The sequence below is a fragment of the Daejeonella sp. genome, assembly GCF_044348475.1.
Lineage (GTDB): Bacteria > Bacteroidota > Bacteroidia > Sphingobacteriales > Sphingobacteriaceae > Daejeonella.
The window spans coordinates 1-115,343 of record NZ_JBIKSU010000003.1 but is presented as its reverse complement, the minus strand read 5'-3'; the positions used below and the strand labels follow the sequence as shown (position 1 = coordinate 115,343).

Sequence of the window (115,343 nt, the reverse complement as noted above, 5' to 3'; positions counted from 1 at the left end):
GTTTTTAATAATTCAGAAATTTTTTCAGTAAGTATTTCGGCCGCGGCAGCACCTAATTCTGGTCGTCCACTATATATTTTTACGTTTAATTTTTCCTTATTAATCTCTCTCATGACTGCAAATATGTAATTTCTGTATTTTTATGAATTTTCTTTATTATAAATAACTCTTCCTTGAACAATGGTTGTACTGACATTGATGTTGCTATCGAAAATAACAATATCAGCATCTTTTCCAGAAATCAAGGATCCTTTAGATGCACCCAGACCTAAAATATTAGCGGGTGTCTGAGAAGCCATTTTAACCGCTTCGAGCAATGGAACATCAGCCATATTAATCATTGTTCTTATCAAACGATCGGTAGTAGCAACGCTTCCAGCAAAAGAAGAACGATCAGGAAGTTTAGCTACCCCATCTTCAATAATCACTTTTAATCCATTTTGTTTACTACCAATGATGCTATCTCCAGGAGGCATCCCGGCCGCACGAATAGCATCGGTGATTAGCGCAATACGATCGGGGCCTTTAATTTTGTAGATCAGTTTTAATAAGGGAGCTGGAAGATGCACTCCATCTGCGATGATTTCTACATCCATCTCATCAAGCAAATAGGCAGTTTCAATCACTCCGGCATATCTGAAACATGCTCTGCGTGAAACCCCTGACATAGCGGAATAAAAATGGGTGGCCAAGGTATAGCCCGCCTCAAATGCTAGTAATGCTTCTTCATAGATTGCATCGGTATGAGCCATGGCCACAAGAATACCTTTTGAGCGTAAATGGTTGCCAAATTCGATTGCACCTTTTAATTCTGGAGCTGCACTCCATCGTTTGATATCTGAAGAGCGTGAAAGAATATCCATATATTCTTTTGGATCAGGATTCCGGATATATCTAGGATCCTGAGCACCACGCTGGCTTAATGCAAAATATGGCCCTTCAAGGTGCATTCCTAAAAACTGAGCACCTTTTTTATTGTTTTTGTCTGCTTGTTTATAAATTTCAAGCGTATTATATAGTTCATCAAGCTCACTGGTCAAGGTAGTTGGCATCAGTGCCGTTGTTCCATACATGGCATGGGTTTCAGCGATCTTTAAAAATGCATCTTCAGAGCCATCCATGAAATCATGACCACCACCTCCATGAACGTGAATATCAATAAACCCGGGAGAAATATAGTTCCCCTTAGCATCAATCTCTACTGCATCCTGAACTTCGATATCACCCTCAGCAACTTCAAGAATCTTTCCACCCTGAACTAATACTGTACCACTGAATGCCCTATAAGGAGTTAAAATCTTACCGTTGTGTATTTTGAGGATTTGTTCCATATTATTTCTAGTCTTTTATTCTATTTTCAAAAAAACACCTAAGCGTAATTTTAGTAAATTTTAATTATGTTTTAAATTAATGTCAAAAATAATACCCAAGACATTCCAATGCTGGGCATTTTAATAGGTACTCTATTTTTTGATAATTAGGGGGACCGTACCCCCTGCTATTTTCAAAGTCAACATTTTTGATAGTTCATCATAGGTCCAGTCAGAAATTGTTAGGCCATTTGACTGAACTATTGAAGGTTTTCCTGAAAGAAGTACTTTGATAGTACATCCCCGTGCTGACTTTATTTCGGCATCGATACCTGAATTAGTAAGCGCTATGGTTCCTCTTACACTTTGATCTGCTGTAAATGAAAGACCATTACCTGAAATTGAGGTTCCTTCAAAATAAATTTTATTTAATACGTCAAACTTATCATATGATGCTGTAAATCTCTTGGCATCTGTTTTAAAACCTGCTGCAGTACCATTTTCTGATCCTATATGAAAGAAACCAATGTCAGACCCAGAAGTATGAACCATTTTAGCACCAATCCATCCTGGCGCATCTAAACGCGTGGTTACTGGTGCCAATCTGGCGCTGCCCGATTCTGATTTAGATTCAGGCAGAATAACGGCAAGAAAATTTACATGTTCAAGGGCTGGTTTGCTTGTTAAATCAAGGAATGACTCGTAGAATACTTTTCCTACACCTTTATCATAAATTTTTGAAGCCGCGATCACTGGGCTAACCACATCCATGGTGAGTTTTGCTTTTGGACGATCGATGATCATTCGCCCATTAGAATAACTAATTGCTGTTTCATTGTTTTCGCCGGGTGGAGCGTGAAATATCCAATCGTACACATGGCCAGCAGGGGTTTTACTTTTAACCTCATCGAATAAAAATATTGGTCCAGACTTTGTTGAAAGTATTGTGCGAGCGTATTTTTCAAGTTTACCTTTGTAAACCGTACTAAGTTCACTTTCAATTCCATCAGCGTCTTTGCCATTAAATAAATGCAATACTTTAGGCCAATCACGCAGTGCTTTTATCCCATTGTCGTAGTGAGCAGGTGTTTGGCTTTCTGGATCATGGTCAACCAGCATTACATTATGAGCATTTGCCTGTACATGATAACTTAAGAATTCAAGGTTAGCATAATAACCTAGCGGACCATAAGCCGGATCAGTTAAAAGAGTTTCTCCATTCTTCATGATCTGGAAACTACCCTGATCATAGTGATAATGATTAGCATTTGGCCCAACACGAGTGCTTAATACTGTTGAGGTGTCATCCCAACCCGAACGCATCACCATTCCCTGTGCAGCAAAAAATTTAGATGGCGGTAATGTTTCTCTTGAAATTGGAGTAATATCATCTCTATACCAATAATAACTTAAATACCCACCTTTCCCAGCTTCCCAGAAAGGTTTAACATAGGAATAAAGGATAGGATTTTTGATCCGGTTAACTAACCACCAAGAATGAATCTGTCCACCAATATCAACCTTTGAACCTTTTGCACCACCACCATCACCGTAGTCTTGCATCAATCCATTCGAATAGCTTGCCTGAATGAGGTATTTATAGAAATGCTGAAAATTGGTAGTAGTCGTATAATCAACACCAAAATTTCGCTCAAGAGCTGGCAATAGTTCACCCATATCCCTGCTTGCCATATTCATATAACCACTTTTTGGCTCACCATAACTTCCGTCTTCATAATAAGTTCGGTCAATAAAGGTTTTAGTTTTTGTCAATATTCCTGATATATAAGGTTCCAGGTTAGGATTTGTTGGATCATCGCCATAGATGGCAGTAGCCGCTAAACCCATACCACCTGCAAGTACAGCAATGTGATTGGTTTGATTAGAAGGCATTCTGTTCATCTCAACCATATCACGATGAAACATTTTCAGTCCCTTGTCCATGATTGCTTTTCTTACAAAGGCTCTTTCTGAATCTGTAAGCAAATCGTAAAGCATATCATATCCATAGGCAACAGGTTTAATGGTGTATCCAACAGGGTAATAGGTCCAGAATTTACGTTCAAGCATCCAATCTGCATTCCATTTTTTAAACGAGCAAAGTTTCAAAAGAGCTTTTTTAGCTTGTTCACCTGCAGCACGATCGCCTGTAAATGCATATTGGAAACTTCCTTCTTCAATCACATTTCCAAGAGCAGCATTAGGATTATTCCATACTGCATATGAATTTTCACCAACAGAAGTTCTGGCATGAGGACCACCAACCAATGCTTCAGCAGTATAGTCTTTACCTTCTGCAATTGCATCAACATCAACTTTCATGAATTTTTTATCGTTTAACGCGTGGTCTAGTATTCCTTTTGCAACCGGCGATTTTTCATTGGCTAGACGCTTCTTCAACTCTTCAGCTGAAAAATATAATCGTGGATGTCCATTCACCTGTTTTCCCGGCATTAGAAAGCGAAAAGACCAATTAAACTCAGAATTTTGATCTGTTATACCATTTAATCTGATCTCCCACTGCCCGCGTAGATCTTTTTCAGTTAATTTATAAATAGCATTATTAACCCATTCATTTCCACTTCGAGTGAATAATACATTTTCTTTTATCACTTTACCTTTACTGTCAAGAAGTGTTCCTTTAACCTGTTTTAAATTAACATTACCTTCTGGAGCAACCTTTAAACTGATATTATCTCCATAAAAGAAGTGTTTATTTAAAATTGAAATATCAAACATATTCAGATTTGTAGAAACTGGATTAAGGGCAATGAATTGCCTGTCTCGTTCAGCATTGATACTAAAATCATCCATTAATATTGTATAGGTAAACAGGTAATTTACAATTGGATAAGAACCTTTTAATGTAATTACCTGAATATGCTCACCCGCTTTCAGAGACTCTCCTTTGAACATAAAACTAGAAATAGGAATATCCAATTCTAGCCAAGAATTAGCCTTGGGATTAGTGATTTTATGCATATAACGCTTGCCATCAAAAGTTCCTAATGAAAGTTCCAAAGATTCAGCATTGCGATCACTCTGAAAATAAACTGCAGCTTTTACACGGGTATCTTCAAGGGTATAGATGTTTAGTCGTTTAGTAAAACCCTGATACAGTTCATTGGTATCATGAGCTTTAAACGGACGAGCTAGGGCATATTTACTATCCTTGTAAGTTGGGGTCTTACTCGCAAAATATAAAGCGTCAAAAGCTATATCTTGCGCATAGGGGTAGGTCTCCCAACCGAACAGCTCACCGGTTTCAAAATCATTGAAAAGAGTATACGGAATCCGACTACCTTGACTTTGAGCTTTTGCCAAATTAAGTAAAAGGCAAAGGGTTAAAACGTAAATTAAAAGCTGTTTTTTCATAATTATATTATTTTGGAAAATTCTTTCTTAATATTAAAGTATCAATTAATATAACTTATTTAAATATTTGATTATTAACATTTTATATAGTGTATTAACTATAGGTTAATTGCATTACAGGCCTATAATCTCGCTCAATTGCTCCAAAAACAAAGAAAAATCAATAGTCAGATTTCTTAACCAATTCATGTACTATTTTGCTAATCTGATCTTCTACTCCTTCTTTATATTGTGCCCTATGTCCATATTCCAACATGCCTGTTGTACCTTCGTAACCACCTTCTTTTAATACTCTTTCACTAGGAATATAACTAAGCAGATTATTATTGTAACCAAATACCCAGGTATCATTCCATCCATACCTACCTTTAAATTTTAATGAATAGTCTACAACTGTTTCACCGGTAAGTGCTATTAAAATAAATTCTTTACCAAAACGCCAAACCTGCACTGGATACTTCACTTTGTCTGGAGGTGATCCAAAAGATTTATACTGACTGATTTGGTGTTCAATTTCTCTTTTTTCCATACCACTAAGACTCGGTAATTTCTCCTGAAGTTCTGTAAGAGATAATCCTTCCTTAAGCTTAAGCTCTGTCTCTCCCATTACTGCTCGAATTGGCCCCGACAATACATTCATAGGTAATGCAATAACTTGTTTTACAGACTCAGCTAGAATACTCCCATACATCAAAGCAAGCGTTGATGCCTGTTCGTCATTTCCTCGAATACGTGGCAATGGATTTGCATCGCCTCCGCAATTCTGAATAAATAGTGCAATTGCACCTGGGAAAGATTTTTCAAGCTCCAACTGTGCAAATCCTGCATAATCGCCACTGATAGTTAGTCCGCCTAATGCGGTTGTATGACATGAATAACCGAAAAGAATTGCTTTTATTTGGCCTTCAAACTTAACAGTAATAACCGGCACATCTTGGTCAACTTGCCCACCAAAAGAACGGGTTTCGGAACCACGAGACCTACGACGGTTTACTGCAATACCCGCCAGCCCTTGTTCAAAATGCAATTCTGCTGGTTTCATGTTAGTCAAAGCCTGTTCGATTACTTCATTATACTTTGAATATACTAAGGCTGTATATCGATCCTTAACGGCGGCCTCATTAGGAGTAAATTCATAATATAACCATAAAACATCTTCAGTAACCGGACAAGAATGATTATGAGAAGTATTTAAGATAAGATTTTCTCTTTTTAGTTTGTATCTTTTGATGGCATTGCCTGCAATGATGTTAACCATTTTTTCACTCAGCCCTACAAGATCTGCAGTTACAATAACATGAACTTCGTTAGTTTCATCACGCAATGCTAGAGCCTTAATCCAGATTGGGTGCAACACATTTTCAGACATACGGGTTTTGCCACCATAGCCAGCCAATGGAACAGACTCTTGAGGAGTAATATCAACCTTAGCAACCCCAGCATGCCAGCTTGAAAAAACCGGCCCATTAAACAAAAGACTGGCAATAATAAAACTCATTAAATACAATTTCATGTTTTCCGTGTATTCAGATTAGATTTCTTACTGCTAAACATTCATAAACTAATCATTTTCTAAAGGGTACCGGAATATTATACTCAGGCATATTTTTTAAGCATGGCTCAACAACTTGGTAAGCATTTTGACCAAGGATCCGTTTCTTGCTTTCTAATGTTAAATTAGAGAATACCAACCAGCCTAATTGTTGACGTGGATCTCGCATAGGAAGGTCAGAACCGTATAATAAGCGGTCATCACCTAATGCATCTACCATGTACTCAATAACCCCTAAAGGCACCGGAGTTAAAGTAAGTTCAGCAAACACATTCTTGTGTTTCTTCATTACAGCAATTGCCATATCAGCCATTTTGTAGCTTCCACCTGCATGTGCAATAACCCAGCGAACATTCTGATATTTTGATGCTAGCTTTTCAACTTCCAAGAGGTCAGACCTTGATGGATGAATCAAGGCATATAGACCATGTTTATTTCCATATTCCCACCAAATATCATAGGCCGGATTATGATACTCCATTCCATAGAAGTGGTAAGGCTTCATTCCAATGATACGTTTATCAGCATAAACTTCAGGAATCATTACAGCAAGCTCTTCCTGGGTATAATGTGTTGGGCTAAAGGTTACCAGACCCCAATATCCTTTCGGGGATACATCTAATGCTTCTTTCACCAATTTGTTTCCTTGAACAGAATCATTACTTACAACCCCATTCCAGCTCATGAATCCGCCTCCAACAGCTCCCAATTTTTCCATCATAGAGAAAATACCTTTAGGACCACCATTTTCCATATGATAACCTGTACCACCTGCACCGTTAATACCTTCATGGAGCATGTGCATGTGCATATCAATAACGGGTACAGGCAGTGGTTTTCCTTTTCGGACAGCAGTCATCAGAATATCTTCAGATCTGTTGGTATGAACCTTTTTAGGACCTTGACCACCTAAGAGCCGCATCAAATTACCACCCGCTATTTTAGCTTTAGCTTGTTCAGGAATACTGGCATAATCAATATAAGTACGATGTGCTCCTGCCGACATTGTAGGACAGTCAGTGGCAAAAATAAGTTGATTTATATAGCCTTTTTTATAAAGAAATTCCAAGCCTTCATTGATCTGCATCCTGTCAAAACTGAGATGGAAATTAGGATGATCTTTTAACAATCCGATGGCATAACGCTGTTCTCCCCAGCTGATGCCAGAAACCAATAGTGGAATTGATCTGTATTGTTTTAGAAAAGCATTAAGTTCCTTCCAGCCACCAATTTCAGAAACCGTTGTAATGGTGAAAATTTTATGGTCATTCAGGTGCTTCATCAACTCCTGGCTTGATTCTGCACTCCAATCCCAACCATTTGAAAGCGGGTGAATGGTTACAGCACGAACCTGATTCTGATCCATTTTAACTTTTAATTCTTTAGGGGGCAGACACTCATTGGTATGATGAGGAAGCACATTCCATATCCCAAATAAATTGGGATAGGGCTTCAGCATGGTGCTTAATTCCAGATTGGAATACATGGCATCATAACTGAGCGATAAGGTGGAAGCTACTAGAGCTCCAGAAATAGAACAATGATCAAGTTCTTTTGTCAGATCTTCCAATTTCCACTTTTCAGCAGGGTGTTTGTACTTTCTGGGGCCAATCCTGGCAAAAGCATCAAAAAACAATAGATCATTATTCTGAGGACTTAGAAATTCTGTCGTATTTGCAAGTACACTACCGGAAGCAGCCGATAAAACTGATGTTCCTAAAATGGCAATTGAATTCTTTTTTATGAATTCGCGTCTTGATTTTTGCATCTTAAAGCGTAATAATTTACAGATTAAATAACTATTTTAACTTAGTTTCAAACTTATGTACAGTGATAATAGGAGGATTATTATATATAAGTGCCTCATCATCAACGTATTTTATAAATTCTTTTTCATTTTTATTAATATCGCCAAAACTCCATGCTCCTAGAATCATATATTCATAGCTTAGATCAGAAGTTACTGGCATTTTAAATAAATGATTACCACCGTAATTTTTGATTGCCTGATATTGGGGCATATATTTATCCCGAATGATCATTCCTATTCCCTGCCATGGCACTGTTAACACATCATCGCCTATATCTTCATCTGGAATACGAGCTTCAATATTTTTCCCCATCGAGATGGCAATACCTTTTTTATTCACTGAAGTATATTCACTCATAATCTGTCTGATACCGGCACCAAATTTCACATCAGCATTGGGGGGCAGAAACTTATTAAACTTAGTTTCCACAGTACTCCAACTTTTACCAGCAATGGCCGTATAATATTGCTCAAGTTCGTAATAGCCTTTTCCTGAGTTCCAGTTGGTTGTATTAACTTTGATCATACTTCTTAGAGGCCCGTTATAGACTACATCATACGTATAACGTGTATCATCAAAAGGACCTTTATTTTTAAACGGCGAATGATAAGCTCGGGCTGGATTCTCCATATCGGCAGGATTCTCAAAAAGGCACATGCCACCAGCTCCGAATGTGCTAGCAACGGTCATGATATCAGTTCCCATTTCCCATGGCATATAATACCCAGATTTGTTGGTAGAATACTCGTAATAAGCGGTGAGCATTGGCGATCTTTTTCCATGTAGATCTACTTCATGGGGGTACCATAATTTCCATCCCATGTTCTTAGATTCCCATAAAGGCACGGTGTGGCGGCCATAGTTAGCTATAGCTGCATGAACTTGATGTTCATACATCCCTCGTTCGTAATGATCAATATAGATGTAAAAGTCTCTCGACTCTTTAGCCTTAAGATCGGTCATGAAAAATAGTTCATCCCAAATACCATCCTTATCTTTATCATCAACCTGAAGCTCAACATAATGACCATTAGTTTCTTTCCTTCTTACATATCCACTATTTGCTTTGAGCTGTTCAACAGTTGGCTCAGGATCTGATGGAAGTGCCGGATCAACTATTCCAATCCAGCGTTCAGGAATATTCTGAAAAGGCAAGCTTTTACGTGAAACAACCACACTACTACCCTTTACTGGAACATTTAGGGGGTTAGTTACTGTGATCATGATGCGTCTAGTTGGTGCATAATCCTTTCCTTCGGTGTACCAACCAGCAGTTGATTGTCCGTTTGCGATAAGCGCAGCGAAAAAAATCATGGAAAATACCACTAGATTTCTAGTTATTGTCAACATCTTAAGTTCAATAATTAATGTTTATTTATAGTTAATTTAATCGATTCACTTATTGCGTAAAACCTGATTGCTGCGTTAAAAACTGATTTAAAAGAAAAAACATTTAGTAAAATTTATTCTTATATCATTTCTTTGGCTAAACTTTAATTACTCCAAAGCAAAAATATAGACCAAGCTTTTTGTTCAGTTGCACGATTGCTTTGGTAATTTACGTTTACGTACCCGAAAAAGAAAAAAACACACTATTTATTTTTCAACACCCTTATTTAAAAGACAAAAATTCAAATAATAAGTATTTTTATTCTCACAATTATTTTTGAGTCTTTAAATTTCCTGCAATAGCATTTAAATCATACACAATCTTGCCATCTCTTATGGTCAATTCACATTCAAACTTCTGTTTGCCCCAATATTTATTTCCTGCAACATCTCTAAAACCGAAATTTCCATTACGCATGCTTATAATCGCAATATCAGCTACTGAACCTTCAGAGAGATTGCCAAGTTCTTCTCTCTTGATTACCTGAGCGGGTGTCCAGGTACTTGCTTTGATGAGTTCAGGGATGTTCATACCCATAGAAAGAAAAATAGATAAAACGTTCATTTGGTCTTTCATGGCGCCATTTACACTGCCCTGATGAAGATCAGTGCCCATCGTATTTGGATAAAATCCTGCCTTTAAGGCAGGCAAAGCTTGATTAAAATTGAAACTACCACCGCCAAAGCCTACATCGAATATAATTCCCTTTTTCTGAGCTTCTAGAACAAATGGTTTTAACTTGCGGGTTTTTAAATCTACAATTGGATCAACCACTCCCCTTGAAGATTGAATAAAGGTGTGGGTATAAATATCTCCAGGGCGAAGATATTTTGTAAAGAGCTCTTGAATTGAAAAATACAGACTGTTCAGATCAATCATGACAGGCATATTGGCAAATTTTCCGGCATCTACCCCACGCTGAACCGGGGTCCATTCTGAACCTGTAAAATGGGCAACTTTAAACCCCACGATATCTTTTTTATGAGCAAGGGCAGTGTCTGCAGTTCTTCGTGCATCCATATCACTCACATTTTGCTCATAATTTTCTATTCCTCTCATTCCCTCTCCAACAATATTTAGCAAAGACAATACTCTGGTTTTTGAAACATCAATGATATTTTTTTTGAATGTCCCAAATGATCTCCAACCGGCACCTCCGGCATCAACCACTGTAGTAACTCCGGAGCGGAACGTAGATTGATCAGGAAGTACGGCAACTGTACCTCCACTCAAATAACTATCCGGATCAAAACCATAAAAAACATGGGCATGAATATCAATCAGCCCGGGAGTAACGTACATACCCTTTGCATAAATAACCTGCTGAGCCATTAACGTATCAATATTCCTTGCTACACGAACAATCTTATTATTCTGAATTGCAATATCCATCACTTCATCAATGCTATTTTTTGCATCGATTACGTGCCCTCCCTTAATCAACAAGCGGTAAGGAAATTGTGCCTGAACAGCAACAGAGAAAGATATCAAAACAGAAAAGAAAAATAATTTTTTGAGGCTCATATAAATACGCTAGGTCTTAAACTGATGCTTTAATTAATTCTTCAGTAAATCTTTTGGCCACAATCTTTTCCTCGCCGGTTTGCATCATCCAAACAGACAGTATCATGGCATCATTAATGCTTTTTGGGGCTTCAATAGAGGGCTCACCATTTCTAAGATTAAGAGTCATTTCTTTGGTGCTTAGCTTTATTAGCGACTGGTCCCAGGATATTCTCAAGGTAGGAGTTACATTGGCTATTGGCGGGACAAAAATTTCAGCTTGAACACCTTTCACTTTTTTTACTGCATTTAAAATAACATGTGCACGATCTTCCCACATTTGCCATTCCTTACCTTGATCAAGATTAATAAAGCGATCTAATGCGGCATACATACCAAAAACCTCCTCTTTATTAACCTTCATTCCGCGACCAATATTGTTTCCTCCCGGAGGAGCACTCAGACGGGCGGCTGCAATAATTTCTTTTCTTCCCATCAAAATTCCGGCACTCTGCGGACCACGGATAGCCTTCCCTCCAGAAACACAAACCACGTCATAGCCCATATCATTAAATTTCCAAAGATTCTCAACAGGCGGAACATCTGCGGCAATATCAACCATTGCAGGAATTTTATGTTTTTTTGATATAGAAAGCCACTCATCATGTCCTATTTTGCCCCATGGTGCTGCTTCATTGTAGAACCAGGTCATAGCAGTTTTAGAATTGATAGCCTTCTCGAATTCTTCTGCGGTTTCAACGAAAATTCGCTTTATTCCGGTATTGCTTAAAGCATGGTCATAAGAACCACTATGTGTTTTCTGCAAAATCACTTCATTCCGTTCAAAATCAGTAACATCCGGTAATTTAGCCACTTTGATTTTGTCCATTCCGGTGAGGATTCCGGCCGTTCCCAACACCAAGGCTGACCAGCAACCTGAAGTAACCATGGCAGCTTCAGCATGACACATGGCTGCGATCTTTTCGCCAACTTTGTCTTGTAGGTCATTATACAAAACATATTTTCTTGAAGCCCCATTTATGGCTTCAAGCACCTCATCGGCCATTAAAGAAGCAGTATGGGTGGTATAAACACCATAGGCATTTATAAATGTTCTCAAACCTAATTCCTTAATCAAATCTCTCTTAACAATAGAGCTTGCAGCACTTGCAGAATTTAATGGAACAGCCGTTAAACCGCCTGCCAAGGGTGCCACAGATAAATATTTAATCAGTTCTCTACGTTTCATGATGACATTTTATTAAGAGGCTCTAATTTTTTGAAAGTAAGGATGCAGAAGATTTATCCAGAAAGAATAAACAATTAGCATGAGTCTGTAAAATACTCGCAGGGTCATTATTACTTACCTTATTCTCCAAAGTGTTTTTAACAGCCTCCGCTTTCCTGCTATCCGGTACAGAACAAATAATCATTTTTGATTTGCAGATCTGTTTGATTGACATGCTTATTGCCTTTTTTGGAACTTCTGCCAATGAAGGAAACCATCCTTCATTAAACTGTTGCAAACGGCATTTTTCATCCAGATCTACAACAATGTAAGGTGAGAGTGTATCAAAATCAGCAGGGGGGTCATTAAAAGCTAGATGCCCATTTTCGCCAATTCCAACTAATGCCACATCGATCGGGTGTTCTGTGATAATCTGATTTAAACGCTTACATTCTACTTCAGGATCTGTTTCACCATTAACCAAATAACTGGCTTTGAGCGGACTTACCAAATTCAAAAAACGTTCTTTCAGGTATTTTCTGAAACTTGCAGGTGCTGTTTCAGGAAGGCCGATATATTCATCAAGATGAAACATCACCACCTTTGACCAATCTATTGTAGTATCTTCAACTAGGTTTCTTAATGTTTCAAACTGACTTGCACCAGTAGCAAGAATAACATTAGCCTGTCCTTTGTCTTTAATTGCATTAATTATTCCCTCTACAGCAGCAGCTGCAGACACTTTTCCTAATTCGACAGGATTATCGGTTATTTTAATATTCATAAATTATTAATTATTAATCAATTGCTATGTTGCTCAGCTCAATTTCAATTACCCTAGCGCTTATTTACGTGCAGTTACCGTGATCTCAATTCTTGCAGGGCCAATCAAACTTTTAATTCCCATAATAGAACGTGTAGGACGTGGCTCATCAAAATAGGTGCGATAAACAACATTCATACGCTCAAAAAGCTCCATATCTGTCAGGTATACCTGAACAGAAACAACATCGTTATAATCCATGTCTGCTTCCTTTAAAATCACACCGATCTTATCTAATACCTGCTTAACTTCAGTCTCAAACTCTTCAGGAATAACACCGGTCTTCGGATCTTCACCGCTAAATCCGGCTACATAAAGTGTGCCATCAACCAGAATTCCGGGCGTGAAAGGCAATCCACGATTATATCCTTCTGGCATAATATTTTTACGTTCAGAGCTAACATTTTTTGATTCAGTTGTCAAATTGCCTACGCAGGAAGTTAATCCAAAAACGAGCAAAGAACCTATTAAGATGGTTGATTTCATTTTTTATGTTTGATTTATGTTATGTTAAACTAATGTACTAATAAAAACACTAAGCCTTTGTTGTGAATAAGGAAGCATTATGGCTTTGTTACATTTCTTAATTTACTAACTTCAAGAGCACTCACTGCACTGGCCTTATTACCAAAACTCTGTCGTATATAGGTTGATATGGATGCAATTGCATGATCATCTAGTATTTTGGAGTGGGCAGGCATTAAGCCTTGCCAGGATTGCCCATTCACCTTAATTTCGCCTTCAAGGCCATTTAGAATGGTATTGATTAGCCTGGTTTTATCTCCTATCACCCAATCTGATCCGGCAAGCGGAGGAAATCTGCTATCGTCTCCTTTACCATTACTTTGATGGCAATTTGCACAATACGTAGTATATAAAATACTCCCAGCTAACCGATCTCCCCGCTGCAAATTATCTTTTACAACATCTGGTGTTTTAATATAAGACCTCTGCTCACGAAGCTCCATCTTTGCCAGCTGCGCGTCACCAAATTTGTTCTTATCTCCTTTATACATAACCCTCCAAATCTTTCCTTTGTTTGATTCTGAAATGTATAATGAGCCATCCGGACCGGTTGAAAGCCCCATAGGCCTATAAACTGCATCACTCGTATTCACAACTGTATCAACACCGGTAAAACCATCTGCAAAGACCTCCATTTTACCATTGGGTTGCCCATTTTCAAATGGGACAAAGCAAACAATATAACCGGCCTGTGGATAAGGCGAGCGATCGGTAGAACCATGAAAAGCAACGAAAGCACCCTTTTTATACCGATCTGGAAACTGGTTACCCTGATAAAACAACACATCCATTGGTGCCCAGTGTCCAGGAAAACCGATAACCGGCACATCAAAATTGGCTGCTCTACCAATTACTTTACCATCGCCACCATATCCAGGCTGTAGCATATTTTTTTTCAGTAACTGATCATAATAAGCATAAGGCCATCCAAAATCTGAACCCTCAGTAACTTTTAGTAAGGGTTCAGAAGGAAGAACAGCGGCTTGCCACGCCGTATATAGGTTTGGGTAAAGGGTACGGAAATTATCAATTCCATTCATTACGGCATACAATTGGTCATCCGTATTGTTCCATGCCATACCTACCACACTGCGGATACCCGTAGCAAATTTATATCCATCCTTTTGTGTTTGACCAATTTTATTGGCATCAAAACGCCAAATACCGGCATGATTAATTCGTTCAGGCGAAGGATCTAAACCTTTACCACCCGGAATTCCGGTTGGTCCGTATTTAGACATATCCTGTCCGGCATCAGATGGTGAACCAAAAGGAACATACATAAATCCCTTTTTATCGAAGGCCAGTGGTTTGGTGGTATGCCAGTTTTTTGCAACATTTGGGTCAAGATCGGTAAGCATAACCTCTGTTTTACTGTCGGGAACCAATTGCCCATTACTTAATTTATTTCTTAATACCTGATTTACAGTACTTGTATAGAGATAACCATTGTGAATGGTCACTCCAACAGCAGAGCTGCCAACATCCGTATAATCTCCAAAATACACGATCGAATCTGCCCGTCCATCTTTATTGATATCACGTAAAGCTACCGTACCTCCAGACCCCTTCATAGCCCGGTTATACGTCAACTTCACATAGATGTCGCCATTATTATTCACTGCAAGGTGCCTAGCCTTGCCAATACTGTCAACCACTACCAGCGCCTCAAAATTATCAGGCAAAAATAAGCCTCCATTATCTGCTGAAGCTTTAGGTAAAGTAGTAGATATCTTTGAACAGGAATAAATCAAAATCATAATCAAGGCCAGAACAAGATAGAAACTACTGAACCGAGTCTTTATAATTGCTGAAATAGTTCGATAAAAAATCATTCGATATATCTGTTTTAATATGTTGAGCTCTGAAAACTATCTGCTCAGATACTTTATTAATAAACTCATATTCTTCTCATATTCTCTGGTTGAAATATAGAGTTGCTCTGTAGCGTCAACTATACCTTTACCATTTTCATCACTCAATTTAGCTGTATTCATTTCCTTACCATCTGCTGAAATAGAATAAGGTCTACTTATCTGAATATGCTTTACTAGCCAGCGGTCCTGATCAAGCGATTTAATAACCGAATTAATTACTGATTCATTTGGGATAGTTCCAATTGCTGAACCTATTAGTAATTGTTGTTGAGGTAAACCTTCTACTTTACTCACCTTTAAGGGCGAATTTTTAACAGCTTCATCAGCAGCAAGTGAACTGACTCTTTTATACTCATCTTTCAGAAACTGAATATTTATAGTGGCTTTACCTCCATAATGGGCTAAAAGATTTTTGTCGTCGTAATCAACCCAATAATGACCCTCGCTCACACCATTACCTTTTCGATGTGCATAAAGCCCCTTATTGGTTCCAATTTCAATAAATGTTGCATGGGTACGTGTTCCTCCTTCACTTTTATCTGGAGGCAGCACGGTACTTTCAAGCCATTTTATCGCATCCGGAATGCGGGCAAGGAATTTTCTATCACCCGTTAACTGATAGTATTTTAACAATAGTAAGGTATTGGTATATGTAAATCCGGGCATTAATGAAGCTGGCTCATAACTACGGGCATAGGTGGGCTCAAGTTCCATATTGTATTGCTGCCCCCATCCTGCCTGCGGATTTCCTTGCTGAGTAATCAGGTAAAAATTCATGCCCCTTCTAATTGGATCCAGAAAACGCTCTTCTCCGAGTGTAGCATAACACTGAATAAGAAAATCAATATTTCCAGAGATTACCTCATCGTTGAACGTGTAAAAAGAGGTATAATCTTCTTTCCCATTTTTGGGATGGTTGTTTTTTAAGGGATATCGCTGAGGCCATCCTCCAAGAGGATATTGACTATCAATAATTAGCTGAATTGCTTTATCCAAAGCAGGTTTATAGGTAATATCCAATTTTTGCAGATAGATCCTCAACAGAAAATTTGCTGGCCCTGAGGTATTGGAATCATCAAAAGTGGTATTGTTATAGTAATAATAATATTCTTCAAAACCCCATGCATTTTTACCTATTGTATTATACCATTGTTTTAAAGAACGATCGCCGGCAAAGTCGATCATGTAATTCCATCCACCCTCAGGACGCTGCCCCCAGATCAGTGCAGCGGCAACTTTCTTAGCAGCTTGATAGTAATATTCATCTCCCGTTGCCTTATAGGCATCCAGAAAAATATTTCCCATACTCACTGTTCCTGGATCCTGAACCCATATTTGAGTCTGATATCCTTCAAGTTCTCCCCAACGACGCGAAAAATCTGGCAAATAATGGGCAACATATCCACCATTAGTACTTGCCTTTTCAACCATAAATTGAGTAGCTCGGAGCATGGCAGAGCGAACATCCTCATTCAGATTTTTAGGCTGTGCAAAACTATTTAGAGCTAGCAATAATGAAAGCGAGACACTACCAACAATAGACTTAAAAGTTACCATAATAAATCTTTAGTAATTTACAATATTCCTGACTTTGTCAATCTGCTCATTGGTAAGTATAAGCTTTCCTGCTGCCGCATTCGATTCAAGCTGCTTAACACTTGAAGAAGATGGAATAATTGGTCCCATTCCCTTCATTGTTAACATATAGGCCATAACAAGTTGACTAAGTTCTACTCCCATTTGGTTTGAAATAGCGGCAAGAGCATGTAGTTTAGCCATATTTTCTGGACTAGTCTTCGCCTTTAGGTCTCCTTCATCGAACAAACGATCGCCAGGACCCGCCACAACCGGATTCAAATATCTGTTAGTTAAAAGCCCTCTTGCCATTGGGCTCCAGCCTATAAATGAGATTCCTTGTTCAGAAGCATAATTTAAAACACCCTTATCTTCTGCTGATTCGCCATCTAATAGGTCAAACTGATTCTGCACTGCAAGGATTCGGCTTCTGACAGACAGTTGTGACTGAACATTTTGATAGGTTTTGAGAATATCCACACTGGCATTTGAAACCGCGAAATAACGTATAAGATCTTGTTTTACAAGATCTTCAATCGCTTCAAGGCTTTCTTCAGGAGGAGTAATTCCATCGAATCTGTGAAAATAAAGCAGGTCTATATGATCTATTTGAAGCCTTTCCAGACTTGCATAAACTGATTCCATGATATTTCCTCTCGAAATCCCGCAATGATTTGGGCTTAAGCCATCCATTGTACCGGCCATTTTTGTTGCAAGTACTACATTGCGCCTTTGCTCAGGGTTGTTTTTAAACCATGTACCCAGGATCCTTTCACAATTACCTGAGGCATTATTATACCGGTTTGCAGTATCCCAAAAGGTAACGCCCAGATCGATGGCTCTGTCAAGAATACTCAATGAATTCTTTTCATCAATGCGTGAATCGTCGCCGCTTTCAGGGTAACCCATTTTCCAGGTACCCAAACCTATATTTGACACCTTAAGACCCGATTTGCCCAAGGTGCGATAAGGCATATCATTAAAAGAATTGACTACAAAAGGAGCATTGTAAAATGCCTGACCAGGATATTCTGTTTTACTCATTAGAGAATTATTAGATTATGTTTTTTCCGTTTCCGGAGAATAAATTAGTATAAAATGGCGTATTCTGTAAACACAGATTCACTATTTTTTATGAAAAAATCCCAGAGGGCTTTTCTCCTCTTTTTAATATCCTGTCTATAGCCAGTATAGATACCATCAACTGCCGGGGATAATGATAATGTTCTGCACGAACGCTGGTATGTTTTTCCATTTTCCTGTCTCCGCTATCAATTACAAAGGCGTATTCAGGTCGTACATATTTTTCTCTAATATAGGCTTCTGTCTTGGCAAAACAATTTAAAGCCCATTCATCACCAGTATGCTCAATCAGGATCAAGGCTCCTATGAGGATCTCTTCTTGTAACCAGCGCAATTTGTTTAAGGCCCAGGTATTGGTACTGACATTTTCTAGAACATGAAAATAACCCCCATAAATATCATCCCAAGCTATATCAACATGCCTTTTAAACTCTGCCGAAGCTCTTTTAAACAATTTTGCATCCTTTATTAGCACTGCGTAATTCATAACAAAGGCTAAAGTTTCACACCCATGACCAATATCACCATACTGTGAGGCTACAGGATCAGTGAGCTGACTCATATCATGAGCCAATGCCTCATTTAGTAATTTAAATTCAGGGTTTAGGTGATGATTCATAATTGCATCCACACAACGATCGGCCAGGGCTCTGATTTCTGTATCAGCATGCTGACGCAGCATTTGTGTAGAAAGGCTTAGTAATATCATCCAATGGCCCAGAATACGCGGCCCGGCAAGCCTGTTTTCTGCCTTATAAGCATAAGTAAAATCAGGACGATCATAACGCTCTACAGCTTTAAGAATAATATCTTTAGCCTGATCGAAATACCGTTTATCGCCAATCGCCTTCGAATATTCAGCTAAACCTTCAGCAACAAATAGATTGCCATAGATGTCGCCTTCAACATTTCCTACCGGAATACCTTCTTTGGTAAATGAGGATATGTAATAGGTTCCGTCCTTTGGTAATAATTTTAAAATAAAGTTCTTTGATTTAGTAGCTATTTCAAGGTATCGGGGTTTCTTTTCAATAGTATTATAAAGAAATGAATACATCCATATACCCCTACCTTCAAACCAGGCACGTTTAGTAGTACTGATGAGCTTTTTGCTCCTGATATCAATAGAACACATAAATCCACCTAATTCATGATCCACTACATAATTGTCCATGTTAGGAATAAACTTCCCTAAAAGTGCTTCCATGTATGTATCACGAAGCTTTTTCAGGTTAAGTTCTGAGATCTTTTTAATATCGGTAGCATTTTCAATGTCATTGGCAAAGGCATCAGTGCTTAATAAGGATCCCCCAAATGCACCTGCGCCAATCATTCCAAACCCAGCAACTGAATTCTTTCTTAAGAAATCTCTTCTTGAATATTCTTTATTCATTATAAATCAATTCTACTGCACATTGTTTAAAATCATTATAATTAGCCAAATAAATTTGAAACTTGGCCCTTGCGTTTAAGCATTCGCTTCACTGAAAGTAAGTTAAGCATAAGGTGACGCGGATGGTGATAATGTTCGGCCCTGAACTTTGCATAATCCTTTAACTGCCTGTCGCCGGCCGAAGCCCAAAACAAATTACCCGGTATATCAAATTTCTGGTGGACGTACACAAGAGTTTCTCTGAAACAATCCTGCGCCCAGCGATCACCAGTATGCTCAGCCATAAACAGGGTACCAATAAGCACCTCCTCCTGAAGCCAAAGTACCTTATCCACCTTCCATGTATTATTTCCCACATGATCTAGCGCTCTAAAATAACCACCATAAACATCATCATGAGCAACTATAACATGCCTCTTGAAAACTTCAGCTATCTGATCAAACAGTTTCTTATCTTTTCTACGCGCTGCTTCAAACAGAAGCATCCAGCAGGTTTCAATTCCATGTCCTGTATAAGCAAAGTCTTTGTATGAATTATCAGGTCTGCTCATATCATGATTCAGCACCTCATTAAATAGCTTATATTCAGGGTTCAGGTGATGGTTTAAACAGGCATCAAGACAACGATCGGCAACTTTTTGGATATCTGCATCTGGACCGTTTTCAAGAATTTGTGTTGCAGCCCTTAAAAACACCATCCAATGCCCTAAAACCCTGGGAGCAGGAATTTTTGGGGCTTCTGGATTTAAATAAGCTACATAATAATCATAATCTGGGCTATCGTACCGATCAAGGCATGATAGAATTATTTTCTTGGCGAGTATAAAATATTGCTTTTCACCCGATGCTTTTGCAAATTCAGCAAGGCCTTCAGCCACAAATAAACTAGAGTAAATATCGCCAGGACCACTCAGTGAATTACCCTCCTTGTCAAATGAGGAGGTCCAGAAGCTGTTATCTTTAGGTTGAAGCTTTAGTATGAAATCTTTCGATTTACGTGCAACCTCGAGATGTTTTGGATTTTTACCGAAGTGATTATATAGAAAAGAATAAGTCCACATTCCTCTTCCCTCATACCAGGCGGTTTTATTACTATTGACTTGCTTGCCATTGGTTATGTCAACTGAACACATAAAGCCTCCGTTCTGATGATCAATAACGAATTTATCCATGTTGGGAATAAATTTACCGAACAAATCTGACGTATAACGATCATGAAGCTTTTGAAGGCTCAGTTTTATATCTCCTGCAGAACTATTAAGAACAAGTGGCGAACTTAAATCTGGTTTTACTTCAGATCCGTAAGCCCCCAGGCTAATACTCCCTAAACCCGCTGCAAGCGAGCCACACATGAATTGTCTTCTTTTCATTTTGATTTTTTAGATTCATTAAAATCATAGACAGCCAATAATCAATCTAGACTAAATTCTATTCTGTCTTGGAAACTAAAAATACAATAATTTTGATATTAGCTAGCCTATTTATCATAAAATATTTGGTTTAAGACCATTGGGTACGTAAACATAAAATAGAAGTTCTTTAGCTACACGAACTGCTTTTTTTTCGGAATCAGATTTTAGAATTGCACAGAAAGAATGTAACAATACTGATTATTCAAGGAAAAAAATAAATGTGGAGACTATATTTGATGTTTTAACAGCTAAAAATTAGACTTTGAATGGATTATTTTAATTAATAACCTTAAAAAGCCAATGATATACTATGAAAAGGATTTCCCTTGCGGTAATTTTAACTTTATGTTTTTTGCAAGGTTATTCTCAAGGCTTTAGTGTAAAAGGAAGTGTACTCGATATGCAGGGTATTCCACTTACTGGAACTGTTATCAAAATTAAATCAGCAAATGACAGTATAGCTACATCAGCAGATATCAATGGCTTATTTTCTTTCAAAAATTTAAAATGGGCAGAATTTAGCTTTTCAGCTGCTTTCATCGGTTTTGAAACCTTCATGAAAACGTATAAAATCACTGAAGGCAAAACACTCATTATACCTCCAATCATCTTAAAAACGGCATCGAATACCCTTAATGAAGTGGTAATCACAGGTATTACCGCCATCAAAGTAAGTGAAGATACCGTAACATTCAATGCTGCTGCATTCCCTGTAAGGCAAGGTGATGCTGTTGAGGAAATACTCAATAAATTACCTGGAGTTAAAGTTGATGCAGATGGCAATGTTACCACTCAGGGAGAACCAATTACAAAGATCAGGATTAATGGAAAAGACTTTTTTGGAACTGATGTTGCCACTGCCATTAAAAATCTACCGGCAGATATTGTCAAAAACCTGCAGTTAATTGATGATTATGGAGACCATGCCAACTTAACAGGCATAAAGAGTGGTGAACCTGAAAAAATCTTGAATATTACGATCCTAGAAGATAAAAAACGAGGTTATTCTGCCCGCATTGCAGGTGGCCTTGGGAGCGAAGACAGATACAATACGATACTTAGAGGGAACAACTTTAAGGGCGAACGGCAAGTTTCATTTGACGGAACGGTTAATAATATTAATATGCGGGGCGGGGCAAATAATGGCATTACAAGTACCAATTCGGCCAGTATGAATTACCGAAATGATTGGAGCAAAAAACTTTCTGCAGATGCAGGATACAATTTCAACAACCGAAAGAATACAACTCTCACTAAAACATATTCTCAAAACTTTCTGTCAAACTATACTCGTCTTGAGAATGCTGTAGCAAATAATAAAAGTGATAATTACAGTCATAATTTTTCGAGTAATATTACCTTGAAACCTGATACGCTAAACTATTTAAAAATATCACCAAGATTTTCTTTTAATTCATCAGATTCAGACAATCAGGGAGTTATTGATATTAGCCAACCAAATTTGAATACTCTCAGAAATAATTTATCTGGCACTAACTCATCGTCTGCAAATCTGGGAACCAATATTTACTATAACCATCGGTTTAAGAAAAAAGGTAGGAATATGAGCCTGAGCTCAAACCTAAACTATTCAAATGGAGAGAATTATAGAGATGTTTTAAACAATTACCTAATCAAACAAAGCGGAATTGACTCTACAAGAATACAAAATCAGTTAATTGCCAATACAAACAATAATTTTTCAACTTGGGCAAGCGCAACCTATATGGAACCATTTTGGAAAAAATCATTTATCGAATTCAGTTATAATTATAGTCATTCAAGTACAACTACAGACCGTGCTACTAATGATATTACCAATGGAAACCAAATTTTTAATAAAGATTTGAGTAATAATTATGAATACCAGTTTACAACGAACCGAATTGGACTTGGATACAGATATATTGCTGAAAAATATAACTATACTTTAGGAATTAATGCTCAGCCTACCCTTTTAGAAGGTCAAAATTTAACCAGGGGTATCAATACTCAAAATCGAACTTTAAATTTCATACCATCAGCACGGATGGTTTATAGGTTTACCAAACAACAAGCACTGCATGTTAATTATTGGGGACGAAGTAACCAACCTAGTTTTCTCCAATTACAGCCCATTACAGATAATTCCAATTTACAAAATACCCTTTCAGGTAATCCAGACCTAAAACCTGAATTTGTACATACCATTAATGCTAAATACAATCAGTCTGATTGGGATATGGGACATATTTTTAATGCCAATTTTAATTATAATCAAACACAAGATAAGATCGTAACAACCAAAATATTAATACCAAATACTGTTAATCAAGTTACCAGTTATACCAATACCGATGGTTTCTATTCATTAAGAGGAGATTATTCTTATGGAAAACCATTCGCTGAGAGAAAATATACTCTAACTTATTCAGGATCAGCCTACCTAAACAATAACGTGGCTTTCATCAACCTCGATAAAAATATTGCCAAAAACTACATGGTCAGACAAGAGCTTGAATTTCAGGTCAATGTCAAAGATGTAGTAGATTTAAGACTGGAAACTTCTTATTCAATCAATAAAACAGAATATTCTCAGGCAAATTTCAGTGACCGTAAAACCAATACTCTTGGTTTTGAATTGAGGGGTAGAAATTACTTTTTTAAAGACCTAACTATAGGTTATGACTTCAGAAAAACTATCAATTCTGGTTTTGACAATGGAATCATTAGAAATCCAACTATACTCCGCTTATACACCGAATACCGTTTTTTAAAAGGCAATTCTGGGTCTTTACGATTTGAGGGCAATGACTTGCTGAATCAGGAAACAGGAATAACACGAGATGTATTTGACAATGTCATCATTGATAGACAGATCAACCGCTTAGGAAGATATTTTTTGCTCACATTTACGTTGAGAATGAATAAATTCGGAGGTTCAAGTACTACTAAAAATTAAAATAGAAGACAACTAAAATTGACTGGTTTGAATAATTAATTGTCTAATATAACCCCGTATTTAGTAGCTTTCATCATACTATAATAATCAAAAACTCGCTTAGAAATTGAACTAATTATAGTAGATGGCGTTGCTGAAGTTTTATAATTTTCCATAACTGCTATCGCATAAGGTCTGTTCTTTAGATATACAATAGCCCATTCGGTAGATACTCCACCCATCCCCCCTGTCTTAAATGCAATTTTTACATTTCCAGGAACTCCAACAGCAATTTTACTGTTCTCAATTGGATTTTTTTGAAGTATGGATACAATTTCATTTGATGTTGCAGCATCAATAAACTTTCCATCAAACAAAAGTTTAAGAAGTTTAGCCGCTTCGGCCGGAGTAGAAATATTTTCCTCATTTCTTAAAGAGGCTGGTTGGTCAATCATCTTACGCTGCAGTCTGGTATTTGAAAACCCAAGCGAAAGCATTGTATTGGTTACATTTTTCATCCCTACAAGCTCTATTAGCGTATTAGTGGCTGAATTATCACTTAGCCCGATCATCAACATACAATAATTTCTGATACTCAGATTAACCGGATCAGTCATTACATTCAGGATTCCTGATCCTGCAACTGTGTTTATTGGCTGTAAGGGTTTAATGTCTGTCAATGCAAACTTTTTTTCATGTGCTTGTTTATAAACTTCCATCAAAATGGGAATCTTTATCGCACTTGCCTGAGTAAATACCCCGTCAAAATTGATACCAATTGTTTCTCCGCTTGTTAAGTCAATAGCCATCAAACCAGTTAATGAAGGTGAAGAGGCAATGATCTCTTTCAAATCATTCTCTGCCTTTTGCTTTAATATATCTCGGGCTAAAAACTGAGCAAAAGCAGTTAATTGTATGATACAAAAACCTATTAATAGCAGAAACTTTTTCATATTCATTAATTGATAAAAATGCAGGGATTAAAACTAGCCCAAATTAATAAGACTATGATTTAAGATTATTGATTTGCAAGTCCATTCATTTTCAATAGATACAATACTTGTGTATTATAAAAAGCATGTTGATCTTTAGTGCTTAAAATCAGGGTTTTCCGTTATTCGTTTTCCTTCATTCTTAAAGGTTTCAATATAATTCGAAATCCTTTTCTTAGCAATTTGCAAATCAGAATTATTGAGATTGATATTCAACAGATCTATAAACCAAGGAATCTTAAATTCATTGAATACATAGATCTCAGCGATCTCTCTAGCAATTGGAAGTGTGGTTGTTTTTGAAGCATCATATACATCCTTATTATCAGCCTTTAAAAGCTTTGCATACTCTTCTTCAATTAATCTTTTAAGGAGGTCAAAACTAAATAGATCTCCGGCATTTACACCAGTTTGTAGATCTGCATCAGTAAATTTAGCTCCTTTATGCACCCATTCCCATACAATACTTAATCTAATCTCGCCTGTGGCCATATCTTCCATCAGGTAAAGAATATCATCGTTTCCAAAGTCATCTGCGGCCTTAAGTGCCGCAGCCTGCATTCCCTGAGCAAAAGCATTCCCATATTGAATAGCCACGCTCAACAGATTTCGAGCGCCTCTAATCGTTATCGGAGCAGGCTCCAGAAAAATTAAACCATCAGCATCCTGCTGGGTATACGTCAGTGCTTGAAATTTTCTTCCTACCTGATTGGCTTCTCCAATTTTTTCCCAGACCGGTCTGACAATATTGACCATTTTCCAATGCGCAACCCATTTCCCACTGGCTCCCTCTCTTTGTTCCCTTTCAGCTCCAGCAAAAGCTTTTTTCATACTTGCTGATACCCCATCAGGTGATCCAACTGGAATATTAGGTTCCATCCCACCCTGCCATATCGCACAATTGCCATTCTTATCAGGCGTATTAACTGCTCTACGAACACGGTCTTCATAATTACGCATATATCCATAGGTCATGGTCACCGACTCAATATTGGGATTAATGAAGGTCTTATCCCATGCCATGGCATCAGAAACACTATTGATATAATCCCAACGGCCTGTATTATACCCCACAAAATGTTTTCCAAGTACAGCCCGAATTTCCATAAGTTGATAAGTTGCTTCGAGCTGCTCTACAAGTAGATAAACTTTTATAGTGCCTATATCAAGTTTGAGGTGCGCTTCTAATGCCGAGAGCATTTTATTCCAAAGAGCTGCCTCTGTAGCGGTTTGTATTTTTGGAAGATACAGTACAATAGAGGAACCTGAAATCTGAAGTTGTCTGTAATTATTCACCACATATAAACATAGATCAGCAATTGAAGCCGCCAATGCCACACCATCTGCATCACGTATATGACGATCATCGAGATGGAGTCCGCGACATCTGAATATCTTAGTGGTAAAGTCAAGCTGTGTCTTCCAGTCTTTTACCATGGGATAGCCCAAAAAACCTTCCGACCAACGGTTCATTTCAGAAGCAACCTGTTCAGCTACTTTTAAGAATACAGGATCTTTGGATATTGCAAGCTTTAAATTACGCTGATTATCAAGCGACATGCTCGCAATCTGGCCCAAAGCGTCTTCACCATCAAACATCCAACCATCAGCACCTGATAAAAGAGCATAGGCTGCATTTCTGATACTACTCTCCAGGCCTGCATTCGGTTTTGATGCCGGACCCGTTCCCTGTATCCACTGACGCTGCAAATCTTTCGGTATAACAGATCCTTCAAATTTTCCATCTCGTGCATCCTGAACTTTAATATCAGTGCCTGGGATCAAACTTTCAGGATCATGAAATGTAATTCTTGTTTTACTCTTTTGACGTTCGTTTCTTCTTTTGATCCTTTGGGCCATCAGATCTTTTACAGACTTATTAAAATGAGCAAGTGCTTGAAGTGCCTCTATTGCTTCGGCAGTATATATATCCTTGTATTCGTCTTTAAGGTTATCACGGATAATGATGGTCGTATTGTTCATAATATGGGTATGCAAAAAATCACTTAATTAAATAAACAGTCATACTCAGTGGGCCATGAGCACCCAAAACTAGGGCCTGTTCAATATCAGCGGTTTTTGACGGCCCGCCAATGAAACCACCAAAACCATATGCTTCATCGGCAATTTTAGCATAAGCCTCATGCATCGTTGAAACAATCAGAGATTCATACACAACTACTGCCAGATGCTGAGAAATATAAGGTATTATTCGATGCCCCATAACCTCTTCGGTTAACCAAACAGCACCATTCTCGGCAACTGCTAAACGGGCTTCAATAATAGAAAGTTCTACATCTTCAAAGCTTTGAGGTTCAACAGAAGCTGAACAAATTTCTGCAATATCGCTTAAAGCAGGCAATGTGCTGACTATCCTTTTTTCGGTGTCAAAATTATCCCGGATATGGTTTTTGATTGCTTCTAGATTTTTAGCGCTATAAACCAAACCTCCAATTCCTGAAAATGTATTTTTGTATTTTTCAACTACATCTTCTTCAGGAACTTTAAACCCAGAAATATCAGGAAGATTGGTTAAAGGTGGCTGATTCTTTAAAACTGCCGCCAGTATACTATCTCTGCTGCTCATTTAATTTCATTTTTTTTAAAATATTACTCAGCTTTTCTTAACATTTTTTGAATACCATTCGCCAAAAGATTGTTCTGGGCTATCAGGCATATCACGCTGTTTATACCATGGATTGAATTTATTATTGATGGCAAAAGGTGCGTGATTTAATATCCATCGGCCCGTTTTACCGGCGGTATTATAAATCTCAGGAGAGGATAAGGTCAATGCCATGGCCTTCATGCTAAATGTTTTACGGCTTGCAGAATATCCTTCCTTCACAATTACCTGACGCCATTTATAAAGCTGTTCATGGATTGGTATCTTAACCGGACAAACATTGGTGCATGATCCGCATAAGGTGGAAGCAAATGGAAGGTCGGCATGCTTTTTCATATCCAAATTTGGAGCTAAAATGGCTCCAATCGGACCAGATATGGTGTTATGATAACTCAAACCTCCACTCTTTCGATATACCGGGCACGTATTCATACAACTACCGCATTTTATACATTTTAGTGAGTCTCTGAAATCAGGACGGGCAAGCAATTCACTACGACCCTTATCCACTAAAATTAAATGCATTTCCTGTCCGGGGCGCGGTTTTCTGAAATGACTAGAATAAATTGTAATGGGTTGCCCAATGGCACTCCTGGCCAAAAGCCTGAGGAATACACCAAGATGCTTCCTTTCCGGAATAATCTTTTCCAATCCCATAGACGCAATCTGAACTTCGCATAAATGAGCTCCCATATCAGCATTACCCTCATTGGTACAAACCACATACTCGCCGGTTTCAGCAACGGCAAAGTTTACACCGGTTAATGCAGCACGCCTGGTCATAAATACATTCCGAAGATGATTACGTGCAACACGAGTCAATAATGTAGGATCTGAAAGCCCCTTTTCTGTTCCCAAATGCTCATGAAATAACTCACCAATCTCTTCCTTTTTTTTATGAATACATGGCAATACAATATGGCTAGGTGGCTCATTATCAATTTGTTGAATATATTCACCTAAATCAGAATTAATTACATCAATTCCGCGGTCAGCTAGATATTCATTCAAATGGCATTCTTCAGTAAGCATAGACTTACTCTTAACCATCTGATTGATATTTTTATCACTTAAAATTTTATATACAATCTGATTATGCTCCTCGGCATCAGCTGCCCAATAGACTTTAACCCCATTTTTTTTGAGATTCTCTTCAAATTGTAAGAGATAATCGTGCAAATTTGAAATCACATTGGATTTAATTGCTGAGGCAGCTTCTCTCAACTCTTCCCACTGAGGAGTTAAATTTGCTGAACGGTCGCGTTTCTGCCTGATCCACCAAAGTGCGCCATCATGCCAATCGACACGGTCTTCATCCCTATTGAATACTTCTGCTAATGTTGCGTGATCTTGTGTGCCTTTCATACCTTTATGGATGAACTGTTTAATATTTCTGCTATGTGAATAATCTTGACCTTACTGTTATTGCGCTGAAGAATTCCCTCCATATGCATTAAACACGAAAGATCGGGTGATGTAATATACTCTGCACCATGATTGGTATGATCTGTAATGCGGTCTTTTCCCATTTTTACTGAAACCGCCTCTTCAGCGATACAGAATAATCCGCCAAAACCACAACATTCGTCTACCCTATCCAGTTCAGTTAGTTCAAGACCCTTGACCATATTTAATAATTGTTTAGGTTTTGAAAAAGCTGGAGCAACAAGTTCAGACATCTGCGCAAGATGCAAACCCCTTAGTCCATGACAACTTTGGTGAATCCCAACCTTGTGAGGAAAATATGCATCCAGTGTGTCTATTTTAAGTATATCTGTTAAAAATTCAACTAACTCATAAATCTTACCTCTAATCTCTGAAGCTGCATTTTCATCAACATGCGAATGTAAATGGTCTTTAATGTGTAAAACACAACTTGCTGAAGGAGCAACAACATAATCAAATCCAGAAAAATTTTCTATAAAAAGATCATTACAGGACTGAGTAAGATGCTCATAGCCTGAATTTGCCATAGGCTGACCGCAACAAGTTTGTTTAGAGGGGTAGCTAACCTCAGCACCCAATTTCTGCAGCAATTCAAGGGTTGCTATCGCTGCATTAGGGTACAATTGATTAACATAACAGGGTATAAAAAGACCGATTTTCATATTTTTTTTTCATTCCAATAATAAATCTTCAGCACTAATCATTCGCAGAACAAAATACACATTTTTTATAAAGTTAATAGAGATAATATGGGATTTCTATGAGTCAAACAAAGAAATTTTCAAGAAATTTTCTGATACTTGAATATAAAAACCCTGAACCTTTAATTTTAGCCATGAACGTAAGATATTTATACCTTTTTATCTGTTTATTTACTGCTCAATACACTTTTGGGCAATCAAGCCATCGTGCCGGGCTGCATACAGATTCACTGAGCTTTGAAGGTTTACAGCGAAAATACATCTATTATATTCCCGCAGGAATTGAAAACATGGAGAAGGTTCCAGTGGTGTTTTTCCTACATGGAATGGGTGCAAGCGCTCAGATAGGTGTCAATGTTTTGGGGCCACAATACCATGCTCGTGCTGAACGCGATAAAGCTATTGTAGTTTATCCCGATGCTACATCAAAACATTGGAATGATAAACTGGGCGGGTCTTACCCCCTGACAGATAAAATTAATGACGTAGGATATTTAACTTCCCTGATAGACCTCTTTGTACAGGATTTTAAAGCAGACCCAAAAAGAGTTTACTTTTCAGGAAGTTCTAATGGCGGAATGATGACCTATCGCCTGAGTTGCGATATTCCAAATAAAATTAGAGCCATAGCTCCATTTGTTTCTACTATTAGTCCGCAGGTTGCTGAACAATTTACCTCAGCCAAACCTATTCCCATCATCATAACTAGTGGTACTGCCGATTCAATTATTAAATGGGAAGGCGGGCAGGTTAAAGTAACCCGTACACCTAGACTATTTTCAGGAGATGAGAATATCGCCTACTGGAAAGCAAGAAACGGCGTGAAAAGCCAAGCAAAAATCACCATTTTGCCAGACATAGAACCTGGTGATCAATCAACCGTTGAAGTTCATCATTACAAAGGGAAAAATGATGTGATTCTTTACAAGATTATCAATGGAGGCCATACACATCCAACCCTAAGAGAAAATGGAAAACCTTTGGTTTCGGGTAAAAACATGGATTATAATTCTTTTGAAACAGTCTGGGACTTTTTGTTGTCTTATAGATAGGAGATGTGAGATTTGAGATGTGAGATTGGAGATATGAGATGTGAGATGTGAGATAGGAGGAATGAAGTATGAGGTATGAGGACTGAAAGCATTCCGTAAAAATCTTAACTTAGACAAATAAAACTTACAGCCTATTACTTACAACCTATAACTTATAACCTATTACTTACAACCTATTACTTACAACCTATTACTTATAACTTATAACCTATTACTTATAACTTACAATGCGCGATATCAGCCATAAGCAAATTACCCTCCGTACCGCAAGGGCAGTTGCCATTATTTTTTGTTCAGATAATAGCATTGAACTGATCAAATCAAATGCACTGCCAAAAGGGAACCTCTTTGATGTGGCTCGAGCAGCAGGTTTTTTAGGGGCAAAGCTTACCCCTCAGCTTCTTCCCCATTGTCATCCGGTAACTATTGATGCCATGGATTTCACGTTTGAATTTATTAACAGAGAATTGCATACTGAGCTATTTGATGAGAGCATATTGAACAAAACAGGAATTGTGATCCAAGGCGAAGCTAAATCTATTGGGCGCACAGGAATAGAAATGGAAACATTAACCGCTGTTTCTATTGCTGCACTTGAAATTTACGACATGCTAAAGCCCGTAGATACCAAGCTCGAGATCGGCAATGTCAGGCTTTTAGAAAAGAAAGGTGGCAAAAGCGATCGCAACCGTTATATTGAAGAATCTCCATCTTGCGCGGTATTGGTTTGTTCTGATTCAACTGCAAGAGGTGAACGTGACGACAAAAGTGGCCTGCTGATTTGCGATATGCTAAAAAAGGTCAATGGTAATGTTTTACATTATCAAATACTTCCCGATGAAAAAGATTCCATTCAGAAACAGATTAAAGATTGGGTTGCTGAAGATATTCAGTTCATTTTTACAACCGGAGGAACCGGACTTGGCCCTCGCGACAATACCGTAAGTGCGGTGAAAGAAATTCTGGAACGCGATGCTGATGGTATTACTGAGGCGATGCGCACATTTGGACAAATGCGTACCCCGCTAGCCATGATGAGCCGCTCAGTAGCTGGAGCTGTTGGTAAAACACTGATTGTAACCCTTCCAGGAAGCCCCAATGGTGCTAAAGAATCATTAGAAGCTATTTTACCAGGTATTTTCCATGCACGCAAGATGATGGAAGGTGATGGACATTGTTAAGTCATTTAAGTTCATGAGAGAACTCTTAAACTATACCTTCATTTAATTAAGCCGTAGCAACCAATTTACTGGTACTTCTGTAGATATAATTAGCATAAATATGTCTTCTGGCAAATCTACCCGGCGAATCAGCATTAATCAACTTAACATAAACAGCTTTAGGCACATCGAAATATTCATAAATACAACCATCTGCAAAACTTACCGTCAGAATCTGATTTTTGTATTCGAAATCTGCAATACCTGAAGTAGTAGTTGTCAGTTTATAATCTTCAATGGTTTGCAAACGAGTTTCGGATGCAATACTGACTAAAAAATGATAGGCTTCAATAATCGTCTTACTTTTTTCTTCAGCCTCTAACCTACTTTCTTCAGAGTCAGTAAATTTATCAGGATGCCAGTTTTTCATTAGGGTACGATAAACCGTTTTCAGTTCCTGCAATTCAGCGTTTTTATCAACCCCTAATATCTTTCTGTAATCAACTATTTTTCTCATGCTTCAATTTTTATATGATCAGTAGAAGATTGCATAGCAAGAAGCAGACCTTCAGAAAATAATTTTGCAAAGGTATGGTTTTAATAACAGGTTTTGCTATTCAAGAAAAACATGGTTGTATGGAGGCTAGAAAACGGCATAAATCTAACTTAGAAAGGTCAGGCGATGTGTCATTCTGAAAACAGCTAATCAAGCTCATCACCATGCCATTTACTTAGTATACTAACCCAAGTAAAGGCGATAATCATCCTAATTTCAGGCAAAAAAAAGCCAGCAAATTTGATTTGCCGGCTTTAAAAACAAAGAGTTTAAAATTATGAAATTGTCTTATAAACGTCTTCTTCAATAAAAGGCTGATTTCGTACACGCTTACCGGTAGCCTTAAAAATGGCATTTGCCACTGCCCCACCAGTTGGAGGAAGTGCGGGTTCACCCAATCCGGTAGGATCAATTCCATTATCCACAAAATGCGTTTCAATTTCAGGAACTTCTTTCATTCTGATCAGGCGATACGTATTGTAGTTGTTTTGATCAGCGGCACCATCTCTGAAACTTAACTTGCTATACATGGCATGACCTAGCCCATCAACTATTCCGCCCATTACCTGATGGCTAGCTCCATTAAGACTAACTACCTGCCCACAATCAGAAACTGCATAAATCTTTTTAACAACAGGCAAGCCTGCTCTCATCACCACATCAGCAACCTGAGCTACATAAGATGCATGTGAGAAATAGACTGAAAACCCTTGTGAAACATCTTTTTTCTTACCCCAGCCAGACTTTTCTGCAACCATTTTAATGACGCCTTCCATCCTATTAATATCATAGCGGATATCACCAACTGGTGATTTCTTTGCCTTTGCAAGAAGATCCAATCTGAATTGAACAGGGTCCTTACCCGCTGCCTGAGCAACTTCATCAATAAAGGCCTGTTCTGCAAAAGCAAGGAAATTAGTTATTGGAGCGCGCCAGGCTCCGGTTGTAATTGGCGATTTATGTTCAACTGAATCAATCAACAGGTTTTCAACCGAACCGGATGGAAAATTATGTTCCCTGGTTGGGTTACCTGAATTGATCCCTACTCCTCTTAATTTATATCCTGTTAGGTTACCTGATGCATCCAATGCTGCTTCAAAACGATACCTTACCGCAGGACGATAAGTACCCGCAGTCATGTCGTCTTCCTTGGTCCAGATCAATTTTACCGGAGCTTTAATAATGCTTGACAATTCAGCCGCTTCAAGTGCAAAATCGTTATACAGTCTTCTTCCAAAGCCACCACCTAAGCGGGTTATCTGCACTGTGATCTTATCTTCAGGAATGCTCAATAGTTTAGAAATTTCGGCCCGTGCTCTACCTGGAGTTTGTGTTGGCCCAACAAGTTCAACTCCGTCTGGACGAACATGAGCAAAGAAATTCATAGGCTCCATCGGGCTATGAGAAATAAACGGACACTGATACTCTCCTTTAATTACTTTGGCAGCATTTTTAAAGGCAGTATCCACATCCCCATCCTTACGTCTGACAGTTGCTTGACCATTATCCATCAAATTCAGGAATAATTTATCGTGATCTTCAGTACTCTCTAGCGCGAATTCTTTTTCGTATTCGATCTTCAACATTTTTCTTGCCTTGAGTACCTGCCAAGTTGATTTACCTACAACAGCAACATTGTTTTTAAAAGAAACCACATCAATGATTCCCGGCATTGCTTTAGCGATAGAGCCATCAAATGATTTAAGCTTCATTCCGAATTGCTCCGGACGCTGAATCATCGCAAAGACCATCCCATCACGGTAAAAATCTAAACCAAATAGAGGCTTGCCTGTAACTATTTTAAGATTTTCTACATTCCTTACCGATTTACCAATAAGTTTAAAGTCTTTCCGGTCTTTCAACTTTACTGTTGCAGGAACAGGGATCTTTGTAGCTGCTTCAGCAAGCTCTCCGAAACCTAATTTCTTGCCACTGCGGCTATGCATAACAAAACTATTTGCCGCAGTACATTCAGAGGCAGGAACAGCCCATTGTTTAGCAGCAGCCTCAATTAACATAAATTTAGCTGTAGCACCTGCATTTCTTAATAATTTCCAAGAATGCGGTACTGCACCACTACCACCAGTAAGCTGGCGTTCAAACTTATTGTCAAGATTTGCTTGCAATACCTTTACCATTTTCCAATCAGCTTCTAGCTCTTCGGCTACCACCATTGGAAAAGATGTTATAATATTTTGACCTAATTCAGGGTTTGGCGACATAATGGTGATGGCACCATTAGTTGCAATTGATAAGTAACTGTTAAAATTAATATCTCCAGCAACTACGCTGCTGAAAACCACAGGCTCACTGGCTTCAGCGCTAAACCAATTGAATCCCAATACCAGGCCACCCCCGGTTATTGCGCTCATTTTTAAAAAATCACGCCTGCTGTTTGTTGTTGTTGTACTTTTCATAGGGATCAAATTTTAGTGCTGGCCAATTTAACTGCTTCACGTATGCGATGATAAGCACCACAACGGCAAATATTGCCATTCATGGTTACCTCTATCTCATCCATACTAGGCTTAGGATTTTGCTTAAGCAATGCCGCTGCAGTCATAATCTGACCTGCCTGGCAATAACCGCACTGAGCCACATCAATCTCATCCCATGCTTTTTGAAGTGGATGATCTCCTTTTTCAGATAAACCTTCAATAGTGATTACCTGCGAAGTACCTACTGCAGATACAGGATAAACACAAGAACGTGTTGCTGAACCGTTAACATGAACCGTACAAGCTCCACATTGCGCTATTCCACAACCATACTTGGTTCCTACTAATCCCAAATGATCGCGCAATACCCATAATAGAGGGGTATCTGCTTCAACATCAGCTTGGAGAGTTTTTCCGTTAACCTGAAGTTTATAAATGGCCATAACTTATTATTTTGATTTAAATCGAAATTAAATAAAAAGAAGAATAATAGAAAGTAACAATAAGAATATTTATTAACACGAGTAATGCAAGTGGTCATATCCATTGATACAAAATGACTTGGATAAGCATATTCAAAACAATAAAGTATGTTAAATCTATTTCCCCATTAACCATTTCATAGAAAACCGAACAAATACATTTTCTTGATATTCTTCCTTTTCAAAGAACACACCTACATCACCGTTCTTTAAAACTTCAATATCTGAATAGGCTGCTGAACCACCATAGATTGTTTTACCTGCAGTCCATGTCTTACCTTCATCAGCACTGACCTTGACGGTCAGGTTTTTTCGGCCATCCTTTGAATTAGGGTTAGTGAACAATAAAAGATTACCATACTTTTTTGATTGATATCGCACAATAGCACCATTGCAAGCCGGATCAATCAGGCTAGCTTCATTTCTACTTACCCATGTATTTCCTTGATCTTTTGAGATATGAACAACACGCATACCTAATTTATTTACACGAGAATTGACCATCCAGCTACCATCATTCAATTCAATGATCTTTGATTCATCTGCAGGCATAATCGGTGTATCTTTAAAAAACCAGGTCTTGCCATGATCGTTAGATCCAAAAATATGAAGTCCATTGTTTAAATTAACCAAGGTATGCAATAACAGGCCTGATGCTGTCTGTGTACCCTTTCCTGAAGTAACGAATTTAAAATCTTTCTTCCATTCAGGCTTACTAATCTGGGGCGTAATATCTTCTGGTTTTGACCACGTTTCGCCATTGTCTGTACTTTTTACCACATGGATATAATAGATATCCTTTTCCTTAGTGAGGTCCATGAAATTATAAAACAAGAAAACTGTTCCTGTTTGATGGTCTGAAATCATGGAAGGATCAGACGCTGAACTCCCGAAAGGAAAGTCTATTAGTGTTCGTATTGCCGACCAGGTTTTTCCATTATCCTTGCTTTTACGCAGAACAATATTTATATTTTTATGAGTTCTAAGATCATCGCAGGATAAATTCCGTTCATCTATTGCCGCAATAAGATCACCGTTAGGTGCTTTTAATAAGGATGGAATACGATAACATGATTCAGAATTATTCATGGAAGTATTCAGGGATGTATTAAAGAGATCTTTATATGAAATTATACCTTCCGGAAAACCTTTGACTTGGCTTTTAACAGTTGTAAAACAGCCAACCAACATGAGCGTGGCAAAAAGTATTTTAGTTAAAGAATTTGTATGCATTTTTAATAAAAATTTGGCTATCGCTAAAAAATAGTATGGAACAAAAAGACTAAAAACAACTAATAACCCTCAATTTACATTAAATTCTACAATTAAAAAAAGATCCCGGAATCACTTAAGCATCAAAAATAATCCGAGCATCGAAAATGTAATAAACTTGTTATAAAATTGAATTCATAGAAAAAATTAGTGCCTAGTGCCATTTTTATAGCTTTCGGCATAACAAATTCCTATTTTCATTCTCTTCCTTAAAAATCTTGCATTATATTGGAGAATAATTTACAAATAACATACTTGATGAAAACTACAAAAAAGGGATATCCCTACTTAGCTCTACTAACTTTTATTTTAATCTTAGGCAGCTTGACTGTCAGTGCACAAGAAATTGATCTTCTGTTAAAAGGCGGTCATGTTATTGACCCAAAAAATAAGATCAATACCAAGATGGATGTTGCCATTGCCGGAGGTAAAATTGTAAAAGTTGCCGTTAACATCCCGGCTAATACAGCAAAAAAAATTGTTGATGTTAGCGGATTGTACATCACGCCCGGAATCATTGATATGCATGCGCATGTTTTTCAGGGAAATGATCTTGGGTCTTATATTGCCGATGGTCAAACTGCTGTACCTGCAGATGCCTTTACTTTCAGAGCGGGTGTAACTACTGTGGTAGATGCCGGATCATCAGGCTGGAGAAACTTCAGACTATTTAAAGAGCAAAACATAGACCGCTCCCAGACTCGTATCCTTGCCCTTTTGAATATTACTGGAAATGGAATGTATGGCCGTTTTGAAGAACAGGATAAAACTGATTTCAATCCTGAAATGACATCCTACATGATTACCAAGCTTTATCCAAAAATTATAGTTGGGATCAAAGCCGCTCATTACTGGGGTGATTTTACACAGGTTGACCGAGCTGTAGAGGCAGGAAAACTTGCTAAAGTACCTGTAATGGTCGATTTCGGTGAACACCAGCCTACTAATTCGATTAAATCTCTGTTTCTAGAGCATCTTCGTCCAGGTGATATATTTACGCATACTTTTGCTTACGGACCAAAAGATCGTGAAACCGTAGTTGATGATGAAGGAATAGTTAAGCCGTTTATTTTCGATGCCCAGAAAAAAGGAATTTTGTTTGATGTTGGCCATGGCGGAGGTGCATTTTTCTGGCGCCAGGCTGTTCCAGCTATCAAACAGGGGTTCAAACCGGATGTCATTAGCACCGACCTGCATTCTGATAGCATGAACGGTGGAATGAAAGATATGGCTAATGTAATGTCTAAATTTTTAAATATCGGTCTTACTTTAGAAGAAGTAATCGAAAAATCAACTGCTAGCCCAGCCAGAGTAATCAACAGACCTGATCTGGGTAACCTGAGTATAGGTTCTGAAGCTGATGTTGCCGTTTTTAGTCTTAAAAAAGGAGATTTTGGATTTACTGATGTACGTAGAAATACCTTAAAAGGAACGCAAAAGCTGGATGCAGAATTAACCATCCGTGCTGGCAAAATTGTTTGGGATCTGAATGGTGTCAGCGGACCGCTCTGGGATTCTCCACAAGCTCTTACCAAATAATAAAATTTTAAAAAAACTATAAATTTCAAAAAATGAATATCCAACACAATTCTATGAAAAACATGTCATCTATTAGCTTAAGCCTAGTATTGATAATGGCAGTTTTATTTAGCCCCTTTATTTCATCTGCTCAAGAAATTGATCTTTTGCTTAAGGGTGGACATGTAATCGATGCCAAAAATAAAATCAATGGCAAAATGGATGTAGCTGTTAAAGACGGTAAAGTTTTTCGGGTAGCAGCTGATATTCCAGCAAGTTCGGCAAAAAAAACTGTCAATGTAAGTGGACTTTATGTAACTCCGGGGCTTCTTGATATTCACGGACACGTATTTCATGGCACCGAGAATAATTACTTAAGCAATAGTTTGGATGCTCTGCCACCAGATGGATTTACGTTTCGTGCGGGAGTAACTACTGTTGTAGATGCAGGTGGTGCAGGATGGAAAAACATTGACTTATTCAGAAAGAACATTGTTGAACATTCTAAAACTCGCGTACTTGCATTCATGAATATTGTAGGAGGGGGAATGCGTGGCACTGAGGCCTATGAGCAGGATGAAACTGATATGGATGCTAAACTCACTAGTGCCATGGCGTTAAAGAATAAGGATATTGTTGTTGGAATTAAACTTGCACACTATATCGGTCACGATTGGGAGCCAACAGATAAGGCAGTAGAAGCAGGCAAAATTGCAAGCATTCCGGTCATGGTAGATTTTGGAAAATCACTTCCTCCGCTTCCTCTTGAAGATTTGTTACTAAAACATTTACGCCCAGGCGATATTTTAACCCATGCATACCGTTACGATCAAGAATATGATAAGAACGGTAAAATGCTTGAACATAAACAAGCAATTGTAGATGTAAAAACCAAAAAAGTAAAACCTTTTGTTTGGGAAGCCCGTAAAAAAGGATTGATTTTCGACGTAGGTCATGGTGGTGGAAGCTTTAACTGGAGCCAGGCTGTTCCTGCCATGGAGCAAGGTTTTCATCCAGATGTTTTAAGTTCTGATTTACACACCGGAAGCATGAATGCTGGATTCAAAGATATGGCAAACTTGGCCTCAAAATTCTTGGTTTTAGGTATGCCATTGGCTGATGTGATTGCAGCATCGACCTGGAATCCTGCCAAAGTAATTCAACGTACCGAATTAGGGAACCTAAGTATTGGAAGTGATGCTGATATTGCCGTATTTAGACTACGTGAAGGAGACTTTGGATACATCGATGCCAGTGGAATGGCCTTGAGAGGAAAACAAAAACTAGAAGCAGAATTAACTTTACGCAGTGGTCGTGTAGTTTGGGACCTGAATGCATTGAGTGCTCCATTAGCAAAATAATAATCAAGATCAAAGAGATCAAAACTATAGGCAGATCCGGAATTTTCGTGATCTGCCTTTTTATTTCCACTCAGTTCGTTGCTGCTTAGTAAATACATATATAGTTGAATGGCGGACATGCAATTGACACTAAAACTAAGATTAGTTTTAACTAAAAAAGATTATAAATTTGACCAATATTGAAGTGCCGATTAAGATATTTCTAAAAATCTTGATCAGCGTTACGAATTAAATTCTCTAATTTATCTATGTCTTTATCCTTCAAAGAGTTTTTCGAATTGGGCTATTGGAAAATAGTTAAGCTTCTTTCTAAGAACCTGAATAATAACTCTCATTACAAATATTTTTATACTAGCAATTTCGCTCTCTCCGAAGAATTTTACAAGGATAAAATTATTCTTGATATCGGTTGTGGTCCGAGGGGTTCATTAGAATGGGCAGAAATGGCAAAAGAGAGAATCGGGCTAGATCCTTTAGCAGAACAGTACATCAAAATGGGTGCAAAAGATCATAAAATGACTTATATCAAAGCATACGTTGAAAATATCCCATTCCCTGACAACTATTTTGATGTGATTTGCTCATTCAATTCTCTGGATCATGTGGATAATCTAGAAACTGCATGCAAGGAAATAAAAAGAACGCTGAAGAAAAATGGATTGTTTCTATTAATGGTCGATATTCATACCCTACCCACATTAACAGAGCCTCAAACCATGAGCTGGAACTTTATAAATGAACAATTCCCTGAATTTGAAATAATAGAAGAGAAACATTTAGAACGAACAGAAACCTATAAAATTTACACCAATGTTAGGAATAGTAAACCAGTTGATGATTCCTCTAAAAAAGGTGTGCTGACAGCAAAAATTAAAAAGAAAAAATAGCGCACTATCCTTCATAAGAAGATAGCTTCTAGGCTCCCTCTTTTAATATTTCCAAAAGCATTTTGCATCATTTTGCTGGTTTAAACTGGAATAAAAAATAGAAAATTAATAATGAGATATTTTAGCAGTTTAACCTTTAGGCTTTTAATGATATTGACCATGCTAATAGCCAGCACATCAGTTGCAAATGCTGGTCAAGAATCACGATTAAAATTAATAAATAAGCAATTCCCAAGACTTTCAGATCTAAAAATTCCGATATCAACTACATGGAATGGATTTGAAATCATGGAGTTTAAATTTGATGGTGTTGATGCCAAAATTGTATTTCCTAATCAGTCAAACAAAGCAAAAAACTGGATCTGGCGTACACAATTTTGGGGGCATGAACCACAAACGGATATCGCCTTGTTAAACAAAGGGTTTCACGTAGTGTATGTTGATGTTGTTGATCTCTATGGTAATAAAGTAGCGGTAACCCGCTTAAATGCATTTTATGCATTTCTAATCAAAAATTTCGGTTTAAATAAAAAAACTGTACTTGAAGGAATGAGTAGAGGTGGTTTGGATGCCTATAACTGGGCTTCTGAAAATACAGATAAAGTTTTTTGCATCTATGCTGATGCACCTGTTTGCGATATTAAAAGCTGGCCAGGGGGCCTGGGCAAGGGCGAAGGCTCAAAAAACGATTGGATGAAGTGTCTGCAGGCATATGGTTTGACTGAATCAACAGTAAAAGAATTTAAAGACATTCCTATTAATAATTGCGTTAAACTGGCAAAAGCTAAAATTCCACTAATAACTGTTTGCGGTGATGCAGACACTGTTGTTCCAATTGATGAAAATACGTATAAACTGGCAGCAGTTTACAAAGCGGCTGGAGGCAAAATTGAATTGATTATTAAAAAAGGAATAGGTCATCATCCACATAGTTTAAAAGACCCAATGCCAATTGTAGATTTTATTCTAAAAAATACAATGAATTGATTTTTGAATCGGTTCTTTCATGCATTAAAACCAAATTGGCTTAAAAAATTAATCGGTTAATGTAATCCTATCGATACAGATTGGCTCAAATTGTTAAAAAATCAGCACCCTGTTTTTTCGTATCTTTGCAAATCAACCACCATCTCATGAGCGATACTCAACTTTGTCCAAAATGCAAATCGGAATTTACTTATCCTGATCAAAATAGAATGATATGTTCACAATGCTTCCATGAATGGGAGCCGAGTGAAGAGTCAAGTATTGAAACAGATGATACTCTTAAAGTCCTAGATTCAAACGGCAACGAGTTGAAAGATGGAGATTCGGTTATGGTCATTAAAGATCTTCCTGTTAAAGGTTCGCCAAAACCTATAAAAGCCGGAACAAAAGTAAAAAACATACATCTCTCTGATGGCGACCATAACATTTCCTGTAAAATAGACGGATTCGGTTCTATGGCTTTAAAATCGGAATTTGTTAAGAAAGCATAATGTTTCTTATTATTAGGAGTACGTTGTTCATGCCCTATAACTAGTCAAGGTGCCTGAAAATTTAAATCATGTCATCCCGAATCCTGCCCTTCAGCAGGTGAGAGACCTTCGTATTAATTAGCGCAATTTTGCTTTCATAACAGCTAAGTTCCTTCACTCTGTTCAGGATGACAGGTACATACCGTCTAAAAAAAATATCTCAATTAAAATCCAATGTTATCCCGAAACCTACACTTCAGCAGCTGAGGCAGCTTCGTTTCTTAGCACAATTTTGCTCAATTAAAACAAAGTATACCCTTGAGAAAATGCCAATAAATTTGAAAGAATTGGCAATGAAAGCTCAGTCATTTTATCCATGATCTTATCCTAATTTAAGTTCAATTCAGAAATGCATTTTTATTATGAAATATTCTTAACTTAATTCCAGAATTTTTAAACTTATTTCTGTTTTATGAAAAGAAGGAATTTTATCCTACAAACCGGTACCATACTGGCCGGATCTACTATTTTACCAACATCTTCAGCCGAAGCTTTTTTAAAAACAACATCAAAGAAAAGAGTTGCAATAGTTGGTCTGGGTATCAGGGCTTTCAGTATGTGGGGTAAATCAGTGGTTGAAAAATTTGGGAATGAAGTTGAATTTGTTGGGCTTTGTGATATCAATGAAGGTCGCTTGCGTTTTTTAAAATCAGATATGGGTGTATCCTGCCCTACTTTTACTGATTTCGATCAAATGATGCGTGAAACCAAACCTGATATTCTGATGGTAACTACTGTAGATAATACCCACCATGACTTTATTATCAAAGGAATGGAAATGGGTGCTGATATCATCACAGAAAAGCCGCTGACTACCGATGAAGATAAATGCCAGGCCATTCTGGATGCTGAAAAACGTACAGGAAAGAAAGTCAGGGTAACTTTTAATTACAGATATTCACCCCATCGGGCAAAAATTTATGAGATTTTACGTTCTAATAAGATCGGCAAGATCACTTCGGTTGACTTTCATTGGTATTTAGATACTAGCCATGGAGCCGACTATTTTAGACGCTGGCATCGATTAAGAGCAAAAGGTGGTAGCCTTTTGGTACATAAAGCATCTCATCATTTTGATCTACTGAACTGGTGGATTGATTCTGATCCCGAAGAAGTGTTTGCTTATGGATCACTCGATTTTTACGGGAAAAATAATTCGTTCAGACATACCAATTGCCGCACTTGTCCGCATACCAAACAATGCGATTTCTATTGGGATATTACAAAGAATCCTACGTTGATGAAGCTTTATGTTGAAAATGAAAAATATGACGGCTATTTGCGTGATGGTTGCGTCTGGAAAGAAGATATTGACATATTTGACAAAATGGCCGTACAAATAAAATATGCAAATAAAGTTCAAGTAAGTTACTCATTAACAGCCTATTCGCCATATGAAGGATACAGAATTTCCTTCAATGGAACCAAAGGAAAGATAGATGCATGGATTAAGGAAAAACAGCCATGGGACGAAGAGGGTTTTGATGAGATACAAATAACCAGCAATTTTGGAAAGCGTGAGATCATTAAGATCTCCAATACAGAAGGTGGACATGGTGGTGGCGACGACCGGATGAAACAGCATATATTTTTACCAAATCAAACCGACCCTTACAGACAGGCAGCAGGATTACGAGATGGAGCATTTGCCATCCTTACCGGAATTGCAGCCCGGAATAGTATCGATAGTGGCAAACCCGTTAAAATTGGAGATCTGACTAGTTTGGTACCAGGAGCAAAGAAATTATAAAAAAATAGCTCGCAAAGAGGTAGAGACGATATTGTATGATTGAAAACAAATGATCATAATTTATCTATAACCCTTAGCGTCTTTGCGTCTTTGCGAGCTAAAATCAACTATGCATGAGATAATTTATCAGTGTAAAATTCAATATTAAGGTAAGTTTAGAAAAAAATAGCTCGCAAAGACGCAAAGACGCAATTGTATGATTGAATACGAGTGATTGAAAAAGATAATGATCAAACTACAAAGAACCGATGCAAATAACCCCGATTTCAAAGAGCTCATCATTTTACTGGATGCCGGTTTAGCCATTTCGGATGGAGAAGATCATCAATTTTATACCCAATTCAATAAAACTGATCAAATCAAATATGTAATTATCGCTTACAAAAACTCAAAACCCGTAGCTTGTGGTGCGATAAAAAAATATGATGAAAACACCATGGAGGTAAAACGGATGTTTACTTTACCAGAAAGCAGAGGAACAGGACTGGCCGGAATGATCCTTTCTGAACTTCAGAAATGGGCACAAGAAATGGATTATACTAGATTGATTCTTGAAACAGGGATAAGACAAAAAGAAGCAATATCACTTTACAATAAAACGAACTTTATTCTTATTCCGAATTACGGACAATATGAAGGAATTGAGACGAGCATCTGCTTTGAGAAGAAATTGTAATTAATTTCATTGGTTATTAATCTATAAATGAACAAATTATAAGTCCGACCATTAAAAGTACACAAGCAATATTTAAATCTTGGTCATGTATTAATACAGCTTTTTGCATATTTACTTTAATATAGTGAAATACGCTATAGCATAACGCGCATCCCATAAAATGAAACTGAATTTCAATTCTATCTTTTTCAAAAAACCACTCGCTTATGGAGTAGTCTCGATACTTTCGATAGCGTTACTCAGTCATACCCTAATGAAAAATCCGGGTGGCCTCCCTCCTTCTGATCCAGACAATGGTGGAATTGCCCTTCCTGGTGGATTTGAAGCGGTAGTGGTAACAGATAGTATCGGTCCGGCAAGACACTTGGCAGTAAATGATAACGGAGATATTTATGTCAAATTAAGGTTTTCAGCAAAGGGAGGCAATGTAGCTTTACGAGATACGGATAATGACGGAAAAGCAGATATCATTCAGCATTTTGGAAACTATAAAGATGTTGGCAGTTTGGCAAATGGTATGCGTATTCATAAAGGATACCTGTACTATAGCTCTTCATTGGCCATTTATAGGAATAAACTTACTCCTGGCAAACTGATTCCAGAAAGTGAGATGGAAACAGTGCTAACCGATGACCACGGACATGGAGCACACTGGCATATTACAAAACCGGTTTCATTTGATGATAAAGGATTTATGTATGTCCCTTTTGGTACCCCCTCCAATAACTGCATGGACATGGCGAACACGCCCGGAGGAAAACCTGGGCAGCCAGGAATTTTTCCATGCCCGGAGCTTGAGCAGCATGCCGGTATCTGGCGTTTTGATGCTAATAAAATCGGTCTCACACAAAAAGACGGAACCTTATTTGCAACTGGCTTACGCAGTATTGTAGCAATGGACTGGAATAAGACAGATAAAAGTTTATATGTGCTTCAACATGGACGAGATAATTTACACCGATTATTCCCTGAACTTTATACAGCTTGGCAAAGTGCAGTATTACCATCAGAAGAGTTCTTTAAACTGAAGGAAGGTGATGATGCAGGCTGGCCATATTACTACTATGACCAGCTTCAGAAAAAGAAATTAATGACTCCAGAATATGGTGGGGATGGTAAAAAAGAAGGCAAAGGAAAAGAACTGGTACAGCCATTAATTGGCTTTCCGGGGCACTGGGCACCCAACGACCTGTATTTTTACCAGGGAGATCAATTTCCAGCAAGATATAAAAACGGAGCATTTATTGCATTTCATGGGTCAACAAACCGGGCACCCTATCCACAAGCAGGATATTTTGTAGCATTTGTTCCATTCAAAAATGGTGCTCCCACTGGCGCTTGGGAAGTATTTGCGGATGGTTTTGCCGGTGTAGATCCGATAGTGAACGTAAAAGATGCAATCTTTAGGCCAATGGGGATTGCAATGGGTCCAGATGGATCATTGTACATCAGTGAAACTGAAAAAGGTAAAATCTGGCGTGTGATGTACAAAGGAGATAAAAAGAATTTCGGCACTGCACAACTAGCAGAGATGGAAAAACACAAACTCCTTTCTCATATCCGTACTCCTGATGAAGTAAAGGATAATCTAGAAAAAGGTAAGATTCCAGAAAAGGCAAAACTATACAATACCTATTGTGCTGCCTGTCATCAAAATGATGGCAAAGGAGATGGTAACCGCTTTCCTCCTCTTGGCAGAACAGATTGGGTAACCGGAGATAAAATAAAATTATTAAATACTGTACTCAAGGGATTAAATGGAGAGATCATAGTGAATGATAAACCCTATAACGGATTGATGCCGGCTCATAATTTCCTAAAAGATGAAGAAGTGGCTAATATATTAACCTATATCAGGCAGAATTTTGGGAATACGGCATCAGCAGTGAGTGTTGAGGAGGTAAAAGAATATAGAAATGGTCAAAAAAAATAACAAAATTCAATTGATTAATTCTACGAAAAAGATGTAACATGAATTCTACTTATATTAGTCTTAATTATTTGACTAAGTGGTTAAATTAGATAATTATTTATTCGGGAATTATAAAAACGTAAAAATCAATCTCAATATAACTTAAAAAAAATAATACAATGAAACGTAGAGACGTTATTAAAGGTTTGACATTGCTGCCATTAGCCGGCGGAGTTGTTGGAAGCGCTCAGGCTGCAATGGCTGCTCCAGCTATTGCTGAAGGAGCAGGTCTTGCTGGTACTGCAACAGGATCAGCATTATTAGGTCCTGAGGTGTATCGTGCACTTGGGGTAGAGCCGGTAATTAACTGCCGTGGTACATTCACAATTATTGGTGCATCTACTTTAGTTCCTGAAGCTAAAGAAGCAATGTACAATGCTCAATCAAACTACGTTCAGTTAGATGAACTGGCAATGGGTGTTGGTAAAAAACTGGCAGAATTATCAGGAGCTGAATGGGGAGTTGTTTCCTGTGGTTGCGCAGGAGGAATAAAAATCAGTACCATAGCAGCGGTAACCGGCGGAAATCCTGAAAAGCTTGTCCGAGTACCTGATCTTACCGGGTTCGAAAAAAATGAAGTGATTATCCCACGTCATTCACGTAATACCTATGACCATGCTGTTCGAAATGTCGGAGTTAAAATAATTACTGTAGAAACACAGGAAGAACTTGAAGGCGCGATGAATTCTCGTACTGCAATGATCTATATGATGCCTACTTCACCAGGTGATACTGGTCCTCTTTCTGTTATTGCAATCTCAAAGGCTGCTAAAGCTAAAGGAGTACCTGTGTTTGTAGATGCTGCTGCAGAAGCACTTACCTTAAAACCTAACGTACACCTTGCCGACGGAGCAACAGTTGTTGCTTATAGCGGCGGAAAGGCTATCCGTGGCCCACAAAGTGCCGGATTATTATTAGGAGATAAGAAATTCTTAATGGCAACATGGCAGTCAAGTTCACCTCACCATGGTGCTGGCCGTGATAACAAAGTTGGAAAAGAAGAACAAATAGGAATGCTTGCTGCTGTTGAAGCATGGACAAAACGTAACCATCCACAAGAAGAAATTGCCTGGACAGGTTACCTTGAAACAATTTCTAAACGTGTTTCTGCAATTGCTGGTATTACCACTACTATTCGTCAACCTGAAGGATTAGATAATCGTACTCCGAACCTGAATATTTCATGGGATCCTACAAAGTTCAATGCAACAGGACAGGATATTGCAACTTATCTTTCAACAACTACTCCACGTATTGCATTAAGCGCTGGTGGTGGCGGTCGAGGTGCGGCAGGTGCTGCTAATTTAACTTCTATCAGCGTTGCTGCATTTATGATGCAACCAGGCGACGATAAAATTGTTGCTGAGCGTATATTTGCGGCACTTTCTATGAAACGTCCACCTGTACCTGAAATGAAAGCTCCATCAGCAGACATTAAAGGACGCTGGGAAGTTACAGTAGAATACTTCAATGAAACAAGTAAGCATACCTTCTATATTGAACAACAAGATTCAAACTGGCTTAAAGGTTCTCATAAGAGTACATTTACAACTAATGAATTAGAAGGCACGATAGAAGGTAATGAAGTAAAATTCAAAAGCGCATCAAAGCTATTAGCTGACAATGTTCCATTCACTTTCTCAGGAACACTTACTGGTGATTCCATGTCTGGAAGTATCCATCATGGAGAATACCTGACCTCGAAGTTTACTGCTAAGAAATATATTCAGCCAAGCAATCGTCAAAAAATCGTTGTTCCTATGGGGGCACCACTTTCAAGCTAATTGCAATCTGAATAAATAGTAAAAGCCCCGATCTCCATGAGGTCGGGGCTTTTTTATAGGGAAAATAAACCAAATATATTTTAAGAGCTGCTAAATTTCTTCAAATTAGCCTGCCAGCAGTATGCAAAGATGTGTATAAAGCCTAAATATCAATCGATATAGGCCACACAATCGATTTGTACTAATATTCCATCTTTACCCATTTGATCTACACCACAGCCACTGTAAGAACGCACAGGCTTTGGATCGGGAAAATAGTCGCCGTATACTTCATTAAGCGCTTTGATGTTTTTATTGGGCTCAGCCAAAGTCATGTGCACTTTCAAAACATTACCCATATTTGTTCCCGCACGTTCCAGCAGATCCTTCATATGTTCCAATGCACTTTTGATTTGAACCTGAATATCTCCAGGTTCTTTTCTTCTATCTGCATACCAGCCCCCAATGCCACTTACAAAAACTAAATGTCCTGAACGAATGCATGCCGATAATGGGCTTGAGCTAGGATATTTACTTGGAATCGATACTTTTTTGGGTGTCCAGTCTGATTTTTGCGTGGACTCAGCTTCAGCAGTTTTTACACTTATGGCTCCAGCCAGCGGAAGGATGGTAAGACTTTTTAAAATTTCTCTTCTTTTCATGATTGAGATTTGAGATGTGAGATGTGAGATATGAGATATGAGATATGAGATTTGAGATATGAGATGTGAGATATGAGATTTTACAATTTGCTTTTAACTTTCAGCTTTATGCCTTTAACCTAAAACCTATAACTTTTAACTTATAACGGATGTGAGATATGAGATATGAGATTTTACAATTTGCTTTTAACTTTCAGCTTTATGCTTTTAACTTATAACGGATATGAGATGTGAGATGTGAGATTGCACAATTTGCTTTCCGCTTTTAACTTTTAACTTTCTGCTTTCAGCTTTATGCCTTTAACCTATAACTTATAACTTACAACCTATAACCTACAACCTATAACTTACAACCTACAACTTACAACCTAAAACCTACCTCCACTTCAACTCCACCCCTTGCCTCACAATAAATTCTTGAAACTCAGCAAGCAATTCTTTTCCTTCACGCACTTGTTTTGGAAAAACCTGTTTTTTTAGGGAGTATGTCACTAATAATCCAACTGCCTCTCCAATACTCCATTCAACCGGATGCAGCCGGTAGCAACCATTCGTGATATGTGTAGTACCTATGTTTTTATTTGCAGGGATCAAATTTTCCATTCGTATAGGAAGTAAAGAGCCTAAAGGAATCTGAAAAGGTAATGATGAAAAATCGATGTAATTATTTCCACGACTACTGGGGTGTAGATCAATATGGTAATAGCCAATACCTACACTGTCATAAAAATCGGCTGCGATCTTACCAGCAATAGGTCCGGCAACCTGTATTCGGTTCTCTTGACCAACATGCTCTTCGAGCACAGTAAACTCAGCCTTAATACGTCTTGATTCACGAATATAAGGGTATTTTGCCAAGCCATCTTCCGTTCCCATTACATCTTTTCGTAAACGCAGCCCCGGCCAGCCCAGTTTCCCATCTGGTCGCGGAGCTTCAGTTTGAAGCCAATGAAATAAGGATAAGCTAAGCTGTTTTCCTCTTGCTACATGATGGTTGAACTCTTTCTGAGATACACCCACCAGGTTTCCTAGCGTATAATCATTCTGAGGCCAGTTTACTGTTGAGATATCCCCTTTAAAAACACCTGGGGTAAAATTATCTTTTGCAAGGATGCGACGGTAATTCCAAAGATTAAGATATGGATCTGTCGAGCTCCCATCAGGATTTAATCCCAATGGTTTTTTTTCAAGCGTTTTAGGATTGGAATAACTCAAGTCTAGTAATTTACCCGGCCATGCAGGGGTCATTTTAGGTACTAGATTTCGCCAAAAATCGTATTCAGCAGGTTTATCACCAACATTATTTGATCCAGGGACATAGTCCATTGCAAAACACATGGTAAATGCCTGCTGATTATCTGGGTCGGCTTTTAATGGTGCATGTAATTCATGCGTTTCATTTCTTGATTCGGTTCCCATTACGAATTCAGTATTGGTCATTGGCAGTAATTCACCTGTTTCTGTAGCATCTACAAAGTAAGGAGCTACTAAAATTACTGTGCGGCCTGATCTTAAACTCTGAGCTCTTAGGGCTTTTACTTTATTTCCAGAATATTCTGCCGAGCTGATCTTATGCTCAATTAATAGCGTTAATCTACCTGAACTTATAAAAGGGGCAAGCATTTGATGCAAAACAGCAAGCGACACTCGAGGTTCATGGCAAAGCGCTGAAACCGTTGCATTCCCAGGATTAAGTCTTGGCCTTGATTTTGCAACATCTGTGATGGGGTAGTTGTTTTTGTAATATTCTCTAACCGCATTTCTGTAATCGCGATAGGCTTTAGGTGCACCATGAGTTTCGATCCAGGCATGTTCATCTGGAGGTACTCCTTGCGAGGTAAGCTGGCCGCCGATCCAGTCGGTTTCTTCAGTCATGATCACATCTAGTCCGTTTCTTAAAGCAGATAAAGCAGCTGCGCAGCCTCCAACACCTCCTCCAGCAATCACTACATTTGCAGATAGCTCAGAGGAATATTGTTCGCCCGCAGCACTTGCAGCGAATGAAATAGTTGGGAATGAAGTTAAAGCTCCTGAAGCCAACCCGGTAGCTCCAAGCCCTGTGAGACTTATAAAATTTCTTCTTTTCATATATTTTCAGTTTTTGACTTATAGCCATTAAGACCAAAAAAAACAATGTATAAATAACAAAGAACCGGAATCATGAATGCGATTGCCCATGTTGAATGATCCTTTAAATAACCTTGAGAGAATGAGATAATTGCACCACCTGCAATGGCCGTTGATAAAATTCCTGATGCTTTGGTAGTGTATTTTCCTAATCCCTGAACGGAAAGTGAGAAAATAATTGCAAACATCACTGAATTGAATAATCCTACGCCAATCATCGACCAAACGGCTAATGTACCTGAGGTATTAACAGAAAGAACTACCAATACTATTGCTGCAGCGGCACATATGGTCAAAACAATTGAAGGTTTTACCGTTTTCAAAAGATAGGAACCAATCAAACGTCCAACCAGCATACCTCCCCAATAATAAGAAACATATGAATTTGCATCTTCAACACCCATATTTAGGGTATCGGCAATGTAATTTGTTAAAAAAGTACCTATAGAAACTTCGGCGCCTACATACGCAAAAATAGCCCATGAACCAAAGTTCAAGTTACGGAAAGAGAAGATACTTCTTCTTTCTTCGGGTGTAGCCAAAATACTTTCGGCCCCAGTGCTAATCTTTGGTAATTTCAAATTATAAACTACCAAGGCAATGCAAATGAGCAAGGCTGCGATTCCTAAATAAGGGTATTTTACCGCATCGCTAGAAGTACCTGATTCCTGTAATCTAGATAAAATGTAGTGAGCGCCAAAAATGGGCGCTATGGTAGTTCCAATAGATCCTACCGCCTGGATTAGAGTAAGACGAGAAGATGCAGTTCTAGCCGGACCAAGCGCTGTTATATAGGGGTTTGAAGCTACCTGTAATACCACAACACCTATTGCTAAAACAAATAATGCCGCTAGGAATAAATAATAAAGATGCATATCGGCAGCGGGATAAAATAACAACGAACCCATTGCTGCTATGGCGAATCCAAGAACCATTCCATTCTTATAACCAATCTTTTCAACGATCATCCCAGCTGGAAATGACATTAGACCGTAAGTCAAGAAAAAATAAAACTGAACCAATGATGAATCTGCATAGCTCAAAGTGAATCCCTCTTTGAAAAAAGGCACCAAAGTGTCGTTCAAACAGGTAATAAAACCGTTCATAAAATAAAGAACAGCGAGTGAGATGAGTGCAGGCATGTAATTCTGACCCGAATTCTCCTGATCGGAAACTACACTGTTTTGTAAAGGTATATTTGCCATAATCTATTAAGTTTTTAACTTTATGCTTTCGGCTTTAAGCTTTGAGCTTTAAGAGCTTTGAGCTTTAAGAGCTTTAAGAGCTTTAAGCCTAAAAAGGTGTTATTTAGAATACTTTGCGTCTATTTTCTCTAAGGTTTTCCAGCATTGAAATAACCCTCTTGGAACATGAAAACAACCTTTCCATTTACCTCCTTTAAGTGGAAGTAATACTTCTCCCCTACGGTTCAGGTAACCAAACCACTCGCCTTTTTCGGCATCTGGAAAATGGGACCATGTGTAATTATGAACCTTTACAAACCAATCCCAGCATCGCTGATCGCCGGTATGGTGAAATCCTTTCAACAAACTGATTAACGTTTCTATGTGTACCCACCATAATTTCTGATCCCATTCCAATTGCTGTGGAGGATGCCCTTTCACGTCCATGAAATATAAAATTCCTTCAAATTCCTTATCCCATCCATATTCAAGAATGTTAATGGTAATATCCACTGCTTTTTTAATGAGTGCTTGGTCATTTCTACGTTCTGCAATATCCATAATGAACCACATAGATTCTAGTCCATGTCCCGGATTAACCAGACGTCCTTCAAAAGAATCAGAAAACGTACCATCTGGCTTCACATTTTCTAAAATAATGCCCAAATCATCCTGATAAAAAATGTCCATCACAGAATGTATACCATCATTTATGGTCTTTTCAATTAAGTTTCTATCCAAAAGATGTTCCAGTTCAAGTACCAGATTGCAAAGAATCATTGGTAATGAAAAACCCTGCAAAGGGCGAGTACCAGGATAGGCTTTATTATATTTTCCTTTCGAATCATCCTTTTTGCGAAGGATATTATTAAAGGTATCAATTGCAAGCTTACCATATTCTTGTGTGCCGGTAGCTTTATAAAGCTGTGCAAAAGCCATTGCGGCAAAGCAATCTGAAAAAATATTATAGGGCTGTATAAGCGGCTGTCCTTCACGGGTGAGTGAAAAATAAAAATTTCCATTTTCATCCTTTCCATGTTTTTTCATGAATTCGGCACCCTGAATAGCAAAATCAAGCCATTCTTTTTTCTGTTCCACTTGATTGTACAACATGCTGAAGCACCAAACCTGCCTGAACTGTAACCAAGCAAATTTATCGGTATCAAACACATTGCCATCACGGTCAATACAGGTAAAAAAACCTCCAAATTCACTATCTCCTGAGTTTTTTAACCAAAATGGAATAACATCTTTCAAAAGATTATCTTGATATTTTTCTGCGTATTGTTTGTAATTCATGAGTTTAACTTTAAGATCCTAGCAATTCTGTAATTGATCTATAATTTTTCCCTAAATAATAGAAAATTTACAAGAAAAGCCAATTGTTTTGGTATAATCGAAATCAAATATGCTCGTATTATTCTTATCGGATATAATGAAAATCAATCTAAAACCTGCAAATAGATCAGTGCCAATGCTGCGATACTCATTAAAATAAGAGCGGTAAAACCCATGAAATTCGAAAATTTATTATTGGTAAATTCGCCCATAACCACCTTATTATTAGCTATATGTAGAATTATAGCAATTAAAACCGGAGCGGTTAATCCATAAAGAATGGCAGACCATAGTAGGGCTTTTATTGGAGAAATTCCAACATAATTAATTAACAACCCAAGCACCAAAGATATTCCAGCAACTACATAAAATGCTTTTGCCTGGTGAAATTTTTTATCCAAGCCCCCCTTCCATCCAAAAGACTCTGTAATGATGTACGATAATGAACCACACAATACCGGGATGGCTAATAATCCGGTCCCAATTACCCCGAGTGCAAAAAGCAAGTAGGCCGCATCGCCTGCCAAAGGCCTCAGGGCCAATGCTGCCTGTTCAACAGTTTCAATGTTATGTATGCCGCTATTAAATAGAACTGTACCAGAGGTAAGAATAACAAAGAACATGACAATATTTGAAAATAACATGCCAAAATCAACATCCTGTTTAATATCGTCTAATATTTTCTTGTCAATAATAATTTTCTTCCTTTTGTGAATATTGTCTTCTGCCACCATGGTTGCCTGCCAAAAGAAAAGATAAGGAGAGAGTGTTGTTCCAAGTATTCCGACAAGAATACTGATGTATTTTTTATCAAATGCGATTTTTGGGATTAAAGTACCCTTTAAAATAGCGAGCCAATCCTGTTTGTACAAAAATGGAACGATCAAATAAACCAGAAGAACTATACAAAGATATTTGAGGATAGAAGCAAACTTTCTGTAGGGTAAATAGATAATAAGTATAAAAAGCAAAGCAGTAAAACCAATGCTAAAAAACGCTGCAGGGATAGTCGGAACTAAAAGATTCCCTACGGCTCCCATACCTGCAATATTTGCTCCGATATTCATGACTATGGCTGGGAAACTAAATAAAACCATCAGGTAAAGAATCGGTCTGGAGTAATGATCTCGTAGTGTGCCTGTCAATCCTTTAGAAGTAACTAAACCAATTCTAGCACACATTTCTTGGATTGCGGCCATCAATGGAAAAGTGATCAATGCGGTCCATAAGGTTGAGAGTCCGTATTGTGCCCCCGCCTGCGAGTAGGTTGCAATTCCTGACGGATCATCATCACTGGCACCGGTTATTAATCCAGGTCCTAATTTCTTCCAAAAAGAACGAATTGTAAAGAATAATTTCTTTTTTGGCATGAAAATTTAGTTTTAAATAATGTTCATTAGAAAAAAACCAATAATGATAACATAAAGAACAACAATAAACTAACTCAGACCAATAGAAAAGGTTTTCTATCTGTATTGAAATGGTTTATTTCTCAAAAGGCATTTGATTTATATAAGGCTGTTGAACTGTAGAAATAAAGCCTTCATTCATTCCTCTTAACCTCCTAATATACCTAAATAGCTGATCTTAGAACTAGAATTCGAAAAGGAAACATAGAGGTTTACTATCTGCATGAAAAAGAAATTAAAAATGGGCTATTTTTAATCACCATTCATCTAAAATAAATGCCATCTACTTATTCAAAGAAGCTCTAACCTGCTTAAACAGCTCTGGCTTAATTGGAACTGCATGGCTTGATCCCATGGAACGTATATAGGTTATAATATCTAGCAGATCTTCATCTTTCATAAATGCGAAAGAGGGCATTACTGAATCATACGTAATTCCATTAATGGTTGCCGGGCCCGTTGAACCTATCAAAATCTTTTTAATTAACTCTTTTGGATTAAGAACCACGGTTTGTGAATTTTGCAAGGAGGGGAAGGTACCCTTTACACCTAAACCATTTTCTTTATGACATGAGGCACAATATTGCAGATATAAAGTTTCAGCTTTTGAACCTGCTGCCATCGAAGAAAGTGAATTTTGAGGATCAGATTTACTAAGGTTGGAAATCTTTAGTATTCGATCATCTTCTGGCTTTGGAAAACCAGCTACCGGATTCCAGTCGCGGTTACTTGTTGCCAGATAAATATCGCCAGCAGGAGAAACACACAGATCTCTGATTCTACCAAACTTGTTTTCGAAATAGATATCTTCAGTAAGTATTTTTTTACCCTCAGCATCCAATTTAAGTACTCTTAAGCTCTTTCCTTTTAAGGAAACCAGTAAGAGCGAATTCTTTAATCCCGGAATCTTATCTGAAGTATAATAATCAAGACCAGCAGGGCCAATTGTTGGAGTCCAAGCTTTTAGTGGGTCAACAGTACTATTCAAACCCTTGAATGAAGTTTCGGCATCACTCTCTGCAAAACCTTGCACTGTGGGCCATCCATAGTTCCTGCTTTTACTAATCAGATTTACTTCATCATCATTGGTATCGCCATGCTCTGAGGTATAGAGCTGGCCACTTGTTGAGAACGTCATTCCCTGTATATTTCGGAATCCCCATGCCCAAACAGGATTGCCCTTCATCGGATTATCAAAAGGGACAGAACCATCACTAGTCATTCTTAAGATCTTGCCGTTCGGTGTTTGAGGATTCTGAGAATCAACCAAACTCAAAGCATCGCCAGTAGCCCAATAAACCAGACCAGCATTAACAACAATTCTTGATCCATTATGTCCTAATGCAGCAGGAATTTCCATCAATACTTTTGGACTCAATAATGTGTCTTTTTGCCAAGTGTAACGAACTAGACGAGAATATTTTTTGTTATCTTTTTCAATGGTATAGTCTAAAAAAACATATGGATTTTTCTTCATATCTGAATGAAGCGCCATAGCAAGCAGCCCACTTGTACGCAACTGCCAAACATCATTCAGTTTAAGTAAAATTTCCTTACTTCCTGTAAGTGGGTCTATCCTACTAATCAGACCCTGTTGTTCAGCAATCCATATCTTATTATCAGGCCCCCAGGCAATTTCCCATGGCACATTCAAATTTTTTGCAACAGTTTTTACTACTGTACTTGCCTCTCTTGTATCAATTTGCTGAACCTTGAAATTGCTTTCGGGAAGTACAAAAAAGTATCCGAAAATACCAATAGTCAAAACAAAATTGATTAGGATATACTTCATGATTTAGTGGATGTGAAAATTAAATGGCTAAGTAAGAAAAAAACAACTGAGAACTGAAATTTATTAATAAACATTTACGATTGCATGGAACAGAAAAGCAGCCACCAGTTTATTAAGAAATTATTATTATTTAATTAAAAAATTAAAAAATTTCTTGAATCAATTTTAAAAAAAAAGAAAAACCCTTACCTTGAAAAATATATTGAACTTTAAAACAGATAATAAATTAAGAACATAAACAGATTTTTAAGCATTGATGTATTAAAAAAAACTGTATTCTGTTCCTTTAAAAAAATAAATTTTTATTATTATTATTTCTAATTATAACAAAACATTTGAGTCTTTAATGGATAGACGTAGTTTCATTACCGCCAATACTCATACAAAATCTCCTGAATTTAGAACAAATACTGGATTATTTCCTTATTCGCCCCCATTTGGTAACGCAGAAATCAGCCATCTTTTAAGGCGAGTGCTTTTTGGTGTAAAGCTTACAGACATCTCTAAAGTAAAAGGAAAGACTTTAGATGAGGTTTTGAATTTCCTATTAACTTCTGACCCAACTCCTGATCCTCCAGTTAATAATTACAATTCTACTACCTACACTGACCCAGTTGTTCCATTGGGACAAAGTTGGGTAACAGCTCCTAATGATGGGAACAATACAGGCGCTAGAAATTCATCTTTCAAATCATGGTGGGCAGGATTGATGCTGAATCAGAACACCTCCATTCATGAAAAAATGGTATTATTCTGGCATAATCACTTTGCCACTGAAACCATTGATATTAATGACGCCAGATATTCTTATAAGCATAATGCGTTATTAAGAAAATTTGCACTTGGCAATTTTAAATCATTAGTAAAAGAAATAACACTTGACCCAGGAATGCTAAGGTATCTTAATGGCTATTTAAATAATAAAACTTCGCCTGACGAAAACTACGCAAGAGAATTGCAAGAGTTGTTTACGCTTGGAAAAGGTCCAAAGTCAAATTATACTGAAAATGATGTAAAACAAGCTGCAAAAGTATTAACTGGATATACCGTCAATGCAACTAGCATTTCTTCTGGCTTTGACTCTACTAAGCATGATACCGGAAATAAACAGTTTTCCTCGTTTTACAATAACACATTAAGTACCGGAAAAACAGGTGCAGCGGGTGCTAACGAGTTGGATGAGTTGATTAATATGATTTTTCAACAGCCAGAAACAGCACTTTATATCTGTCGCAGGCTGTATCGATTTTTTGTTTATTATGAAATTGATGAATTGACAGAAACAAATGTGATTGCACCTCTTGCTACACTATTCAGAAGTAATAACTATGAAATAAAACCCGTTTTAAAGGCGCTTTTCAGTAGTGAGCATTTCTATGACCCGGTTAACCGTGCTTGTATGATCAAGGGTCCTGTTGACTATTGTATCGGATTATGCAGAGCGTTCAATGTAGTTTTTCCACCTTCAACTGATACAGTTAATCATTATTACATGCATGATTATATCAGGACACAAGCTTCAAATATGCAGCAAAACCTGGGAGATCCTCCAAGCGTTGCAGGATGGGCTGCCTATTACCAGGAGCCTCAGTTTCATGAGTTATGGATCAATGCAGATACATTACCAAGGCGTAGCCAATTTAGCGATACGATGATTGGAAATGGTTATACCAGAAATGGAAAAAACATAACTATAGATATCCTTTCTTTTATTGATAGTTTATCAAATCCTGCTGACCCGAATATTCTAATAAGCGACAGTCTTTCCATAATTTATGCGATTGATATCTCAAAAGAAGTAAAAGATTTCCTGAAAAGCATACTTCTTTCTGGACAGTCAACCGATTCATATTGGACCGCTGCATGGGTAACCTATAAAGCAAATGTGACTAATACAGCTAATAGAACAATTGTAAGTACACGATTAAAGTCTATGTTCAAATATCTTATGAACCTTTCTGAATATCAACTATCATGAAAAGAAGGGATTTTATAAGGCATACGGCACCTGCAGGAATTGTATTCCCCGCACTGATTAATGGATTTACTTTTAAAGCCTTTGCGGAGTCTCCTCTTGTTTCTGCGCTTACACAGGCTCCAACAGAAACTGACCATGTATTGGTTATAGTTCAACTAAATGGAGGTAATGATGGACTAAATATGGTTATCCCAATAGATCAGTACGATAATCTAAGCAATGCCCGTTCAAATATTATTATTCCTAGAAATAAGATCCTAAAATTAAACGGTACGAGTTTCACCGGTTTGCATCCTTCAATGAAAGGGCTGCAAACTATGTTCAATGATGAAAAATTAAAGATCGTTCAGTCTGTTGGATATCCACAACCCAATTTTTCACATTTCAGAGCCACAGATATTTGGCTTAGCGCTTCCGATTCTAATCAAACTATCAATTCAGGATGGGCAGGGCGTTATTTAAATGAAGAATATGCTAATTTCCCAACGGGATATCCAAGCAGTGTAATGCCCGATCCGCTAGCTATACAGATCGGATCATTTGTTTCACCTGCTATGCAGGGACCAGGAGTTAATATGGGGATGGCTATTTCAGACCCAGTTAATTTTTACAACCTGATCAATGGAATACAGGGAACAGCCCCAAATACCAGAGGGGGAAAGGAACTAACCTATATTCGACAGATTGCTCAACAAACTCAGCAATATGCCTCTGTGATCAAAGGAGCAGCGGCAAAAGTAACTAAGCAGTTTTCAGGTTATCCTACAGGAAACAGCCTTGCAGATCAATTGAAAATAGTTGCGCGTTTGATTGCCGGAGGCTTAAAAACAAGAATATACATGGTAAGCCTTGGAGGATTTGACACCCATGCTCAGCAGGTTAACTCAAATGCCACTGAAACCGGAACTCATGCAATTCTGATGCAAAAAGTTTCAGAAGGAATCAAAGCCTTTATGGATGATCTGGAATTCCTGAATTCAAGTAAAAGAGTAATCGGAATGACCTTTTCTGAATTTGGAAGACGTATCAAATCCAATTCAAGCGGAGGAACTGACCATGGTGCAGCGGCTCCACTATTTGTTTTTGGACATTATGCCCAGAATGATGTTTCTGGTACCAGTCCGATCATTAATTTAACGACAGGCACTTCAGATAATATACCCATGCAATATGATTTCCGCTCCATTTATGCAGCAATTTTGCAGCAATGGTTCTGTGTTCCTGAAACAACTCTGGCAAATGTTATGCTCAAGAACTTCCAGAATATTCCGGTTATTAAAAAATCAGCTCCCTGCATGTCAAGCAGCCCTGACTTAATTATCGCAAATACAGGAAAAAACATCATCACTAATTATCCAAACCCTTTCCAAACGTCAACAACTATCTCTTATGAAAGTTCAGGCGGACATACGCTTATACAAGTATTTAATACAGAAGGAAGATTAATCAAAACACTGGTTGATGCTGATATTAATTCAGGGAACCATAAGATCACCTTTGAAAACGAAGGATATTTACCCGGGGTTTATTATGCAAGGCTACAGAATAACACTATTCAGCAGATCAGAACAATGTTACTGGTTAATTAACAAGCAAGCATTTACATAGATTTTAAATTAGTACAGTAAACCGTTTGAAATTAATCACATGCAATTGCAGTAATTCAATTTTAAAAAAACAGAACCTCATCTAACTATCTATCAAAGCATTAATGAATGATCTCGGATATCATCTTTACTTTGAATAACTTTATTTTCATGTAGCTTATAGTGAAAGGTGTCTAGTTTTTGCAATAAGTATTGCAGATTCAATTTTTCGGTTAAACTTAAATTTCCAGTTACCATTTTACCTACATCATTCATATCCTCAAACACACGGTATAAAAGCTGCTTACCTTGATCTGTTATTGAGATACTCTTTGATCTTTTATCATGAACATCATCCAATTGGGAAACCAATCCAGCTTGAATCAAACGGCGAATCACTTCAGTGCCTGAGGTTTTCTCCTGAATATTTCTACTAATCAATTCACTTTTCGAAAGACTGTCATGAGTAAGCAAAATAGCCAAACATGTAAAATCTTCAGGACTTTGAAGGGGAGTTCCATCCAATGTCTTTTTGACATAGGATTTTGCATATCGACTCATATAAATAAATAATCTGCCAATCGTGTTATCAATTTGGTAGGCCAATTGCGTGGAAGCATCATACTTATCGCCAAAACGGACATCTGCTGCTGTATCTGAATTAGCTTGGAACAGATGATTAATTAGAAAACCTGAAAACTCAGTTAAGCTCAATGCTCTGTCTGTATTTTCACTTTCAAAATCTTCAACAAGATTAAGAAGCTGATGTATTAATTTGTAACTTTTCATTTTAGATAGATATAATTTTTTATATAGATAGAATAGCCTCTGCAGCTATTCGCCCGCTTTTCATGGCAGCATTGATAGATCCATTCAATAAATGATCACCGCAAATAAAAGTGGAGTGATTGATTCTTAATGAAGATGGAAGAATATCATTTATTACATGAGTGTTATCAGGCAAAGCATATGGAATAGTATAAGTTTTAATAGGTGTCCAGTTAGAACATTCTGAAAACCAGAATTTCAACTCTTCTTTTACTTTCAATTCAAGCTCATCCTGTTTTATAAATTTTTGATTACCAGAAAGAGAAACGGAAATCAGTGATTTCCCTTTTGGGGCATAACAAGAAGAAACATTACTCATCACAGCAATATTATTTACAAGTCTATCCGGAATTGCATTCAAAGCGATCAGGGCCTTTTGATAAGGAGCCTTTTCAGCTGAAAAATACATGCAGGTTAGCGATTTTTTTTGAACTTGCCTATGTTGAAATGGTACTGGCAGGCAATCAGCAGCTGTAGCAATTAGGATTGTTGAAGCCTTATAAATATTTCCTGACGCAGCTAGAACATTATTGTCATCAATACTTATGACACGTTCATTAAAGATCAATTCTTCTACAGATAGATCAGCAGCGAGCTGCTTAGGAATCATACCCATACCTTTAGCGGGTATAGCTGTATCTGATTCGCTAAACATCTTAAATACAAACTCAAACATTCGGGAAGAAGTGTCGAGCTTTTGCTCAAGATAAATTCCAGACATAAAAGGAGCAAAAAAATGAGAAATAATTTTTTCGCCAAATCCAGCAGCTCTAAGGTATTCTAATGTTGTGGTTTCCTTCTTAGCAAAAATTTGATCAATGCTATTACCAGCCAGTTTTAATCGAAGAGATAATAATCTTAATTTATCACTTAGAGTACCAATAGGAGATTTGAGCGTACGAATCAGAGAGGAAGCTTCTCTAAGAGGGTCACCAATTTCATCTATACCAGAAGCATTAAGAATGATAGAACCCGGGCTAAAAGACTTAAGATCAAGTGCTTTATAATCAAGAAAACGTTTTGCTTCAGGGTATGCGGCAAGAAAAACCTGAAAGCCTCTGTCGAGTAAAAATCCATTGACTTCATCTGTCCTGACTCTTCCTCCTGGTTCATCTGAAGCTTCAATAATTTTTACCTTTCTACCCGCTAACTTCAAGACTCGTGCAGCAGTTAGTCCTGCGAGCCCTGCTCCAATTATTAAGGTGTCAATTTTAGAAGAGCTCAAGATATTTTTTGAATTTTACTGCGAAATGAATTAAGCAAATTTCGCATACGGCAATCTACCTAAATGTTTTGTTTCAAAATAACTATCTAATCCTGCCACCGTAACTGTCCCAGCTTTTAAATGATCTACATAACCGTCTATGGCAACAACATCATCATCCATCAAAACATGAACAATTTCACCAATTAGCATCTTCGTATTATTGATTGAAATATCTATAATCTCTTTCATCTCTAAACCAATTTTTATGCTTGATTGAGCAACGAATGGAGCCTCAAAATTATCAAAAAAATATTCTTTAAATCCGCAAGGTTCAAATTCTGATTGCCCTGACGGAAATCTGGCGCTTGTTTGATGTGCCTGGGGATACCATTCAGACAAAACATTATTCAAGGTGTACTGTCCTGTTTGCATAATATTTTTTAATGAATCATGCTCATCTCCATCAGGTCTGAATATCATGCCAAGTAAAGCAGGACTAGCACCAAGATGAAAAACTGAATTAAAAAGCCCTAGATTAGTAATTCCTGAATCATTAATAGTACCAAGCATTTGAAGGCACTTATATCCGGGAAGACTATTTACAAACGTTGTTTTGTAACGTTTTTCCATAGCTAAAATATGATCCCGACTAAAATTAATCATTTAAAGATTTTTTAAATTCCCCATTCCACCATCCACTCCAAGTACCTGACCAGTTATCCAACTACTTTCATCGTCTAATAAAAATGAAATTGCAGACGCTGTATCTTCGGGCTTACCAATTCTGCCCAAGGGGTGTCGTTTGGCTGAGGTTTCGTACTTTTCAGGAGTATTGAGAAGGTTTGAAGCCAAAGGAGTATCTGTCAATGATGGCGCAACTACATTTACGCGGATATGCTGTGAAGCAAATTCTGCTGCAAGAGACAATGCAAGACCTTCTACGCCACTTTTTGCAGCTGCAATACTAGCATGATAACTCATACCATTGCGGGCCGCAACAGAACTAATCAGTACAATAGAAGATGACTTTGCATTTCTTAATGAACGATAAGATTGCTGAATTGTTTTTACAGCACCAAGTACATTCAATCTATATTCTGTTATAAAATCTTCTTCAGTTAAGCGACTAAATGGTTTAAGAGTTATGCTTCCAACTGCATATACCAAACCATGTATTTGCTCGGGCAGAAAATCAACTAGTGTTGCTCCATCAGATAAAACATCAAATTCAATATAGTTCACTCCAACCGGCCATTCATCTGATGCCGTTCGTGAAGCAGTATAAATCTGTGCTCCTTTTGCAGAAAGTGACTTGACGAGTGCTAAACCAATACCAGAACTTCCTCCAATTATCAGTATATTTTTACCACTCAAACTCATTAACCTATATGCTTTAAAAATTCATTTCTTGTTTCAGGCAGTAAAAATTTACCACAATATTCGGCAGTAACGGTAGAGCTGTTCATATCTCTTACCCCCCTAGATGACACGCAATGATGATGTGCATCAATAATAACTGCAACATCTTCTGTTCCTAGAGCAAGTTTCATTTCATTAGCAATTTGAATGGTTAACCTTTCTTGCACCTGTGGTCTTTGCGAATAATACTGAACAATACGGTTAAGCTTAGAAAGCCCAATTACCTTACCTTGGCTGATATAAGCCACATGGGCCTTACCAGTAATTGGCACAAAATGATGCTCACAATTGCTATAAACTGATATGTTACGTTCAACCAGCATTTGATTGTATTTATACAGATTTTCAAACAAGGTTGGCTTTGGTTTAAGCTTAGGATTCAAACCACTGAATATTTCTTTAACGTACATTTTGGCAACCCTTTTTGGTGTATCCTTTAAACTATCATCAGTTAGGTCAAGACCCAGGATATCCATAATTTGAGTAAAATGTTTTGTGATTAGCTGGATCTTTATATCGTCATCCATTTCAAATGCATTAGTCCTTAAAGGCGTATCAAAAGAAGTAGATATATGCTCATCAGAGATCATGTCCAATAATTCATCTTCGGCGCTGATCAGGTTTCGTAGCGTACTATTTGTGTTCATTAATATAGTTTCGTATTAATTTCACGCAATTATAATGGTTATGTTTTAAAACTAACGAAGAATTTGGGTCGCACTTTTGTCATAATAAACTGAAGTACAATCTAGCGTAAATTAGATAGGCAATAAAGGTTAAAAATGACTAATTTAAAAATAATTCTAACAGAAAATTCAATGATTTGTGCAGTAGAAAATTAAGAAAGACAAAACAAAACCATATTTGAAGGTAAAGTAACTTATCTATTAGTATTTATGAATTTTTAACTTTTACTAATTCAGTATTCAAATTTACCTGTAATTCAGACAAAAAGTGTCATATACCAAAGATGTTGCAATTGTTCATTAAAAACGTTAAACAATTATACCTTTGCACCCGCATCTATATTGTTGCAAGCTATACGTTCAAGACAATCATGTCAAAACTAAATGCCCAAGATAAATTCCTAGATTTATCTGATTATGGGAGGCCAATGGGGAAATTATTCGCTAACCAGGTAAGCAATACTTTTATCACTCCTATTCATGTAACTTTACTTTTTGGTATTTGCGGCCTAATAGCAATCTATTGCATATTAATAGGTAATTATTGGGGGGCATCCTTTTTTATCATACTGAAATCAATTATTGACGCTGCCGATGGCGAACTGGCAAGAATAAATAAAACCCCATCGTACACAGGAAGATATCTAGACAGTGTTTTTGACATAATTTTGAATTTTTTAATCTTCATGACAATAGCATATGTCACAAAAAGCAGTTTTCTATATGCCTTTTTTGCTTTTTTTGGCGTACAACTACAGGGAACACTTTATAATTATTACTATGTCATTTTAAGAAATAGTTCAGAGGGAGGCGATAAAACCAGTAAGATCTTTGAACATGAATCACCCATAGCTTTACCCGGCGAGGGACAGCGTTCAGTAGATATTTTATTCTCGATATATTACCTAGTCTATGGATTTTTTGATAAAATAATCCATGTTTTAGACCCCGAAGCTTTTAAAGTCAAAAAATTTCCATCTTGGTTCATGACCTTAATTTCGATTTATGGATTGGGTTTTCAATTGCTCATTATTGCAGTTATGCTCCCCATGAATTTAATTCAATACATCGTTCCGTTCTTTATTGTTTACAGCTTTTTTATTATTATTCTGATCAGTATCCGGAAAATTAAAATAATTTAAGCTAGAATTTGGATTCATATATTTATCTGCGAAAATTTAGGAATTAAGCATCTTATTCATGAAAAAACTCATCCTATTTACTTTTGTTTTCTTAACAACGTCATTTTTGCATGCCCAGAATGAAAAAAACTTGAGTGCACAATTATCCTACAAAAAGGAAATTGACAAATTAAGTAGTTCTACTAAAATTCAAAAAGCGTTTGAAATTATACAGGAACTAGAACCTACAAGCATGAGGGAGCTTATTGAACTTACTCAAATTCCGGCACCCCCCTTTCAGGAACAAAAAAGAGCTGAACATTTTAAAAAAATGCTCGAAGAAGCAGGTATTGATAGTATTTGGATTGATAAGGCAGGCAATGTACTTGCCTTAAGAAAAGGAAACGGAAATGGAAAAACTGTATTAATAGATGCACATCTGGATACTGTTTTCCCTTTAGAAACTGACGTAACAGTTAAAATTAAAGGTGATACACTATTTGCTCCCGGTATAGGTGATGATACCCGGGCATTAAGCATGATGCTAACTGTATTAAAAGCAATGAATAAGGCATCTATTCATACTGAATCTGACATTTTATTTGCTGCTACCGTAGGTGAAGAAGGCTTAGGTGACCTTAGAGGAATCAAAAATATTTTTAAAACTGGCACATTAAAAATAAACTCACACATTGCCATTGATGGAGGCGATATCAATAGAATTGTAACTAATGGCTTAGGATCAATACGATATAAAATCACATTTAACGGCCCGGGAGGGCATTCATGGGGTGCATTTGGATTAGCTAACCCCCATCATGCAATGGGTAAAGCAATAGACTATTTTAGCACTGCAGCAAGCGATTATGTGAGTTCGGGCCCAAAAACAACTTTCAATGTGGGCCGTATTGGTGGTGGTACATCTGTAAACTCTATTCCTTTTGAAACATGGATTGAGGTAGACTTGCGTTCATTAAGCCCTGAAAAATTAATAGGAATTGAAAAAATACTACTAGATCAAACCAACAGAGCACTTAACGACTACAATTCAGGAGTAAAAACCGGAGTTAAGCTCAGTCTGAATTTTGAAAAAATTGGCGAACGCCCTTCTGGAGTTCAAAAAGAAGATATGCCACTGATACAAAGAGCTGCAGCAGTTATTGAATTCTTTAATGCAAAAGCATTTGCTGGTACAGGGTCAACAAATTCGAATATTCCCATTTCTTTAGGCATCCCTAGTATAACGATTGGCCGTGGCGGAAAAGGTGCAAATGCACATTCGCTCGATGAATGGTGGATGAATGAAAAAGGTGCAGAGGCCATTAAATTTGGATTACTACTGTTAGTTTCAGAGGCAGGATTAGCAAAATAGCCTCAATCTATATTCTCATCAAAAAAGGCAGATATCTCTGATTGACAGAATTGGTTTTATGTATTTCATCTAGTTCTATTACCGATAAATCATTTTCAAAATGCTAAATTCTGTTTCTTAAGCATAAATAAAACACTAGTTTTTGTAACAGATTAATGAATAATCTTTTTTAAATCCATAATTTTTCCCAAATTGTTAAAAATTTAAAACAAAAAATTATGGCAGGTTTAGGTGGTCCCGAAATTATTTTAATTGTATTGGTTATATTATTGATGTTCGGAGGGAAGAAACTCCCAGAGCTTATGCGCGGTTTAGGCCGGGGCATGAAAGAATTCAAAGATGCTAAAGACGGAACTTCAGAAGAAACAGAAGTTAAACAAGCTCCGGTTATAAAAGAAAACTAATAAAAAAGGGTCTATTCAGACCCTTTTTTATGTTTTAAACATTCAGTTATTAAACTATCTGTTTTAATTCTTTCCTAATATCTGACCGGCATGATTCTTTGTATCAATCTCAGTAATCACCCGATTAATATATCCATCCTTATTAATTAAAAAGGTAGTACGAGTTGTGCTAAAAGCCTTCACTCCGTTTCTTTCTTTCTCTGTCCAAACACCATAGTTTGTTACTATCGTTTTATCTACATCGGCCAATAAAGAAAATGGCAAAGCATTTTTTTCTATAAAACCTCTGTGAGAAGCTTCATCATCTATACTTACGCCAAGTATTTTGTAACCATCCTTTTTAAGCTCTTTAAAATTATCACGCAAGCTACAAGCTTGAGCAGTACACCCAGAGGTATTATCTTTTGGATAAAAATAAAGCACTAATTTTTTGCCTTTAAACTGCCCAAGCGAAACAGTTTTGCCATTTTGATCTTTTGAAGTAAAATCAGGGGCTTTATCTCCTGCCTTTAATTTGGTCTGAGCCTGATTAACCAAAGGAGCAATAAGAACGAGTAGCAAGGCTATTTTAATAATTACTTTCATGATTTATAGGGTTTTTCTTAAAAATACCATTTTCAATTTAACGGATCTTAGTGGGAATAAAATTAAAAAATTACTTTTTCTTTTACTGCAATCCACTAATTAAAACATATACACCGCAATATCTCCGGCACCTACATCAACGGTAGTGTCATACACACTTGCGGGTACAATGGAGCCATCTTTCAATATCCTCTTCAAATTATCATTGCCTAACAGAGTCAATGGCATACTGTGTTTATAATCCATATTAACGATTACAAGAAATCGTTTATCACCATTTTCAAGGATGGATACTATAGCAGGCTTTCCAGCTGTATCCAAAACTTTCAAAGATGCCGGAAGCGTCGACAAACGGTTTGTTCCCATTGGGGTTTCCTTTCCGGCATATTTGATAGATATTAATTTAGCCCCGAAAAATACTCCTGCCAGATTTTTTATTTCTTGGTTTAATAGCTTAATATCATCATAAACAGCTGATCTTTTACCTGTTAAAGAGATCGGTGCTCCGCGAAAATCTTCTGTTGAAGATACTGGTGTCCAATAGGTGAAATATTGTAAACCCTGAGCTCCATAGGCAAGATTGGTATACATTTGAACTCGCATAGTAGCTAAGGTTGGAACTTCATGAAAATCATCAAATAAAACAGATTGCGCAAAACCCCAAAAGGGTTTACCCACTTTCTTTGCCTCATCAGAAAAAATTTCAAGATTCTGATGCCATTTGGAGTATACTCCTTCTGCAGTAGTAAGCGGATAAGAATCATAAGAAAGGAAATGAAGCGGTACTTCTTTGGCAAATTTATTGACGTACTCCCGGTAATCGCTGGTACCCAACTGGGTTGCTGTGGCATAATTAGGAAATAGATTCACGTAACAAAAATTTTTGGAATCTACTGCATTCACACGTTTTGCCCAATTCCCAAGTTCAATGAACGCATCTACAGCAGGCTCATCTCTTAAAAAATATCCAGCCAGCGCAGAATGGTTCATGAAGCGTTTTACCGTTTTTTCGGTCTCGGTTTTCAATTCAGGGCATCCAATCACAATTTTCATCCCTGCCTTTTGAGCCGCATCTAGTGATTTTTGAACCTCTTCTAAGTTTCCAAGAAAGGAAAAGCTGATATCAAAACCAGCATCCTTCATCTCTATATAGCGCGCTGTTGTAGCTTCTTCTGGCGGTATACTGTACCAGCCCAAAATTGGAATATGGCCTTTAGATTCTAATTTATCTTGCGCAACAGCTGCTTGAGTATTTAGTACTTGTAGAATTAAACCTGAAAATAGGAGTCTAAAGGATACCCAAAGAATGTTAGTCCAATTCCTCTTAAAACTTTTTTGAATTTGAAGATCTGTTGACATGAGCATATTTTATTGAAGGTTTAGAAAAGAGTTTATTTTGTTCAAGCTACAAATTAAGGTTTAATAAAGTCTTGAATCTACTGAAAAAAATCTCGAAGTTCGTGATAGTACTAAATCCTTAAAATTCGTAATTAATTCATCACATTTATATCTCATAAAATCCAAAAAGGCTATGATCTATTCCAGAAAACAGTTTCTGCAAAATTCTGTCATTCTATTCGCTGCCGCAATGTCACATTCAGCATTTGCCGGCAAAAATAATAAGCCTCTTTTAGCATTTACAACACTGGGCTGTCCTGACTGGTCTTTTCAGCAAATTGTAGATTTTGCATCGGCAAATTATTATACCGGATTGGAAATTCGTGGTATTAAACGCCAAATGGATCTTACAAAATGTGAAGAATTTAGCAGTCCGGAACGGATAAAAGAAACTTTGGCTTTGATGAAAGAAAAGGGCTTAAAATTTATAAACCTCGGAGCATCAGCCAATATGCACTTTCAGGAAGGGCCAGAAAAAGAAAAAAGTATGGTTGAAGCTAAATCGTTCATTGATTTGGCACAAAAGATAAATTGCCCTTTTGTAAGGGTATTCCCTAATAAATTTCCAAAGGGTAGGACAAAAGATCAAACCATTAATACGGTAATAGAAAACCTTTTGACTCTTGGCGAATATTCAAAATCACGCAATGTGACTGTTTTACTTGAAACCCATGGCGACTTTTCAGGCTCTGACGATATCTTAAAGGTTATGAAGGGTGCATCACATCCCAATATTGCACTAGTTTGGGACATTGCAAACATGTGGACCATCACCAAAGAATCACCCTCACTGGTGTATGCTAAATTAAAGAAATACATACGCCATACGCATATTAAGGATGCAAAATTGAATGGAGATAAACTAGAATATACATTACTGGGACAAGGAGATGTCCCAATTTTCGAAGCTATAGATATTCTATCAAAAGATAATTATAAAGGCTATTATAGTTTTGAATGGGAGAAATTATGGCATCCAGAAATTGCAGAACCGGAGATTGCTCTGGCTAATTTTCCTGGGGTTATGAAAAAACATTTCAAGTATTGAAGCGATAAAAGTACTTTTTAGATAGAAAGCGCATTCTTAGTATTGAAATTTACATTAAAATCAATCCTGAATTTCAACAAAATAAAAACTTACATTTAGTTTTATCTTATGAATGGGTACACCAAAAGATCGTTAAAATTGAATCTATTGCAATAAAATGGCCTATTACAAAAAAAAGAATTTATTGTCTTGACAAGATTAGTTTCAATTCTCTTACCGAAGGGGTCTCCCATTTAACAATATTCTCCCTAAATAAACCTTGTGCTGCAAATACTTTTCAGGATGTTTTGTGTAGTCATCCAAATTTGATAATCCGAGTATAGCCTTTTTATCAGGTAATACAGCTGATAATTTCAACTGAACTTCATGTTTACCTTTAGGCAATTCAATAAACTCATACTGACCCCTATATCGGTTATTGCAGTATTGATTAAATCGATTTAATAAGTTAGCGCCTGTATTTTTATCTTCAGATAGGCTAAGCATAGTAGTTTCTGGTGATTTTACTAACTGTACTACCTTTCCATCAACAACAATTTCTAATTGTCCAACTTCTGGACCGCCAATATCAAAAATACCAAATGCACTGCCTCTAAAGGTAAAAGTATACGTTTCTCCTGAGGTTGAAGCGCTCAAAACTTCTTTGAACCAGGGTGCAAATTGTTTTAGCTCGGGTACATCATCTGTATTTATCAATTGCCAGCCAGAGCTATAAACTCCATATTGATTGAGCGAAAACATAGTTGCATCAATCAAACTATTTTTAAAAATCGGCTTTCTTTTTTTCCGAAAAAAAGGACTCTCTACTTCACTTATTTTTTTTAATGCTCTTGCTATTGACTGAGCGTATAAATTTCCGCCAGCTTCTGTAGGATGAACACCATCATTTGAGAATACAATTTTATTTTCAACAGGAAGATTACTCTTCCAAATCAATTGATTTCTTTTTTCTAATAGTGCAGGATAAAGACCCATGTGCACTGAAGGGATCTGGTAATAATTAGCAATACGCTCTAATTTTTTGATATTATCAGGCACTTGACCTGCTGCATAGATCATATACTGCTCCCTTGCAATTGTATAAATGAAGCAGATGTCAGTTGCTGCATTATGTTGCCTAATTTGACGAACAATGCCTTCTATGGCTTGGCTTGTTCCTCCATTTACCGCAAATTCAACAAAAACCAAATCTGGATTATATTGAAGTACTTGCTCATACAAACGACAAGCACCTAAATCTGATCCAGTACCTGAAACACCTGCATTAATGCCCTTGACTACGCAAGAAGTATTAAATGATTGAATGTAATTAGTGATTTGTAACCTGTATTGCTCATCAGCGCGGGTAATACTTCCACCTAAAAAAGCAACTTTTATTGATGAATTGTTTCGCTTGATTTTTTTGAAGAAATTGGGCAGGCCACTTCGAACGCTAAATTCATTTGAATCAGTAAATTCTGACAGGTTTTTAACTTCATATCGCGGATTAACATCAAATAATAAGGGCTGACCTATCCCACTTAATACTACTCCAAAAATTAAAAATAGGAATGGAGCTACAAATACACAATACCTTGATTTTTTCATGGCATATATTCTTAATTCGCGAATATTTCAAGTGATTCTACCACTGAATCATCATCTAATATTATTTTGGTCAAGCCTGAAATTGATTGATTGACATAATAAGCTTTCTTCTTGTTATTCATGTGGCAAATGATGTTATAGCCCGTTGCATTTTTTGCCCCTGAAAAAGAGACGACCAACTCATTGGCTGTTTGCTTAAAGCCCTGGATACTGATACTGCCAAATTGATGACCTTTATTAGGTATTACCTGCTTTATTTCACTCCATTCGTTTACCGAGCCATAATACAAACTCAACTTACGCAATTGATAATAATAGGTTTTACCATTCTCTAATTTAGGTACTTGGATCATTGAAAAATTAGTAGTCCGATTTGTTTTCCAATTCTCTTTTTTAGTTAAATCAGTACCGTATCTAACTTCATAAGAGGCATCACTCCAATAAAATGAATATCCTACAAAAAAAGAATGATTGCCGGGCTCAGATAACCAAATTACAGGTGGAAGCAACATGTATCCAGGTTTAGGTGTATATGTTTTTATTTCTGAGCGGGCACTTTCACCAAAGCCATTTTTTGCTACTACCCAAAATTCATATGTTTTACCCATAACAAGGTTTGTAATATCTGTATAATGGTCTATGGTTGGTTTCATTTCGGTTTCAACACTGTCAACCACCCGATACTTTACTTGGTATTCAGTAGCCATTGGTGACTTTTCAAAGATAAGCCTGGCTTCTTTTGTACCTGTTAATAATTGAATTTTACTAGGAGCAGGAGGCGGTGCAAAAAAATGTGTGGTATCTTTTACTACATAGCCTGTTGGAGATAATAGTGAAAGTTTAAAGAACATATCGCTATCTGACCTACTAAACTTTACCTGGTAAAATTCACTTTCAGAACCTGGAAGGATATTTTTGAGTGGGATTGTACCCATTGCCGAATTTTCATTTTTACTGTTACGTAATTCCCAAACTAATTGATATCCATTTAACTCATACGAGGGGATATCCATTTTTTTTCTTGGAACCAGTACAATATCTGATTGCATCTTTTGACCAGATAATTCTTTAATAGATAATTGCAAATCTGAAATCGGCGCATAAAAATTCTGCATCTGTCGGTATGCTCTTTTCTTATTTCGATATACATCAACAACTCCCCATTGTCTATGTTGGTGGAGTGGTGTTGAAACCGAAGGAACAGGAGTTTGATAACTACTTCTATAATCATTGAATGTCCAAATGGAATAACCAATAAGATTTTCTTTACTTCTAAGATTATCAACCATTAAGGTTTTAAACGTAGAATTATTAGGAGTATCATAAATGAGGTTATCTGCATGGGCCCCGTATTCAGAAAGGAAAACTACTTTATTGGGATATCGGATTTTTAAGTTGTCGACTGCTTTTTCAAAATTTCCATATTTGTTCATCATGATCAAATCACAAAATTTGACAGCATCATTGTCCTGAAAATCAGCGGTATGAGACACATAGGTTACTAAACGATTTTTATCTATTTCTTTGATGTAATCAATTATTGAAGAAAAATATTCATTTACTTTCGGGAAATCTTTAAGACTACCATTTTCATTTCCTATGCTCCAACCAAAAATGCTAGGATGATTGAAATTTTGTTCTACCAACTTTTTGGCAAAGATTTTTGGCTCCTCACTTTCTGCATTCATATAGGGAGGCCAATTATTAAATTCTGCCAAGACTAAAATCCCTTTCTCATCTAGATAATCCATCACATCATCGGGAAGTGGGCGGTGCGAAAGACGGGCCATATTGGCTCCCGCAGTTTTCATTAAATCAATATCTTCCTTAAATCTAAATTCAGGAAGGGTGTTTCCTGTGGTACGGTCATCAGCCACCCAGTTATAGCCAGCAAGCCTGACAGATTCACCGTTCAATAAAAACCGTAAACCATCAATTGCTATTTTACGAATACCAAAACGAGAAGTTTGCTGAAACACAATCCCATTTTGATCCTGCAAAGTAACCGTACTCTTGTATAATGTTGGATGGTCAAAATGCCAGAGCTTAACTTGCGATTTACTAAGTGGCCTATTAAAAACATACACTTTTTCAGTATGGGCAGCTAGCTTTATAATTTCTGGTGAAGAATAAGTCAATGCCACACCATTTAGGCTAATTTGCTGTTTAAGTGAAATTACTTTATCTACATTGGTTTCATTTTTTAAAAAAACTTTGGTACTTACATTCGCCGTTCCATTAGATAAGTCTGGATCGGAAGTAATTTGTTGTTGTTCTATAAATACAGGCTCCCTTACCAATAAAGAAACAGGTCTTCTAAAACCACCCCAACTCCAGTAGGCACCATAGTTAAGACTATTGTCTATTTGTACTGACAGCACATTGTTTATGCCAGCTTTCAGCAATTTAGTAATGTCGAATTGTTCCATATAATTGCCGCATAGAATATCTGCCAGCTGTTTTCCATTGAGAAAAATTTTATAGGACATGCCAACTTCTCCAAGGGATAGAATAATCTGCTTATTTTTTACTAACGGAGTTTTAAAAGAAGTCCTATACCAGGCAGTACCCTTATAGTTAGCGTATTCATTGTACAAATCCCAATTACCCGGCACTGACATCATGGTCCAAGCAGCATCATTAAAAGTTGAAGTATGCCATTTCTTTTCTAAGCCCTCACTATTAGGGTCAATATTAAATTTCCAGTAAGGATCAAATGCAATAATTTGTTGGCCTTTATTCACTTCCACAGCCAACAAATTGGTGCAGAAAATTATATTAAAAATAAATAATGAAAATTTCAAGAACATTGAATAAGGTATTTGCATCGATGAGAGCATGGTAAATATTTTTAGATAAAATTACTAATCAAACTAAAGATAAAGTTACTATTTATTGATCTAGCTAAAGTCATTCAAATTATTGCTACAACTAACAAAATAACCGATAAGATAATATCAAGCAATTTGATCCATTATTTTAAAAAGAAAATCTATTCTAACCTTAAAAGAATAAAAGATTAGATTTATTAAAAGTATTGAGGACACAAAAAAGGAGCAATTCCAATAGAAATTGCTCCTTTTGTTAACTAACTGAATATCAGTTAAAATCAGCGTACTGGTGCCGGCCCTGCTGGCTGAGAAATTCCATCTAAATCGTAAACAACATTTCCAGCTCTTAAAGTCATTTCAGTTTGAAATCGTTGAGATCCTTCAATTTTACCACCTCTTACAGGCCATCCATATTTACCGTTAGTGATCTTAAATATCGCTATATCAGCTACAGATCCCTGAGAAAGATTTCCTAATTCTTCACGCTTAATTGCTTGAGCAGGTTTCCATGTGCTTGCCGCAATCACCTCTTTAAGTGGCATTCCGGTTGCCATAAATAAACCCATGATATTTTCCATGCTTTTCATCGGGCCATTCATACTACCTGTATGTAGGTCTGTACTAATGGTATTCGGATAAAAACCTGCCTTAATAGCCGGAACACCTTGGTTATACAGGTAACTACCCCCTCCAAAACCAATATCAAAGATCACTCCTTTTTCTTTGGCCTTGTAAACAAATGGCTTTACTTTACCATTCATATCCACAATAGATTCTCTTCCATTTGGGCTATCCGTACCATTTCCACCAAAAGCATGGGTATAAATATCACCTTTACGGAACTTAACATTAAATAATGAATCAAGAGGTAAAAATGGATCAGCAGAACCAAAATCAACCATGATCGGAATATTTGCAAGCCTGCCGGCTTCAATTGCACGGTCAGTTGGAACCCAGGTACGTCCTCCAAAGTGTGCCAATTTTACCCCAACAATATCATGAGGATATTTTTTAGCCATCTCAGCAGTTTTCTGAGGGTCCATTTCATCAATATTACTTTCACCAGCACCATCCATTCCTGTTCCAACAATGTTCAACATTGCTAATACTCGGGTTTGAGAAGCATCGATAGTGCGCTTTTTATACAATTCAAAATCTCTCCAACCTGTACAACCCGCATCAACTACGGTAGTTACTCCGGTACGGAAAGTAAATCCATCGGCTGGCAATGCTGTTGCCGCATTTTTCAAATAACTACCATCATGCCCCCAGAAAAAATGTACATGAATATCGATCAACCCAGGAGTTACATATAAACCCTTAGCATCGATAATCTTATCGGCCAAATCAGGATTAATATTTTTAGCTACCAGCGCAACTTTACCTTCTGAAGCAGGAATAGCAGCACGGGCAGGCATAGCAGGACGAGCAGGGCGGCCATTTGCTGCCGGACGCTCAGGCATTGCAGGGCGAGCAGCTTGTGCACGCGTTCCTGAAGTTACTGCGATGTCTATTATTTCATCAATATTGTTTTTTGGATCAATCACATGACCACCTTTAATGATATAACTATAGGGCTTACCTGAAGAAGCCTCAGGCTGCTGAGCGCTGACGTTCAAGCCGAATATAATAAGGGCGAAAAATAAAATAGTATGTTTTTTCATTGTGTGTTTTGGTTTTAGTATTGAAATATAGAAAAATACTTAGCAGCTAGCAAACCTCAATACAGGCTAAGTAAAAGATAGCCTTGATAAATTGGACAAAATCAAGGATATAAGACCGATAGGATATAATAATATACCTTGTAACATTAATATGATGAGGTATTACTGGTCAATGTAGGGTAAAAAAGGGGCTATAAATAAACTAGCCTATTATTAATTCATGCCAACTAAAAAAACAGTTATAAAATCAAAAATATAAACATATTCTAAACTTTAATTTTAGTTATCAATGCATCATCGCAGCAATAATTTTAGTTATCAATGCCTTACTTTATTAAAAAAATATTAAATTCAGGTCTAAAAAAAATTAAAAATATGAAAAAGTACTTAATGCTTCTTGGAGTAGCTTTTTGTTTAACAGCTGCTGCCAATGTAATGGACAAAGGAAAATGGACTGGTTTTATCGGTGATGATCACTGTGGTACAAAAGGCAATAACAAGGAACATGCTGCCTGTGCTAAAAGTTGTGTAAAAGGCGGAAAAATTCCAGTTTTTGTAGTTGCTGACAAAGTTTATTCTATCAGCAATGTTAAATTAGTTGAAAATTTTATTGGCGATGAGGTAACTATTACCGGCACTATCACTAATAATGTTCTAGAAATAGAAACAATCAAAAATAAGAAATAAAAAAATGCTCCCCTAAGTTAGGGGAGCTATATTTATTGCTTTAGGGATTAACCATTCAACTGTTAATCCTTTTTTTACTCCTCTCTTTAATTCACCCATACTCTTTAAGCGGGATGTTTTTTATATTTATATTAAAAAAACAGTTGGTGTATCCCCAATTACTGCCCTTGTTTTTAATTTTATAAACAAGAATATAACCACCCATGAAAACATACTCATTGCTTTTTATTGCCCTTCTTTTATTAGGCAGCAATATAAATGCTCAGCAATCTAAACCAGCCGAATCAACAAAATCGTATAGCATTATCATTAAGGGAGGTCATGTAATTGACCCAAAGAATAATATAGATGAGGTAATGGATATTGCTATAAACTCTGCACAGGGTAATCAAACTGAACGAACAGCTACTGCTGTGGAAGGTAAAATTGCTTTGATTGCAAAGAATATTGATGCCAATCTGGGCGTAAAAGTGATTGATGCCACAGGTATGTATGTAACTCCAGGACTTATTGACCTTCACGTGCATGTTTTTTCAGGAACTAATCTAAAACAAGAGTATATGAATGGGCCAAGTTCAGTTTGGCCTGATGGCTTCACATTCCGATCGGGTGTTACAACAGTAGTCGATGCCGGAAGCTCAGGATGGCGTTCTTTTCCTGAATTTAAGAAGATCATCATTGACAAATCACAAACAAGGGTACTTGCATTTTTGAATATTGTAGGTGATGGAATGGGACAGAACCAACAGAATGTGAATGATATGGATCCCAATATGGCAGCTGATATTGCTATTGCAAATAAAAAAGATGTGGTAGGTTTTAAATCTGCTCATTTTGGCGGAAATCCATTTATACCCTTAGATAGTGCAGTAAAAGCAGGAAATATTGCAAATATGCCCGTCATGTTAGATTTAACCTATCCTTCAAAACCGGCTATCAGTTCAGTTGAAGATCTGTTTATGAAACACCTTAGACCTGGAGATATTTTTACTCATATGTACCGATTAACTTTTCCTTTTTTCTATGTGAAAGATCAAGTTTCGGCATTAGCAGTTGCCGCACAAAAAAGAGGAATACTTTTCGATTTAGGTCATGGAGGGAATGGTTTTACATTTGCCCGTGCAATACCATCAGTAAAACAGGGATTTTTGCCTTATTCGATAAGTACAGACCTTCATATTTCAAGTATGAATGCAGGAATGAAAGACATGTCTAATATTATGTCTAAATTTTTAACTATGGGCATGCCTCTTAAAGATGTTATTTTGAGGTCGACCTGGAATCCAGCCAAGGAAATTAAAAGAGAAGAACTTGGAAACCTTTCTGTAGGATCGGTAGCAGATCTAGCAATATTCACCTTAAAAAAAGGAAATTTTGGATTTATTGATTCACATAACTACCTGCTGAAAGGAACACAAAAGCTAGAAACAGAATTAACTATTCGGGCCGGAAAAATAGTGTATGATTTGAATGGTATTGGAGGCAGAACTGATAAAGAAAGTACAGAATTAACCATCATTGAGCGATAACATGAAAATGGTATCTTTTTTCTCGTTGCTTAAAAAATTGTAAAAAGGGCTTTATCAATAGAATTAAAGCAGGTTCAATCATTAAGGGATCGAGCAATACAACTATTCCTAACTGAGGTCATACCATCTAATTCAGTAGATAAATGCCTAAATTAACGTGAGTTCGTTATTAAACTATCTAAATATTAAGATTTAACCACATAGAATGGCTTTTATTATGCTTTAAAGGAAAAATAGATTGAAAATCACATAGATTGAAGCGAAGCTTCAAGGCTATCTGTGTCTAAAATGTTGGATAGAAACTATAAATTGCTATGTTCCTATGTGGTTTTTTTAAAAATTATGTCGAGTTCACGTTAAATTAACCTGCATATTATCTATTTAACCACAATTTTTCGTTTTACCATATAGTCAAACACCAAAGATGCTAGGTATTGATACCCATCTTTATTGGGATGAACTCCATCTTTCTTTGTCATTAAATTGGCTTTCCCTTTAAAGGGGCGGGTAAGTTCAAGAAAGTAAGTATTTTCGGTATTGGCTATCTTCTTTATTCTTTTCCTGAGCTCCCAAATCCTGGGCCTTCTACCACTAAGGTCTGTAATCCGTTCTGGGCTTAAACCTTCGGTCTGAATAACCATATCTAATGGACTGCATATAACAATCCTGCAATTCGGATTAATCTTTCTGATCAGGGAAATATAATCTGAATAGTCTTTTTCGAATTTGTTGATATTTTCCCAGTTGAGACGTGGACTGCCAACAGTTTCATTCGTCCCGGCTTTTATGATTACTATATCAGGCTTAAAATTCTGTAAAGAGTCTATGAGTGGCCAAAGATTCGGTGTCCCAAATCTGAGTAGGGTTGCGCCCCCAATACCAAAATTTTTGACATCATAATTGAGGTATTGCCCTTGTTTTAGCATGGAAGATAACACTGCAGGGTAAGATTCTGTTAAAGGTTCTATCAGCCTCGCTCCTGCTGTAATGCTGTTGCCTATGCAGGCAATTCTTAATTACTGAGTCTTAACGGCAAAGGGAGAAAGTAGGCAAAATGTCATGAAAGCAAATCGTAATAAAAGCGATGAAGATTGAGTAGTTTGAACTTTTTTCAGCATCATGATTTTCAAATAGAATTTACATGGTTCAGCCTTCTACTTTTTCCGGCTTCATCCCATAGATTGCAATTTCTTAATTTCCCGAATATCAGCAAGATCTTGATTCCGTCCAGATGCATGCTTGTTAATAAGAAAGTCATCAAGACCAATATAATTAAGAATGAGGTCATTTTCCAAATGAATTATTTGCATACCATTAATTGCATCAGCAATTGCGACACTTGCATAAGGTAAATTAAAGTGAGTTAGCCTTACTATTGAAATCCGATTACAATAGTGAGTTTAAAATACTTTTTTAAATTTTTGCTTTTTCTTTTCATTAATATTTTTTTTTTAAATTTCGTACATTAGTAATAAAACCAGTGTATTAAAGTACATCCCAATAATATGAGCCGTATAGGTATTTAAAAGTTTTGAATCTCTAAATGTCCATTTTTGAGTACTGAGCATTTACTACTTCGGTCGCGATGCTTAGCAAAGTCAAATACTCTTAGATTCAAACCATTCTTGACGATTTAAAAAGACAACAATAATTCAATGAATAGTCACGCCGTCAAAACATCCGAAAACAAGAGCCAAGCCATTGCCAACAGCGCACCAAAACTGCAAGCTAATAGCGATTCCTCGGTTCAGTTTATGGACAACAGACCTGAAGCTGTTGCTCAAGGAGAAATGAATGAGATGGTAAATAATAGTCCGCAAGTTTCGCAGCTAAAGTCGTTTCAGGAAATGGTAAACAACAGTCCCCAGTCTAAGCAAACTGCTCAATTACAGACTATGGCTGATAATTCTCCTTCTCAAAAGCCGCAGCTTATCACAAGACAAGGAGAAGAAAACACTCCAGAAGAATCCGAAAGAGCAAAACCGCGTTGGGGTGAGATCAAATCTAAGGTGGACGAGTCGCGCGAGTTCAACTCCAAAGATACACGGGCCAACGTGAGGGCATACCAAAAAGAACACCCAGAAATGAAAGGAATGGTTAATTCGGCCGGTGGAGCCTATCTCGCTAACCAGATGAACCTAAAGAACTCAGCAGAGGACCCAGAGGACCGCAAAAACATCGGACCTACTGAGGCGTACATGGGCAAGAAGGAGGATGAAAACTCTACCCAATCGCAGCATCTGAAAAAATTCGCTGAAGGAGGCCACGCTTTTATCAAGCACTGGGCACATCGCAAGGTGCTTGGCATGGACGCAGACTGGAATTTCAAGGGCTGGGGCGAAGACGCTAACTTTGTTGGCACCCCAAGCGCAGCGCAGAATATGGTTAACGAAGCAAGCAAGCCAGGCGGTTTCGGATTATATCATCTCGAGAAGAAATTGGGTGTTGCTGATGGAGAGTGGGTTGAGGCTTGTAAGCCAATCGGGTATGGCATCTGGCGATACCATTTGAAAAATCCTGAGGCTCTTCACATTCGTATGGCCAGCGGGGCCGAGAAGAATGCCTATAGCCCCTATTATGAAAAGGAAGACAAGGGTGGTAAGTTCAAGGAAGGCGAGTGGGTGCCCAAGGGAAAAACTCTAGGCGGCGCGGATGAAGCAGTGGTAGATTCACTTCCTCGCGACAAATTCTTCAAGGCGGTGGCTAATGGCAGCATCCAGATCGAGTTAGAAAACAGCATGCAGGAGAATACCGAACGCGAGTTGAAGGAGCAAAAGCGAGATTGGAAAAAATAGCGGCTAACATGATCCTTTTAATGCGAGATTTCTGTGTAATCCGCCTATAGAGGGTTTCATTATCCACCGGCATGGCTGTTGCTAAAGTAAAAAAAGGTTGAAAAGCTAAAATAGGTTAACTAATAGTTTGTTATTGGGTTGTTTATGGTGATTACTTTCCGATACAGAACTTACTAAAAATCGTTTCCAGCAAATCATCCGTAGTTACCTGACCGGTTATTTCACCAAGATAATAAAGAGCCTGCTTAATATCTGAAGCCAAAAAATCTGAAGTTATGGGGTTATCAATATTTATAAGAACGCGGTTCAGCGAATCTTCGGTCTTTTGTAGCGCTTCTAGGTGACGGATATTGGAAATCAGGACATCATCTGTATTGATGGAGTGAAGATTTATTTTGCGGAGGATTTCTTGTTTTAGTAAGTCAATACCATCTTTATTTCGTGCTGAAATGAAAATAAGATTGGAGGTCTGAGCTCTGTTATCTGTTGTCTGTTGTCTGTTATCTGTTGTCTGTTGTCTGTTATCTGATAACCGATAACTGATCACTGACAACTCCCCTTCAAATTCAGCAGAAACCAGATCCCTCTTATTAACAACTACCAGGAAAGGTATATCCAGCTCATTCAAATACTTGACCTGAGTTTCAATTTCCTTTACATTCTGCTCAGGATCAACTAGATAGATAATCAGTTTTGCTTGCTTGATCTTTTCATGGGTGCGCTCCACTCCTTTTGCTTCAATGATGTCCACAGTTTCACGGATACCTGCGGTATCAATAAAACGAAAACGGAGCCCGCCGATGATCATTTCATCCTCAACTGTATCACGGGTAGTACCGGCTATCTCAGAAACAATGGCACGTTCTTCATTTAAAAGGGCATTCAGTAAAGTTGATTTGCCAACATTAGGTTTACCAGCAATAACTACAGGAACCCCATTTTTCATGACATTACCCTGCTCAAATGATTGAATCAGACGGTGTAAGATGCGCTGAATCTGATAGATAAGTCCTTTGAGCTGTTCCCGATTGGCAAATTCAACATCTTCTTCACCAAAATCAAGTTCAAGCTCAATCATGGCTGCAAAATGGATGAGCTGATCACGCAAATGCTGCAGCTCTCCTGAAAAGCCACCACGCATCTGCTGCATAGCCACCTGATGCGAGGCCTGTGAGTTAGAAGCGATCAGATCGGCTACAGCCTCGGCCTGCGAAAGGTCGAGCTGACCGTTTAGAAATGCTCTTAGGGTAAACTCACCTGGATTAGCCGGGCGGGCACCTTTACGAATGAGCAGTTTAATGATACTTTCAATAATAAATGCAGAACCATGCGTAGAAATTTCTACTACATTTTCGCGGGTGTATGATTTAGGTCCAACAAACAAAGAAACCAAAACCTCATCAATGATTTGATTACCCTCCCTGATGGTCCCAAAATGAATAGTATGGGTATGCTGTATACTGAGGTCTTTACCTGCAAAAACTTGGTTCACTAAAGCAATGGCATCGGGTCCGGAGAGCCTGATCACTCCAATAGCCCCTATTCCAGAAGGTGTTGCCAGGGCAATGATGGTATCAGAAGTATAAACAGGAGTATCAGACATAAATGTTTTATTATTACTACAAATATCGTGATTCTTCAGACAGCATAAAAGGAGATTTTGCTTATAGAATATTGGTGCTAGTTTAGCAAAGGCGGTTATTTATTGCACTGCCTGCGTTAACGATGGCAGCGGCATCCTTTTTGGCTTTTTGGAGCCAAAAAGATAGAGCGGACAGCGTGTTAAAACGCCCAAAATCTATTAAATAGATCAGATTACATGTTAAACCTATACATTGAATAATGAAAATACACTTCAACATTTATGTATCAAACTTAAGTCAAGCACAAATGAGTACTCCTTATTCTGCTCAAATGAAATAAATCTTAACCCCCATTTTTTCTGTATTTATAAATTCAGTAATTTACCCTTCAAATAACACTACCGCACTGGCGTGATAAAAACAAATATAACATCGATGAAAAAGTACTTTCTTCCCATTGTTACCATTCTGATTTCTTTAGGAACTGCATCTGCACAAAACCAGAAACAAATAGAATCGAGCTTCGATAGCAATCTGAGCAGCGATAATATTGGAAAAACCATCAAAGAACTAACCTTAAAACCTCATTATTTAGGTTCTGTTGGAAGTAAAGAAGTTGCAGAAAACCTATTGGCCAAATTCAAAAGCTATGGCTGGGATGCAGCAATTGAAACCTACCAGGTGTTATTTCCTAGTCCGAAGGTGCGTATACTTGAAATGACGGCTCCCACAAAATATAAAGCCATACTTAAAGAACCGGCCTATAAAGAAGACGCTACTTCAGGACACCCTGATCAGCTTCCATCGTATAATGCTTGGAGTGCAGATGGTGATGTAAGTGCAGAACTCGTATTTGTAAATTTTGGCTTGCCAGAAGATTATTTAACGCTTGAAAAACTAGGTATTGATGTAAAAGGAAAGATCGTGATTGCCCGTTACGGCAGATCATGGCGGGGAATTAAGCCAAAAGTAGCTCAAGAACATGGAGCAATCGGTTGTATCATATACTCCGACCCCAAAGAAGACGGATATTATCAAGGCGATGTGTATCCAAAAGGCAGTTTTAAAAACGAATTTGGTGTTCAGCGTGGTTCAATTATGGATATGGTTATTTATCCTGGCGACCCATTAACTCCATTCATTGGAGCAACGCCAAACGCAAAACGATTGGCCCGTGAGGATGCTGAAAATTTATTGAAGATTCCTGTTTTACCCATCAGCTATCATGATGCACAGCCCCTGCTTGAATCGCTTGGCGGCCCTGTTGCTCCTGAAGATTGGCGTGGCGCATTGCCTTTCACCTACCATATTGGTCCGGGAAAGACATCTGTCCGTTTAAAACTAGAATTCGACTGGAAAATCGTACCTGCTTATAATGTAATTGCTAAGATCAAAGGATCCGAATTTCCTGATCAATGGATCGTTAGAGGTAATCATCATGATGCCTGGAATCCGGGCGCTAATGACCCAATCAGTGGCATAGCAGCGATGATGGAAGAAGCAAAATCAATTGGTGAATTGATAAAAAATGGCTACAAACCGAAACGAACATTGGTTTATTGTGCATGGGATGCAGAAGAACCGGGTCTGATTGGATCAACCGAATGGGTGGAAGATCATCTGGCCGAATTAAAGCAAAAAGCTGTTGTTTACATAAATTCTGATGGAAACGGACGTGGTTTTCTATCTGCTGCTGGCTCGCACGCATTAGAATCTATGATTGACGGAATAGCAAAAGATGTGATCGACCCACAAACCAAAGTCAGTGTTTTTGATCGCCTAAAAGCAAGAGAAGTAGTTTCAGCTGGTTCTGATAAAGCAAAAAAAGAGAGTATGGCCAAAAAGTCAATGAGCATCAGCGCATTGGGCTCAGGTTCTGATTATTCGGGCTTCCTGCAACATGCTGGTATCCCATCTTTGAATATAGCCTTTGGCGGCGAGAATCCAGGTGGTGAATACCATACGGCCTACGATTCTTATGATTTTTACAGCCGATTTGGCGATCCCGGATTTAATTACGGCCGTGCGCTTTCTCAAACAATTGGGCGTGCGGTACTTCGAATGGCTGATGCCAACACGCTTCCATTTGAGTTTAAAAATCTTCATAAAACCATATCTTCTTATGTAGCTGAAATGATCGGCATGACTGATCAGATGAGAGAATCAACGGCAGTTTATAACCAGGTAATTTCAGGGAATAATTATCAGCTTGCTGCTGATCCTGCAAAACCAGAAAAGTTGCCAATTCGGAAAACAGAAGTGCCTTATATTGATTTCTCAGCTCTTCAAAATTCACTGGTTAACTTAGAGTTGTCAGCAACAAGTTTATCTGACAGAATAGCCAAAGGAAACATCTCTTCAACTTCTTTAAAGGCACTAAATGAAGCACTTTATAGGGCAGAACAAAAGCTTCTGACCACAGCTGGCTTGCCACGACGCCCTTGGTATAAACACACCATTTATGCTCCAGGGTTTTATACCGGATATGGTGTAAAAACAATGCCTGGAGTGCGCGAGGCTATTGAACAACGCGATTGGAAAGAAGCTCAAGATCAGATTGAAATTGCAGCAAAAGCAATCAGCAGATTGGCTGAGCATTTGAATAATACAACAAAACTAGCAGATTAAATAGACTTACGAATTTACTTAGGCACCTTGAACGTTAAATTCGTCAGTCGCTTTCTAGCGGCAACTGACGAAATCAATTTTCTAAACGCTTAGGCGATTTCGTAAGTGGTTTTATTCGATAAAAATATCGAATAGATTAACTGTGCTATTGATTCACAATCTCCGTAACCTTTCCTCTTCTGCCTGCAGTATCAAATGCTGCGAATCTTAATTTCCCTTTATCTGAAACCGGACCGGTATAAGGTGTGCTTTTAGAACCAGGCTCTGAGCCATCAACCGTATACCTGATGGTTAAACCGGGCAGCTGAATATTAGCATAAACCTTTGCATTATCAGATTTTAAGCCCACATCAGGAATGCGATACGAATACCCCCCATTATAATAATTTAAACGAGGCAACTCACGCTTTCCAACAGTATTTGCAAAGGTTGTTAAGGCATTGGTATAATACAAATCATTCAGTGCAGAACGCTCGCCCATGGCCCATTCAGGTTCTTTTGCCCAGGCACGCTCAGCCATACCCAAAAGCTTTGGCAGCAACATATATTCAAGTCGCTCAGCAGTTACGTTGTTTTCAGACCATAGCAAGCCCTGTAATCCTACAATATTAGATTTACCATAATCTGTAAGTCTGATCATTTTAGTCTGATCTAGATTCTTGATGGGCATGCCCTGACCATCTTCCTTTATGTTCTTCAAAAAATCAAAAGGAATAAAATAGAAAGGTTTATCAAGGTCAACCATTCCACCCCATTTTAAACCAGGCTCAAAATAAGAATTCGTGTATGCCAGATCGAAATATTGATTGGATACAGGAGAAAGAACTACCTTATAACCACTATTCGCTAATTTATAGGCCAAGTCTTCAGCACCCCAGCCAATCACATTATTCCAAACATGTAATTGAAAATGTTGATTCCCAAAATCAGGATTGGCAATATAAGTTGGCTTTCCATCTAGTATGGTCTTACGCATTCCTGCTTCTTCCCATCCTGAAATAAATAATCCTCGCTTTTTAGCCATCTCATTTAAACGGCCAAAATAATAATACCACAAATCATTGGTAGATTTTATAGCTGGATTAGTGCTTTTAAGTTTTTCATAAGCTGGTGATTTTTCCCATACTCCTGGAGGCACTTCATCACCACCATAATGAATAGTTTTCAATGGGGCTCCGGCCTCCTTATACATCAGGATCAGATCATCGGTCACCTTTTCAACAAAATTATAAACAGAAGGCAAAGCCACGTCCATCACATTATCTTCCCAGCCTTGAACAGAGCGATATTTGGTTTTATCTAATGGATCAATCAATCGGTATTTCGAAGCCTCTGCAGCTTTACCAGCCTTCATTAACTTAGCATAACGGTTCTCCATGGCCTTGATTGCTGCACGGGCATGCCCCGGCGATTCAATCTCAGGAATAACCTGAATATGCCGTGCTGTGGCATATTTCAAAACATCAATAAAATCTTTTCTACTTAAAAAACCGCTGCCAGGCATTTGATTTGGAACTCCACCAGAAGCAAATGAAGGCTGAAGATTATTTTTATTATCTAAGGTATGTCCTCTTACACTACCAACCTGAGTTAATTCTGGAAGTGAAGGAATTTCAACACGCCAGCCTTCATCTTCTGAAAAGTGAAAGTGGAATACGTTCAGCTTATACAAACTAATCAAATCAAGAACCTTTAAAATCTGCTCTTTTGTTTGAAAATTTCTAGCTACATCGAGCATAAAGCTACGATAGCCAAAGCGTGGTTCGTCTTGAACCTCAACTAATTGAATAGCAATAGAAGCCTGCTTAGCTTTCCAGCTAAGAGGTGGAATAAGGCTCTTGAGTGATTGAATTGCATAAAAAGCACCTGCCGGGCTTGAAGCAGAGATTTGTATTCCTTTTTGAGTAACCTGAAGTTTATATTCTTCTATAGCCAATTTAGAATCTCTTCTCAAAATAATTTGGCCTTGCTTATTCATTGAAGGCTTAGAAATCAAAACTTTAGCTAGTTCATCTGCCAAATAAGCTGCCTCCTTACTAAACCATGGATCTGCTGAAATTCCAGTAGTTTGACTGATCGTAAACTCACCAGCATTCACCTTAATGGTTAACGGAGTTGGGAATATTGGAGGCAATTTCGAAACAGATACATCTTGAATATCCCTATTTTTTGAATACACAAAGGCTGGATCCATCCATGTTTTAGATGCAGGAAGTGCCTTTATAAATTCAGCTGAAGGCTCTGGATAAGTACACTTAACTGGTATAGCTTTATTCGGTGAATCATCAAATACTAGATAAAACCCTTGCGGCGATTGAGTTACATTGTCTATACTCCCGGTTTTGACCATCTGGAAATTGATCTTTGCTCCTGCCGAGATCCCGTCAGAAGCTGCATTGGGCTCAATTTTATACAAATCACCATTAATAAATGACATAGTCAAACCTCTACTATCTGGCTTAAGTATATCTGCACCATAATTAAAATATAAACTCCAGCCATGCGGCGGAAGGTCAATTTCAGATCCATTCAGTATTGACAATACCGATAAGGATTGATTCTTACCTTCATAATTATTTTGAATGGGTTGCCATTGAACACTGATATTGTAGTTCTTAGCTTGAGAAAAACCAGTAAGACTGGTGAATATTACAGCAATCAACGACAGAATCAGCTGTTTTTTTAGGATATGTAAACGCATGATATATTTTTATTTATAATCCGAAATTACAAATTTATCCTCACAGGTAAATGCATGAAAAACGTGACCAATTTAAGAGAATTACTTCTTGACTTGGATCTCAATTTTGGAGCTGCCAAGCTTACCTTCCGGGCTGATTCCCTGAACCACAACTGTGTATTTATTTTCCTGGTCGGAGGTATAGAAGCTGATCGTTTTCTTCCCCTTTGAGTCAATTTTTAGATCAGGTGACCAATAAAGAACATTTCTAAAATCAGGAAGCCGTTCAGAAACTTTAGCCTCGGTATCGTATATGGGCGAGTAGAACTCTCTTTTCAATTGCATTCCTTCGTAATCCATTACAGTTGCTCGTGGATCCAATTGAAAATCAGGCAGGTTACCCTTATAAGTTTTGAGGTTCAGGATACTATTGAACATTAGCGGTCCAAGAAAATACCGCTTTGCCACAACTTCCAATTCACGAACTTTCTTTGGATCATATTTAATGATCTTATTACCACGGTCAAAAACGGGCACTCCATCTAAAAGAATCAAAGGCTCTACGTTTCTTGGAAAATCATTTGGATGAGGCCTAACTCTCACCAATATGGTAAATTCATCCTTTTGTCGCATCAAAGGCACTTCAGTAACATATTCTCTCAAAACCTCTTCCATGGTATTGAATCTGACAAAATTATCGAGTAGGTATGTTTTGTCAGACTTGATATAAAAAGCAGTACTGTCTGTTAGCGCAGGATAAAAAGTCTTGAGCTTATCACCCGCAAAAATAGTTTGTACCTGACTACTGACACTTTGGTTCAGGATACTGGATTTGAATTTTTCGGATAAATTCAAATTATATGGCCTTGAAGAAGAATATTTTTCAAAAAATGGATTTGAAATATCGATTCTGTATGTTGAATCTTGCTGATATTTTGTTTGTACAACAAGTTCAGAAGGTCCAAAAATATCTCTAGTATAAAACCTGACCTGGCCACTATTATTGCTTTTAGATCCGTAAATATGAAGTTTTTTGCCCGGTACAGCCAAATATGACATAATACCTATTGCCGATGCATTCGTTCGTGTATCCACTGTTCTTCCGTTGATAAGATGACCATCAATTTCAGGAAGAAATTCAACTGATGGAATTGTATTTTTCAGTAAATCCTGCCAAACAAATCTGCGCCAGCCATGCGTTAGCATCAGGTTATCTAAAGCTTCTTTGCTAATGGCGTCATTGGTATTGAAGTAATATGCAGGAGATTCAACATTGCCCTTTAAATCTGATTTTAGCCATAAATAGTTGAAAATATCTCCATTATCTGATTCCAGGCTATCTGTTGCATAAACTGATACCGAAGCATCTACCGCAAGCGATTGTCCCTTTTCGTCTTTAGTATCCAAATTGATAGTTACCTTTTTTCTTGGTGCATATTTCTGTTGATTAGTACTGGTACTAATCAATAACTTACTAGTAGGTTTCTTAAAAAATAAGCGCTCAGCAACTGCCTGACCTAAATCATTAAATAGGGTCAATTGGGAAATACCCTCTCCAAGCATATTTTTATCAATCAAAAACTCTGCTTTTCCCATATTCAGATCAGCAGATACCTTCATGATTTTTACCTGTCTGGTATGGGCAAAAAGATGTACCTTATTATTAGTAGAAACTCCATTTGTTTGCACACTGAGTCTCAATTTATCATTTTGATTATCAAATAATTGAATAACGTATCCTGTTTTTGCGATTGGAATTTCTCTACTCATGCTTTCACCGGGCAGTTCAATCAAGGCCCTATAGGTTTTTCCTGCCTCAGGAATGAAAGAAAAACTACCAATGCCAAATTTCAAAGGTTTAAACCTGAGTAGCACTGCGTTATTCTGATCAACCAGAGTGCCATTGAAATCAACACCTTTGCCCTGATCATCTATGGCTCTGTAAGCCACTTTTCCAGGTAAATTTTCAATGATCTGTCCTCCTTCGGGAAAGAACTGAACATCATATTTAACAGCAGCCTTATTAGACTGAAGATTTTCAGGTTTTAACAAAGAATTGATGATGCTAATGTTTTTATTGAAAAAATAATCAGGGCTAAAATTTTTCATCCAGTTGGTATAGGCTCTGAATTGATAATTTCCAGAAGTTAATGAAACTGGTAAATACATTGAACCATTCCCGGTGCCCTTTTCAATTGAAATCTTTGCTTGCAAAATGGGCTTTTGATTTTTATCAATTACTTCTACATAGGCTATCTTACTTAAGTCTAATAACTCATTTGTAGCACCTGAGGTATAATAAAGTTTAAACCAAATGATCTCACCTGCCAGATACATTTCGCGATCTGTGTGCACAAATATTTTTTCCTGTAGGTTATTTGCATTAAAATTTTCAAATCGAGATGCAATACTATCCAGATTTACTTGCTGAGCCTGAACATTAGAAATTAAAGCCAACAAAAAAAATATCCATGCGAATTTAAAGGTCAAGGCAGAAGGAATATGTATTGTTTTGCGCATTTTAAAAGCTAATTATTTATTCGATCTACCAAAAAACAGGCTTAATACTACTCCCTTTTAACCTACAATCAAGGCAATTGGCAGTACTTCCATTGTAAGTTTCTATTTTACCACTTGCTCCCAAATTGGATATAGTAACCAAATTTTTTCCATCCTTGAAGTAAGCGTCCAAACTGTCTTTTCGATTAGGAACCGTTAGTGTACCACAGTTCATGTTAAAATTCCATCCTGGAACCTGAGTATAGTTGATAAAAATTCGTTTCTCCATAATGCCAGAAATGGTCATAAACCCGATTACCATTTCATTTGGATCTGTAATGCATTTAATATTTCCGTTAATCTCTGAAGGTTGAATATCAAAAAATGAACCCTGTTGTTCAGAATTTTTCTTCATGATACTCAAATATTCAAAAGCTTCCTGACCTATTGCATATTGTTTGGTAAGAATACTATATCTCACATCTAGTTTTTCGGCACGGTTTTGAATAGTTACCAATGGAAAACGATGCACCACATCTGAACTAAGTTTTGCAGTTGAGGCAATTAATAAGCCAGTAGATTTTTCATTCACATAACAGGTAAACAAAGCGAGCATTTCATTCTGGTCTCTTGCTACCATAACACCATTTTTATAAATATTTTCTGAATAGGCAGAAGAACGAATCTCCCATGTTTCCTGATAGTCCCATTGATAATACCTGGTATTATTTTTACTATCGTGGGCATTCACATATATTTTAACTCCTTCAGTTGTTTTTTCCCAATTCACACTGTCAATGGCTGGTGTGGTACGAACAGTCATCAGATCAGACAGGTATTCTTTACCTGTAGCAGTCTTTATTCTAAGTCGATATTGTTGATTAGGGTTTAGATTCAATTGGGTTGCAGAATAGGCCCCGGCAGTATTCTCAGTAAGTGGAAAAATCGTATTATTTTGACCCTCAACCTGTACTTTTGCCTTTGTTTCATTACTTGCCTTTAACTTATCGGCCAACTTCAGTGTGCGGCTTAAATAAATAGTAGTCTGGCCTGCAGTATTAATTACACCCTCTACTACAAGTAAGCTTGGCGATTCTGTGATTCCATCATGTATAAATGGCTTTTTACAAGCCAAACTAAAAAAGAGGATAGATACAATGAGTATAGTTATATAATTTTTTTTCATCACGTTAAAACCTGATATTATAATTAATAAAAGGAATGGCATTTCCGAAAATGGATAGCTGATACCCTTTGATTACTCCTTTTTCTGAAACAAAATAGGTTGAATAAGCATTATCTCTGCCAGTAACATTGTAAATGCCAATAGTCCATGAGCTATGTGTTAACTGATGGATTTCATGATTGCCTTCAATATTGAGTGAAAAATCGGTTCTGAAATAATCGGGGGCTCTGAATTCATTACGGCCCGAATAACTGGCTCTCAAAGACCCTGCATAATAGTATTTTCCAACAGGTACCGTAATTGGTCTTCCAGTGCTGTAGGTGGTGTTAAAGGAAGCACTAAACCTATGTGAGAATCGGTAGTTTCCAACAAAACTGAAATCATGAGGTTTATCAAAATTAGCAGGATAATAGTTTCCCTGATTTACAATCTGACCCGCATTCGGATCATCCGACATCAATAAAGTACGAGAATAGGTATAACCAACCCAACCATTTAGCTTACCACTTAACTTCTTAACCAGAAATTCAACTCCATAGGCCTTGCCTTTGGTGTTAATTACATCTGTTTCAATATGGTGGTTAAGAACCAATGAAGCACCACTTTTATAATCCAAATAATCTTTTAACCTCTTATAATATCCTTCAATAGAGGTTTCAATGGTATTTGATTTAAAATTCTTGTAAATGCCCAACGAAACCTGATCACCATACTGAGGTTTAATATTGGGGTCACTGAGTTTCCAAATATCGGTTGGTGAAATTGCTGTACTATTAGTTAACAGATGAATATATTGTCTTAGCGTATTGTAACCAGACTTAATAGAAAGATCCTCAGTAATCTGATATCGTGCCGATAAACGAAGTTCTGGGCCATGATACGTTTTGATCAGATCACCTTTTGCGTATGATTTAGTTCCAATGCCATTAATCTGCTCCTTGGGCAACCCAGGAGCATATAAATTAACACTATTTGGACCCAGGTAATTAAACATCGAATACCGAAGTCCAAGATCTAACGATAGGTTTGATGTCAAATCAAAGCGATCACCAATATATGCGGCACTTTCAAATGCCTGTTCAGAAGCAAGTGCATCAGGTTTCACTAAAGATTTAGAACCTAAGGGCTGAAACGATCCCGGATGAAGGTTGTAGCGAGTAGTACTTAATCCAAAATCAATGGTATGTTTTGAGCTTAAATAATAATTGAAATTTGCTTTGCCATTGGTTTGATTAATATCAAAAGCCATTTTATAGGCATTTACAGGATTTTTATCACTCTGATTGTCATATTGATACCTGCTAAAACCACCAACAAATACTGCAGTTAGCTTATTACTGAATATATGCTTCCATTTCATGGACATATTCTTATTGCTATAAGCATAGCTAGTATCACTACTTAGATTTGAATTATCATCACTTAAATACCCTGTAAAATACAGGTTGTTCTTTTCGTTGATCTGATGGCTTAATCGAAGGTTCACATCATAAAAAGAGGCTTTGCTATTTTTATATCCTGAATCATCAGGTAGCATCTTCAATAGCCAGTTCGAATAGGTGGTTCTACCACCCAAAATAAATGAAGTTTTATCTTTAATAATAGGGCCTTCAATACTCATCCTGCCAGTTAAAAGACCAATTCCGGCCTTACCCGTTATTTTTTTTGTATTACCATCCCTACTATTCACATCAAGAACAGATGATAATCTACCCCCAAAGCGTGAAGGGATACTACTTTTGTATAACTCAACATCTTTAACCACATCCGGATTGAATGCAGAAAAGAACCCAAAAAAATGAGATGGATTATAAATAGTAAGATCATCGAAAAGAATGAGATTCTGATCTACAGCACCACCCCTCACATTAAAACCGTTGCCAGCCTCACCTACAGATTTCACCCCTGGAAGTGTCAACATTACTTTTATAATATCTGCTTCACCAAATGCAACAGGAACCTGTTTAATAGAACTGATGTTAAGCTTCTCCACTCCCATCTGTACATTCCTAACATTCTTAGAATTTTCGGCCGAAATTACAACTTCTCTTAGCGAAAGAACCTGCGTCTGAATCTCAATATCAAGTTTGCCCTCAGCATAAAGTACAATACGGCGTTTGGTATCAACGATCCCAAGCGCTTTGATGATCAATGTATGCGGGCCTTTAGGTAATACAAGCGAATAATATCCAAACTGATCAGTATAAGTTCCTATGCGGGGATTTTCAACAAAAACAGATGCTCCAATCACAGGCTCACCTGTCTTAGAATCTTTAAGATATCCAGCAAGTGATACATTACCCGGCTTATTTTGCGCAGATTTAGTACCGATCTGAACAATTTTATTATCAAGTGTTGAAACAAGCTCTGTTGAACTTGAAAGCTCAGCAACATTTGAAGGATCTTTTTGACTAATCCATCTTAAGGAATCCCTTTCTGAAGCAAAAATCCCATAAGGTAAAGCCGCAACGATTAGTACGTTTTTGGTTAAAAAAATATTATCCTGTTGATCAATAGAGAATTTGAATTCAGTAGTATTAAAAATCTTATTCAGGATGAATTGTACTGAAACTGCATTTGTACTGAGGTTTACCCTCAAACTGTCAAAATCTGCTGCTTTATAATAAAAATGATAATTCGTTTTTGATTCAATAGCTAAGACAAGTTCTGAAATTGTAGCGTTTTTAAAATCTACGTTGATCAGACCTGACTTTACCTGTCCTGATACCTGTATTATACCTAACAGCAAAAAAACAACTAGTAATAGGCTTTTAAATTTCATAGATCAATTCGTTAATTGATCATAATATGAAACCATCATCACTGTAGCTTTTTCAGGGTCTTTCTTAAATTTGATCGTACTCTTTTTGAAATATGAAAGAATCTCTTTCTGTTTATTTCCTAATGCCTTTAAAACTGATCCCGAACTTTGAACTGAAAAATATTTTCCTTCCTTTTTAAGGTAGATTTCATTTTTTTGTTTTAAAATTTTGGTAAAGATTCCTTCAGGTGAAACATCCTCTAAAGTGCCTTTATAACGTCTAACAAGCACCTCTGTTTTTCCTACATATATATGGTCATAGAAACCAGTAGTTAATGAATTGGAAGGGTCTTGAACAATCTTTTTAAATTCATGCCCAAACACAGAAAAATAATCAATTCTTTCTGTATGAAGACTAATTTGCGATAAGCTATCTAACGTTTGTATTACAACCTGATCTTTAACCAGGTCATACCACATTGGAATATTTTGGTAAAGCATACCATCGTAAAAGATTGTTCCTTTAGCAAAATTTGGCGATTCAAAAAACTGATGTCCATTACTCAGCTCATACGGATAACCAATATATCCAGGGCCATGATAAATTCCAGATTGTTCACCCAAAGCTTGATAGTATAGAGAAACCGTATTTTTTAGAGCAAGCTGATGAGCCTTTTTATCAGTTTGAGTTTGGCCAAACGATACTTCATGAATGAAACATAGAAAGATGATGGAAAAAATCAAGGTAACAGTTCTGAGCATAAAGTTATAGTAGCTTAGTTTTTATTGCTTAAATTCTTTAGTCAGATTGGAATTAAGTACAGAAACTACTTCGAATGTATATAAATTTTTATAAGCACCGGGGGGTGGGTTTGTAATATAACTGATAGAATTGAAGGTAAAATGAATTTCAGGTGTTCATGAATCAGAAATAGGCATTCTAGCGCTTACTAAGCTATAAAATACCCGCTCACGAAAATAAACAGGTAATTAGGAATACTGTATATTACAATTTTATCTTAGAAAACGTTGTTGAATGCTTATTTTAAAGCCTCCACTTTCCGTTCAATTGCACCTATAGTAATCAGGTATTGTGCAATCATATAAGTTGCCATGATCAAAACACCTGAAAAGGAAAAAGGTTCAACAAATTTATTATAAGCTAGTGCAGAATCAGAGATCACAAAAAATAGTGCGCCAAAGTATATCAGCCTAAAACTAAGCAGATTTACTCTTTTGTATCGGTAACCAGCCAATATTGCCATGATAGATATCACAAACATATAAGCCATGACCGGAATCCTGAAATCATTCAGATAATCGCGAATCCAAGAATAATAACTTAAAGAAAAAACTCCCATCACAAATAACATGAGGTGTCCATAATACTTTGATGCCTGAGGATTATTTTTAAAATCTCTAAAAAATGCCATCGAATAAACAATATGTGCCAATAGAAATGAGACCAATCCGTATAGAAAGAAATAAACATCACTGCTCGCAAACATCAAAAAACTATCACCAAACAGCGAAAAAAGTAAGCCTGCAAAAACCAACCTATTGAAACCTACATTCATATTGGCCTGCATATATAAATAAGCCCCCAGTGAAATACAGATTAACGGTTTTATAAAAAGAACGTATTCCTGAAATAATGCAGATTGAACAAGTAAATTTAGAATGACAATCACACTAAAAATAAGGGTGAATTTTTTATGATTTTTTAACATAAATTAGGCTCGCAAGAGTCGTTTAAACCAGATAAATGAAAGGATTACTAAACTAGTATTCCCGATTAATAATTGAATGAAAAATAATTCTGCATTAAAAACAAATGGGCTAAGAATCCAAAACAGGTAACGGAAATATTCCAGACTGATTGCCCATTTCTTTTGTTCCATCAATGAACCGTAAGCTGTAAGGCTCATAATGACCAAAATCACAGAGGCAATAAGCTGCAATACATGAAGTTTTGCAGCAGTAAAAATTAAAACACTTGCTATGATTACTGAAAAAACGAATTGAAAAAGAATATAAATAGTGAATCTCTTGTCGTAATCAGGACTATACTTAACATATGAATTGATACTTATTTCTTTGGGGAACTGCCTCCCACCCATCGCCTCCGGAAACCAGCCAGGTGACTTTGTGAATACAAACAATTTCTCCTTTATACCTTTTGCTCTATTAAAAGTAGTAAAGAGCTCTATCCAGTAATGAATATTTGCCCAAACTGGATTCCAGCTTGCTAAAGGCGTAGTAATACCATAAACAACCTCTTCTTCCTCCTTTTGGAAAGTACCGAATAATCGATCCCATATAATTAATGTTCCAGCATGATTTTTATCAATGTATTTTGGATTTGAACCATGATGAACTCGATGATGAGATGGAGTATTCAGGAACCACTCCAAAAAACCCATATCACCAATTGCTCTGGTATGAATCCAAAATTGATAGAGTGTATTGAATGCACTAACGGTAAGGAACATGACCGGCTCGAAACCAACAAATGCCAGAGGAAGATAAAATACCCATGAAAAACCCGATTGAAACCAGGATTGCCTTAGGGCAACGGTTAAGTTATACTCTTCAGACTGATGGTGAACTATATGTGCAGCCCATAAAGCATTAATTTGGTGACTTAATCGATGAAACCAATAATAAAAAAAATCTACACCCATGAACAGAATTAACCAGGTATATATCGTATTCGGAAATGAATAGAATCGCCAAGATTCGTAAATGAATAAATATCCAAAAAAGGTAATGGTTTTTAAAAATATTCCTACTAACTGAGAACCAATTCCCTGACTAAGATTTGCCAAAGAATCATTTAACCTATAATAGTTAAGTTTTTTATAAAAAGCGTAAATCAGCTCTACAGCAATCAAAATAAAGAAAACAGGAATGGAAAGGGCAATATAATCTACTTTCATAAATCCAATTTAGGCTTTTAACCTGAAGACAAAAAATCTGGATGAATATTGTATAATTCTGATGTAGGCTGTCTATATTAGCAGTCCCGAATTTATAATGCGGATACGCTAACCATATACTTTATAAATACTATTACATGAAACGATTTCTTCTAATTTTTGCCGCATCGGCAATTTCAACATTAAGCTTTGCGCAAACAAAACCATTGCCTACTACAGCTCCAGTATTCAAAACCTCTAGCGACTCTGCCAGTTATGCTTTTGGCGCAAGTATTGCCAATGATCTGAAATCACGTGGAGTCACAAGTTTGAATTATTCATTGATCTCAAAAGCCATGAATGATGTTTTATCTGGCGGAGTAGTAATTATGAGCCCGGAAAAATGCCAAGAAGTTATTTATACTTTTTTAAGTGCCATTGAAAAGAAAAAATTTGAGGGCTCGATTGCAACTGCTGCAAATTTTTTAGCAGAAAACAAGAAAAAACCGGGAGTTACTACGCTTCCAAGCGGTTTGCAATATGAAATAATAACTCCGGCAAGTGGCGCTAAACCGGTGGCAACAGATGAGGTTACCGTACATTATAAAGGTACTCTTACCAATGGGAGTCAGTTTGATAGTTCTTTAGATCGAGGTGAACCTACTACATTTACGTTAAATCAGGTTATCCCGGGATGGACCGAAGGCCTTCAGCAAATGTCAGTTGGATCAAAATACCGTTTCTTTATCCCTCATGCTCTTGGTTATGGAGAACGTGGAGCTGGAAAAGATATCCCTCCTTACAGTACGCTAATATTTGAAGTAGAATTAATCAAAATTGGGAAGTAGAGGGGAAAGGTGAAAGGGGAAAGATGAAAGGGGAAAGCTAAAAGGTGAAAGGTGAAAGGTTAAAGCTAAAAGCGGAAAGCGGAAAGGTGAAAGGGGAAAGCTACTATTGATTAGAATTCATTAAATGTTAGAATCAAAACATAACCAATAACTGATTAATTACCAGGAGCGCTAAAGCAAAATTAGCATTGTGCCGTTTTAGCACTAAACTCTATTGCTACTTATAAACTCTTTATTTTAAAAAATATTCCAGAAACAAAAACGCTTTTTCATTTGAATCTGGATTTGGGGTATGATCTGGCCGGTTGGTCATAGCCACTCTATTTTCATAGCCTAGAAGGCGATTTACTGCAAGGCTATGATTTAATGGAACCCAGCGCTTTTCAGGGTCTTCAGAGCCTCCCGAAACCAGAAAGGGCCTTGGAGCCATTAGGGCATGCAGTTCATGCAGGTTTAGTTGTTCTGAAATTAATCTGGGGTAAAGCCCTGTTGCCGGGTTTTGTGTTGTTATGATTCCTCTTTTACGCCATGGTTGAGGATGATACCCTAAATACCAGGGTTCCCAATAATTAACTGATTCTCTACTTTCATCAAAAACAATTCCAGGATCAGACCAAACGGCACAGGCGAATTTTTCATAAAGGCAGGAAGCAAACATACCCCACTTTCCTCCATAGGAATGACCCATGATACCAATTCGCTTGCTATCAACCTCCTTAACTTTTGCTAATACATTCCAAGCATTGGCCGCAGCATAGGCTAGCATAGACAGAGGCTGAACGCGGGCATTTTTTATATCTGGATAATACAGCGAATAGGTTTTATTGTTTGTAGTTTCTGTTGTTCCCAAAGAAAGTGTCACAAAACCACGTTTTGCAAGCTGATAAGCAAAATTACGATCAGGCAGATCAGCCCTTCCTAATCCAGCAGAAGTTTCGGGCTCGTAATAAACAGTAATCACTGCAGGCTTTTTGCCAAGCCCGTCAGGTATCATCAAATAAGCATCTGTCTGTTGGTTAGGAAGCCAGTAAAACCTGACCTTGTATTGAGTAAATCCATCCTTGCGAGTTGAATCTCTGATCTCAAAATTCTGATTTGTAATTAATGCAGGCCATGCCCCCATTAGACCATTCCATTTGGCTAGAATTTCTTTGCGTCTAATTTCCCAGTCCTGTTTATTTTTTACCTGTTTTCCGTTGTAAAATGTTAAAGGAGAACGATAATCGCCAAATTGGTCTTTAAATTCAAGCGGTGGAGTAAAATAGGTTGCTATTTTTTCAGGCAAGGGATTTCCCTTTTGATTCAGTTTCTGTGCCAGTACTGTTCCTCCAAAAAAGATAGCTCCAAGCGCCAATAATGATACTTTAGATAACGACATCATTTCAAATATTTTTCAAACCAATCGAGCATTTCGATCTTCATGTCGTCGGTGTAAACATGACCGGTATTTTGATAAATAATACTTTTAAACTTATCCTTCTCTTTATATAAAGAATAAACTGTATCGAGCTTTTTCTCCAAGACCTTCATCCCACTCAGTGGAGAACCACTATCACTATCACCTGTTAGTGCAAGAAATGGTCTGGGTGCAATAAGCCCCATTACCGCCTCAGTATCAAAGTGCTGAAGCATGCCTGGAACAAAATAATAGATCCCATGCGACTTCAGTTCACGTTGCTCGATGAGTTCTTTATATCGCGTAAAGCAGGCTACCCCTACCACAACTTTTATTCTGGAATCTAGAGCAGCAAGCCACCATGCACGAGTACTTCCCATGCTCATTCCTTCTACACCTATTCGATTCATATCAATTTCTGGACGACTATTCAAATAATCTAAAGCAATTTGCTCATCCCGAATCTGCATACCCCAAAGTGAACGACCAAACCATAAATTGATCTTAAACTGGGAGCCCTCTTGATCTGCTCCTTTTAATTGAGTTTCAAGCTCTCCTGCAGGCCCAGTACCTTTGCGTTCACCATTAAAATAACTGTCAATTGCCATTACGGCATAACCTTTAGATATCAATAGTGCTAAAACATCTTGGGCTGTTGATGAATTGGAACCCATGATATTCTCTTTACTGCTGCTATGGCCATGTAAACCTAACACAAGGGGTACCTTACCCTTTACATTTGACGGGATGGCAAGAAAACCTGGAATCCATCCATCTACACCATTATCGATCAGAAACTTTTCAAGAATGTATCCATTCATTTGTTTCTTAAAAACCGTTTGAATATTCAGATTTTTTGGGCGCGGTGGAATGTCTCCTAATAATTTTTGCAGTGTTTCAGCTACCTGAACGCGTTCTTTTTTCCATGTAGTAAGTTCTGCTGGGAATGTATAATCGGGATAATTCCATTTTTGATAATACTCAGGAACACCCGCCCATGGAGCCTGTTCTTTCCAAAGTACTTCTTGTGCACAAACAGAATAATTACCTGTTAAATAAATGAATGCAGGTAAAAAGAAATAAAAATATTTTTTCATAGCTGTGATATAAATTATCTAATAATCAATGAATAATTAGCGTGTATAAACCACTATGCTTTCCTTGCTTCAGCTATAAGTTTTGAAGAAAGTTCAGTTCCAAGGTATTTATCAATGATACTGTGAACCCCATACAATAAAGGTGTCATCAGTATGGCAACTACAAATTTATAGCTATAATTTACAATACCGATAGCTGCAACCATTTGCCAAGTCCAATTATATTGCGGATTGATATAGAAAGCAATAAAAATGACCACAAAGCTATCAATGAACTGCGAAGCAAGCGTTGAACCGGTAGCCCTCAGCCAAAGAAATCGCTCTCCTGTAGTTTTCTTAATCCGGTGAAAAATTATCACATCAACCATCTGTCCAATTAAAAATGCAATGATCGAACCTACGATAATCCACATTCCTTGACCAAAAATCGCACTAAAAGCGTTATTCATATTAATTGCTTGCCCATTAACAGTTTGATTGACCCAGAAATCAGAAGGTGCCAAATTCATAGCAAAGCCAACCACAAAAAAAGCATATGTAATTAGGATAGCAGCCAGAATAGATAAAAACCGAACCTGTTTGATTCCAAAATATTCATTGATGATATCTGTCATAATAAATATCAATGGCCAGGTTACTACACCTGCAGACATGTTGAATGAAAGATCAGGAACACCAAACATATTCATGTCGAATTTTTGAATACCCAATGACCCTTCAACTGTAAAGATTTTAACCCCAATAAACTCTGCAAGAATAGCATTTGCTATTAAAAAAGCACCCAGAACAAGAAAAAGACGACTTTCTTTGGTTTTATAAGTCATTTGTTTAAGATCTAATAACTGTTCAAAATAATAATTTAATCTGGATATTAATAGAAGATAGTAAATCAGGATACTAGAATTTGTTATTTTAGCTTCATTATGCATATACAATCCAAACTGCCTGATGTTGGCACTACAATTTTCACAGTCATGTCACAGCTTGCGGTTCAACACCAGGCTATTAATTTATCGCAGGGTTTTCCGGATTATGAATGTTCTCCAGAACTCATCAAACTAGTGGATCATTACATGAGATCAGGTTACAACCAATATGCACCAATGGCCGGACTTTTATCGCTCAGGGAACGTATTGCAGAAAAACAAGAAAAGCTTCACCATGTTATTTACAATCCCGATACAGAAATAACGATCACCGCTGGAGGAACACAGGCACTATTTGCTGCCATAGCCTGCGTAATCAGACCTGATGATGAGGTCATTATTTTTGAACCTGCTTATGATGCTTATGGCCCTACAGTAACCCTGTTTGGTGGCCGTATCCGGGCAGTTGAACTAAGTGCTCCAAATTATTCAATTGATTGGTTAGAGGTAAGTAAACTGATCAATGATAAAACCAGGATGATCATTTTAAACTATCCAAACAATCCTACGGGAAGAACTCTGGATGAGAATGATATAAAATGCTTGATTAATTTAACTAGAGATACCAACATCCTTTTACTTAGTGACGAGGTTTATGAACACCTTATTTATGATGGGAAACAGCATCTGAGTTTATCTCGCTATCCTGAACTAAGAGAAAGAAGTTTCATTACTGCCTCATTTGGAAAACTTTTACATGCAACTGGATGGAAGGTTGGTTATTGCCTTGCGCCACAGTGGCTAATGAACGAATTTCGAAAAATTCATCAGTTTGAAGTATTCAGCGTAAACTCTTTTGTGCAGTATGCAATATCAGATTTTTTAAAAAATGATCGTAATTACTTAGAAATCAGCGATTTTTTTCAGGTTAAAAAAGATTTTTTTAGTGCTTTAATGAAAGAAACACGTTTCGACGTTTTAACATGTAATGGTTCTTATTTTCAATCTGTACAATATAGTAGGATCAGCGATGAAAAAGATACTGATTTAGCCATAAGGATAATAAAGGAATTCGGAGTTGCAGGAATACCGGTCTCGGCATTTTATTCAAAAGGAACAGACTATCATGTACTTCGCTTTTGTTTTGCAAAAAAGAAAGAAACACTTGAAAAAGCCGTTGAATATTTAATTAAAGTTTAAAATTAACATGCTTAATTATCAGTGTTGAATACCTGAAAAAATTACACCCTTTTTTTATTAGTTTTTTTTTAAAACATTGACAAGAACCTTTAGAATTTGAGTTAAAGAATAATCAAATACTAAATTTTATCAAATCATACCGATAGGCTATTAAAAAATGAATTATTTCTAAAGACTAGTTCATATTTAAAAACTCAGTCTTGTATCCTCTCACCTTTCAAGCAGTTAGTAAGATTTTATACCCTTTTGTGTTCACAATTAAAAAATTGGACAATTCTAAGATAGCCTTACGCTATACTTTCATCTAAAACAACTGATATTCATGTAATTAAAGTTTTAATAGAATTAGCTAATGCTATTTTAAAGCCCGTTATTTTTGGCAAATTGGAAAAAATAGCTATTTGAATCGTTTAAATAAGTAGTTTTTGGTGTAAAGAACTTATAAATATTGCACCTCGTAAACAATTTTTTATATTTATATAAATTCCAAAATATAAGTTTAAAAGTATTTTTTTATTGATCACGTAGAATAAAATCGAATGAGTGTACTAAAAATAACCACCTTTCAGACTTACCTATTTTGGGAAAACATTGACAAGAACCTTCAGTATCTGACTTTAAGACTTGGATCAATTCGTGAGACTACTGATCTTATTGTTCTTCCTGAAATGTTTAGTACGGGTTTTTCTATGGATTCGGAAAATCTTGCCGAAAAGATGAACGGTAAAACCATGAAATGGATGGTTGAGCAGGCAAAAAAATATAAATGTGTAATTACCGGAAGTATCATCATCAAAGAAAAAAATAAGTGTTATAATCGACTGATTTGGATGCGTCCAAGCGGAACCTATGAATACTATGATAAAAGGCATCTTTTTGGCTTAGGAGAAGAAGATAAGCACTATACAGCAGGTTCTAAAAAGCTTTTCGTAGAACTTAAAGGCTGGAAAATTTGTCCGGCAATCTGTTATGACCTTCGTTTTCCTATTTGGCTTAGAAATACAAATCAGGAATACGACATGTTATTGATCGTTGCCAATTGGCCCGAAATTCGTTCATTACACTGGCGTACACTTGTCCCGGCAAGGGCCATAGAAAATCAGGCTTTTGTAGTTGCTGTAAACCGGGTGGGTCATGACGGAAATGAGGTTTATCATTCCGGTGATTCTATGTGCATAGATCCAAATGGGAAAGTAATTTATTATAAACCCAATGATGAAGACTTGTATACTTTTTCAATCAATAAAAAAGAGGTAACAGAAGCCCGCGCTTCTCTTCCATTTCTTAAAGATGGCGATTCATTTACAGTAACTGATCAATAACTCAGATTCTGTAACTCGTAAAATCGTTTTACATAAAATTTTCATGTTTATTTCTCATTTAAGAGCCTATTCCTGCAATCTTCAAGTTTTAATTTTTCAAGATCAGAAAGTTCAGGTAATTGCAATTGCATTGATTTAAACGTATCAATAATGATCTTACTGATGGCAATTCTGGTAAACCATTTTTTATCTGCAGGGATAATATACCATGGAGCATGGTTTTTACTAGTTGCATTTATTGCATCTTCATATGCTCTCATGTAATCATCCCATAAAGCACGTTCATCAATATCGGCAGATGAAAACTTCCAGTTCTTACTTGGCTGATCTATTCTTTCTAAAAATCGCTTCTTTTGTTCCTTTTTAGAAATATTTAGAAAAAACTTAATAATCACCGTGCCATTAATGGAAATATGTTTTTCAAAATTACGAATACTCTCATACCGTTCTTTCCAGAAATCAGCACCAATAGATTCTTTAGCTACATATTCATCATTTAAACTAAATTCAGGATGAACTTTACAGACCAAAACATTTTCATAATGCGAACGATTATGTATTCCAATTCTTCCGCGCTCAGGCAAAGCCTTATAATGTCTCCATATAAAATCATGATCAAGCTCTTCTGGGCTAGGTTGTTTGAAGCTATAAACCTGACAGCCCTGCGGATTTAAACCACTCATCGTGTATTTTATAGCGCTGTCTTTTCCAGCTGCATCCATTGCCTGAAAAATAATAAGAAGTGAGTGTTTATTTTGAGCATACATCTGTTCCTGTAATTTACTCATTTCAGCACTTAGCTCATTTAGTAATTCAGCTGCTTCATTAGTAGTGAACTTGCCTGTAAATTCAGGATCATGGTCTTTAACACTAAAATAAGTTTTAGGACTTATTTTGAATTTTTTAATTAAATCATCCATAAAAAATTAACTATTTATTGATTTTGGCAGGTTCATTGCACTAAAAACTAGGCAATTCAAAAATCACAGAAATTTACACCATATTAATCATGATTTCCTCATCTTTACTGTATGTTCAGAAGAATTAAAAATAAGCGTTTTCGCTATGCTATTATAGCTTTATACTTTATTGTACTCTTTTTTTGTGCCCTTGAACTAAATTTTCTATGGCTATTTGGTTATTCTCCAACCATAAAGGATATAAAAACTCCTACTATTAACGTAGTTTCCGAGCTATTCACCGCGGATGGCAAGCTCATTGGAAAATATTATAAAGAAAATAGAACCCCTGTTGAATACGATAGTATTTCTCCTGCCATAATTGATGCTCTTGTTGCCACAGAAGATGTACGATTTTATGAGCATAGTGGCATAGACATCCGATCACTCCTATCCAGTATCGTTTCAACTGCCAGCGGAGACAAACGCGGAGCGAGTACCATCACACAACAACTTGCTAAAAATCTATATAGTACCAGAAATAGAAAATCGCAGGGCCTAATCAAATATATTCCATTAGTACGAACAGTAGTTTTTAAATTAAAAGAATGGGTAACTGCCTATAAATTAGAGAATTACTATTCAAAAAAAGAAATTCTTACCCTCTATCTTAATACGGTGCCATTTGGTAATAATACATTCGGTATAAAAACAGCCTCGAAAAGATATTTCAATAAAAATGTTCATAAGCTTCAGGTTGAAGAGGCTGCTATGCTGGTTGGAATGTTAAAAGCAACCACCACGTATAATCCGATCCGAAATCCAGAAAAATCACTTGAACGACGAAATACTGTATTATCTCAAATGCAGAAATATGATTACTTGACCGAAAAGGAATTTAAAAAATACAGTCAGAGGCCACTTAAATTAAATCCAGGAAGTCTTGATGAAGGCAGCGATGGTGGTTCTTACCTCAGGTCAGCTGTTTCACGATACCTGGAAAAATGGTGTGAAGACAATGGCTATGACCTGTATGCTGATGGATTAAAAATTTATACTACTATTGATTCCCGAATGCAGCAATATGCTGAAGAGGCAGTGACCAGCCAGATGAAGATCTTACAAAAACGATTTGAAAATGTATGGGGAAATGAAAATCCATGGAGAACAACAGATGGAAATGAAATTCTTGATTTTCCTGAAAAAGCTGCCCAGCGACTTCCTTATTATGAATTCCTGAAAAAACGCTTTGATGGCAATCGCGATTCTATAGACTATTATCTTAACCGGCCTAAGAAAATGAAAATTTTTAGCTGGAATGGTGAAAAGGAAGTTTTATATTCTACCATAGATTCCATAAAATATTATGCAAAGATTCTGAACACTGGAATGATGACCCTTGATCCATTCAATGGGCATATTAAGGTTTGGATTGGAGGAATAAATCATAATTATTTTAATTATGATCATGTTAATCAGGCAAAAAGACAGGCAGGATCAACTTTTAAGCCTTTTGCCTATCTGGCAGCCATTCAGGCAGGCATGAACCCTTGTGATAAATTTATTGATCAAGCAGTACGCATTCCATATACCTTAAAAGGGAAAACTGAATACTGGGAGCCTAAAAACTCCAGTTATAGCTTTTCGGGAAGAGAAATGTCTATGCGATGGGCTATGGGCAAATCGGTAAATTCTATTACTGCACAGATAACTGAAAAAGTAGGTGCTAAAAACGTAGTAAAATATGCACATGAATGTGGCATTGAAAGTGATTTAAAAGCAGTTCCATCGGTTAGTTTAGGACCGAATGATGTCAGTGTTTTTGAAATGGTAAAAGCTTATGGAACCTTTTTGAATAAAGGAATTAGATCGGAGCCTATTCTAGTTGAAAAGATATTGGATTTAGATGGAAACCTGATTGAGAAATTTAAATCGGAACAAAAGAGAACACTCAGTGAAGAAATAGCCTGGCTGATGATTTACATGCTTCGTGGCGGTATGGAAGAACCTGAGGGTACTTCGCAAGCGCTATGGGAATGGGATCTTTGGAAAAACAATAACCAGATAGGCGGTAAAACCGGAACATCATCTGATTATGTGGATGGTTGGTATATGGGCGTAACAAAAGATCTGGTTACTGGTGTTTGGGTGGGCTGCGATGAACGAAGTGTTCACTTCAAAACTTCACAAACTGGTGAAGGTTCTAGAACCGCATTGCCAATCTTTGGCAAATTTATGGAAAAGGTTTATAAAGATAAATCTCTGGGAATTACACAAGGGCCATTTCCAAAACCCGGTGTTAAGATAACACGAGAATATCAATGTGAAACTCCAAGATATAGTTCAGATACGACAAGTATTGACTCTTTATTGACAGATTCATTGTACATTCCTGACGAAGTTTCTGACACCATAGAACGTTCTAATTTTAATGCTCGTCAAACAATAAGTCCTAAAATTCAAGAAAATAAAAGCAATTTACCCGCAGATAATAAAGCTCCTGTAAATCCAAAAACAGAACCTCCAGTAGAAGTTCAAAAAACGCGAAAAGAAATCAGAGATGAACGCAAACAAAATAAACCAAGCCCTGTTAATTGAATTTACAATTCATTGATATTTTTTATAATCCCTCAAAAATCAAAATCAATATTTTTACGTAATTTAGTTTAGATCATTTCAAGATATCAATGAGAGACCATTCAGTTGCCCCAAATAAGCCAAAATTTTGGCTGGTATTCATCTTATTACTTTTTACACTTATTGGTAATAGCATCGATGTTCAGGCTCAATATTTTGGCCAAAACAAGGTTAGATACAAAAACCTAAAATTCAAGGTTTATGAAACTCCGCACTTCGACCTCTATTATTACCTAAAGAATGATAGCCTTGTTCAACGCTTTGCAAAAGAAGCCGAGGTTTGGTATGAATTACATCAGCAGGTTTTCAGAGATACGTTCTTAAAGAAAAACCCATTTATACTTTACTCAAACCATCCAGATTTCCAACAAACTACGGCACTTAGTGGTGAGGTTGGCGTAGGAACTGGGGGTGTGACAGAAGGCTTAAAAAATAGGGTTATCATGCCTATTTCACAGGTAAACCATCAAACAAGACACGTATTAGGCCACGAATTGGTACATGCTTTTCAGTATCATTCATTAATTGAAGGCGATTCAACAAATCTGGAAAATATTGCAAACTTGCCTTTATGGATGGTTGAAGGTATGGCTGAATACCTTTCAGTTGGCAAGCAGGATGCTTATACCTCCATGTGGATGCGTGATGCATTCTTGAATAAAGACATACCTACCTTAAAGGATTTGACCGAATCAAATAAATACTTCCCATATCGTTATGGGCAAGCTTTCTGGTCGTATATAGGCTCAACCTATGGTGATACCGTGATTGTTCCATTCTTTAAAGAGACTGCAAAATACGGCTATCAAATGGCTATTCGACGTACGTTTGGTTACGATGACCGTACTTTATCAAGCCTTTGGAAAACAAGTATAGAAAATACGTATCGGCCCTATCTAAAAGATACTGCACAGGTACCGATTGGAAAAAAAATCATCGACGAAAAGAATGGTGGGACAAACTACAATGTTGCGCCTGCAATTTCTCCTGATGGTAATTATATTGCATTTCTGTCAGAACGTGATCTGCTGAGTATTGACCTATTCCTTGCCGATGCGCGAACTGGAAAAGTTATCAGGAAATTATCAAGTAAAGCCAAGAGCGGAGACATCGATGAATACAATTTTATTGAATCTGCAGGTGCATGGTCGCCAGATAGTCGAAAATTTGCTTTCAGTATATTTAGCGCAGGGGTAAATAAACTGATGATCATTGATGTATCAAACGGGAAAGTTATAGCTACCGAGGACATGGGAAAAGTTGAAGAGTTTAGTAACATTACCTGGTCTCCAAATGGAAATGATATAGCGTTTTCGGGATTAAAGGAAGGCCAAAATGACCTCTACCAATTTAACCTACGCACTAAATTACTCACTCAGCTTACCAATGACAAATATTCAGACTATCATCCAAGTTATTCACGAGACGGTAAATCAATAGTATTCAGTACCGACCGCAAAACTTATGACCAGTCATCTACCAGTGTAGATATCACACTAAATATGGCTGTTATTGATGTAGTTAGTAAAAAAATTACCAATATTCAAGTATTCGATGGCGCTAACAACCTGAATCCTCAATATTCTGGAGATAACAAAAGCATTTATTTCCTGTCAAACAGAGATGGCTTCAGAAATTTATATAAGTATTCTTTAGAAAAACAAAGTGTTCAGCAGCTAACTGATTATTTTACAGGAATAAGCGGGATCACTGAATTTTCTCCGGCCTTAAGTGTATCCAATAAGGACGACATCTTATACTCATATTACAGAGCACAAAAATATACCATATATAATGCCAAAGCATCTGATTTTAAGCCTGAAACGGTTGGCAATAATGACATCAATTTTGATGCTGCTGAACTGCCCCCTTCTAAATCAGTTGGTGTAAATATTGTAAATGCCAATCTAGATAACTTTGAAAGATTTGAAAGAGTTCCAAAAGATTCAATTCGTACAATTGCTTATCAGCCTAAATTCAAGCTAGATTATCTATCAAGTAATGGAGTTGGCGCTTCGGTTGGACGATTTGGAACTGGACTATCTAGTGGTATTCAAGGCGTTTTTAGTGATATTCTTGGAAGAAATCAAATATTTGCTACGGCAGCTGTAAATGGTGAAATCTATGACTTTGGAGGTCAGGTAGCCTATGTCAATCAGCAAAGTAGGATTAATTGGGGTGTGGTAGGATCACATATACCGTATGTATCAGGTCAGTTTTCTGCTGCAATTGAAAATATTGCTGGAATCGGACAAACCTACATTGAACGATACGATATCATCCGCACCTTTGAAGATCAATTTTCTGTTTTTGGATCCTATCCATTTTCAAAAAACCATCGCTTTGAAGCTGGAAGTGGCATTTCTCGCTACAGTTACCGAATAGACCGTTACAATAACTATTATGATTATGCCCAAGGCTATCAGATTGGTACTGATCGTGAAAAGCTTTCAAATGATGAAGCCTTTCAAACCTATGGAGTATACTTTAACCCATTTACTACGATACAGCTAAATGCGGCGTTTGTAGGCGACAATACCTTTTCAGGCATTACCTCGCCCCTTGCCGGATTCCGTTACCGAATAGGATTAGAAAACTATCAGGGCGATTTTAAGCTAAATGCACTTACTGTTGACGGCAGAAGGTATGTACGGGTTAAACCACTGACTATCGCAGCCAGGCTATATACCTACACCCGATTTGGACGTGATGAGAGTAGACTTTATCAAATGTATGCTGGCTATGGATATTTAATACGTGGTTATGAGGCAAATTCTTTTTATAGGAATGGTTCTGCAACTACTGATGGATTTGATATTAATCAGTTAGTAGGTTCCAGAATTGCTGTTGCAAATTTTGAATTACGTCTTCCATTTACTGGTCCAAAAAAGTTAGCTGCAATTGAATCTAAATTCTTATTCTCTGATCTGAACCTATTTTTTGATATGGGCTTAGCATATGATAATAATTCAAAAGTTGCCTTCAGATCTGAGCCACGATTAGTTGGCGGCGCTAGAGGATACCTTGAACGTATACCTGCCATGAGTGCGGGTGTATCCTTAAGAGTGAATGTATTCGGCTATTTTGTTCTTGAACCGTATTATGCTATACCTTTCCAAAGAAAAGATGTTAACCTCGGAATATTTGGGCTAACCTTAGCACCCGGATGGTAAATAAATATAGCGATCACAGGATCGCTTTATTTATTATTCAAATACAGAAAAAAAACATTGTCTAAACATAGTTGTAAGTCATTAAACTGATTTATAAATTAAAATCATGACTCCGAAATATACAATTGTAATATATTTCAAGTACACAAAAACAACACCATGAAAATAATAGTAAGTATTGCCGCAATAGTATTGATGTTTTCGACCAACAGTTGTGGTCAAAACAAATCTAAAATCAAAGAAGAAAACAATAAAGCCTTAAGTTTCCCGAATCAAAAATCAGAAGCTGAATGGAGAAAGATTTTGAATCCTCTTTCTTTTGAAATCATGGTAAATAGAGGCACTGAACCTCCTTTTAAAAATCCATATAATAATAATCATCAAAAAGGAATTTACGTAAGCGCAGCTACAGGTGAACCTTTATTCAGCTCGGATGACAAATATGAATCAGGTAGTGGCTGGCCTAGCTTTACCAAAGCAATTAAAGCTGGTGTAATCACCGTAGTTACAGATAACAGCCACGGAATGATCCGCGATGAGGTAATCGAAACTAAAACCGGATTGCACCTGGGCCATGTATTTGATGATGGACCAAAAGATAAAGGCGGCAAACGCTATTGTATGAACTCAGCAGCCCTGAAATTTATAAAAAAATAATCAGGATAAACTGCTGAAAGAAGCACGCATCGGTTGAATTCCAGAAACTAATACCTGTTCAAAATCTAAACCGATAGTCAAATCAATCCAATCAGGATTTACTGATCTGATTAGTCTATCCTTTTGAATTCGCGCAAATTTGTTTATTAAATTAAAGCGTTCTAGGGCAGCTGCTTCAGAGCTTAATTCTTCAAAATAAACGAGTCTGGTTAATTGCTGCCCAGCATCAAAAAATAAATTAGGCATCTGTCTGTAAAAACTCATGGTTTTCATCAGGTCAGTACTCATCCCTACATGGATACAGGTACGGTTACGGTCAGTAACTAAATAAACGAATTTTTTAGGTTTCATAGCTGGTTTAATTAGGATCGGCATATATTAAAAATTAAATTTTTAGTTTCAAGAATAATTGCTAATTTTATGAGCATAAATTTACTAATAATTTTAGTATTCACAAATTTATTTTTCAAATGGCAAATATTTCTTCTAATCTGAAGTACCTACGTAAGAAAAAAGGGCTTACTCAACAACAATTCGCAGATACTCTTGATATTAAACGCTCTCTAGTTGGAGCATATGAAGAGGACCGTGCAGAACCTAAATATGAATTGCTTAAAAAATTCGCAGAATTTTACGAGCTTTCCATGGACGAATTGATCAATGATCGCATTGACGATAAGTGGAAACCAAGACCAAAGGGCGATCCGGCAAACATCCGGGTACTCAGTATTTCAGTTGATAGTCAAGATAGAGAAAACATTGAACTGGTTCCTGTAAAAGCAAGTGCAGGTTATCTGAATGGATATGGAGATCCCGAATACATTTCTGAACTTCCTAAATTTCATTTACCCATGTTTCGTCAAGGAACCTATCGTGCATTTGAAATCAAAGGTGATTCTATGTTACCACTTCAATCCGGGACCGTGGTAGTAGGAGAATATCTCACAAACTGGAATGAACTTAAAGCCGGCGACACCTATGTAGTAATCAGTAAAAGTGATGGGATTGTTTATAAAAGGGTTGGCAATAAATTCAAGGAAAATAAGGTATTAAAGCTAATCTCAGATAATCCGGTTTATGAGCCCTATACCATTGCCGGAGAAGATGTTTTAGAGATATGGAAAGCAAAAGCATATATCAGCACAGATTTTCCTGACCCAGCACCTGAACCTACCTTAGAAACGCTTACAACTATGGTATCACAGATGCAGAAATCAATCTCCAATCTCGACAGAAATAAATCTTAATACTTTTTAACAATTGGGATTTAAACCTTTTTGATTTAAAATCATCTATCTATATATACCAACCCAAATAGATATGAAAAAAATAATGATCACTGCAGGTTTATTAATTGGATTAATAGGCGCTAGTTATTCACAAGATGCACCACTAAGAAAAGGAGATAAAGCGGTACAAGCACATCGTGAGATGAAATCTGCTGAGGAACGTGCAAAAATGAGTGCTAATGCCCTTGAAAAAAAATTAAATTTAACTCCTGAGCAGAAAGAAAAAGTATATGCACTTCAACTGGAACGTGCCAATAAAATGGAGAAATTGCAGAAAGCCGCTAGTGCCTACCGAAAAAACCAAATGGAAAAACGTAAGGAATTAATGGAAGAAGGTAAAGAAAAAATGAATAAAATCCTGACAGAAGAACAACTAAAAACGTTCGAGGAAATGAAAACAAAAGGCAAAGAACGCCTACAGAACAATAGGCGCCCAATGCATAGACCCGAAAAAGATTAATTAATCTTTTACTGTATTCCTAAGAAAAGCGGACTAATTAGTCCGCTTTTCTTATTTTTAACAAAAAATAAAACTTGGAAGGCATTAATAAGTTCATTTCGGAAAATTTAAAGAATCGAATTGATACTAATTCGTTAAGAACTTTAAAACAAGAAAACGATCTGATAGATTTTTGTTCAAACGATTACCTTGGATTTGCACATTCAATAGAATTCAAGTTAATGTTTGAGGCTGAATTGAAGCATTATCCTAACTATCAAATGGGTTCGGGTGGATCTCGCTTGCTGGCAGGTAATGATCGCTTTACCGAAGATCTTGAAAAAGAAATTGCAGAATTCCATTTGGCAGAACAGTCTCTGCTCTTCAATTCAGGATATGATGCAAATATTGGCCTATTTTCTTCCATTCCGCAACGAGGCGATACCATTCTATCAGATGAATACATTCATGCTTCCATAATTGATGGTATCAGACTCAGCCATGCAACACGCTTTGTGTTCAAACATAATGACCTTAAAAGCCTGGAGCAAAAATTAAAATTGGCAAAGGGTAGAAAATTTATTGTTGTTGAAAGCATCTATTCTATGGATGGCGACGAAGCTCCCCTATCTGAAATTGCAAAAATTGCAAAGAAATTTGATGCCGCCCTGATTGTTGATGAAGCTCACGCAACTGGAATTTTTGGAAAATCAGGCAGAGGCCTTGTACATGAACTAGGATTATGTAACCAGGTTTTTGCACGGATTATCACCTTTGGCAAAGGTATGGGCACACATGGGGCCGCAATTTTAGGAAGTGAACAACTTCGTACTTACCTGATTAATTTTTCAAGGTCTTTTATTTATACTACAGCATCTTCATTCCTCAGTCATTTAGCTGTAAAGGTTGCCTATGACTTTCTTAAAAAATATGATCATCAAATAATGATCCATGAAAGAATAAAACAATTTAAAATAAAAATTAATGCTACAATCAATCTATTACCCAGCAATTCAGCAATACAGATACTTGTAGTTCCTGGAAATACGCAAGCAAGAGAAGCTGCAATAAAAATTCAGCAAGCCGGTTTTGATGTCAAGGCAATATTAAGCCCAACTGTTGCAATCGGTACAGAACGCCTTAGAATATGCCTACATAATCATAATTCTATCGATGAAATTAATAAGCTATGTACAACCATTAATAAAATACTTTGAAAAAGAAACCAATTTTCATAACAGGTATAGGAACAGAAATTGGTAAAACCATAGTTTCTGCCGTTCTAGTTCAAAAATTACAGGCTGATTACTGGAAACCTGTTCAATCAGGTGAATTAGATACTAGTGATACCATGATTGTAAAAAAACTAGTTTCAAACAAAAAATCAGTTTTTCATCAAGAGGCTTATCGCTTAACCCAGCCATTCTCACCTCATTTATCTGCAGCATTAGACGGTATAGAAATAGAATTAGACAAGATCAATTTACCTCAAACAGAAAATCAACTGATCATTGAAGGTGCTGGAGGATTAATGGTTCCATTAAATGACAAATTTTTAATGATTGATTTGATAGAAAAGCTAGATGCTGAAGTGGTACTGGTTTCTAAAAACTATTTGGGTAGCATTAACCATACCTTATTATCTGCAGAACTTCTTAAGATGAAAAAAATAAAAATAAGGAGTTTAATTATCAGCGGAGAAAGCAATCAAAGTACAGAAGAAATCATTTCAAAGTATTTAGATATAGCTATAATCAGAGTACCATTTTTCAATACATTGAATAAAAGTACGATCAGCGAATTTGCCTTAAAATTGGATTTATAGAATCATTTTCAAGAAAATAGAGCAAAAAAAAGATCGGCTAAATATAGCCGATCTTTTTTTTGCAATTACATTAGATTATTTAAGGAACAATCGTCAGTGTATATTGTCTGAAATTTGGATTTGGCGTAATACCTCCCGGGGCTTCACCCAAATTGATAATCAATTTAACACCCGCTGCAGCTGTTACGCTTGCAGGAACCAAACTAATTGGAATTTTAACCGAACTTGTATTAGGTGCCAAAGCTACAGAATTACCG

General features: G+C 37.1%; 87 protein-coding genes (1 of these 87 running past the window's edge). 32 read left to right on the top strand and 55 right to left on the bottom strand.

What is annotated here, in order from left to right:
- The 15 genes from ACIQZ6_RS02025 to ACIQZ6_RS01955 form a co-directional block, all read right to left on the bottom strand.
- On the bottom strand, positions 1-113 hold the 5' end (the start) of the coding sequence (locus tag ACIQZ6_RS02025) for a glucosamine-6-phosphate deaminase (RefSeq protein ID WP_395807690.1). 643 nt of this gene lie to the left of the window's left edge; only the first 113 of its 756 coding nucleotides appear in the window; its start codon is at positions 111-113; its stop codon lies beyond the left edge, outside the window.
- 27 nt (positions 114-140) lie between these two features.
- Entirely contained in the window at positions 141-1,331 is a 1,191-nt protein-coding gene (gene nagA / locus ACIQZ6_RS02020) for an N-acetylglucosamine-6-phosphate deacetylase (protein WP_395807688.1), read from the bottom strand.
- 132 nt (positions 1,332-1,463) lie between these two features.
- Positions 1,464-4,685, bottom strand: a complete 3,222-nt coding sequence (locus ACIQZ6_RS02015; protein ID WP_395807687.1) for a DUF4962 domain-containing protein — start codon at positions 4,683-4,685, stop codon at positions 1,464-1,466.
- 160 nt (positions 4,686-4,845) lie between these two features.
- Positions 4,846-6,183 carry a neutral/alkaline non-lysosomal ceramidase N-terminal domain-containing protein gene (locus ACIQZ6_RS02010; protein WP_395807685.1) on the bottom strand — a complete coding sequence of 446 codons (1,338 nt, stop codon included), beginning with the start codon at positions 6,181-6,183 and terminating at the stop codon, positions 4,846-4,848.
- A 67-nt stretch (positions 6,184-6,250) separates the two neighbouring features.
- Positions 6,251-8,005 carry an amidohydrolase family protein gene (locus tag ACIQZ6_RS02005; RefSeq protein ID WP_395807683.1) on the bottom strand — a complete coding sequence of 585 codons (1,755 nt, stop codon included), beginning with the start codon at positions 8,003-8,005 and terminating at the stop codon, positions 6,251-6,253.
- Positions 8,006-8,036: 31 nt separating this feature from the next.
- Positions 8,037-9,362 (bottom strand): DUF4861 family protein, encoded by a 1,326-nt coding sequence (locus ACIQZ6_RS02000; protein ID WP_395807681.1) that lies wholly within the window; start codon positions 9,360-9,362, stop codon positions 8,037-8,039.
- Between the two features lie 346 nt (positions 9,363-9,708).
- Positions 9,709-10,962, bottom strand: coding sequence for an amidohydrolase/deacetylase family metallohydrolase (locus ACIQZ6_RS01995; RefSeq protein ID WP_395807679.1), 1,254 nt, complete (start codon positions 10,960-10,962; stop codon positions 9,709-9,711).
- A gap of 16 nt (positions 10,963-10,978) precedes the next feature.
- A complete protein-coding gene (locus ACIQZ6_RS01990) occupies positions 10,979-12,190 on the bottom strand; it encodes a selenocysteine synthase (protein ID WP_395807677.1) in 1,212 nt (403 codons plus the stop codon).
- 22 nt (positions 12,191-12,212) lie between these two features.
- The gene (locus tag ACIQZ6_RS01985) at positions 12,213-12,953 is read right to left on the bottom strand and encodes a glucosamine-6-phosphate deaminase (RefSeq protein ID WP_395807675.1); all 741 of its coding nucleotides are present in this window, start codon (positions 12,951-12,953) and stop codon (positions 12,213-12,215) included.
- Between the two features lie 60 nt (positions 12,954-13,013).
- The gene (locus ACIQZ6_RS01980) at positions 13,014-13,478 is read right to left on the bottom strand and encodes a RidA family protein (RefSeq protein ID WP_395807673.1); all 465 of its coding nucleotides are present in this window, start codon (positions 13,476-13,478) and stop codon (positions 13,014-13,016) included.
- Positions 13,479-13,555: 77 nt separating this feature from the next.
- Complete coding sequence (locus tag ACIQZ6_RS01975) at positions 13,556-15,352, bottom strand: c-type cytochrome (RefSeq protein WP_395807671.1); 1,797 nt, start codon at positions 15,350-15,352, stop codon at positions 13,556-13,558.
- 36 nt (positions 15,353-15,388) lie between these two features.
- Positions 15,389-16,951 carry a pectate lyase gene (locus ACIQZ6_RS01970; protein WP_395807669.1) on the bottom strand — a complete coding sequence of 521 codons (1,563 nt, stop codon included), beginning with the start codon at positions 16,949-16,951 and terminating at the stop codon, positions 15,389-15,391.
- Between the two features lie 9 nt (positions 16,952-16,960).
- Complete coding sequence (locus tag ACIQZ6_RS01965) at positions 16,961-18,013, bottom strand: aldo/keto reductase (RefSeq protein ID WP_395807667.1); 1,053 nt, start codon at positions 18,011-18,013, stop codon at positions 16,961-16,963.
- Positions 18,014-18,101: 88 nt separating this feature from the next.
- Positions 18,102-19,445: an AGE family epimerase/isomerase gene (locus ACIQZ6_RS01960; RefSeq protein WP_395807665.1), complete on the bottom strand. Its 1,344-nt coding sequence runs from the start codon at positions 19,443-19,445 to the stop codon at positions 18,102-18,104.
- 41 nt (positions 19,446-19,486) lie between these two features.
- Complete coding sequence (locus ACIQZ6_RS01955) at positions 19,487-20,815, bottom strand: AGE family epimerase/isomerase (protein ID WP_395807663.1); 1,329 nt, start codon at positions 20,813-20,815, stop codon at positions 19,487-19,489.
- A gap of 352 nt (positions 20,816-21,167) precedes the next feature.
- Here ACIQZ6_RS01955 and ACIQZ6_RS01950 point away from each other — a divergent pair, with 352 nt between their 5' ends.
- Positions 21,168-23,798 (top strand): outer membrane beta-barrel protein, encoded by a 2,631-nt coding sequence (locus ACIQZ6_RS01950; protein ID WP_395807661.1) that lies wholly within the window; start codon positions 21,168-21,170, stop codon positions 23,796-23,798.
- Positions 23,799-23,833: 35 nt separating this feature from the next.
- Here ACIQZ6_RS01950 and ACIQZ6_RS01945 read toward each other — a convergent pair whose 3' ends face one another.
- The 5 genes from ACIQZ6_RS01945 to ACIQZ6_RS01925 form a co-directional block, all read right to left on the bottom strand.
- Positions 23,834-24,730 (bottom strand): serine hydrolase, encoded by an 897-nt coding sequence (locus tag ACIQZ6_RS01945; RefSeq protein ID WP_395807659.1) that lies wholly within the window; start codon positions 24,728-24,730, stop codon positions 23,834-23,836.
- 135 nt (positions 24,731-24,865) lie between these two features.
- Positions 24,866-26,752 (bottom strand): hypothetical protein, encoded by a 1,887-nt coding sequence (locus tag ACIQZ6_RS01940; protein ID WP_395807657.1) that lies wholly within the window; start codon positions 26,750-26,752, stop codon positions 24,866-24,868.
- A gap of 19 nt (positions 26,753-26,771) precedes the next feature.
- Positions 26,772-27,356 carry a lactate utilization protein C gene (locus ACIQZ6_RS01935; protein WP_395807655.1) on the bottom strand — a complete coding sequence of 195 codons (585 nt, stop codon included), beginning with the start codon at positions 27,354-27,356 and terminating at the stop codon, positions 26,772-26,774.
- A 27-nt stretch (positions 27,357-27,383) separates the two neighbouring features.
- Positions 27,384-28,760 (bottom strand): lactate utilization protein B, encoded by a 1,377-nt coding sequence (locus ACIQZ6_RS01930; protein WP_395807653.1) that lies wholly within the window; start codon positions 28,758-28,760, stop codon positions 27,384-27,386.
- The gene (locus ACIQZ6_RS01925; protein WP_395807651.1) at positions 28,757-29,503 is read right to left on the bottom strand and encodes a (Fe-S)-binding protein; all 747 of its coding nucleotides are present in this window, start codon (positions 29,501-29,503) and stop codon (positions 28,757-28,759) included. The genes ACIQZ6_RS01930 and ACIQZ6_RS01925 overlap by 4 nt, the downstream gene beginning before the upstream one ends.
- Positions 29,504-29,601: 98 nt before the next feature.
- Here ACIQZ6_RS01925 and ACIQZ6_RS01920 point away from each other — a divergent pair, with 98 nt between their 5' ends.
- Entirely contained in the window at positions 29,602-30,594 is a 993-nt protein-coding gene (locus ACIQZ6_RS01920; protein WP_395807649.1) for an alpha/beta hydrolase family esterase, read from the top strand.
- Positions 30,595-30,821: 227 nt separating this feature from the next.
- Entirely contained in the window at positions 30,822-31,775 is a 954-nt protein-coding gene (gene moaCB / locus ACIQZ6_RS01915; protein WP_395807647.1) for a bifunctional molybdenum cofactor biosynthesis protein MoaC/MoaB, read from the top strand.
- A gap of 46 nt (positions 31,776-31,821) precedes the next feature.
- Here moaCB and ACIQZ6_RS01910 read toward each other — a convergent pair whose 3' ends face one another.
- The 4 genes from ACIQZ6_RS01910 to ACIQZ6_RS01895 all read right to left on the bottom strand — a co-directional run bounded on the left by ACIQZ6_RS01910 (position 31,822) and on the right by ACIQZ6_RS01895 (position 36,463).
- Entirely contained in the window at positions 31,822-32,271 is a 450-nt protein-coding gene (locus tag ACIQZ6_RS01910; protein ID WP_395807645.1) for a KTSC domain-containing protein, read from the bottom strand.
- A 314-nt stretch (positions 32,272-32,585) separates the two neighbouring features.
- Entirely contained in the window at positions 32,586-34,727 is a 2,142-nt protein-coding gene (locus ACIQZ6_RS01905; RefSeq protein WP_395807643.1) for a molybdopterin cofactor-binding domain-containing protein, read from the bottom strand.
- Positions 34,728-34,732: 5 nt separating this feature from the next.
- The gene (locus ACIQZ6_RS01900; protein ID WP_395807723.1) at positions 34,733-35,185 is read right to left on the bottom strand and encodes a (2Fe-2S)-binding protein; all 453 of its coding nucleotides are present in this window, start codon (positions 35,183-35,185) and stop codon (positions 34,733-34,735) included.
- Between the two features lie 162 nt (positions 35,186-35,347).
- On the bottom strand, positions 35,348-36,463 hold the full coding sequence (locus tag ACIQZ6_RS01895; RefSeq protein ID WP_395807641.1) for an exo-alpha-sialidase: 1,116 nt from the start codon (positions 36,461-36,463) through the stop codon (positions 35,348-35,350).
- 297 nt (positions 36,464-36,760) lie between these two features.
- Between ACIQZ6_RS01895 and ACIQZ6_RS01890 the strand changes: the two genes are divergently transcribed.
- The 9 genes from ACIQZ6_RS01890 to ACIQZ6_RS01850 all read left to right on the top strand — a co-directional run bounded on the left by ACIQZ6_RS01890 (position 36,761) and on the right by ACIQZ6_RS01850 (position 47,967).
- Positions 36,761-38,041 (top strand): amidohydrolase/deacetylase family metallohydrolase, encoded by a 1,281-nt coding sequence (locus ACIQZ6_RS01890; RefSeq protein WP_395807639.1) that lies wholly within the window; start codon positions 36,761-36,763, stop codon positions 38,039-38,041.
- Positions 38,042-38,073: 32 nt separating this feature from the next.
- Complete coding sequence (locus ACIQZ6_RS01885) at positions 38,074-39,381, top strand: amidohydrolase/deacetylase family metallohydrolase (protein WP_395807637.1); 1,308 nt, start codon at positions 38,074-38,076, stop codon at positions 39,379-39,381.
- A 248-nt stretch (positions 39,382-39,629) separates the two neighbouring features.
- The gene (locus ACIQZ6_RS01880) at positions 39,630-40,268 is read left to right on the top strand and encodes a class I SAM-dependent methyltransferase (protein WP_395807635.1); all 639 of its coding nucleotides are present in this window, start codon (positions 39,630-39,632) and stop codon (positions 40,266-40,268) included.
- Positions 40,269-40,379: 111 nt separating this feature from the next.
- Positions 40,380-41,255 carry an alpha/beta hydrolase family protein gene (locus ACIQZ6_RS01875; protein WP_395807633.1) on the top strand — a complete coding sequence of 292 codons (876 nt, stop codon included), beginning with the start codon at positions 40,380-40,382 and terminating at the stop codon, positions 41,253-41,255.
- 146 nt (positions 41,256-41,401) lie between these two features.
- On the top strand, positions 41,402-41,746 hold the full coding sequence (locus tag ACIQZ6_RS01870; RefSeq protein WP_395807631.1) for a zinc ribbon domain-containing protein YjdM: 345 nt from the start codon (positions 41,402-41,404) through the stop codon (positions 41,744-41,746).
- 451 nt (positions 41,747-42,197) lie between these two features.
- Positions 42,198-43,535, top strand: coding sequence for a Gfo/Idh/MocA family protein (locus tag ACIQZ6_RS01865; RefSeq protein ID WP_395807629.1), 1,338 nt, complete (start codon positions 42,198-42,200; stop codon positions 43,533-43,535).
- 226 nt (positions 43,536-43,761) lie between these two features.
- Positions 43,762-44,211 (top strand): GNAT family N-acetyltransferase, encoded by a 450-nt coding sequence (locus ACIQZ6_RS01860; protein WP_395807627.1) that lies wholly within the window; start codon positions 43,762-43,764, stop codon positions 44,209-44,211.
- Between the two features lie 160 nt (positions 44,212-44,371).
- Positions 44,372-46,144, top strand: coding sequence for a c-type cytochrome (locus tag ACIQZ6_RS01855; RefSeq protein WP_395807625.1), 1,773 nt, complete (start codon positions 44,372-44,374; stop codon positions 46,142-46,144).
- Positions 46,145-46,302: 158 nt separating this feature from the next.
- Positions 46,303-47,967 (top strand): hypothetical protein, encoded by a 1,665-nt coding sequence (locus tag ACIQZ6_RS01850; protein WP_395807623.1) that lies wholly within the window; start codon positions 46,303-46,305, stop codon positions 47,965-47,967.
- A 149-nt stretch (positions 47,968-48,116) separates the two neighbouring features.
- Here the strand turns inward: ACIQZ6_RS01850 and ACIQZ6_RS01845 are convergent, their stop codons facing one another.
- The 6 genes from ACIQZ6_RS01845 to ACIQZ6_RS01820 all read right to left on the bottom strand — a co-directional run bounded on the left by ACIQZ6_RS01845 (position 48,117) and on the right by ACIQZ6_RS01820 (position 56,458).
- Positions 48,117-48,608 carry a RidA family protein gene (locus tag ACIQZ6_RS01845; protein WP_395807621.1) on the bottom strand — a complete coding sequence of 164 codons (492 nt, stop codon included), beginning with the start codon at positions 48,606-48,608 and terminating at the stop codon, positions 48,117-48,119.
- 375 nt (positions 48,609-48,983) lie between these two features.
- Positions 48,984-50,696, bottom strand: coding sequence for an FAD-dependent oxidoreductase (locus ACIQZ6_RS01840; protein ID WP_395807619.1), 1,713 nt, complete (start codon positions 50,694-50,696; stop codon positions 48,984-48,986).
- Positions 50,693-51,940 carry a sugar MFS transporter gene (locus ACIQZ6_RS01835; RefSeq protein WP_395807617.1) on the bottom strand — a complete coding sequence of 416 codons (1,248 nt, stop codon included), beginning with the start codon at positions 51,938-51,940 and terminating at the stop codon, positions 50,693-50,695. The genes ACIQZ6_RS01840 and ACIQZ6_RS01835 overlap by 4 nt, the downstream gene beginning before the upstream one ends.
- A gap of 99 nt (positions 51,941-52,039) precedes the next feature.
- Positions 52,040-53,218 carry an AGE family epimerase/isomerase gene (locus ACIQZ6_RS01830; RefSeq protein WP_395807615.1) on the bottom strand — a complete coding sequence of 393 codons (1,179 nt, stop codon included), beginning with the start codon at positions 53,216-53,218 and terminating at the stop codon, positions 52,040-52,042.
- A 143-nt stretch (positions 53,219-53,361) separates the two neighbouring features.
- Positions 53,362-54,627: an NRAMP family divalent metal transporter gene (locus tag ACIQZ6_RS01825; protein WP_395807613.1), complete on the bottom strand. Its 1,266-nt coding sequence runs from the start codon at positions 54,625-54,627 to the stop codon at positions 53,362-53,364.
- 322 nt (positions 54,628-54,949) lie between these two features.
- Positions 54,950-56,458: a PQQ-dependent sugar dehydrogenase gene (locus ACIQZ6_RS01820; RefSeq protein WP_395807611.1), complete on the bottom strand. Its 1,509-nt coding sequence runs from the start codon at positions 56,456-56,458 to the stop codon at positions 54,950-54,952.
- 346 nt (positions 56,459-56,804) lie between these two features.
- On the opposite strand from ACIQZ6_RS01820, the gene ACIQZ6_RS01815 reads away from it, so the two are divergent.
- Together ACIQZ6_RS01815 and ACIQZ6_RS01810 are read left to right on the top strand one after the other, a co-directional pair.
- Entirely contained in the window at positions 56,805-58,436 is a 1,632-nt protein-coding gene (locus ACIQZ6_RS01815; protein WP_395807609.1) for a DUF1800 family protein, read from the top strand.
- The gene (locus ACIQZ6_RS01810; RefSeq protein WP_395807607.1) at positions 58,433-60,025 is read left to right on the top strand and encodes a DUF1501 domain-containing protein; all 1,593 of its coding nucleotides are present in this window, start codon (positions 58,433-58,435) and stop codon (positions 60,023-60,025) included. Before ACIQZ6_RS01815 ends, ACIQZ6_RS01810 begins: the two co-directional genes overlap by 4 nt.
- 111 nt (positions 60,026-60,136) lie before the next feature.
- Here the strand turns inward: ACIQZ6_RS01810 and ACIQZ6_RS01805 are convergent, their stop codons facing one another.
- The 5 genes from ACIQZ6_RS01805 to folE are packed head-to-tail and all read right to left on the bottom strand — an operon-like array spanning position 60,137 to position 64,123.
- Positions 60,137-60,811 carry a MarR family winged helix-turn-helix transcriptional regulator gene (locus ACIQZ6_RS01805; protein WP_395807605.1) on the bottom strand — a complete coding sequence of 225 codons (675 nt, stop codon included), beginning with the start codon at positions 60,809-60,811 and terminating at the stop codon, positions 60,137-60,139.
- A 19-nt stretch (positions 60,812-60,830) separates the two neighbouring features.
- Positions 60,831-62,075, bottom strand: a complete 1,245-nt coding sequence (locus tag ACIQZ6_RS01800) for an NAD(P)/FAD-dependent oxidoreductase (RefSeq protein ID WP_395807603.1) — start codon at positions 62,073-62,075, stop codon at positions 60,831-60,833.
- Between the two features lie 30 nt (positions 62,076-62,105).
- Entirely contained in the window at positions 62,106-62,720 is a 615-nt protein-coding gene (locus ACIQZ6_RS01795; protein WP_395807601.1) for a flavin reductase family protein, read from the bottom strand.
- On the bottom strand, positions 62,721-63,437 hold the full coding sequence (locus ACIQZ6_RS01790; RefSeq protein WP_395807599.1) for an SDR family NAD(P)-dependent oxidoreductase: 717 nt from the start codon (positions 63,435-63,437) through the stop codon (positions 62,721-62,723).
- Positions 63,437-64,123: a GTP cyclohydrolase I FolE gene (folE, locus tag ACIQZ6_RS01785; RefSeq protein ID WP_395807597.1), complete on the bottom strand. Its 687-nt coding sequence runs from the start codon at positions 64,121-64,123 to the stop codon at positions 63,437-63,439. The genes ACIQZ6_RS01790 and folE overlap by 1 nt, the downstream gene beginning before the upstream one ends.
- A 410-nt stretch (positions 64,124-64,533) precedes the next feature.
- Between folE and ACIQZ6_RS01780 the strand changes: the two genes are divergently transcribed.
- The 3 genes from ACIQZ6_RS01780 to ACIQZ6_RS01770 all read left to right on the top strand — a co-directional run bounded on the left by ACIQZ6_RS01780 (position 64,534) and on the right by ACIQZ6_RS01770 (position 67,059).
- A complete protein-coding gene (locus ACIQZ6_RS01780; RefSeq protein ID WP_395807595.1) occupies positions 64,534-65,304 on the top strand; it encodes a CDP-alcohol phosphatidyltransferase family protein in 771 nt (256 codons plus the stop codon).
- Between the two features lie 58 nt (positions 65,305-65,362).
- Positions 65,363-66,655: a M20/M25/M40 family metallo-hydrolase gene (locus tag ACIQZ6_RS01775; protein ID WP_395807593.1), complete on the top strand. Its 1,293-nt coding sequence runs from the start codon at positions 65,363-65,365 to the stop codon at positions 66,653-66,655.
- A gap of 218 nt (positions 66,656-66,873) precedes the next feature.
- A complete protein-coding gene (locus ACIQZ6_RS01770; protein WP_395807591.1) occupies positions 66,874-67,059 on the top strand; it encodes a twin-arginine translocase TatA/TatE family subunit in 186 nt (61 codons plus the stop codon).
- A 63-nt stretch (positions 67,060-67,122) separates the two neighbouring features.
- Here the strand turns inward: ACIQZ6_RS01770 and bcp are convergent, their stop codons facing one another.
- Both bcp and ACIQZ6_RS01760 read right to left on the bottom strand, forming a co-directional pair.
- The gene (gene bcp, locus ACIQZ6_RS01765; RefSeq protein WP_395807589.1) at positions 67,123-67,644 is read right to left on the bottom strand and encodes a thioredoxin-dependent thiol peroxidase; all 522 of its coding nucleotides are present in this window, start codon (positions 67,642-67,644) and stop codon (positions 67,123-67,125) included.
- Between the two features lie 99 nt (positions 67,645-67,743).
- Positions 67,744-69,003 (bottom strand): beta-galactosidase, encoded by a 1,260-nt coding sequence (locus tag ACIQZ6_RS01760; protein WP_395807587.1) that lies wholly within the window; start codon positions 69,001-69,003, stop codon positions 67,744-67,746.
- 229 nt (positions 69,004-69,232) lie between these two features.
- Here ACIQZ6_RS01760 and ACIQZ6_RS01755 point away from each other — a divergent pair, with 229 nt between their 5' ends.
- Positions 69,233-70,090 (top strand): sugar phosphate isomerase/epimerase family protein, encoded by an 858-nt coding sequence (locus tag ACIQZ6_RS01755; protein ID WP_395807585.1) that lies wholly within the window; start codon positions 69,233-69,235, stop codon positions 70,088-70,090.
- Positions 70,091-70,303: 213 nt separating this feature from the next.
- Here the strand turns inward: ACIQZ6_RS01755 and ACIQZ6_RS01750 are convergent, their stop codons facing one another.
- The 3 genes from ACIQZ6_RS01750 to ACIQZ6_RS01740 form a co-directional block, all read right to left on the bottom strand.
- On the bottom strand, positions 70,304-71,677 hold the full coding sequence (locus tag ACIQZ6_RS01750; protein ID WP_395807584.1) for an SGNH/GDSL hydrolase family protein: 1,374 nt from the start codon (positions 71,675-71,677) through the stop codon (positions 70,304-70,306).
- Positions 71,678-71,688: 11 nt separating this feature from the next.
- The gene (locus ACIQZ6_RS01745) at positions 71,689-74,427 is read right to left on the bottom strand and encodes a glycoside hydrolase family 2 TIM barrel-domain containing protein (RefSeq protein ID WP_395807582.1); all 2,739 of its coding nucleotides are present in this window, start codon (positions 74,425-74,427) and stop codon (positions 71,689-71,691) included.
- Positions 74,428-74,786: 359 nt separating this feature from the next.
- A complete protein-coding gene (locus ACIQZ6_RS01740; protein WP_395807580.1) occupies positions 74,787-76,172 on the bottom strand; it encodes an amidohydrolase/deacetylase family metallohydrolase in 1,386 nt (461 codons plus the stop codon).
- 321 nt (positions 76,173-76,493) lie between these two features.
- On the opposite strand from ACIQZ6_RS01740, the gene ACIQZ6_RS01735 reads away from it, so the two are divergent.
- Positions 76,494-76,859, top strand: a complete 366-nt coding sequence (locus ACIQZ6_RS01735) for a hypothetical protein (protein WP_395807578.1) — start codon at positions 76,494-76,496, stop codon at positions 76,857-76,859.
- A 203-nt stretch (positions 76,860-77,062) separates the two neighbouring features.
- Positions 77,063-78,388, top strand: a complete 1,326-nt coding sequence (locus ACIQZ6_RS01730; protein ID WP_395807576.1) for an amidohydrolase/deacetylase family metallohydrolase — start codon at positions 77,063-77,065, stop codon at positions 78,386-78,388.
- 377 nt (positions 78,389-78,765) lie between these two features.
- Here the strand turns inward: ACIQZ6_RS01730 and ACIQZ6_RS01725 are convergent, their stop codons facing one another.
- Together ACIQZ6_RS01725 and ACIQZ6_RS01720 are read right to left on the bottom strand one after the other, a co-directional pair.
- Positions 78,766-79,389, bottom strand: coding sequence for a GDSL-type esterase/lipase family protein (locus ACIQZ6_RS01725; protein WP_395807721.1), 624 nt, complete (start codon positions 79,387-79,389; stop codon positions 78,766-78,768).
- A 168-nt stretch (positions 79,390-79,557) separates the two neighbouring features.
- Positions 79,558-79,698: a hypothetical protein gene (locus tag ACIQZ6_RS01720; RefSeq protein ID WP_395807574.1), complete on the bottom strand. Its 141-nt coding sequence runs from the start codon at positions 79,696-79,698 to the stop codon at positions 79,558-79,560.
- 345 nt (positions 79,699-80,043) lie between these two features.
- Between ACIQZ6_RS01720 and ACIQZ6_RS01715 the strand changes: the two genes are divergently transcribed.
- Positions 80,044-81,183, top strand: a complete 1,140-nt coding sequence (locus tag ACIQZ6_RS01715) for a hypothetical protein (RefSeq protein ID WP_395807572.1) — start codon at positions 80,044-80,046, stop codon at positions 81,181-81,183.
- Positions 81,184-81,334: 151 nt separating this feature from the next.
- Here the strand turns inward: ACIQZ6_RS01715 and mnmE are convergent, their stop codons facing one another.
- The gene (gene mnmE / locus ACIQZ6_RS01710) at positions 81,335-82,786 is read right to left on the bottom strand and encodes a tRNA uridine-5-carboxymethylaminomethyl(34) synthesis GTPase MnmE (protein ID WP_395807570.1); all 1,452 of its coding nucleotides are present in this window, start codon (positions 82,784-82,786) and stop codon (positions 81,335-81,337) included.
- A 415-nt stretch (positions 82,787-83,201) separates the two neighbouring features.
- On the opposite strand from mnmE, the gene ACIQZ6_RS01705 reads away from it, so the two are divergent.
- A complete protein-coding gene (locus tag ACIQZ6_RS01705; protein ID WP_395807568.1) occupies positions 83,202-85,394 on the top strand; it encodes a transferrin receptor-like dimerization domain-containing protein in 2,193 nt (730 codons plus the stop codon).
- A gap of 145 nt (positions 85,395-85,539) precedes the next feature.
- Here ACIQZ6_RS01705 and ACIQZ6_RS01700 read toward each other — a convergent pair whose 3' ends face one another.
- The 7 genes from ACIQZ6_RS01700 to ACIQZ6_RS01670 all read right to left on the bottom strand — a co-directional run bounded on the left by ACIQZ6_RS01700 (position 85,540) and on the right by ACIQZ6_RS01670 (position 97,459).
- Positions 85,540-88,095: a family 20 glycosylhydrolase gene (locus ACIQZ6_RS01700; RefSeq protein WP_395807566.1), complete on the bottom strand. Its 2,556-nt coding sequence runs from the start codon at positions 88,093-88,095 to the stop codon at positions 85,540-85,542.
- Between the two features lie 81 nt (positions 88,096-88,176).
- A complete protein-coding gene (locus ACIQZ6_RS01695) occupies positions 88,177-90,594 on the bottom strand; it encodes a hypothetical protein (protein ID WP_395807564.1) in 2,418 nt (805 codons plus the stop codon).
- A 25-nt stretch (positions 90,595-90,619) separates the two neighbouring features.
- A complete protein-coding gene (locus tag ACIQZ6_RS01690; protein WP_395807562.1) occupies positions 90,620-91,759 on the bottom strand; it encodes a DUF4249 domain-containing protein in 1,140 nt (379 codons plus the stop codon).
- A 4-nt stretch (positions 91,760-91,763) separates the two neighbouring features.
- On the bottom strand, positions 91,764-94,541 hold the full coding sequence (locus ACIQZ6_RS01685) for a TonB-dependent receptor domain-containing protein (protein WP_395807560.1): 2,778 nt from the start codon (positions 94,539-94,541) through the stop codon (positions 91,764-91,766).
- A 3-nt stretch (positions 94,542-94,544) separates the two neighbouring features.
- A complete protein-coding gene (locus ACIQZ6_RS01680) occupies positions 94,545-95,282 on the bottom strand; it encodes a hypothetical protein (RefSeq protein WP_395807559.1) in 738 nt (245 codons plus the stop codon).
- Between the two features lie 278 nt (positions 95,283-95,560).
- A complete protein-coding gene (locus tag ACIQZ6_RS01675) occupies positions 95,561-96,250 on the bottom strand; it encodes a lysoplasmalogenase (RefSeq protein ID WP_395807557.1) in 690 nt (229 codons plus the stop codon).
- Between the two features lie 3 nt (positions 96,251-96,253).
- Positions 96,254-97,459: a sterol desaturase family protein gene (locus ACIQZ6_RS01670; protein WP_395807555.1), complete on the bottom strand. Its 1,206-nt coding sequence runs from the start codon at positions 97,457-97,459 to the stop codon at positions 96,254-96,256.
- A gap of 137 nt (positions 97,460-97,596) precedes the next feature.
- Between ACIQZ6_RS01670 and ACIQZ6_RS01665 the strand changes: the two genes are divergently transcribed.
- On the top strand, positions 97,597-98,286 hold the full coding sequence (locus ACIQZ6_RS01665; protein ID WP_395807553.1) for an FKBP-type peptidyl-prolyl cis-trans isomerase: 690 nt from the start codon (positions 97,597-97,599) through the stop codon (positions 98,284-98,286).
- A 232-nt stretch (positions 98,287-98,518) separates the two neighbouring features.
- On the opposite strand, the gene ACIQZ6_RS01660 is transcribed toward ACIQZ6_RS01665, so the two are convergent.
- From ACIQZ6_RS01660 to ACIQZ6_RS01650, 3 genes are read right to left on the bottom strand one after another with little or no spacing between them, the layout of a single operon-like run.
- A complete protein-coding gene (locus ACIQZ6_RS01660) occupies positions 98,519-99,667 on the bottom strand; it encodes an alpha/beta hydrolase family protein (RefSeq protein WP_395807551.1) in 1,149 nt (382 codons plus the stop codon).
- Positions 99,664-100,779: an alpha/beta hydrolase gene (locus tag ACIQZ6_RS01655; RefSeq protein ID WP_395807549.1), complete on the bottom strand. Its 1,116-nt coding sequence runs from the start codon at positions 100,777-100,779 to the stop codon at positions 99,664-99,666. Before ACIQZ6_RS01655 ends, ACIQZ6_RS01660 begins: the two co-directional genes overlap by 4 nt.
- A 53-nt stretch (positions 100,780-100,832) precedes the next feature.
- Positions 100,833-101,603: a queuosine precursor transporter gene (locus tag ACIQZ6_RS01650; protein WP_395807547.1), complete on the bottom strand. Its 771-nt coding sequence runs from the start codon at positions 101,601-101,603 to the stop codon at positions 100,833-100,835.
- 96 nt (positions 101,604-101,699) lie between these two features.
- Between ACIQZ6_RS01650 and ACIQZ6_RS01645 the strand changes: the two genes are divergently transcribed.
- Positions 101,700-102,845, top strand: coding sequence for a methionine aminotransferase (locus ACIQZ6_RS01645; RefSeq protein WP_395807719.1), 1,146 nt, complete (start codon positions 101,700-101,702; stop codon positions 102,843-102,845).
- A gap of 539 nt (positions 102,846-103,384) precedes the next feature.
- A complete protein-coding gene (locus ACIQZ6_RS01640) occupies positions 103,385-104,167 on the top strand; it encodes an amidohydrolase (RefSeq protein WP_395807545.1) in 783 nt (260 codons plus the stop codon).
- 47 nt (positions 104,168-104,214) lie between these two features.
- On the opposite strand, the gene ACIQZ6_RS01635 is transcribed toward ACIQZ6_RS01640, so the two are convergent.
- Complete coding sequence (locus ACIQZ6_RS01635) at positions 104,215-105,087, bottom strand: polyphosphate kinase 2 family protein (RefSeq protein ID WP_395807543.1); 873 nt, start codon at positions 105,085-105,087, stop codon at positions 104,215-104,217.
- 111 nt (positions 105,088-105,198) lie between these two features.
- Between ACIQZ6_RS01635 and ACIQZ6_RS01630 the strand changes: the two genes are divergently transcribed.
- The 3 genes from ACIQZ6_RS01630 (at position 105,199) to msrB (ending at position 111,533) form a co-directional block, all read left to right on the top strand.
- Complete coding sequence (locus ACIQZ6_RS01630) at positions 105,199-107,664, top strand: transglycosylase domain-containing protein (protein WP_395807541.1); 2,466 nt, start codon at positions 105,199-105,201, stop codon at positions 107,662-107,664.
- Between the two features lie 89 nt (positions 107,665-107,753).
- On the top strand, positions 107,754-110,876 hold the full coding sequence (locus ACIQZ6_RS01625) for a basic secretory protein-like protein (RefSeq protein WP_395807539.1): 3,123 nt from the start codon (positions 107,754-107,756) through the stop codon (positions 110,874-110,876).
- A gap of 159 nt (positions 110,877-111,035) precedes the next feature.
- On the top strand, positions 111,036-111,533 hold the full coding sequence (gene msrB / locus ACIQZ6_RS01620; RefSeq protein ID WP_395807537.1) for a peptide-methionine (R)-S-oxide reductase MsrB: 498 nt from the start codon (positions 111,036-111,038) through the stop codon (positions 111,531-111,533).
- On the opposite strand, the gene ACIQZ6_RS01615 is transcribed toward msrB, so the two are convergent.
- Complete coding sequence (locus ACIQZ6_RS01615) at positions 111,534-111,884, bottom strand: GIY-YIG nuclease family protein (RefSeq protein WP_395807535.1); 351 nt, start codon at positions 111,882-111,884, stop codon at positions 111,534-111,536. It abuts the gene before it with no gap.
- 119 nt (positions 111,885-112,003) lie between these two features.
- Between ACIQZ6_RS01615 and ACIQZ6_RS01610 the strand changes: the two genes are divergently transcribed.
- The 4 genes from ACIQZ6_RS01610 to bioD all read left to right on the top strand — a co-directional run bounded on the left by ACIQZ6_RS01610 (position 112,004) and on the right by bioD (position 115,086).
- Complete coding sequence (locus ACIQZ6_RS01610) at positions 112,004-112,780, top strand: XRE family transcriptional regulator (RefSeq protein WP_395807533.1); 777 nt, start codon at positions 112,004-112,006, stop codon at positions 112,778-112,780.
- A gap of 73 nt (positions 112,781-112,853) precedes the next feature.
- Entirely contained in the window at positions 112,854-113,282 is a 429-nt protein-coding gene (locus ACIQZ6_RS01605; RefSeq protein ID WP_395807531.1) for a hypothetical protein, read from the top strand.
- A 74-nt stretch (positions 113,283-113,356) separates the two neighbouring features.
- Positions 113,357-114,478 carry an aminotransferase class I/II-fold pyridoxal phosphate-dependent enzyme gene (locus ACIQZ6_RS01600; protein ID WP_395807530.1) on the top strand — a complete coding sequence of 374 codons (1,122 nt, stop codon included), beginning with the start codon at positions 113,357-113,359 and terminating at the stop codon, positions 114,476-114,478.
- Positions 114,475-115,086, top strand: a complete 612-nt coding sequence (gene bioD, locus ACIQZ6_RS01595; protein ID WP_395807528.1) for a dethiobiotin synthase — start codon at positions 114,475-114,477, stop codon at positions 115,084-115,086. Before ACIQZ6_RS01600 ends, bioD begins: the two co-directional genes overlap by 4 nt.
- Positions 115,087-115,343: the final 257 nt, after the last annotated feature.

Bases quoted from the DNA above. Each gene is read 5' to 3' on its own strand.
- nagA (WP_395807688.1), bottom strand. From the start codon at position 1,331: ATGGAACAAATCCTCAAAATACACAACGGTAAGATTTTAACTCCTTAT.
- ACIQZ6_RS02015 (WP_395807687.1), bottom strand. From the start codon at position 4,685: ATGAAAAAACAGCTTTTAATTTACGTTTTAACCCTTTGCCTTTTACTT.
- ACIQZ6_RS02010 (WP_395807685.1), bottom strand. From the start codon at position 6,183: ATGAGTTTTATTATTGCCAGTCTTTTGTTTAATGGGCCGGTTTTTTCA.
- ACIQZ6_RS02005 (WP_395807683.1), bottom strand. From the start codon at position 8,005: ATGCAAAAATCAAGACGCGAATTCATAAAAAAGAATTCAATTGCCATT.
- ACIQZ6_RS02000 (WP_395807681.1), bottom strand. From the start codon at position 9,362: ATGATTTTTTTCGCTGCGCTTATCGCAAACGGACAATCAACTGCTGGT.
- ACIQZ6_RS01995 (WP_395807679.1), bottom strand. From the start codon at position 10,962: ATGAGCCTCAAAAAATTATTTTTCTTTTCTGTTTTGATATCTTTCTCT.
- ACIQZ6_RS01990 (WP_395807677.1), bottom strand. From the start codon at position 12,190: ATGAAACGTAGAGAACTGATTAAATATTTATCTGTGGCACCCTTGGCA.
- ACIQZ6_RS01985 (WP_395807675.1), bottom strand. From the start codon at position 12,953: ATGAATATTAAAATAACCGATAATCCTGTCGAATTAGGAAAAGTGTCT.
- ACIQZ6_RS01980 (WP_395807673.1), bottom strand. From the start codon at position 13,478: ATGAAATCAACCATCTTAATAGGTTCTTTGCTCGTTTTTGGATTAACT.
- ACIQZ6_RS01975 (WP_395807671.1), bottom strand. From the start codon at position 15,352: ATGATTTTTTATCGAACTATTTCAGCAATTATAAAGACTCGGTTCAGT.
- ACIQZ6_RS01970 (WP_395807669.1), bottom strand. From the start codon at position 16,951: ATGGTAACTTTTAAGTCTATTGTTGGTAGTGTCTCGCTTTCATTATTG.
- ACIQZ6_RS01965 (WP_395807667.1), bottom strand. From the start codon at position 18,013: ATGAGTAAAACAGAATATCCTGGTCAGGCATTTTACAATGCTCCTTTT.
- ACIQZ6_RS01960 (WP_395807665.1), bottom strand. From the start codon at position 19,445: ATGAATAAAGAATATTCAAGAAGAGATTTCTTAAGAAAGAATTCAGTT.
- ACIQZ6_RS01955 (WP_395807663.1), bottom strand. From the start codon at position 20,815: ATGAAAAGAAGACAATTCATGTGTGGCTCGCTTGCAGCGGGTTTAGGG.
- ACIQZ6_RS01950 (WP_395807661.1), top strand. From the start codon at position 21,168: ATGAAAAGGATTTCCCTTGCGGTAATTTTAACTTTATGTTTTTTGCAA.
- ACIQZ6_RS01945 (WP_395807659.1), bottom strand. From the start codon at position 24,730: ATGAAAAAGTTTCTGCTATTAATAGGTTTTTGTATCATACAATTAACT.
- ACIQZ6_RS01940 (WP_395807657.1), bottom strand. From the start codon at position 26,752: ATGAACAATACGACCATCATTATCCGTGATAACCTTAAAGACGAATAC.
- ACIQZ6_RS01935 (WP_395807655.1), bottom strand. From the start codon at position 27,356: ATGAGCAGCAGAGATAGTATACTGGCGGCAGTTTTAAAGAATCAGCCA.
- ACIQZ6_RS01930 (WP_395807653.1), bottom strand. From the start codon at position 28,760: ATGAAAGGCACACAAGATCACGCAACATTAGCAGAAGTATTCAATAGG.
- ACIQZ6_RS01925 (WP_395807651.1), bottom strand. From the start codon at position 29,503: ATGAAAATCGGTCTTTTTATACCCTGTTATGTTAATCAATTGTACCCT.
- ACIQZ6_RS01920 (WP_395807649.1), top strand. From the start codon at position 29,602: ATGAGTCAAACAAAGAAATTTTCAAGAAATTTTCTGATACTTGAATAT.
- moaCB (WP_395807647.1), top strand. From the start codon at position 30,822: ATGCGCGATATCAGCCATAAGCAAATTACCCTCCGTACCGCAAGGGCA.
- ACIQZ6_RS01910 (WP_395807645.1), bottom strand. From the start codon at position 32,271: ATGAGAAAAATAGTTGATTACAGAAAGATATTAGGGGTTGATAAAAAC.
- ACIQZ6_RS01905 (WP_395807643.1), bottom strand. From the start codon at position 34,727: ATGAAAAGTACAACAACAACAAACAGCAGGCGTGATTTTTTAAAAATG.
- ACIQZ6_RS01895 (WP_395807641.1), bottom strand. From the start codon at position 36,463: ATGCATACAAATTCTTTAACTAAAATACTTTTTGCCACGCTCATGTTG.
- ACIQZ6_RS01890 (WP_395807639.1), top strand. From the start codon at position 36,761: ATGAAAACTACAAAAAAGGGATATCCCTACTTAGCTCTACTAACTTTT.
- ACIQZ6_RS01885 (WP_395807637.1), top strand. From the start codon at position 38,074: ATGAATATCCAACACAATTCTATGAAAAACATGTCATCTATTAGCTTA.
- ACIQZ6_RS01880 (WP_395807635.1), top strand. From the start codon at position 39,630: ATGTCTTTATCCTTCAAAGAGTTTTTCGAATTGGGCTATTGGAAAATA.
- ACIQZ6_RS01875 (WP_395807633.1), top strand. From the start codon at position 40,380: ATGAGATATTTTAGCAGTTTAACCTTTAGGCTTTTAATGATATTGACC.
- ACIQZ6_RS01870 (WP_395807631.1), top strand. From the start codon at position 41,402: ATGAGCGATACTCAACTTTGTCCAAAATGCAAATCGGAATTTACTTAT.
- ACIQZ6_RS01865 (WP_395807629.1), top strand. From the start codon at position 42,198: ATGAAAAGAAGGAATTTTATCCTACAAACCGGTACCATACTGGCCGGA.
- ACIQZ6_RS01860 (WP_395807627.1), top strand. From the start codon at position 43,762: ATGATCAAACTACAAAGAACCGATGCAAATAACCCCGATTTCAAAGAG.
- ACIQZ6_RS01855 (WP_395807625.1), top strand. From the start codon at position 44,372: ATGAAACTGAATTTCAATTCTATCTTTTTCAAAAAACCACTCGCTTAT.
- ACIQZ6_RS01850 (WP_395807623.1), top strand. From the start codon at position 46,303: ATGAAACGTAGAGACGTTATTAAAGGTTTGACATTGCTGCCATTAGCC.
- ACIQZ6_RS01845 (WP_395807621.1), bottom strand. From the start codon at position 48,608: ATGAAAAGAAGAGAAATTTTAAAAAGTCTTACCATCCTTCCGCTGGCT.
- ACIQZ6_RS01840 (WP_395807619.1), bottom strand. From the start codon at position 50,696: ATGAAAAGAAGAAATTTTATAAGTCTCACAGGGCTTGGAGCTACCGGG.
- ACIQZ6_RS01835 (WP_395807617.1), bottom strand. From the start codon at position 51,940: ATGGCAAATATACCTTTACAAAACAGTGTAGTTTCCGATCAGGAGAAT.
- ACIQZ6_RS01830 (WP_395807615.1), bottom strand. From the start codon at position 53,218: ATGAATTACAAACAATACGCAGAAAAATATCAAGATAATCTTTTGAAA.
- ACIQZ6_RS01825 (WP_395807613.1), bottom strand. From the start codon at position 54,627: ATGCCAAAAAAGAAATTATTCTTTACAATTCGTTCTTTTTGGAAGAAA.
- ACIQZ6_RS01820 (WP_395807611.1), bottom strand. From the start codon at position 56,458: ATGAAGTATATCCTAATCAATTTTGTTTTGACTATTGGTATTTTCGGA.
- ACIQZ6_RS01815 (WP_395807609.1), top strand. From the start codon at position 56,805: ATGGATAGACGTAGTTTCATTACCGCCAATACTCATACAAAATCTCCT.
- ACIQZ6_RS01810 (WP_395807607.1), top strand. From the start codon at position 58,433: ATGAAAAGAAGGGATTTTATAAGGCATACGGCACCTGCAGGAATTGTA.
- ACIQZ6_RS01805 (WP_395807605.1), bottom strand. From the start codon at position 60,811: ATGAAAAGTTACAAATTAATACATCAGCTTCTTAATCTTGTTGAAGAT.
- ACIQZ6_RS01795 (WP_395807601.1), bottom strand. From the start codon at position 62,720: ATGATTAATTTTAGTCGGGATCATATTTTAGCTATGGAAAAACGTTAC.
- ACIQZ6_RS01790 (WP_395807599.1), bottom strand. From the start codon at position 63,437: ATGAGTTTGAGTGGTAAAAATATACTGATAATTGGAGGAAGTTCTGGT.
- folE (WP_395807597.1), bottom strand. From the start codon at position 64,123: ATGAACACAAATAGTACGCTACGAAACCTGATCAGCGCCGAAGATGAA.
- ACIQZ6_RS01780 (WP_395807595.1), top strand. From the start codon at position 64,534: ATGTCAAAACTAAATGCCCAAGATAAATTCCTAGATTTATCTGATTAT.
- ACIQZ6_RS01775 (WP_395807593.1), top strand. From the start codon at position 65,363: ATGAAAAAACTCATCCTATTTACTTTTGTTTTCTTAACAACGTCATTT.
- ACIQZ6_RS01770 (WP_395807591.1), top strand. From the start codon at position 66,874: ATGGCAGGTTTAGGTGGTCCCGAAATTATTTTAATTGTATTGGTTATA.
- bcp (WP_395807589.1), bottom strand. From the start codon at position 67,644: ATGAAAGTAATTATTAAAATAGCCTTGCTACTCGTTCTTATTGCTCCT.
- ACIQZ6_RS01760 (WP_395807587.1), bottom strand. From the start codon at position 69,003: ATGTCAACAGATCTTCAAATTCAAAAAAGTTTTAAGAGGAATTGGACT.
- ACIQZ6_RS01755 (WP_395807585.1), top strand. From the start codon at position 69,233: ATGTCACATTCAGCATTTGCCGGCAAAAATAATAAGCCTCTTTTAGCA.
- ACIQZ6_RS01750 (WP_395807584.1), bottom strand. From the start codon at position 71,677: ATGAAAAAATCAAGGTATTGTGTATTTGTAGCTCCATTCCTATTTTTA.
- ACIQZ6_RS01740 (WP_395807580.1), bottom strand. From the start codon at position 76,172: ATGAAAAAACATACTATTTTATTTTTCGCCCTTATTATATTCGGCTTG.
- ACIQZ6_RS01735 (WP_395807578.1), top strand. From the start codon at position 76,494: ATGCCTTACTTTATTAAAAAAATATTAAATTCAGGTCTAAAAAAAATT.
- ACIQZ6_RS01730 (WP_395807576.1), top strand. From the start codon at position 77,063: ATGAAAACATACTCATTGCTTTTTATTGCCCTTCTTTTATTAGGCAGC.
- ACIQZ6_RS01720 (WP_395807574.1), bottom strand. From the start codon at position 79,698: ATGCAAATAATTCATTTGGAAAATGACCTCATTCTTAATTATATTGGT.
- ACIQZ6_RS01715 (WP_395807572.1), top strand. From the start codon at position 80,044: ATGAATAGTCACGCCGTCAAAACATCCGAAAACAAGAGCCAAGCCATT.
- mnmE (WP_395807570.1), bottom strand. From the start codon at position 82,786: ATGTCTGATACTCCTGTTTATACTTCTGATACCATCATTGCCCTGGCA.
- ACIQZ6_RS01705 (WP_395807568.1), top strand. From the start codon at position 83,202: ATGAAAAAGTACTTTCTTCCCATTGTTACCATTCTGATTTCTTTAGGA.
- ACIQZ6_RS01700 (WP_395807566.1), bottom strand. From the start codon at position 88,095: ATGCGTTTACATATCCTAAAAAAACAGCTGATTCTGTCGTTGATTGCT.
- ACIQZ6_RS01695 (WP_395807564.1), bottom strand. From the start codon at position 90,594: ATGCGCAAAACAATACATATTCCTTCTGCCTTGACCTTTAAATTCGCA.
- ACIQZ6_RS01690 (WP_395807562.1), bottom strand. From the start codon at position 91,759: ATGAAAAAAAATTATATAACTATACTCATTGTATCTATCCTCTTTTTT.
- ACIQZ6_RS01685 (WP_395807560.1), bottom strand. From the start codon at position 94,541: ATGAAATTTAAAAGCCTATTACTAGTTGTTTTTTTGCTGTTAGGTATA.
- ACIQZ6_RS01680 (WP_395807559.1), bottom strand. From the start codon at position 95,282: ATGCTCAGAACTGTTACCTTGATTTTTTCCATCATCTTTCTATGTTTC.
- ACIQZ6_RS01675 (WP_395807557.1), bottom strand. From the start codon at position 96,250: ATGTTAAAAAATCATAAAAAATTCACCCTTATTTTTAGTGTGATTGTC.
- ACIQZ6_RS01670 (WP_395807555.1), bottom strand. From the start codon at position 97,459: ATGAAAGTAGATTATATTGCCCTTTCCATTCCTGTTTTCTTTATTTTG.
- ACIQZ6_RS01665 (WP_395807553.1), top strand. From the start codon at position 97,597: ATGAAACGATTTCTTCTAATTTTTGCCGCATCGGCAATTTCAACATTA.
- ACIQZ6_RS01660 (WP_395807551.1), bottom strand. From the start codon at position 99,667: ATGATGTCGTTATCTAAAGTATCATTATTGGCGCTTGGAGCTATCTTT.
- ACIQZ6_RS01655 (WP_395807549.1), bottom strand. From the start codon at position 100,779: ATGAAAAAATATTTTTATTTCTTTTTACCTGCATTCATTTATTTAACA.
- ACIQZ6_RS01650 (WP_395807547.1), bottom strand. From the start codon at position 101,603: ATGACTTATAAAACCAAAGAAAGTCGTCTTTTTCTTGTTCTGGGTGCT.
- ACIQZ6_RS01640 (WP_395807545.1), top strand. From the start codon at position 103,385: ATGAGTGTACTAAAAATAACCACCTTTCAGACTTACCTATTTTGGGAA.
- ACIQZ6_RS01635 (WP_395807543.1), bottom strand. From the start codon at position 105,087: ATGGATGATTTAATTAAAAAATTCAAAATAAGTCCTAAAACTTATTTT.
- ACIQZ6_RS01630 (WP_395807541.1), top strand. From the start codon at position 105,199: ATGTTCAGAAGAATTAAAAATAAGCGTTTTCGCTATGCTATTATAGCT.
- ACIQZ6_RS01625 (WP_395807539.1), top strand. From the start codon at position 107,754: ATGAGAGACCATTCAGTTGCCCCAAATAAGCCAAAATTTTGGCTGGTA.
- msrB (WP_395807537.1), top strand. From the start codon at position 111,036: ATGAAAATAATAGTAAGTATTGCCGCAATAGTATTGATGTTTTCGACC.
- ACIQZ6_RS01615 (WP_395807535.1), bottom strand. From the start codon at position 111,884: ATGAAACCTAAAAAATTCGTTTATTTAGTTACTGACCGTAACCGTACC.
- ACIQZ6_RS01610 (WP_395807533.1), top strand. From the start codon at position 112,004: ATGGCAAATATTTCTTCTAATCTGAAGTACCTACGTAAGAAAAAAGGG.
- ACIQZ6_RS01605 (WP_395807531.1), top strand. From the start codon at position 112,854: ATGAAAAAAATAATGATCACTGCAGGTTTATTAATTGGATTAATAGGC.